Annotated in this window: 109 protein-coding genes and 2 pseudogenes (2 of these 111 running past the window's edge); 31 read left to right on the top strand and 80 right to left on the bottom strand. The window is 45.6% G+C overall.

The genetic code is table 11. The annotated features are described in order from the left end of the window. From bamA to rimO, 8 genes are all read right to left on the bottom strand, one after another. Positions 1–1,667 carry the 5' portion of an outer membrane protein assembly factor BamA gene (gene bamA, locus ACPEPR_RS03405; protein ID WP_160243254.1) on the bottom strand. Its footprint begins 835 nt before the window's first position, so the window shows 1,667 of its 2,502 coding nt (coding positions 1–1,667); it begins with the start codon at positions 1,665–1,667; its stop codon lies beyond the left edge, outside the window. Positions 1,668–1,709: 42 nt separating this feature from the next. Beyond that, on the bottom strand, positions 1,710–3,065 hold the full coding sequence (gene rseP / locus ACPEPR_RS03410) for an RIP metalloprotease RseP (protein ID WP_104498766.1): 1,356 nt from the start codon (positions 3,063–3,065) through the stop codon (positions 1,710–1,712). A 3-nt stretch (positions 3,066–3,068) separates the two neighbouring features. Beyond that, on the bottom strand, positions 3,069–4,265 hold the full coding sequence (gene ispC, locus ACPEPR_RS03415; protein WP_005177604.1) for a 1-deoxy-D-xylulose-5-phosphate reductoisomerase: 1,197 nt from the start codon (positions 4,263–4,265) through the stop codon (positions 3,069–3,071). After that, a complete protein-coding gene (locus tag ACPEPR_RS03420; RefSeq protein ID WP_045795728.1) occupies positions 4,266–5,090 on the bottom strand; it encodes a phosphatidate cytidylyltransferase in 825 nt (274 codons plus the stop codon). It lies immediately after the preceding gene. A gap of 3 nt (positions 5,091–5,093) precedes the next feature. Beyond that, entirely contained in the window at positions 5,094–5,846 is a 753-nt protein-coding gene (gene uppS, locus ACPEPR_RS03425) for a polyprenyl diphosphate synthase (RefSeq protein ID WP_075168195.1), read from the bottom strand. A 6-nt stretch (positions 5,847–5,852) separates the two neighbouring features. Then, positions 5,853–6,407 carry a ribosome recycling factor gene (gene frr, locus ACPEPR_RS03430; protein WP_005177597.1) on the bottom strand — a complete coding sequence of 185 codons (555 nt, stop codon included), beginning with the start codon at positions 6,405–6,407 and terminating at the stop codon, positions 5,853–5,855. A 79-nt stretch (positions 6,408–6,486) separates the two neighbouring features. Further along, positions 6,487–7,215 (bottom strand): UMP kinase, encoded by a 729-nt coding sequence (gene pyrH, locus ACPEPR_RS03435; protein WP_005177594.1) that lies wholly within the window; start codon positions 7,213–7,215, stop codon positions 6,487–6,489. A gap of 48 nt (positions 7,216–7,263) precedes the next feature. Next, positions 7,264–8,607, bottom strand: coding sequence for a 30S ribosomal protein S12 methylthiotransferase RimO (gene rimO, locus ACPEPR_RS03440; protein ID WP_005177586.1), 1,344 nt, complete (start codon positions 8,605–8,607; stop codon positions 7,264–7,266). 350 nt (positions 8,608–8,957) lie between these two features. Between rimO and glnL the strand changes: the two genes are divergently transcribed. After that, positions 8,958–10,067: a nitrogen regulation protein NR(II) gene (gene glnL / locus ACPEPR_RS03445; RefSeq protein ID WP_005177582.1), complete on the top strand. Its 1,110-nt coding sequence runs from the start codon at positions 8,958–8,960 to the stop codon at positions 10,065–10,067. Further along, a complete protein-coding gene (glnG, locus tag ACPEPR_RS03450) occupies positions 10,054–11,529 on the top strand; it encodes a nitrogen regulation protein NR(I) (protein ID WP_005177581.1) in 1,476 nt (491 codons plus the stop codon). The genes glnL and glnG overlap by 14 nt, the downstream gene beginning before the upstream one ends. A 50-nt stretch (positions 11,530–11,579) precedes the next feature. Here the strand turns inward: glnG and ACPEPR_RS03455 are convergent, their stop codons facing one another. After that, complete coding sequence (locus ACPEPR_RS03455) at positions 11,580–11,915, bottom strand: hypothetical protein (RefSeq protein WP_005177579.1); 336 nt, start codon at positions 11,913–11,915, stop codon at positions 11,580–11,582. 176 nt (positions 11,916–12,091) lie between these two features. On the opposite strand from ACPEPR_RS03455, the gene ACPEPR_RS03460 reads away from it, so the two are divergent. After that, the gene (locus ACPEPR_RS03460; protein WP_016658206.1) at positions 12,092–12,991 is read left to right on the top strand and encodes a LysR family transcriptional regulator; all 900 of its coding nucleotides are present in this window, start codon (positions 12,092–12,094) and stop codon (positions 12,989–12,991) included. A 171-nt stretch (positions 12,992–13,162) separates the two neighbouring features. On the opposite strand, the gene map is transcribed toward ACPEPR_RS03460, so the two are convergent. After that, positions 13,163–13,957, bottom strand: a complete 795-nt coding sequence (gene map / locus ACPEPR_RS03465; protein WP_168389949.1) for a type I methionyl aminopeptidase — start codon at positions 13,955–13,957, stop codon at positions 13,163–13,165. Between the two features lie 343 nt (positions 13,958–14,300). On the opposite strand from map, the gene brnQ reads away from it, so the two are divergent. Together brnQ and ACPEPR_RS03475 are read left to right on the top strand one after the other, a co-directional pair. Beyond that, positions 14,301–15,593: a branched-chain amino acid transport system II carrier protein gene (brnQ, locus tag ACPEPR_RS03470; protein ID WP_423561926.1), complete on the top strand. Its 1,293-nt coding sequence runs from the start codon at positions 14,301–14,303 to the stop codon at positions 15,591–15,593. 489 nt (positions 15,594–16,082) lie between these two features. Further along, the gene (locus tag ACPEPR_RS03475; protein ID WP_423561927.1) at positions 16,083–16,328 is read left to right on the top strand and encodes a hypothetical protein; all 246 of its coding nucleotides are present in this window, start codon (positions 16,083–16,085) and stop codon (positions 16,326–16,328) included. An 85-nt stretch (positions 16,329–16,413) separates the two neighbouring features. On the opposite strand, the gene ACPEPR_RS03480 is transcribed toward ACPEPR_RS03475, so the two are convergent. Continuing rightward, positions 16,414–16,875, bottom strand: coding sequence for a hypothetical protein (locus ACPEPR_RS03480; RefSeq protein WP_005177567.1), 462 nt, complete (start codon positions 16,873–16,875; stop codon positions 16,414–16,416). Positions 16,876–16,992: 117 nt separating this feature from the next. On the opposite strand from ACPEPR_RS03480, the gene ACPEPR_RS03485 reads away from it, so the two are divergent. After that, positions 16,993–17,850 (top strand): alpha/beta fold hydrolase, encoded by an 858-nt coding sequence (locus ACPEPR_RS03485; RefSeq protein WP_423561928.1) that lies wholly within the window; start codon positions 16,993–16,995, stop codon positions 17,848–17,850. A 98-nt stretch (positions 17,851–17,948) separates the two neighbouring features. Here ACPEPR_RS03485 and ACPEPR_RS03490 read toward each other — a convergent pair whose 3' ends face one another. After that, positions 17,949–19,469 (bottom strand): TerC family protein, encoded by a 1,521-nt coding sequence (locus tag ACPEPR_RS03490; protein ID WP_104488977.1) that lies wholly within the window; start codon positions 19,467–19,469, stop codon positions 17,949–17,951. A 993-nt stretch (positions 19,470–20,462) separates the two neighbouring features. Between ACPEPR_RS03490 and ACPEPR_RS03495 the strand changes: the two genes are divergently transcribed. Continuing rightward, positions 20,463–20,927 carry a MarR family winged helix-turn-helix transcriptional regulator gene (locus ACPEPR_RS03495; protein ID WP_005177561.1) on the top strand — a complete coding sequence of 155 codons (465 nt, stop codon included), beginning with the start codon at positions 20,463–20,465 and terminating at the stop codon, positions 20,925–20,927. 23 nt (positions 20,928–20,950) lie between these two features. On the opposite strand, the gene ACPEPR_RS03500 is transcribed toward ACPEPR_RS03495, so the two are convergent. From ACPEPR_RS03500 to ACPEPR_RS03520, 5 genes are all read right to left on the bottom strand, one after another. Continuing rightward, positions 20,951–21,619, bottom strand: coding sequence for an SOS response-associated peptidase (locus tag ACPEPR_RS03500; protein WP_005177558.1), 669 nt, complete (start codon positions 21,617–21,619; stop codon positions 20,951–20,953). A gap of 68 nt (positions 21,620–21,687) precedes the next feature. Beyond that, positions 21,688–23,130, bottom strand: a complete 1,443-nt coding sequence (locus ACPEPR_RS03505) for an aldehyde dehydrogenase family protein (protein WP_423561930.1) — start codon at positions 23,128–23,130, stop codon at positions 21,688–21,690. 136 nt (positions 23,131–23,266) lie between these two features. Further along, positions 23,267–25,432 carry a malate synthase G gene (locus tag ACPEPR_RS03510; RefSeq protein ID WP_168398614.1) on the bottom strand — a complete coding sequence of 722 codons (2,166 nt, stop codon included), beginning with the start codon at positions 25,430–25,432 and terminating at the stop codon, positions 23,267–23,269. Positions 25,433–25,811: 379 nt separating this feature from the next. Continuing rightward, the gene (gene zapE / locus ACPEPR_RS03515) at positions 25,812–26,966 is read right to left on the bottom strand and encodes a cell division protein ZapE (protein ID WP_005177549.1); all 1,155 of its coding nucleotides are present in this window, start codon (positions 26,964–26,966) and stop codon (positions 25,812–25,814) included. Between the two features lie 83 nt (positions 26,967–27,049). Continuing rightward, positions 27,050–28,057: an AraC family transcriptional regulator gene (locus tag ACPEPR_RS03520; protein WP_075166796.1), complete on the bottom strand. Its 1,008-nt coding sequence runs from the start codon at positions 28,055–28,057 to the stop codon at positions 27,050–27,052. Between the two features lie 157 nt (positions 28,058–28,214). On the opposite strand from ACPEPR_RS03520, the gene ACPEPR_RS03525 reads away from it, so the two are divergent. Together ACPEPR_RS03525 and ACPEPR_RS03530 are read left to right on the top strand one after the other, a co-directional pair. Beyond that, positions 28,215–29,744 (top strand): flavin-containing monooxygenase, encoded by a 1,530-nt coding sequence (locus tag ACPEPR_RS03525; RefSeq protein ID WP_168398615.1) that lies wholly within the window; start codon positions 28,215–28,217, stop codon positions 29,742–29,744. 41 nt (positions 29,745–29,785) lie between these two features. Beyond that, the gene (locus ACPEPR_RS03530; RefSeq protein WP_104488984.1) at positions 29,786–30,694 is read left to right on the top strand and encodes a lysine exporter LysO family protein; all 909 of its coding nucleotides are present in this window, start codon (positions 29,786–29,788) and stop codon (positions 30,692–30,694) included. A gap of 69 nt (positions 30,695–30,763) precedes the next feature. Here ACPEPR_RS03530 and pyrF read toward each other — a convergent pair whose 3' ends face one another. The 28 genes from pyrF to ACPEPR_RS03670 all read right to left on the bottom strand — a co-directional run bounded on the left by pyrF (position 30,764) and on the right by ACPEPR_RS03670 (position 52,904). Then, a complete protein-coding gene (pyrF, locus tag ACPEPR_RS03535; protein WP_005177537.1) occupies positions 30,764–31,444 on the bottom strand; it encodes an orotidine-5'-phosphate decarboxylase in 681 nt (226 codons plus the stop codon). A 246-nt stretch (positions 31,445–31,690) separates the two neighbouring features. Continuing rightward, the gene (locus tag ACPEPR_RS03540; protein ID WP_005177535.1) at positions 31,691–32,056 is read right to left on the bottom strand and encodes a lipopolysaccharide assembly protein LapA domain-containing protein; all 366 of its coding nucleotides are present in this window, start codon (positions 32,054–32,056) and stop codon (positions 31,691–31,693) included. Positions 32,057–32,081: 25 nt separating this feature from the next. Beyond that, a complete protein-coding gene (locus tag ACPEPR_RS03545) occupies positions 32,082–32,387 on the bottom strand; it encodes an integration host factor subunit beta (protein ID WP_005177533.1) in 306 nt (101 codons plus the stop codon). A gap of 160 nt (positions 32,388–32,547) precedes the next feature. Beyond that, on the bottom strand, positions 32,548–34,224 hold the full coding sequence (rpsA, locus tag ACPEPR_RS03550; protein ID WP_168395274.1) for a 30S ribosomal protein S1: 1,677 nt from the start codon (positions 34,222–34,224) through the stop codon (positions 32,548–32,550). 106 nt (positions 34,225–34,330) lie between these two features. Beyond that, entirely contained in the window at positions 34,331–35,014 is a 684-nt protein-coding gene (cmk, locus tag ACPEPR_RS03555; protein ID WP_016658215.1) for a (d)CMP kinase, read from the bottom strand. A gap of 27 nt (positions 35,015–35,041) precedes the next feature. After that, positions 35,042–35,473, bottom strand: coding sequence for an SRPBCC family protein (locus ACPEPR_RS03560; protein WP_104473640.1), 432 nt, complete (start codon positions 35,471–35,473; stop codon positions 35,042–35,044). 57 nt (positions 35,474–35,530) lie between these two features. Next, positions 35,531–36,052: a tRNA adenosine(34) deaminase TadA gene (gene tadA, locus ACPEPR_RS03565; protein WP_104488986.1), complete on the bottom strand. Its 522-nt coding sequence runs from the start codon at positions 36,050–36,052 to the stop codon at positions 35,531–35,533. 3 nt (positions 36,053–36,055) lie between these two features. Then, on the bottom strand, positions 36,056–37,180 hold the full coding sequence (locus tag ACPEPR_RS03570) for an enoyl-CoA hydratase/isomerase family protein (protein WP_005177517.1): 1,125 nt from the start codon (positions 37,178–37,180) through the stop codon (positions 36,056–36,058). Beyond that, the gene (gene ung, locus ACPEPR_RS03575) at positions 37,177–37,890 is read right to left on the bottom strand and encodes a uracil-DNA glycosylase (protein WP_005177514.1); all 714 of its coding nucleotides are present in this window, start codon (positions 37,888–37,890) and stop codon (positions 37,177–37,179) included. The genes ACPEPR_RS03570 and ung overlap by 4 nt, the downstream gene beginning before the upstream one ends. A gap of 41 nt (positions 37,891–37,931) precedes the next feature. Continuing rightward, entirely contained in the window at positions 37,932–38,528 is a 597-nt protein-coding gene (locus ACPEPR_RS03580; RefSeq protein WP_005177512.1) for a 6-pyruvoyl trahydropterin synthase family protein, read from the bottom strand. Positions 38,529–38,675: 147 nt separating this feature from the next. Next, entirely contained in the window at positions 38,676–39,623 is a 948-nt protein-coding gene (gene gspK / locus ACPEPR_RS03585) for a type II secretion system minor pseudopilin GspK (RefSeq protein WP_423561931.1), read from the bottom strand. 45 nt (positions 39,624–39,668) lie between these two features. Then, complete coding sequence (gene gspJ / locus ACPEPR_RS03590; protein WP_152342358.1) at positions 39,669–40,304, bottom strand: type II secretion system minor pseudopilin GspJ; 636 nt, start codon at positions 40,302–40,304, stop codon at positions 39,669–39,671. Then, complete coding sequence (gspI, locus tag ACPEPR_RS03595; RefSeq protein WP_228288776.1) at positions 40,301–40,672, bottom strand: type II secretion system minor pseudopilin GspI; 372 nt, start codon at positions 40,670–40,672, stop codon at positions 40,301–40,303. Before gspI ends, gspJ begins: the two co-directional genes overlap by 4 nt. 115 nt (positions 40,673–40,787) lie before the next feature. Next, on the bottom strand, positions 40,788–41,360 hold the full coding sequence (locus ACPEPR_RS03600) for a prepilin-type N-terminal cleavage/methylation domain-containing protein (protein ID WP_075166785.1): 573 nt from the start codon (positions 41,358–41,360) through the stop codon (positions 40,788–40,790). A gap of 5 nt (positions 41,361–41,365) precedes the next feature. Next, positions 41,366–41,980, bottom strand: a complete 615-nt coding sequence (locus ACPEPR_RS03605) for a TetR/AcrR family transcriptional regulator (protein WP_075166784.1) — start codon at positions 41,978–41,980, stop codon at positions 41,366–41,368. Positions 41,981–42,040: 60 nt separating this feature from the next. After that, positions 42,041–42,814 carry a TatD family hydrolase gene (locus ACPEPR_RS03610; protein WP_005177502.1) on the bottom strand — a complete coding sequence of 258 codons (774 nt, stop codon included), beginning with the start codon at positions 42,812–42,814 and terminating at the stop codon, positions 42,041–42,043. Positions 42,815–42,843: 29 nt separating this feature from the next. Further along, positions 42,844–43,185 carry a PilZ domain-containing protein gene (locus tag ACPEPR_RS03615; protein WP_005177501.1) on the bottom strand — a complete coding sequence of 114 codons (342 nt, stop codon included), beginning with the start codon at positions 43,183–43,185 and terminating at the stop codon, positions 42,844–42,846. Between the two features lie 11 nt (positions 43,186–43,196). After that, positions 43,197–44,180 carry a DNA polymerase III subunit delta' gene (locus ACPEPR_RS03620; RefSeq protein WP_075166783.1) on the bottom strand — a complete coding sequence of 328 codons (984 nt, stop codon included), beginning with the start codon at positions 44,178–44,180 and terminating at the stop codon, positions 43,197–43,199. Between the two features lie 8 nt (positions 44,181–44,188). Further along, positions 44,189–44,953 carry a 3-deoxy-manno-octulosonate cytidylyltransferase gene (gene kdsB, locus ACPEPR_RS03625; RefSeq protein WP_423561932.1) on the bottom strand — a complete coding sequence of 255 codons (765 nt, stop codon included), beginning with the start codon at positions 44,951–44,953 and terminating at the stop codon, positions 44,189–44,191. Continuing rightward, positions 44,950–45,966: a tetraacyldisaccharide 4'-kinase gene (lpxK, locus tag ACPEPR_RS03630; protein ID WP_423561933.1), complete on the bottom strand. Its 1,017-nt coding sequence runs from the start codon at positions 45,964–45,966 to the stop codon at positions 44,950–44,952. The genes kdsB and lpxK overlap by 4 nt, the downstream gene beginning before the upstream one ends. A gap of 6 nt (positions 45,967–45,972) precedes the next feature. Then, positions 45,973–47,697 carry a lipid A export permease/ATP-binding protein MsbA gene (msbA, locus tag ACPEPR_RS03635; protein ID WP_075166780.1) on the bottom strand — a complete coding sequence of 575 codons (1,725 nt, stop codon included), beginning with the start codon at positions 47,695–47,697 and terminating at the stop codon, positions 45,973–45,975. Then, positions 47,697–48,119 carry an ExbD/TolR family protein gene (locus ACPEPR_RS03640; protein WP_005177483.1) on the bottom strand — a complete coding sequence of 141 codons (423 nt, stop codon included), beginning with the start codon at positions 48,117–48,119 and terminating at the stop codon, positions 47,697–47,699. Before ACPEPR_RS03640 ends, msbA begins: the two co-directional genes overlap by 1 nt. Before the next feature lie 8 nt (positions 48,120–48,127). Continuing rightward, the gene (locus ACPEPR_RS03645; RefSeq protein ID WP_005177480.1) at positions 48,128–48,760 is read right to left on the bottom strand and encodes a MotA/TolQ/ExbB proton channel family protein; all 633 of its coding nucleotides are present in this window, start codon (positions 48,758–48,760) and stop codon (positions 48,128–48,130) included. Positions 48,761–48,791: 31 nt separating this feature from the next. Continuing rightward, complete coding sequence (locus tag ACPEPR_RS03650; protein WP_005177477.1) at positions 48,792–49,679, bottom strand: ParB/RepB/Spo0J family partition protein; 888 nt, start codon at positions 49,677–49,679, stop codon at positions 48,792–48,794. After that, the gene (locus ACPEPR_RS03655) at positions 49,676–50,458 is read right to left on the bottom strand and encodes a ParA family protein (protein ID WP_005177476.1); all 783 of its coding nucleotides are present in this window, start codon (positions 50,456–50,458) and stop codon (positions 49,676–49,678) included. The genes ACPEPR_RS03650 and ACPEPR_RS03655 overlap by 4 nt, the downstream gene beginning before the upstream one ends. A gap of 24 nt (positions 50,459–50,482) precedes the next feature. Next, positions 50,483–51,115 carry a 16S rRNA (guanine(527)-N(7))-methyltransferase RsmG gene (gene rsmG / locus ACPEPR_RS03660; RefSeq protein WP_016658229.1) on the bottom strand — a complete coding sequence of 211 codons (633 nt, stop codon included), beginning with the start codon at positions 51,113–51,115 and terminating at the stop codon, positions 50,483–50,485. An 86-nt stretch (positions 51,116–51,201) separates the two neighbouring features. After that, positions 51,202–51,891, bottom strand: coding sequence for an N-acetylmuramate alpha-1-phosphate uridylyltransferase MurU (murU, locus tag ACPEPR_RS03665; protein ID WP_423561934.1), 690 nt, complete (start codon positions 51,889–51,891; stop codon positions 51,202–51,204). After that, the gene (locus tag ACPEPR_RS03670; protein WP_005177470.1) at positions 51,891–52,904 is read right to left on the bottom strand and encodes an aminoglycoside phosphotransferase family protein; all 1,014 of its coding nucleotides are present in this window, start codon (positions 52,902–52,904) and stop codon (positions 51,891–51,893) included. The genes murU and ACPEPR_RS03670 overlap by 1 nt, the downstream gene beginning before the upstream one ends. A gap of 120 nt (positions 52,905–53,024) precedes the next feature. Here ACPEPR_RS03670 and ACPEPR_RS03675 point away from each other — a divergent pair, with 120 nt between their 5' ends. Together ACPEPR_RS03675 and ACPEPR_RS03680 are read left to right on the top strand one after the other, a co-directional pair. Beyond that, a complete protein-coding gene (locus ACPEPR_RS03675; protein WP_423561935.1) occupies positions 53,025–55,490 on the top strand; it encodes an LPS-assembly protein LptD in 2,466 nt (821 codons plus the stop codon). Next, positions 55,490–56,788, top strand: coding sequence for a peptidylprolyl isomerase (locus ACPEPR_RS03680; protein WP_423561936.1), 1,299 nt, complete (start codon positions 55,490–55,492; stop codon positions 56,786–56,788). Before ACPEPR_RS03675 ends, ACPEPR_RS03680 begins: the two co-directional genes overlap by 1 nt. A gap of 132 nt (positions 56,789–56,920) precedes the next feature. Here ACPEPR_RS03680 and hfq read toward each other — a convergent pair whose 3' ends face one another. The 4 genes from hfq to tsaE all read right to left on the bottom strand — a co-directional run bounded on the left by hfq (position 56,921) and on the right by tsaE (position 60,937). After that, positions 56,921–57,442 (bottom strand): RNA chaperone Hfq, encoded by a 522-nt coding sequence (hfq, locus tag ACPEPR_RS03685; RefSeq protein WP_168407102.1) that lies wholly within the window; start codon positions 57,440–57,442, stop codon positions 56,921–56,923. A 92-nt stretch (positions 57,443–57,534) separates the two neighbouring features. Continuing rightward, positions 57,535–58,479, bottom strand: coding sequence for a tRNA (adenosine(37)-N6)-dimethylallyltransferase MiaA (gene miaA, locus ACPEPR_RS03690; RefSeq protein ID WP_005177459.1), 945 nt, complete (start codon positions 58,477–58,479; stop codon positions 57,535–57,537). Between the two features lie 6 nt (positions 58,480–58,485). Further along, the gene (gene mutL / locus ACPEPR_RS03695; RefSeq protein ID WP_423561937.1) at positions 58,486–60,468 is read right to left on the bottom strand and encodes a DNA mismatch repair endonuclease MutL; all 1,983 of its coding nucleotides are present in this window, start codon (positions 60,466–60,468) and stop codon (positions 58,486–58,488) included. Then, positions 60,458–60,937, bottom strand: a complete 480-nt coding sequence (gene tsaE / locus ACPEPR_RS03700; protein ID WP_075166770.1) for a tRNA (adenosine(37)-N6)-threonylcarbamoyltransferase complex ATPase subunit type 1 TsaE — start codon at positions 60,935–60,937, stop codon at positions 60,458–60,460. The genes mutL and tsaE overlap by 11 nt, the downstream gene beginning before the upstream one ends. Positions 60,938–61,065: 128 nt before the next feature. On the opposite strand from tsaE, the gene ACPEPR_RS03705 reads away from it, so the two are divergent. From ACPEPR_RS03705 to ACPEPR_RS03715, 3 genes are all read left to right on the top strand, one after another. Beyond that, the gene (locus tag ACPEPR_RS03705; RefSeq protein WP_423561938.1) at positions 61,066–61,968 is read left to right on the top strand and encodes an RluA family pseudouridine synthase; all 903 of its coding nucleotides are present in this window, start codon (positions 61,066–61,068) and stop codon (positions 61,966–61,968) included. A gap of 112 nt (positions 61,969–62,080) precedes the next feature. Then, positions 62,081–62,416: a type II toxin-antitoxin system RelB/DinJ family antitoxin gene (locus tag ACPEPR_RS03710; RefSeq protein ID WP_005177448.1), complete on the top strand. Its 336-nt coding sequence runs from the start codon at positions 62,081–62,083 to the stop codon at positions 62,414–62,416. A 92-nt stretch (positions 62,417–62,508) separates the two neighbouring features. Next, a complete protein-coding gene (locus ACPEPR_RS03715; RefSeq protein ID WP_168414632.1) occupies positions 62,509–62,952 on the top strand; it encodes a GNAT family N-acetyltransferase in 444 nt (147 codons plus the stop codon). Between the two features lie 21 nt (positions 62,953–62,973). Here the strand turns inward: ACPEPR_RS03715 and ACPEPR_RS03720 are convergent, their stop codons facing one another. Further along, the gene (locus tag ACPEPR_RS03720) at positions 62,974–63,684 is read right to left on the bottom strand and encodes a pseudouridine synthase (protein WP_005177444.1); all 711 of its coding nucleotides are present in this window, start codon (positions 63,682–63,684) and stop codon (positions 62,974–62,976) included. Positions 63,685–63,835: 151 nt separating this feature from the next. Between ACPEPR_RS03720 and ACPEPR_RS03725 the strand changes: the two genes are divergently transcribed. Then, positions 63,836–64,288 (top strand): DUF441 domain-containing protein, encoded by a 453-nt coding sequence (locus tag ACPEPR_RS03725; protein WP_034597660.1) that lies wholly within the window; start codon positions 63,836–63,838, stop codon positions 64,286–64,288. A 43-nt stretch (positions 64,289–64,331) separates the two neighbouring features. On the opposite strand, the gene ACPEPR_RS03730 is transcribed toward ACPEPR_RS03725, so the two are convergent. The 4 genes from ACPEPR_RS03730 to ACPEPR_RS03745 form a co-directional block, all read right to left on the bottom strand. Beyond that, positions 64,332–65,513 carry a CynX/NimT family MFS transporter gene (locus tag ACPEPR_RS03730; protein ID WP_228153082.1) on the bottom strand — a complete coding sequence of 394 codons (1,182 nt, stop codon included), beginning with the start codon at positions 65,511–65,513 and terminating at the stop codon, positions 64,332–64,334. Between the two features lie 173 nt (positions 65,514–65,686). Beyond that, on the bottom strand, positions 65,687–66,607 hold the full coding sequence (locus ACPEPR_RS03735; RefSeq protein ID WP_005177438.1) for a LysR family transcriptional regulator: 921 nt from the start codon (positions 66,605–66,607) through the stop codon (positions 65,687–65,689). Positions 66,608–66,859: 252 nt separating this feature from the next. Then, entirely contained in the window at positions 66,860–68,578 is a 1,719-nt protein-coding gene (locus ACPEPR_RS03740) for an AAA family ATPase (RefSeq protein WP_423561939.1), read from the bottom strand. An 87-nt stretch (positions 68,579–68,665) separates the two neighbouring features. Further along, on the bottom strand, positions 68,666–70,684 hold the full coding sequence (locus ACPEPR_RS03745; protein WP_423561940.1) for a hypothetical protein: 2,019 nt from the start codon (positions 70,682–70,684) through the stop codon (positions 68,666–68,668). A 453-nt stretch (positions 70,685–71,137) separates the two neighbouring features. Here ACPEPR_RS03745 and mdh point away from each other — a divergent pair, with 453 nt between their 5' ends. Further along, on the top strand, positions 71,138–72,310 hold the full coding sequence (gene mdh / locus ACPEPR_RS03750; protein ID WP_104491824.1) for an iron-dependent methanol dehydrogenase: 1,173 nt from the start codon (positions 71,138–71,140) through the stop codon (positions 72,308–72,310). Between the two features lie 248 nt (positions 72,311–72,558). After that, a complete protein-coding gene (locus ACPEPR_RS03755) occupies positions 72,559–73,554 on the top strand; it encodes an alpha/beta hydrolase (RefSeq protein WP_168399624.1) in 996 nt (331 codons plus the stop codon). A gap of 57 nt (positions 73,555–73,611) precedes the next feature. Here the strand turns inward: ACPEPR_RS03755 and ACPEPR_RS03760 are convergent, their stop codons facing one another. Further along, entirely contained in the window at positions 73,612–74,793 is a 1,182-nt protein-coding gene (locus ACPEPR_RS03760) for a transcriptional regulator (RefSeq protein ID WP_070155198.1), read from the bottom strand. Between the two features lie 245 nt (positions 74,794–75,038). On the opposite strand from ACPEPR_RS03760, the gene exaC reads away from it, so the two are divergent. Beyond that, positions 75,039–76,550, top strand: a complete 1,512-nt coding sequence (exaC, locus tag ACPEPR_RS03765) for an acetaldehyde dehydrogenase ExaC (protein WP_016658247.1) — start codon at positions 75,039–75,041, stop codon at positions 76,548–76,550. Positions 76,551–76,787: 237 nt separating this feature from the next. Beyond that, entirely contained in the window at positions 76,788–77,498 is a 711-nt protein-coding gene (locus ACPEPR_RS03770) for a glutamine amidotransferase (protein ID WP_423561941.1), read from the top strand. 85 nt (positions 77,499–77,583) lie between these two features. Here ACPEPR_RS03770 and ACPEPR_RS03775 read toward each other — a convergent pair whose 3' ends face one another. The 3 genes from ACPEPR_RS03775 to tkt all read right to left on the bottom strand — a co-directional run bounded on the left by ACPEPR_RS03775 (position 77,584) and on the right by tkt (position 80,806). Beyond that, complete coding sequence (locus ACPEPR_RS03775) at positions 77,584–78,168, bottom strand: YceI family protein (protein ID WP_005177424.1); 585 nt, start codon at positions 78,166–78,168, stop codon at positions 77,584–77,586. A gap of 112 nt (positions 78,169–78,280) precedes the next feature. Beyond that, positions 78,281–78,730, bottom strand: a complete 450-nt coding sequence (locus ACPEPR_RS03780; RefSeq protein ID WP_423561942.1) for a GNAT family N-acetyltransferase — start codon at positions 78,728–78,730, stop codon at positions 78,281–78,283. 87 nt (positions 78,731–78,817) lie between these two features. Continuing rightward, positions 78,818–80,806 (bottom strand): transketolase, encoded by a 1,989-nt coding sequence (gene tkt / locus ACPEPR_RS03785; RefSeq protein WP_423561943.1) that lies wholly within the window; start codon positions 80,804–80,806, stop codon positions 78,818–78,820. A gap of 642 nt (positions 80,807–81,448) precedes the next feature. Here tkt and metK point away from each other — a divergent pair. Beyond that, on the top strand, positions 81,449–82,615 hold the full coding sequence (gene metK / locus ACPEPR_RS03790) for a methionine adenosyltransferase (RefSeq protein WP_005177421.1): 1,167 nt from the start codon (positions 81,449–81,451) through the stop codon (positions 82,613–82,615). A gap of 139 nt (positions 82,616–82,754) precedes the next feature. Next, the gene (locus ACPEPR_RS03795; RefSeq protein WP_168398629.1) at positions 82,755–83,072 is read left to right on the top strand and encodes a monooxygenase; all 318 of its coding nucleotides are present in this window, start codon (positions 82,755–82,757) and stop codon (positions 83,070–83,072) included. 40 nt (positions 83,073–83,112) lie between these two features. Here ACPEPR_RS03795 and ACPEPR_RS03800 read toward each other — a convergent pair whose 3' ends face one another. Next, positions 83,113–83,349, bottom strand: coding sequence for a hypothetical protein (locus tag ACPEPR_RS03800; protein WP_370459256.1), 237 nt, complete (start codon positions 83,347–83,349; stop codon positions 83,113–83,115). Between the two features lie 319 nt (positions 83,350–83,668). Here ACPEPR_RS03800 and ACPEPR_RS03805 point away from each other — a divergent pair, with 319 nt between their 5' ends. Beyond that, positions 83,669–83,899, top strand: coding sequence for a hypothetical protein (locus ACPEPR_RS03805; protein ID WP_005177416.1), 231 nt, complete (start codon positions 83,669–83,671; stop codon positions 83,897–83,899). On the opposite strand, the gene ACPEPR_RS03810 is transcribed toward ACPEPR_RS03805, so the two are convergent. Beyond that, positions 83,846–84,481 carry a LysE family transporter gene (locus ACPEPR_RS03810; RefSeq protein ID WP_005177415.1) on the bottom strand — a complete coding sequence of 212 codons (636 nt, stop codon included), beginning with the start codon at positions 84,479–84,481 and terminating at the stop codon, positions 83,846–83,848. The genes ACPEPR_RS03805 and ACPEPR_RS03810 overlap by 54 nt on opposite strands. 116 nt (positions 84,482–84,597) lie before the next feature. Then, positions 84,598–85,173, bottom strand: coding sequence for an FxsA family protein (locus tag ACPEPR_RS03815; RefSeq protein WP_016658253.1), 576 nt, complete (start codon positions 85,171–85,173; stop codon positions 84,598–84,600). Between the two features lie 482 nt (positions 85,174–85,655). Here ACPEPR_RS03815 and ruvC point away from each other — a divergent pair, with 482 nt between their 5' ends. Further along, positions 85,656–86,201, top strand: coding sequence for a crossover junction endodeoxyribonuclease RuvC (ruvC, locus tag ACPEPR_RS03820; RefSeq protein ID WP_045795787.1), 546 nt, complete (start codon positions 85,656–85,658; stop codon positions 86,199–86,201). 52 nt (positions 86,202–86,253) lie between these two features. Here ruvC and ACPEPR_RS03825 read toward each other — a convergent pair whose 3' ends face one another. Together ACPEPR_RS03825 and ACPEPR_RS03830 are read right to left on the bottom strand one after the other, a co-directional pair. Further along, on the bottom strand, positions 86,254–86,529 hold the full coding sequence (locus ACPEPR_RS03825; protein WP_005177399.1) for an acylphosphatase: 276 nt from the start codon (positions 86,527–86,529) through the stop codon (positions 86,254–86,256). 3 nt (positions 86,530–86,532) lie between these two features. Then, positions 86,533–87,990 (bottom strand): NAD(P)H-hydrate dehydratase, encoded by a 1,458-nt coding sequence (locus ACPEPR_RS03830; RefSeq protein WP_286425717.1) that lies wholly within the window; start codon positions 87,988–87,990, stop codon positions 86,533–86,535. Positions 87,991–88,031: 41 nt separating this feature from the next. On the opposite strand from ACPEPR_RS03830, the gene queG reads away from it, so the two are divergent. From queG to bioB, 3 genes are all read left to right on the top strand, one after another. Further along, complete coding sequence (queG, locus tag ACPEPR_RS03835; protein ID WP_423562018.1) at positions 88,032–89,108, top strand: tRNA epoxyqueuosine(34) reductase QueG; 1,077 nt, start codon at positions 88,032–88,034, stop codon at positions 89,106–89,108. Between the two features lie 120 nt (positions 89,109–89,228). Further along, complete coding sequence (locus ACPEPR_RS03840; RefSeq protein WP_005177388.1) at positions 89,229–89,444, top strand: hypothetical protein; 216 nt, start codon at positions 89,229–89,231, stop codon at positions 89,442–89,444. A 143-nt stretch (positions 89,445–89,587) separates the two neighbouring features. Further along, positions 89,588–90,589: a biotin synthase BioB gene (gene bioB, locus ACPEPR_RS03845; RefSeq protein ID WP_016658258.1), complete on the top strand. Its 1,002-nt coding sequence runs from the start codon at positions 89,588–89,590 to the stop codon at positions 90,587–90,589. 42 nt (positions 90,590–90,631) lie between these two features. Here the strand turns inward: bioB and ACPEPR_RS03850 are convergent, their stop codons facing one another. Next, entirely contained in the window at positions 90,632–90,841 is a 210-nt protein-coding gene (locus ACPEPR_RS03850) for a hypothetical protein (protein ID WP_075166751.1), read from the bottom strand. A gap of 662 nt (positions 90,842–91,503) precedes the next feature. Here ACPEPR_RS03850 and ACPEPR_RS03855 point away from each other — a divergent pair. After that, positions 91,504–93,138 carry a long-chain-fatty-acid--CoA ligase gene (locus ACPEPR_RS03855; RefSeq protein WP_163170044.1) on the top strand — a complete coding sequence of 545 codons (1,635 nt, stop codon included), beginning with the start codon at positions 91,504–91,506 and terminating at the stop codon, positions 93,136–93,138. 107 nt (positions 93,139–93,245) lie between these two features. Here the strand turns inward: ACPEPR_RS03855 and ACPEPR_RS03860 are convergent, their stop codons facing one another. The 3 genes and pseudogenes from ACPEPR_RS03860 to ACPEPR_RS03870 all read right to left on the bottom strand — a co-directional run. Then, on the bottom strand, positions 93,246–93,845 hold the full coding sequence (locus ACPEPR_RS03860; RefSeq protein ID WP_423561944.1) for a gamma carbonic anhydrase family protein: 600 nt from the start codon (positions 93,843–93,845) through the stop codon (positions 93,246–93,248). Positions 93,846–93,915: 70 nt separating this feature from the next. Then, positions 93,916–94,863 (bottom strand): phenylacetic acid degradation operon negative regulatory protein PaaX, encoded by a 948-nt coding sequence (gene paaX / locus ACPEPR_RS03865; RefSeq protein ID WP_168393930.1) that lies wholly within the window; start codon positions 94,861–94,863, stop codon positions 93,916–93,918. Between the two features lie 60 nt (positions 94,864–94,923). Then, positions 94,924–95,154 (bottom strand): annotated as a pseudogene (locus ACPEPR_RS03870) (phenylacetate--CoA ligase); the annotation flags it as partial. Here ACPEPR_RS03870 and ACPEPR_RS03875 point away from each other — a divergent pair. Continuing rightward, a pseudogene (locus tag ACPEPR_RS03875) lies at positions 95,143–96,168 on the top strand (MFS transporter); the annotation flags it as partial. The pseudogenes ACPEPR_RS03870 and ACPEPR_RS03875 sit on opposite strands and share 12 nt — an antisense overlap. Before the next feature lie 267 nt (positions 96,169–96,435). Next, positions 96,436–96,930: a Dps family protein gene (locus ACPEPR_RS03880; protein WP_005177343.1), complete on the top strand. Its 495-nt coding sequence runs from the start codon at positions 96,436–96,438 to the stop codon at positions 96,928–96,930. 152 nt (positions 96,931–97,082) lie between these two features. On the opposite strand, the gene ACPEPR_RS03885 is transcribed toward ACPEPR_RS03880, so the two are convergent. The 4 genes from ACPEPR_RS03885 to ACPEPR_RS03900 all read right to left on the bottom strand — a co-directional run bounded on the left by ACPEPR_RS03885 (position 97,083) and on the right by ACPEPR_RS03900 (position 100,616). Then, a complete protein-coding gene (locus ACPEPR_RS03885; protein WP_104492281.1) occupies positions 97,083–97,739 on the bottom strand; it encodes a hypothetical protein in 657 nt (218 codons plus the stop codon). A gap of 437 nt (positions 97,740–98,176) precedes the next feature. Continuing rightward, on the bottom strand, positions 98,177–98,620 hold the full coding sequence (locus ACPEPR_RS03890) for a hypothetical protein (protein WP_423561945.1): 444 nt from the start codon (positions 98,618–98,620) through the stop codon (positions 98,177–98,179). 110 nt (positions 98,621–98,730) lie between these two features. Continuing rightward, positions 98,731–98,916 carry a hypothetical protein gene (locus tag ACPEPR_RS03895; RefSeq protein WP_160241384.1) on the bottom strand — a complete coding sequence of 62 codons (186 nt, stop codon included), beginning with the start codon at positions 98,914–98,916 and terminating at the stop codon, positions 98,731–98,733. After that, the gene (locus ACPEPR_RS03900; protein WP_168399611.1) at positions 98,916–100,616 is read right to left on the bottom strand and encodes an FAD-dependent monooxygenase; all 1,701 of its coding nucleotides are present in this window, start codon (positions 100,614–100,616) and stop codon (positions 98,916–98,918) included. The genes ACPEPR_RS03895 and ACPEPR_RS03900 overlap by 1 nt, the downstream gene beginning before the upstream one ends. Positions 100,617–101,047: 431 nt before the next feature. Here ACPEPR_RS03900 and ACPEPR_RS03905 point away from each other — a divergent pair, with 431 nt between their 5' ends. After that, positions 101,048–102,268 (top strand): multidrug effflux MFS transporter, encoded by a 1,221-nt coding sequence (locus ACPEPR_RS03905; RefSeq protein ID WP_160241386.1) that lies wholly within the window; start codon positions 101,048–101,050, stop codon positions 102,266–102,268. A 791-nt stretch (positions 102,269–103,059) separates the two neighbouring features. Here the strand turns inward: ACPEPR_RS03905 and ACPEPR_RS03910 are convergent. The 3 genes from ACPEPR_RS03910 to ACPEPR_RS03920 all read right to left on the bottom strand — a co-directional run bounded on the left by ACPEPR_RS03910 (position 103,060) and on the right by ACPEPR_RS03920 (position 106,925). Next, entirely contained in the window at positions 103,060–104,427 is a 1,368-nt protein-coding gene (locus ACPEPR_RS03910) for an MFS transporter (protein WP_160241387.1), read from the bottom strand. Between the two features lie 135 nt (positions 104,428–104,562). Continuing rightward, complete coding sequence (locus tag ACPEPR_RS03915) at positions 104,563–105,732, bottom strand: CaiB/BaiF CoA transferase family protein (protein ID WP_160241388.1); 1,170 nt, start codon at positions 105,730–105,732, stop codon at positions 104,563–104,565. Further along, positions 105,732–106,925, bottom strand: a complete 1,194-nt coding sequence (locus ACPEPR_RS03920; RefSeq protein ID WP_160241389.1) for a mandelate racemase/muconate lactonizing enzyme family protein — start codon at positions 106,923–106,925, stop codon at positions 105,732–105,734. The genes ACPEPR_RS03915 and ACPEPR_RS03920 overlap by 1 nt, the downstream gene beginning before the upstream one ends. A 412-nt stretch (positions 106,926–107,337) precedes the next feature. Between ACPEPR_RS03920 and ACPEPR_RS03925 the strand changes: the two genes are divergently transcribed. Beyond that, on the top strand, positions 107,338–108,495 hold the full coding sequence (locus ACPEPR_RS03925) for an acyl-CoA dehydrogenase family protein (RefSeq protein ID WP_216071806.1): 1,158 nt from the start codon (positions 107,338–107,340) through the stop codon (positions 108,493–108,495). Positions 108,496–108,776: 281 nt separating this feature from the next. Here the strand turns inward: ACPEPR_RS03925 and ACPEPR_RS03930 are convergent, their stop codons facing one another. From ACPEPR_RS03930 to maiA, 6 genes are all read right to left on the bottom strand, one after another. Beyond that, positions 108,777–109,445 carry a TetR/AcrR family transcriptional regulator gene (locus ACPEPR_RS03930; RefSeq protein WP_160241390.1) on the bottom strand — a complete coding sequence of 223 codons (669 nt, stop codon included), beginning with the start codon at positions 109,443–109,445 and terminating at the stop codon, positions 108,777–108,779. Positions 109,446–109,695: 250 nt separating this feature from the next. After that, a complete protein-coding gene (locus tag ACPEPR_RS03935) occupies positions 109,696–110,925 on the bottom strand; it encodes a CaiB/BaiF CoA transferase family protein (RefSeq protein WP_160241391.1) in 1,230 nt (409 codons plus the stop codon). A gap of 178 nt (positions 110,926–111,103) precedes the next feature. Further along, positions 111,104–112,576, bottom strand: a complete 1,473-nt coding sequence (locus ACPEPR_RS03940) for an aldehyde dehydrogenase family protein (RefSeq protein ID WP_286423077.1) — start codon at positions 112,574–112,576, stop codon at positions 111,104–111,106. Positions 112,577–112,707: 131 nt separating this feature from the next. Next, positions 112,708–113,943, bottom strand: a complete 1,236-nt coding sequence (locus ACPEPR_RS03945) for an OprD family outer membrane porin (RefSeq protein ID WP_168384160.1) — start codon at positions 113,941–113,943, stop codon at positions 112,708–112,710. 217 nt (positions 113,944–114,160) lie between these two features. After that, a complete protein-coding gene (locus ACPEPR_RS03950) occupies positions 114,161–114,865 on the bottom strand; it encodes a fumarylacetoacetate hydrolase family protein (protein WP_160241394.1) in 705 nt (234 codons plus the stop codon). Positions 114,866–114,896: 31 nt separating this feature from the next. Beyond that, a protein-coding gene (gene maiA / locus ACPEPR_RS03955) for a maleylacetoacetate isomerase (protein ID WP_423561946.1) crosses the window boundary here: on the bottom strand, positions 114,897–115,343 show its 3' portion. Its footprint extends 192 nt past the window's final position; 447 of the gene's 639 nt are visible here — the last part of the coding sequence; its start codon lies off the right edge, out of view; the stop codon is at positions 114,897–114,899.

A 115,343-nucleotide genomic window follows, 5' to 3' on the forward strand; every position in this document is an offset into this window, starting at 1 on the left:
TCTAAATAATCTGCCACATAAGTCGATACATAAGGACCAGTTGTCACTTCAGTATTATCAATATTTAAGCCCGCACTAATGCTCTGGTTTTCATCAATTGGATAACCAAAGTTAATTCCGCCACCAAAACTGTCGGTCACATAGTTGTTAACGTTATAGTCATCATCCAGTTTGGTTTTACGGTAGTACATATTATAACCGCGACGCACACCATCAATGGTAAAGTACGGATCGGTTACGCTTAGGTTATAGTAGTCCTGTGTTTCAGAACGCGACAAGTCAATCGACACGGCATTACCGGTACCCAGGAAGTTGGTCTGGCTTAAACCGGCCTGGAAAGTTACACCGCCACTTTGCGAGAAACCCACCGCCAAGGTACTGGTACCTGAATGCTGTTCTTCCACCGCAACGTTAAGATCAACCTGATCCGGTACATTCGGAACACGCACCGGTTTAATATCCACGGTTTTAAAGAAACCAGTACGTTCTAAACGGACTTTAGACAGATCAATTTTTTCGTTACTGGCCAATGCACCTTCCATCTGGCGCATTTCACGACGTAGCACTTCATCGGCAGTTTTGGTGTTACCACTGAAGTTAATGCGGCGTACTGTGACTTGCTGACCCGGGTTGATGTAATAGTTCAGATCAACCTGTTTGGTTTCTTCATTAATTTGTGGCACCACATTCACTTCTGCATAGTAATAACCGGCATTACCATACTTGCGAAGCAGCAGCTGCTTAACCGCATTGACCTTTTCTTGCGAATAGGTTTCACCATCTTTATAGATTTGCAGCGCTTTTAATTCTTCTGGTGCATATAAAGCATCACCCAAGAATTTGGTTTGACCAAATTTGAACTGTTCGCCTTCATCAATCGACACCTCAATGAAGATGTGCTGTTTGTCTTCACTTAAGTTCAGGCTCGAATTATTGATATTAAAGTTGATATAACCACGGTTTAAATACAGCGCACGTAAAGCTTCCAAGCTTGCTGCCATTTTCTCACGCGCATAACGGTCATTACGTGAAATCACAGAAGCCCAGCCACTTTCCTTGACTGCAAAGGCCTGTTTAATTTCGCTGTCTTTAAAGACGGTATTGCCAATGATATTAATATCAAAAACTTTGGCCGCTTTACCTTCAATAAACTCGATGGTCAGGTCGACGCGGTTATTCGGACGTGCTGTGGTAATGACTTTGACATCGGCATCATAACGGCCTTGCTGCATGTATTGCTGTTCAAGTTCCGATTCTAGTGTTTGCAAAGCAGACTTTTTCAGCACTTCACCTTCAGCCACGCCCATTTTCTTTAAGCCTTCTTCAAGGGCTTCTTTTGGAATTAATTTATTGCCTTTAAATTCGACTTTCGAAATGATCGGACGTTCTACCACCTGAAACACCAAGGTATCACCTTGCTGGGCAGCTTTAATATCATCGAATAAACCTGTGGCATACAGGCTGCGAATTGCATTTGCAATGGTGGCATCGTTGACACGATCACCACTATTTACAGGAATCATTCCATAAACATTGGCTGGCGTTAAACGAACAAGTCCGTCAATTTGTATATCTCTTACGATAAATTCATCTGCTGCATATACTTGTTGTACTGCTGCCATAGCACTAACCAGTGCCAGAGGCATAAATAAATGTGTGTGCTGCATGCCAGTCTTTTCCAATGTTAAATTTATTGCCTATCCACGTTGTTATAAACGCATAAAATCATTAAATAATGCCAGAAGCATCATGCTACCGAGCAATACCATACCAATTTTTAAACCAACTAATTGTATTTGTTCAGAAACAGGTTTACCACGAATTAGTTCTATAAAATAATAAACCAAATGTCCACCATCCAGCATTGGAATTGGCAGTAAATTTAGAATACCCAAGCTTACACTCATTAGGGCCATAAACGAAATAAAAGTTTGCCAGCCCATTTCAGCGCTTTGTCCTGCCACCTTGGCAATGGTAATCGGGCCAGACAGGTTATCTAAACCAATCAGACCACGCACCATTTTGACGATGGAGTTCAAAATCATCGAGGAAATTTGACCGGTTTTATCGACCGCCATCATTAAGGCTTCTGTAGGACTATATTGAATGGTTTGTTTATATTCTTCAGGAATTGTTATTTTTCCCGGGTCACTTTGTACACCTAACATACCGGTGGTGTTGCCCATATTGTCGCGTTTGGCCTGCGGCATAATTTCCAGCTGTACCCGCTGATCTTGACGCAACACATCAATCTTCAACAGTTTCTCTGGCGATGCCTGTACCACTTGTACCACATCGTACCAGTCTTTCATGACAACACCGTCAATCGCTAAAATCTGGTCACCTTCTTTCATCCCTTGACGAATGGCAGCGCCATCTTCACTCAGTTTGCTGACCACTGCTGGAATATTCGGACGATATGGCGTAAAGCCCAGCACCTCAAGTGGTGACTGAGATTGATCTTTCAAGAAATCTTGAATCGGTAATTGAAAGTTTTGTGGCTGACCATCGCGGTTGGCCTGAATATGAATGGTACCTGTTTCACCAGCACGATCCACCAGCGCAAAATTCAGTTTTTCCCAGGTGCTGACCTGGGTACCATCGACTGCGGTAATCCGGTCACCCGGCTGCATATTCACTTCAGCCGCAGGCGTTTGTGGCAAGACTTTCCCAACACGGGTATTCAGCTGTTCCTGAGACGGTAAAAACAGAATCCAGAACAGTACAATCGCAAAAACCAGATTAATTAAAGGACCTGCCGCGACAATCGCGATCCGTTTCCACGGATGCTGACGGTTAAAAGCAAAAGGTAGATCTTCTTCTGCCACATTGCCCTCACGTTCATCCAGCATTTTGACATAGCCGCCCAAAGGCAAAGCCGAGAGCTGATATTGAATACCGGATTTCTTCGAGGTCCATTTCAGCACTGTCGGGCCAAAACCAATAGAATAAACCAGGACTTTGACCCCCAGTTTGCGTGCAACAAAGTAGTGCCCAAATTCATGAATTGCAATTAACGGCCCCAACAAAAGAATGGCCGCAACAATAATAAATAAGGCACTCATGTCTTAGCTTCCTGTCTGAATCACACACTGCTGTGCAAAAGCACGGGCATTCTGGTCTGCCTGAAGAATGGTTTCAATTGAATCTGCGGCGCGATTGGCCAGATGATTCAGGGTCTGTTCAACAATTTCTGGAATCTGGGTAAACCCAAGCTGGTTTTGCAAGAAAGATGCCACTGCAATTTCATTGGCCGCATTTAGCAAGGTCGGTGCAATACCACCTGCCTGCATGGCCTGACGTGCCAGCTTTAAGGCCGGGAAACGCGTGGTATCCGGTGCCTGAAAATTCAGCTGTGAATGGATAAATAAATCCAGCGGCGGAACATGCGTCTGCAGACGTTCCGGCCAGGCCAACGCATGCGCAATTGGCGTACACATATCCGGATTACCCATTTGCGCCAAAGTTGTTCCATCGACATATTGAACCATGGAGTGAATAATACTCTGTGGATGCACCACCACTGTAACAAATTGTTCTTTTACTGCGAACAAATGGCAGGCTTCAATCAGCTCCAGACCCTTGTTCATCAGGGTGGCGGAATCGACGGAAATTTTTTGACCCATAGACCAATTGGGATGTTTACAGGCTTGCGCCGGGGTCACACTGTGTAACTGTTCCAGACTATGATTTAAAAATGGCCCACCCGATGCGGTCAGCAGAATCTGCTGCACACCCAGTTTTGGTTGACCATTACGCTCGACCTCAAAATAGTTTTGCGGCAGGCACTGGAAAATTGCATTGTGTTCGGAATCGACCGGCAATAATAAAGCGCCATGATCACGCGCTGCCTGCATCATCAGGTCACCGGACATCACCAGGGCTTCTTTATTGGCCAGTAGCACGCGCTTACCGGCCTGCACTGCGGCCAACGTTGGCATTAAACCTGCGGCACCAACAATTGCCGCCATCACCACATCCACTTCAGGATGTGAAGCCACAGCTATTAAACCAGCTTCATCACAGAGGATTTCAATATCGGCAAGATTAGCCTGCTGTAACAGCTGTCTTAAGGAATCGACCTGTGCAGCAGGTACCACGGCCACTTTGGGATGAAACTGTTTGCATATTTCAACCAGCTCAGCAATACGACTGTGAGCCGTTACGGCATATACCGAATATTTTTCAGGATGTTGTTGCAGTATTTTTAAGGTGCTTTGACCAATTGAACCTGTAACACCCAATATACAAACAGCTTGTAACATCTATAAATCTACGCCAATAAGTTTCAGTACATACATGCTTGCAGCAAAGATTGGAGCCGCTGCGAGCAAGGAGTCAATGCGGTCCAGCACTCCACCATGTCCTGGCAGAATACGACCAGAGTCTTTAATTCCGGCACGGCGTTTGATCATGGATTCAAACAGATCGCCCAGTACCGAACTAAATACGGTTATCATGGACAGAATCAGGAATAAAATATGTTGGGTCAGGCTTAAGTCCAGATAGACAATTTCCACGAACAGCACAATCAGGATGGCGGTAAACACGCCACCATATAAACCTTCCACCGATTTGTTTGGACTGACATGTGGTGCCAGTTTCTTTTTACCAAACTTGCGTCCGACAAAATAAGCGCCAGAATCTGCACCCCAAACCAGCAGGAACAGATACATCAGCCACCACGGTGAATGGGTCCAGACCGCATAAATGGCAGTCACGGCGGCAGAAATCAGCACAAAGCCAATAAAGTTCAGGCTTGGATTGTACCAGCCATCATATTCAGGATAGGATTTCACCCAATACAGGCTGAGCAGCCAGGTTAAAATCGAGGCTGACCACAGCAATAACGCAATATCACTAAAATATAAAGCAAGCGCGGAAAGAGCGGCGGTCACCAGACCATAACCCCAAGCCATGGGCTTGATGACATATTTTGTTGTTCTTGGCATGAGTTTGAACCACTCATAGCCCGCAACCCCTGCTGCAAAAATCATCAGCACAAACATTGGATAATGGGACTGAGTTGCAAACATACAGCTCAGCACCACAGCGACCAATACCAATGCGGTAATTATCCGCTCTAACATGTATTAATTCTCAAGTTTCTCTTGTTGGATTTGCTCTGAAGTTTTTCCAAAGCGACGTTCGCGTCCTGCAAACACATGAAACGCATCATCCAGCTCTTCTACACTAAACTCAGGCCACAAGGTCGGAGTAAAGTACAGTTCGGCATACGCGGCCTGCCAAAGCAAGAAATTGGACAGCCGATAATCTCCACCCGTACGAATCAACAGGTCCACAGGCGGTAAATCACCTAGGCACACATATTGACCGAACAGCATGCTATCAATCTGTTCCAGCGCGACTTTATTGGCCAGTACATCAGCCGCAATCTGTTTGGCTGCTTCTGCCATATCCCACATGCCCCCATAACTGATGGCAATGGTTAAAGTCATGCTACTGAACTTAGCAGTCCTTTGTTCAGCATGCAACATCAAGTCACGAAGATGTGGGGATAAACGACTGCGATCGCCAATAAAACGCAAGGCAATCTGGTATTTTTCCATGCGCGGCATTTGCTCATGAATCGTGTCTTCCAGCAATTGCATGAGTAAATCAACTTCATATTGCGGACGATTCCAGTTTTCACTTGAAAATGCAAAAACGGTAAGTGCCTGAATGTGTTTGCTGCGACAATAGTCAACAATCGGATCTAGAATATTTTTACCTTCACGGTGACCGTCGCCTTTTTGCAATTGATTTTTCTTGGCAAAACGGTTGTTGCCATCCATGATGATGGCAACATGTTTTGGAAGCGTCTGACAGTCTTCAGATGTGGTCATCGACAATTAGACCTTCATCAACTCAGCTTCTTTAGCAGCCAAACGCTTGTCGACTTCAGCAACATATTTGTCGGTGATTTTCTGGATATCATCGCCTGCACGACGTTCATCATCTTCAGAAATTTCTTTTTCTTTCAATAATGCTTTGATATCGCCCAAGACATCACGACGGATGTTACGAATCGCTACTTTGGCATTTTCCGCTTCAGAACGCGCAACTTTCTGCATGTCTTTACGGGTTTCTTCGGTTAAAGCTGGTAGCGGCACACGAATCGAATCAGCAGTAATCGGGTTCAGACCGAGGTCAGATTCACGAATCGCCTTGTCAATTGCAGACACCATAGTACGTTCAAATGGCTGTACGATAAGAGTACGTGAATCTTCAACACCCACGTTTGCCACCTGGTTTAACGGCACATCTGAGCCATAGTAAGGAACCATCACACCGTTCAAGATTGATGGATGGGCACGGCCGGTACGAACTTTGGCAAAACCTTGCTCCAAAGACTCCAGAGTCTTTTGCATACGCTGTTCGCTGTCTTTTTTAAGATCGTTAATCATATGATCTTCCTTACTTAATTCTTAAAGATGTAATTACTAAAATAGCGTGTAGTATAAAGAGCTTTCAGGCCCACGTACATTAGTTCGTAACGTGAGTTCCTTCTTTTTCACCCATAACCACTGAAAGTAAAGCACCGGCTTTATTCATATCGAATACCTGTAACGGTACATTGTGGTCACGGCATAAGCAGATTGCGGTTAAATCCATCACGCCGAGCTTTTCATCTAACACCTGATCGAACGTCAGGGTGTCATATTTCACCGCATCTTCGTATTTGCTTGGATCTTTGTTATAAACGCCATCTACCTTGGTGGCTTTCAGAATCAGATTGGCTTCAATTTCAATACCACGCAAGCAGGCAGCTGTATCTGTGGTAAAGAACGGGTTACCTGTACCGGCAACGAATACGCACACTTCACCTTGGGTTAAGTGGCGAATTGCATCACGGCTTGAATAAGATTCTACAACGGTACCAATTGGCAGTGCTGAAAGCAGACGTGTTTTAATGTTACGGCGTACTAAAGCATCACGCATGGCCAGACCGTTCATCACAGTCGCCAGCATACCCATCTGGTCACCAGTCACACGACCGACCAGACCGTCTTTTTGTAACTGGCTGCCACGGTACAGGTTACCGCCACCAACCACGATACCCACTTGCACACCCAGACCGACCAGGTGCGCAATTGCCAAAGACATCTGATCAAGGATTTGGGCATCAATCCCCATATCCTTGTTACCCGCCAGTGCCTCGCCTGAAAGCTTCAGCAAAATACGTTCATAACGTGGCTTTTTAGAATCCAACATCATCAAACTCCAAAGTATTTAATTTAAATTTTTTCTGTATATCAGTACTTAAGCAGATTTGATCGCAATCAGCTTGGCAAATAAATCGTATTCATCTGCATCGGTAATTTCGACTTCAAGCAAATCGCCTGCTTTAATTTTTGACTTGTCGATATCTTCAACAAACACGTTACCATCAATTTCAGGTGCATCTGCATAAGAACGCGCAACGGCAACCGGGAATTCTTCTTCCAGATCATCCACCAGCACAGTCATGGTCTGACCAATGCGTTTTTGCAGTTTTGCAGCTGAAATTTCCTGCTGCACCTGCATGAAACGTTCATAACGTTCCTGCTTGATTTCTTCCGGCACATGATCTGGTAGATCATTCGCGGTTGCACCTTCAACCGGTGAATAGGTGAAGCAACCGACACGATCCAGCTGCGCTTCTTTCAACCAGTCCAGCAACATCTGGAAGTCTTCTTCAGTTTCACCCGGGAAGCCAACCACGAAGGTGGAACGAATCACCAGATCCGGACATTTTTCACGCCATACGTTTAAGCGCTCTAGCGTATTTTCACTGTGCGCCGGACGTTTCATCAGCTTGAGGATTTTCGGACTGGCATGCTGGAATGGAATATCCAGGTACGGCAAGATTTTGCCTTGCGCCATCAGGTCAATCACGGCATCGACATGCGGATAAGGATAGACATAGTGCAAACGGACCCAGATGCCCAACTGGCCCAGGGCTTCACACATGTCATAGAATTTGGTTTTAACCGGCTGGCCGTTCCAGAAATCTAGCTTGTATTTGGTATCCACACCATAAGCTGAAGTATCTTGAGAAATGACCAGAACTTCTTTTACACCAGCACGTTTCAGCGCTGCGGCTTCTTCCAGAACAGAACCGACCGGACGGGAAACTAAATCACCACGCATGCTCGGGATGATACAAAAAGTACAACGGTGGTTACAGCCTTCTGATATTTTCAGGTAAGCATAATGTTTCGGGGTTAAACGGATCCCCTGTTCTGGCACCAGATCAATAAACGGATTGTGCTTTGGTGGCTCCGGCACATACTGATGCACGGCATCCATAACTTCTTCATAGGCTGCTGCACCAGTCACTTTTAAGACATTCGGATGCATTTGACGAATCTTGTCTTCGTCTTTACCTAAACAGCCAGTCACAATGACGCGACCATTGGCATTCATGGCTTCGCCAATGGCGTCTAAAGACTCTTGTACTGCAGATTCAATAAAACCACAGGTGTTAACCACGACTAAATCAGCACCGTCATAATCCGATGCGACATCATAACCTTCAGTCTTTAACTGAGTTAAAATTCGTTCAGAATCTACCAATGCCTTAGGACAACCTAAAGAAACAAAACCGACTTTGGGGGACTTCATGAATCTGCGCTCCACTAGAATGCGCGTATTGTATGACTTTTCTGGCCATAAAAATAGAGAAATAGCCCACTCTTTGCATAATGCACCAAAATACAACCACTAAAGCCGGCTTATACACAATATTGCACCATTTTGATTCACTTTTGGTTTACAGCACTGGCGTTATCCGCTATACCTGAATCAACCCGTCCATTTCAGCGCATTTTTCTCATAAATTGGCTTGATTTACAGGAATTTGAACAAAGTTGGCGTGCATTTTGCTTAATTTGCATCATTAACGTTCTTAATTCAGAAACCTATTGCTTTATGAAGATACCATTGCGCTATTTTAATACAGGATGCCACCGCTAATGGATCAAAGCCCGGCTATCGACTATCGCCTTTTAGTGGACAATTTGACCACTGCCATTTTACTGGTTGACAGCAACCTGAATATTTTTTACCTCAATTCCTCTTGTGAGGCGCTGTTTGATATCAGTTTATTACGTGCTGCCGGACAGCCGGTAATGAATTTACTGCATCTCCCGACCGATGAATTTAATACCTACGAAGCACTACAGAATACTTTAAGCACCGGACAGCCTTATACCCGCCGTGAAGCTACCATTAATGTCAACTTTAAAGACATTCATGTCGATTACACCGCTTCGCAGCTGAATGCGGGCAAAAGCTATCATCCTTTATTGCTAATTGAACTGAATCCGATTGACCGGATGCTGAAAATTTCCAAAGAAGAAAACCTGATTCAGCAGCATCAGGTGGCGCGGCAGCTGGTGCGCGGCGTGGCGCATGAAATTAAAAACCCGCTGGCCGGCATTCGCGGTGCAACCCAGCTACTGGCGCGCAGTCTGAATGACTCTCAATATGCAGAGTTTACCGACATTATTATTAATGAAGTCGATCGGCTCAGAAATCTGGCCGACACCATGCTCGGTTCACGTCAGTTACCGAGTTACGAACTGGTCAATATTCATGAACCATTGGAACGCGTGCGCTCGCTAATTGCCAACCAGACCAAGAAAAAAGTCAAAATCATCCGGGATTATGACCTGTCGTTACCGGAAGTGATGGCGGATCGTGACCAGCTGATTCAGGTCATGCTGAATATTAGCGTCAATGCGGTACAGGCCATGATGGAAAACAAGGAGTTCTTTGTAGAACATCAGCCCGAACTGATTTTAAGAACTCGTATTCAGCGCCTGGTCACCATTAATGGCGTGATTCATCGCTCGGTGGTACGGGTCGATATTGAAGACAACGGCCCCGGTGTGCCGGAAGAAATTATTGAATCGGTGTTCTATCCGCTGGTTACGGCACGCGCCAAAGGCACCGGACTGGGCCTGAGCATCGCACAGAATATTATGCATCAACACAACGGAATGATTGAGTGCCAATCTGTTCCAGGAAAAACAATATTTAGCTTATATATACCTTGGGAGTCTAACCATGTCGCGAAATAAAATTTGGGTAATTGATGATGATCGTGCCATGCGCTGGGTACTGGAAAAAACCTTCAAGGAAGAAGGCTTTGACGTTACCAGTTTTGAAGAAGCCCAATCTGCTCTGGAGCAACTGGGTGTCGATGCACCGGATGTAATCCTGACCGATATCCGTATGCCGGGTATTGATGGCCTAACCTTCCTCGGTAAAGTCAAAGCCAGCTATCCAGATTTACCGGTGATTATCATGACTGCACATTCAGATCTGGAATCTGCAGTGTCGAGCTATCAAACTGGTGCCTTTGAATATTTGCCAAAACCGTTTGATATTGATGAAGCGCTGGCGCTGGTGAATCGTGCCATTTTGCATATCACCAAATTACAGCAACAGGAATCAGCCAAAACCGCACAGCCCATTCAGTCGACCGAAATTATTGGTGAATCACCGGCAATGCAGGAAGTATTCCGTGCCATTGGCCGTTTATCACAATCGCATATTACCGTACTGATTAATGGTGAATCGGGGACCGGTAAAGAACTGGTGGCGCATGCCCTGCATCGCCATTCACCGCGTAGCAGCAAACCGTTTATTGCGCTCAACATGGCCGCCATTCCGAAAGACCTGATTGAAACCGAATTATTTGGTCATGAAAAAGGTGCCTTTACCGGCGCCAACACCCAGCGTCAGGGCCGTTTTGAACAGGCCAATGGCGGCACCTTGTTCCTGGATGAAATTGGTGATATGCCGTTTGAAACCCAGACCCGTTTATTACGTGTTTTAGCCGATGGTGAATTCTACCGTGTTGGTGGCCATATTCCGGTGAAGGTAGATGTGCGTATTGTTGCTGCAACGCACCAAGATCTGGAAAAGCTGGTACACGAAGGCCGTTTCCGTGAAGACTTGTATCACCGTCTGAACGTGATCCGGATTCATATTCCAAAACTGGCGCATCGTAGTGAAGATATTCCAATGCTGGCGCAGCACTTCCTGGCGCGTGCCGGTAAAGAGTTAGGCGTGAGTCCGAAAATCTTGCGTCCGGAAACCCAGGAATATATGCAGCAATTACCTTGGCAAGGGAACGTGCGTCAACTGGAAAACACCTGCCGCTGGTTAACCGTCATGATTACCGGCCGTGAAGTCTATCCGGAAGATTTACCTTCGGAACTGAAACAGATTCCAATTGAAAAATCAGGCGATGTACCGTCCAATCTGCATTTAGACCGCGTCTCGATCCATCACTGGGATGAGCTGCTGGGTCAATGGGCCGTACAGAAACTGAAAAACGGCGAAATGAAAATTCTGGACATCGCCACACCGATGTTTGAACGCACCCTGATTAATGCCGCGCTGCAACAGACCCGTGGCCGCAAACGCCATGCCGCTGAACTGCTGGGCTGGGGACGTAATACCCTGACCCGCAAGCTGAAAGAACTGGGCATGGACAGTGCTGATGATGATGTCGAGGAAGAAATTGAAGGCTAAACCAGCCTGATCTTTATGATAAAAAATAAGCTCCTTATGGAGCTTATTTTTTAATTGGATTCTGGTACAGCAATGCCGATATAACGCGATAAATCCTGCACACCCAAATCAGTGCGAATGATCAGATAATGCGGAAAGCTGGCTGTGGTCAGTTCCTGAAACATATTGAGCTGATCATCATGTGCGTGAATTTCATCGACACTACGCGCCATGGTTGCTTCAAATACATCGGCAATATATTCAAAACCCAAATCCAGCGCCACAAACAGCGTATGCTCACAGGGCTGAATATACTGCTCTTGTGACCAGTCAATAATCGCCTGCTGGCAGCAAGGACAAATCACGTTGGCATCGGCATCGGGCTGTTGAATCAGTTGATAAGACATGTATTGATCATCTCATGGACTTTATCCTTAGTGTAAAGGATTTGTAGCCATAACTTAAGCTCGCCACGCATCACAAAGGCGAAAAGAGACGCTGCAAAAACCGCACAAATCAAATTGACAGCCCAGAACAATCATAATTTAATCTGCTTATCGTTGCATAAATGGAATAACTACACATGCTTTCGGACCTCGATGATTTTTACTGCTTTGCCCAGGTGGTTGAGCATGGCGGTTTTAGCGCCGCAGAACGTGCAACCGATATCCCCAAATCCAAACTGAGCCGCCGTGTGCACAATCTGGAAGAACGTTTGGGCGTGCGCCTGATTCAGCGCAATTCCCGCCATTTTGCCGTAACCGATATTGGCATGAACGTGTATCGACATGCACAGGTGATGGCCAATGCAGCACAGGCAGCGCATGATCTGGTTGATCATCTGAGTATTCAGCCGCGCGGCCTGATTAAAGTTAGCCTGCCGGTCTCCATTGCCCAGAATGAAATGTCCAGAATTCTGCCGGAATTTTTAAAGACCTATCCGGAAATTAAAGTCCAGCTTCTGGTCAGTAACCGCCGGGTTGATCTGATTAATGAAGGGATTGATCTGGCCTTGCGTGTACGCAGCAATCTGGATGATGATCCGAATCTGGTGATTCGCACCTTTGAAACCATTGAACAGCATCTCTTTGCCAGTCAGGCCTATTTAAACCAGCACGGCGACCTGAAACAGCCGGAAGATCTGGCCAAGCATCATATTCTCAGTATGGCTGATGATCATGTCGATCAGCATATTGTGGTCTATGATGAACATCAGCGGCAGAAGAAAATTAAAGTCAACCCGACCGTAATGGGTTCGGATCTGATGCTACAGGCACAACTGGCCCGTCAGGACTGTGGGATTGCCCTGCTCCCGGACAATATTGTGGAACCCTATATTCAGTCAGGCGAACTGGTACGCGTGTTACCAAACTGGCGTGCGCCGCACGGGGTTTTTCATGCCGTGTATCCATCCCGTCGCGGCCTGTTACCGGCAGTACGGGTGTTTATTGATTTTCTGGTGGAAAAACTGTCACAGCGTTAAAGCCAACTCAAATTTCAGGCAAAAAAAAAGCTTATCCAGGGATGGATAAGCTATAAAAACTAGAAACTACAGCAAGAATCTATAAATACATAATATGTACAAAAGACAGCATTAACAAATAGCTAATTTATATCACTTAATACTTTTAAAGTATAAATAAGCCGTTTTTAGCTAGATTTCCGGGTATGCTCCAGTACCTTCCGGCCACGGCGACAGCACTTCAAAGCCGGTTTCAGTCACGGCAATCATATGTTCCCACTGTGCAGAAAGTGATTTATCGGTGGTCACGACGGTCCAGCCATCATTGAGCTCTTTGACTCTGGAGCCGCCGGCATTCACCATCGGCTCAATCGTGAACACCATACCTGGCTTGAGTTGTAGCCCCTGACCCGGCTGGCCATAGTGCAGTACACTTGGCTGTTCATGATAAATTTTACCAATACCATGCCCGCAATATTCACGCACCACTTTATAGCCGGCCTGCTGCGCGACAGTTTGAATTGCATGACCAACATCGCCTAAAGTCGCACCCGGTTTCACCGCATGAATCCCTGCGACCATTGCCGCATAGGTGGTTTCGACCAGTCTTTTCGCTTCCGGCTTGATCGTGCCGACGTAATACATGCGACTAGTATCGCCGTAGTAGCCGTCTTTAATTACCGCCACATCAATATTGATAATATCGCCATCTTTAAGCACAACCGACGCAGATGGAATACCGTGACAAACCACTTCATTCGGTGAAATACAGGTGGTTTTGGTATAGCCGCAATAGCCAACATTGGCCGGAATCACCTGCAAGGTATTGACAATATAGTCGTGGCACAGGTCATCTAGATATTCAGTGGTTACACCCGGCTTGATATGCTCCCCGATCATCGCCAAAACCTGAGCAGCCAAACGACCTGAAACACGTAATTTTTCTAAATCCTGCTCGGTTTTAATCGATACGGCAGACGCTCTCATGCTTAAAATCCCCTATGAAACATTTGCTTAGTATAGTCCTTTTCAGTGACTTTTGTTTGATCACAAGCGGTTCCATCTGCCACAAACCCACTACTGCTTAAATATTCAACAATTAAAAACCTTTATATTTATTGACTGTTTTTTCAAATTTATCTTTTGATATTTAACAGTTTTCATCTTTTAAAAATTAAATCAACAATATAGTTTCACTAATTTTTGACAACCCGATCAATTTCCCAAGCCAATATATAAAAATAATTCATAAGATTTATAAAATAAATTAGCCAAAGCAGTTGCCATGTTCTAGAATCGCTTTCTTTTGTTTAACCGATCTATCTCCCTTATGACGAGTTTACGTACACGGGATATTATTGCCTTAGGTTTAATGACCTTTGCACTATTTATCGGTGCCGGCAATATTATCTTTCCGCCTATTGTTGCACAGCAGGCAGGTGAACACGTTTGGTTAGCAGCTTTCGGCTTTTTAATTACAGCCGTGGGCTTGCCGGTGTTGACCATTATTGCCCTGTCTCGTGTAGAAGGTTCGATCCAGCTTTTAAGTTCGCCACTGGGCAAAGCAGCCAGTCTGATTTTGACCGTGGTGTGTTATTTAGCGGTAGGCCCTTTATTTGCCATTCCCCGTACCGCAACCGTTTCTTATGAAATTGGTTTCTCTTCTTATTTTGGTGCAGCTCCGAGCAGCTTGCTGATTTACAGTCTGATCTACTTTATTGTGGTGACTATTGTTGCGCTGTATCCAAACAAGATTCTGGATACGGTGGGTTATTTCCTGTCACCCCTGAAAATTTTATCATTAATTATTCTGGGTGTTGCAGCAACTTTCATTCCCGCGGGTCATATTCCGCCAGCCATTAATAACTATATCAACAGTCCAGTCTCTGAAGGTTTCGTCAATGGTTATTTAACCATGGATACCCTGGGTGCCCTGGTATTTGGTATTGTGATTATTAATGCCATGCGTTCGCGTGGGGTCAGCGATAAAAAGCTGATGACCAAATACGCCATGATTGCCGGACTGATCTCTGGTATCGGTTTAACCCTGGTGTATTTAAGCCTGTTCAAACTGGGCTTGGGCAGTCATGAAGTAGCACCGAATGCAGCCAATGGCGCAGTGATCCTACATGCCTATGTGCAACATGCTTTTGGTGACTTAGGTTCACTATTCTTAAGTGCCATGATTTTCATTGCCTGTATGGTAACCGCGATTGGCCTGACCTGTGCCTGTGCAGAATACTTCTCGCAAATTACCCGCATTAGGTATCGTACTTGGGTATTTGTATTAGTCGGTTTCTCGCTGGTGATTTCCAACCTCGGTCTGACCAAACTGATTGCACTCTCAGTGCCGGTATTAAGTGCGATTTATCCGCCTGCGATTGTAGTGATCTTACTGGGCTTTTTCTGGAAAAACTTCCATTCTCCAGCGCGTGTAATTCGTCCGGTCACCGCAGTAGCCTTATTCTTTGGCGTGATTGATGGCTTAAAAGTGGCAGGGCTAGATGGCTTTTTACCAGAAGCTTTACTGAACTTACCGTTAAGCACGCAAAACCTGGCCTGGCTGATTCCATCTGCCATTGTCCTGCTGATTTGTATTGTGATCGACAAGGTTAAACACTAAGCCTTAACCCGAGTCGTTAAAGTCCGGTTTTACCCAAACCCGATTTTAAATTGCTCAATAATGGTCAAGTTTTACCCAAACTGACTCTTATTGTGTCACTTTCTTTCAGTCCGGTTTAGCTCAATCTTGCTTAACTTCCAGGCCAATTGAAGTAAGCTCACTCACTTTCGCTTCTCCTCATCTTCTGAAACCCTTCAATTCAGCGCAATGCTGTCCTTTTCCCTCTGTTTGCATGACTTCTACCAAAGCCTAATAGCTGCCCTATTGTTAAGCTGGCATAAATAATGCTACATCTTTACTCACTTCTTTACAGTGATGCCCTAATATTCCGTAAATAAATGAACTGAATTTGAGCATTTATTTATACACACTATGTTCTTTCAAAATATTGCGATAGGCGCTTGAAATACACTGCAATTCGCAGTACAACTAAACAAACTAATCCGATCAAAATAGTCTGTTTTTGATCAAAATACAGGAGGGATGGAGATGTTATCATTACATTTCAATAAGCAAGTCTTCATTAACGCTCTGAAGGCAAATAACAATTTAGTGACTTTCCTCAGCACCACCTTTGCGCTGCTGCTGACGCTGGTCTTTCAAGGATTGATTCAGGGTAACCTGGAACCCGCATACTTTATCTACGCACTAATCGTCTGTATCGCCTTCTATATTTGGGCTGTGGTCGATGAAAAATATCGACAGCCGGCTCCCATTGATCAGCACAACTCTTAATTTTTAACCGACCCAGATGGATGAGCCTTCATCCATCTGCTCAGAATCAGAAAAATAGCTTTTTATACTGCTTGGCAACACACCCTTAAGCCCATAAATATAATCCCGCACCCACCACCAGTAGCAAGGTGGCCAGTACCTCACCCAGTACCAGCAGCAACATCGCCAGACTCATTAAACTTTTTGGCAGATGCCATTTGCCCAACTGATGCGGAGTTTTAAACTGATTGGTGGTGTCCTTTAAATAACCATGCAGTGCATAACTCAAGATTGAAAAAGCAAAGAAAAACAGGTTAATTGCCACCAGTAGCAAATTCAGTTCGGTGGACCATACCGAAAAATAAGCCATGGCTGCCAGAATCAGACTGGCCGGCGCATAGAGCAAACTGCTACGATGCGCAATATCGACATAATAATGAGCACGCGCCTGTGGTGAATGCCGAATCTGCCAGTATTTCCATACCCCGGTCAGCATGCCCACCCATAAAAATATACCGCTGGCCAGAATCGCCCCTTTCACCGCAACATCAAGATCCATTGCATTCATTTCGTTTTGTCCTTATTTGAATTGCCTTACTGCATGACCCCGAAGTCAGAGATTGCAACTGCATTCACAGCAAACTCCTTTACATTAGAGTCATTCACTTTTTTTAATGTTCATCCTATGACTTCGTTTGACCCCGTCCATATTACCTGCGCAGATGGCTATCAGCTGAGTGGGCGCTTCTACACCCATCAGGCTAAAAAGCAGCCTTACCCTGTCCTAATTTGTCCCGCGACTGGCATCACGCAAGGGTTTTATCATCCTTTTGCCGAGTGGTTAAGCCAGCAAGGTTATGACGTGGTCAGTTTTGATTTTCGCGGTATTGGCGGCTCTTTACAAGGGAAATTAAAGCACTCACAAGCCAGTATTGTCGATTGGGGCCAACTGGACATTGCAGCCGGTATCGAGCATGTATTGCAACTGAGCCAGGCCGAACAGGTGATTTTATTGGGACATAGTGCTGGCGGCCAGCTGCTGGGTATTTGCCCCAACCATGCCAAGGTGGCCAAAGTTGTAGCGGTATCGGGTTCGACCGGCCATGTCAAAGGCCTTAAAGGACGCACCAAACTACTGGCGCCACTAATGTTTCAGGTCATTTTCCCGATCGCCCGCATTACCCATGGATATGGCCCAACCCAGGCCATTGGTATGGGCGAAAATTTACCGAAAAATGTGGCCCGGCAATGGGCAGAGTTTTGTGGCAAACCCGGTTATGTAATCAATGCCATTGGCAAAAGCGTATTTGAAGATTTTCATGCTGACATCCGTAGCCCTATGAGCGTACTCTGGAGTTCCGATGATGAAATTGCCACCGAAGCCAACGTCAAAGATTTACTGCGCCTCTATCCTAATGCTGCTACCCGAATGATTGAGCTAAAACCGCAGCAGTATGGCCACAAAGCAATTGGTCATATGCTGATGTTTAAACGCTCTCACCAGAACCTGTGGCCGGTGATTGCAGCTGAACTGCGTATCTAAAACTGTAACGCTCTTGAGAAAAATGAACTTTAGATAAATACCAGACATGAAAAAGCCCCACATCAGTGAGGCTTTTTTGATTTACCAACTTTTGGCAATTAAGCGTAGGTAATCATCACGGTTTTAATGCGATTACCTTCCAGCTCGGTGACTTCAAAGTGTACGCCCTGATAGTCCAGATGCGTACCGACTTGTACATCGCCCTGGGTTTTATCCAAGATTAAGCCGGCAACACTAATATAGCCTGCATCTTCTTCCACCAGATCCAGCATACCCAGTTCCAGCTCAAGCTGATAAACGTCCAGCATACCGGTCGCTTTCCAGGTGGTCTCGTTAACACGGATTAAATCTGGCTGTTCATCGGCATCCGGGAACTCACCGGCAATCGCTTCAAACACATCCAGCGGCGAAATCAGACCTTGCACATTACCAAACTCGTCACTCACCAATACCAATGAACCTTTTGAAGTACGCAAAGTATTGATCGCATCAATGACTTTCATTTTTTCAAAAATGTAAATTGGACGGTGACGTTTCACCAGCGCCTTAAAGGCTTCTTCATCATCTAGCACATCCAGTAGCTCTTTGGCACGAACAATACTGATGACTTTGTCAAGGCTACCACGACACACCGGGAATAAACTGTGCGGTACCGACAATACCTGCTCACGAATCTGTTCTGGTGTATCTTCAATGTTCACCCAGGAAATCTGGTTACGCGGCGTCATAATCGACGCAACCGAACGTTCTGCCAGCGTTAATACGCCGCCAATCATATAACGCTCTTCATGCGCAAAGGTTTCTTGTGCTTCACTTGAATGCATGTCCGTAGTTTCAATACGGCCGCCCATTAACTTCAGAATCGAATCTGCAGTACGGTGACGCAGCGGAATTTTCGCTTCATGTTTTGCCGCATTACGCTGCCCAAACTGGTTAAAGGCTTCAATGGCAATGGCTACACCAATACCTGAATAGATATAACCTTTCGGAATGTGGAAACCAAAACCTTCTGCAATCAGGCTGATACCAATCAACAGCAGGAAGCTTAAACACAAGATTACCACGGTTGGATGACGGTTAACAAAGGCTGTTAGCGGTTTAGACGCCATTAACATGACCGCCATTGCTACAATCATGGCGGCCATCATCACATAGATGTTGTCGACCATACCAATTGCGGTAATAACAGAGTCTAAAGAGAATACGGCATCCAGGATTACGATCTGGGCAACCACTGCGGTGAAGCTGGCATAAACCACATTGGTGGTTACTTTAACTTCCGGCTTGCCTTCCATCTTCTCGTGCAATTCGGTCACGGCCTTATAGACCAAGAACAAACCACCGAACAGGAGAATCAGATCCCGCCCTGAGAATGTTAAATCAAATATCGAAATAAGCGGTTGAGTCAAGGTGACTAACCAAGAGATTGCGAATAATAACCCCAAACGCATGAGCAAAGCCAAAGACAAGCCAATCACACGGGCTTTATCACGCTGCTCAGGAGGTAATTTTTCTGCCAGAATGGCAATAAAGACTAGGTTATCAATACCTAGAACAATTTCTAAAATAATAAGTGTTATTAAACCAACCCAAATTCCCGGATCTAATAAAAACTCCATTAGTTCATCTCTCCGATAGGGTTAGCGTGTAATTCGAAATGTAGACCTGGGCCCGGCGACGGATCCATAAATTTAACCTTTTCAACTGTAGATAAAAATATTATGCATAATCTTCTATTTTTGTAATCATTTTTTCGGAATTTTTTTGGTAAATTCCTGTATTGGTTAAATTAAGCCAAGTTTTCTGCTTAAAAAAAGTACAAGTTTGTAATTAAATTTCAGGTTTTATTAAAACTTCCAAAGAGAGATAAATGACTGCAATCAGAGCAAAAATCGGGGCTAGATTTCACAACTTAAATATAACTATTTGATTTTTATTATTTTATTAAAAAATAAATTCCAAGATATTATTTTTCTATCTAAAAGACTCAAATTTCTAGTATTGAGATAAATGTAGCCCAGTTTTCAATTTGTTACTTTTACTTAAACGGTTTGAAAGTAAATCCTGAAGAAAGATAAGCAAGTCCCTAACCTCAATGCTTCACTCTTAACATCATCATCATGATCATTTTCATGCAAAAAATAACGAATAAAAATATATGACAATACAACAAATATACGTTTATCAAAGTACTGCGCGAGAGAGGTGTCACGCTCTATCAGTTGCTATTTCAAGCAGAAAAAAACAGCCAATTAAGATCAAGTGAAATTGGTTGTTTTTTTAGGAGACAAGACTTTGGGGTGTTTTAGGCTGAATGATTGCTGGATAAAACCTTCATCCTCATTACTCATCTAAACCACTTTAAAAATACGCATCTTTAAGATGAAATACTGAAGTTTACACAGAAGATTGTGACCATTTATCAGGACTAAAATAGGGATGATCTCTCCCTAACTATCCCAGTCTAAGCCAGCTGATCTCCCGATAAAAACGCTTTGACTGAGCCTTTTATTGACGAATACGATTAAAACGACTTGCTAAGCATATGACATTTCAAATAAAATGTGATGGGATTTCACACAAATACAATTAAAAATGCAAGGAATAACTAAATGACCAAGAAATATTCCAAATTTCTGCCTTCTACTGAAGACTTCAATATTGAGCAGTTTCCTTATTACTGGGTAACCCAAGTCCATGCTCAATATGTGTTAAATGTCGATCATGCACTCAAGAAATATGGTCTGGATAACTCACGCCGCCGCATTCTGATTGCGCTAAAAGCCAAACCGAATGCCAGCGTTTCCGACCTGTCAGACATGGTGGTATCAAAGATGTCGACCACCACCAAAATTGTCTATCGCCTGAAAGAAGAAGGCCTGGTGGAGACCTACTCCTGTGAAGATGATGCGCGCATCACCCGGGTTATTCTGACCGATCAGGGCCATGCCATGACCGAAAAAATCAATGACCTGACCGGTGTGGTACTGGAACAGTCCTTTGAAGGTTTAACCCCGCTACAGATTGAAAAAATGATGGACAGTTTGCGTCATATTTTTAATAACTTATCGCGTTAATCATCCAGCATTCTGCACACTGCTTATGACAAAGAATCGAAAAAGTTCAGTTGGGGACTAACTTTTTCGATTTTTATTTTTGGCACATGCGAGCATTCAAACTCTTCAACTGGAAAGCCTTCGACAAAACGCTGAATATCCGGCTGAGTTTGGCCAAGCCATTCCTGCAAACGTGCATGTGGAATCACAATCACCGAACGTTTTACATTGCCCGGTTCATGAAAGTCTTTCATCATTGGGTGGTCGATCGCGTCCATGGTAATCATGGTGCAGGAACGAATAATCTCATCCTGAATTTTGCAAATTTCATATAAAGCCGCAATATAAAACGCCTGCCCATCTTTACGGCGCACGCCCCAGCGCTGCGGTTTATTGTCAATATATTTGGATTCATAAAACTCCGTTACCGGAATGACCCCAAACTTGCGTTTCAGCACCGCTTCCTGAAAGCTGGGTTTCTGTAACAGGGTTTCATTACGGGCATTATAGGTTTTATGGGCAATGCTCTTATCTTCCGCCCACTTCGGCACCAAACCAAACATCACCTTACGCCATTCCAGCCCCTGTTCAGATTTGAACAGCAACGGTAAGTGATAACCCGGATAGACCTCATCTTCATATTCAAAAGGAATATCCGGGAGATTTAAATCCTGTCGCTGTTGTGGTGTAAGCGGTTTAAAGTTGGCACACATGACAATATGGCTGCTCAGTTTAGACAGCTCTATTATACGCCTTCAGGCGGTTAAGTTGCGTCTGTGCTTTAACTGGGTAGCGTTAACCAGTGGGTGCGACAAAACTCCTCCAACACCCATTGACCATTAAAACGTCCCAGACCTGAATTTTTCTCACCGCCAAAAGGTGCATTCGGATAATCGGCTACGGTAATGGCATTGATATGCGTCATCCCAGCGTCAATTTTTAAGGCAAAGGCTTTGGCACGTTCAATATTGGCGCTACAGACTGCACTGGATAAGCCAAAACGTGTGGCATTGGCCAGCATCAGTGCTTCGGCCTCATTTTGTGCTTTAATCACGGGCAGTACCGGCCCAAAACTTTCTTCTTGCGCCAGACTCGACGCCGGGTCAACATCAATAAAAATATGCGGTGGAATCACATGACCGCGCGTGGCACCTTGCAGTACCAGTGTCGCACCGGCCTCTTGCCCTTGCTGGATAATACGCTGAATCTTCTGCACCTGATCGCGGTTAATAATTGGGCCAATCACCGTAGCCTCATCATTTGGATCACCAAAAGGAATGCTTTTACTGCGTTCAACCAATTTACCAACAAAACTGTCATGCACTTTTGCATCGACAATAATGCGATTGGTACTCATACAAATCTGGCCCTGATGCAAAAAGCGCCCCATCACCGCCAGTTCTACTGCCAAGTCCAGATCGGCATCATCCAGCACCACCAAAGGTGCGTTTCCGCCCAGCTCCAGCGCCAGCCGTTTTAAATTCGGGCTACCCACTGCCAATTGCCCTACGCGCTTGCCCACTTCGGTAGAACCAGTAAAGGAAATCAGTTTCGGCACTTCATGTTCAACAAAATAATCACCAATTTCACTACCTGCACCTGCCAGCACACTAAGGCTGCCCATCGGAGCACCGGCTTCTTCAAACAGTTTCGCCAGTAGCAGGCCACCGGTAATTGGCGTATCACTGGCCGGTTTCAGTACCACAGTGTTGCCCAGCGCCAGTGCTGCAGCCACCGAACGCATACTTAAATGAAAAGGAAAATTCCATGGGCTAATTACCGCCACCACACCCAGCGGTTTACGTACCGCATAGCTTTGACGGGTCGGATCGGGAGATGGTAGTTCCTGAGTTAACATGCGCTCCGGGAAAGTCGAGCTTTCTTTTAAAATGCCTATTGCTGCATCGACTTCAATATTGGCTTTTAAACGGGTACTGCCCGATTCCTGAATCAGCCAGTCGATAATTTCCTCCCGACGCGCCTGAATAATCTCAATCACACGCAGCAGCAGGTTTTTTCGTGCTTCAGCTGAACTGTCTGTCCACCTTGCAGCATACTCCAAAGCCGCCGCATAGGCACTGTCGACATCGACAATACTGGCACCTTGTAATTTTAAAATGCTTTCTTGGGTATAAGGATTCAGATTGTCCAGGATTCGGGTTGAAGTGCCCTTGATCCATTCACCAGCAATAAACTGTTGATCAAGAAATTGATACGCGCCCATAACATCTTCCAGATTTTGATGATTTCCTTCACTCTAAAAGGTCTGCACAGAAAGTTCTAGTGCTATTCGGTGTGTAATTATTGCCATAAAAAAAAGCCTTCCGAAGAAGGCTTTTTTAGATCAGGCAAATTCAGGATTAGTCACCTGTATAGCCTTTTAATTTTAAACGTGCTGCATGCAATAGCGGCTCGGTATAACCTGCTGGCTGCTCACCACCTTTAAAGATTAAGTCAGACGCAGCTTGGAATGCGATGTTGTTCTCAAAGTCGTTAGACATTGGCGTATATAATGGATCGTTAGCGTTTTGCTGATCCACAATTTTAGCCATACGCTGCATTACTTCCTCAACTTGCTCACGTGTCACGATACCGTGACGTAACCAGTTGGCAACGTGTTGTGAAGAAATACGTAACGTTGCACGGTCTTCCATCAAGCCAACATCGTTGATGTCTGGAACTTTAGAACAACCTACACCTAAATCTACCCAACGTACAACGTAACCCAAGATACCTTGACAGTTGTTTTCAAGCTCTTTAGTTTTTTCTTCGTCAGACCAGTTAGTGTCTTTCGCCAATGGCGGAGTTAACAAGTCATCTAAAGATAAAGGCTCAGTTGCCAACAATTCTTGTTGACGGTCTGCTACGTTCACTTGGTGATAGTGGATAGCGTGAATCACAGCACCTGTAGGTGATGGAACCCATGCACAGCTTGCACCCGCTTCAGGATGTTCAGTTTTGGTTTTGTACATGTCTAAAAGCATGTCTGGTTTTGGCCACATGCCTTTACCAATTTGTGCTTTACCACGTAAACCTGCTTTCAAACCAATCATCACGTTACGGTTTTCATACGCTGGGAACCAAATTTGACCTTTTACTTCGCCTTTACGAACGAATGGACCTGCTTCCATGAAGGTATGGATTTCGTCACCTGTACGGTCCATGAAACCAGTGTTAATGAAGATAGTACGGTCTTTAGCTTGAGCAATACAGTTTTTCAAGTTTACAGAAGTACGACGTTCTTCATCCATGATACCGATTTTTAAAGTCTTCGCAGGCAAGCCAAGTACTTGTTCAGCACGTTCAAACAATTCAACTGCAAATGCAACTTCATCTGGACCATGCATTTTTGGCTTCACGATGTACATAGAACCTTGACGTGAGTTCTTGATCGTGTTTTCACCGCGAATGTCAGCAAAAGTCAATAATGGAGTGATCAATGCGTCCATGATCCCTTCATAGATTTCTTGACCATCAACCAAAATTGCAGGGTTAGTCATTAAGTGACCTACGTTACGTAGTAACATTAATGAACGACCATGAACTTTAGTTTCACCGCCTTCTAGGTTTTTGAAAGTACGGTCAGCGTTCAATGTACGAGTCATGGTTTTGCCATTTTTCTCGATTGACTCTGATAAAGTACCTTTCATTAGACCTAACCAGTTACGGTAGCCTTCAACTTTTTCTTCAGCATCTACAGCTGCAATTGAGTCTTCCAAGTCTTGAATTGTCGTTACAGCAGCTTCAAGAACAACGTCTTTTACACCAGCTGCATCAGTTTGGCCAATTGGGCTGTTGGCATCAATCTGGATGATGACGTGCAGGCCGTTATTTTTCAGCACAACTTCAGTTGGTGCAGCCGCTTCGCCGTTATAACCGACAAATTTAGCAGCATCTGCAACAGTCGTAGTTGAGCCATCTTTCAGGCTAACAACCAGTGCATTGCCTTCAACCGCATATTTTGTTGCATCTGCGTGTGAACCTTGCGCCAATGGGAAAGTTTCGTTTAAGAAGTTTTTCGCGAATGCAATTACTTTTTCACCACGAACTGGGTTATAGCCTTTACCTTTTTCTGCGCCATTTTCTTCAGAAATAACGTCAAAACCGTAAAGTGCGTCGTATAACGAACCCCAACGTGCGTTTGCTGCGTTCAAGCAGTAACGTGCGTTACGTACAGGTACTACGAGTTGTGGACCAGCCAATAATGAGATTTCTTCATCAACATTTTCGGTGGTAATTTGAAAATCTTCTACTTCTGGTAATAAGTAGCCAATTTCAGTCAAGAAAGCTTTGTAAGCTTCTAATTCAAATGTATTATTGCGGTGCCATTCATCAATTTTAGCCTGAAGCTCGTCACGCTTTGCAAGTAACGCTTTGTTCTTAGGGCTAAGATCGACAACGACTTGCTCAAAGTTTTTCCAGTATGCATCACTGTCTAAACCAGAACCTGGTAGTGCTTCATTTTCGATGAAATCGTAAAGTTCTTTAGCAATCGCTAACTTGCCTTTTTGAATACGTGCAGTCATTGTCTTTCCTGATATTGCTACTTTTTATACAAGAGATTCTAGTATACTGATTTATATTTAGCTGAATAGTATTATCACATTGCTAAATAGTGATCATTTTTTATTAAATAAATATTGCTATTTAAAAATAAAATAATCTTAGGATGTGACATTATCATTAAGCGAAATATATAACCTACAGTGTATAAAGTTTTTGAAATGTCGAAATTAGACTTAAGTTCAGAATTGTAAAGAAAATTCGGCACTTCAGCCCTTCCGGGTTTTATTATTAGCCAAGATTAAGCCATGAATTGAACAAAATGTCGATAAAAGCAGCAAAGATTTTTTGCTACAAAAAAAGCGCCCGGTTGGACGCTTTTTAAATATGTCGAATTCAGTATTAAGATGCTTCAGTCGATGCACCCGCAGCTGAAATCTGACGATGCGCTGCATGTAAATAATCATCTGACTGCATTTCCAGCAAACGTGAACGCGTCCGTTCAATTTCAAAGGCCAGTTTTTCACCTTGGTAAAGTTCAATAATCGAATCTTCTGAGGTTAATAGCAGCTTTACACCACGATCATAAAACTCATCGACCAGATAAATAAAACGGCGTGTGCCATCAGCCAGATAATCGGTTAAATGCGGCACATTGCTGACCAGCACGGTATTGTACAGGTTAGCAATTTCAATATAGTCAGCCGGGCTACGCGGTTTCAGGCACATTTCCGAGAATTCACACCACAGCACATCTTCAGTATGCGCCACCGTTTCAATTAAACGGTTGTTGATGGTAATGGGCTCATCCGAATGGGTTTGGGTATGGGTCAGCGCATCAAAACGCTGCGCCATCCAGACATTATGGTCATGCGTCAGTGGCGATTTAAACAGTTGCGCCTGCTTTAACACGCGTAAACGGTAATCCACTCCTGCATCGACATTTAAAATGGCACAGTTCTTTTTCACCATTTCAATGGTCGGAATAAAGCGGTCACGGTGAATACCATTTTTATACAAGCCATCTGGCGCGATGTTTGAGGTGGCCACCAAAGTAATGCCGCGATTAAACAGCTTCTGGAACAGGTCGCTGAGAATCATGGCATCGGTCACGTTAGATACAAAGAATTCATCAAAACAGATGATCACCGCATCTTTATAAATCTGGTCAGCCACTGTATCGAGCGGGTTACGCTGCCCTGACAGTTTGTTCAGTTCACGATGCACATGCTGCATAAAGTGATGGAAGTGCATACGGATTTTGCGGCGAAACGGAATTGATTCATAGAACTGGTCCATCAGCCAGGTTTTACCGCGTCCAACCCCACCCCACATATACACACCGCGCGGAGATGTCTGACGACGAAAACGGCGAAAGGCCTTTTTCGAGGCTTTATAACGCTGAATTAACTCTTGCCACACCCGATCCAGCTCGTGTACCGCTTCGGCCTGTGCTTCATCTGGCATGAACTGCCCCGACGCCAACGCCTGTGCATAGCGTTCTGCCGGAGACAATGGAGTATATGCTGTGTTGTGGGATGAGTTGAAGTCAGACATATTATTCAGTACTTTTGGGGTTAATAAATGATAACGAAGATAACCGCCGCACAATATACCACTTTGGGTTTAAAATGCTTAGGCTATTTCCCATACTGGCGCGGACTTTGTCCAAACCAGCGTTTAAAGGCATGATTAAAAGCTGCAGGTTCTGAATAACCCAGTAACTCTGCAATCATTTCAATTGAATAAGCTTGATATTCAATTAATCTCAATGCCTTGTCTTTAATTAAATCTTCACGAATCTGTTTATAACTGGTGTTCAACTGCTGCAACTGATGCCGCAAGGTACGTTCTGGAATCTGTAAGGCCTGCGCGGTTTCTGCCATAGTCGGCATCACGCCCTGCTGCAATTCCAGATAATCTTTGACCCGCTGCACCAAGGTCGGTGCCTGATCTTCCAGTTTTAAGCGCTGCAGCTCTTCAATACACTTTTCTTCAAAGGTCTTGAAGGTAATTGAATCGGCGGATGGAATTTTCACTTCCAGCACCGACTGCTCGAACCAGAACGCTGCATGGTCATGGCCAAAACACAAGTCATGACCATAATAGTCATGATAAGCCGCCAGGGCCTGTGCCTGATCTGGCCGTGCAAATGGCAGTTCAATACGGATTTGCGGCACATTCAGGCTCATCATCTTGTAAAGATCCTGAATAAACTTGAAAGTCCCGGAAATTTCACATTGCGCCCGCAGCATACCCAAATCGCTATCCAGATCATTCGGCAGATATTGCAGCGCCACCCGATCTGCTTCATGTTTCAGCTTTAGCTGCCCGGTCAGATGAGTCAGCCCCTGATACTGAATGCCTTTTTCAATCGCGGTCGCAATAGTGTCAGAGGTCACCAGTAACATCAGCAAGGGACCATAACCGGCCAGTGCATAATGCTGGCCAATAAAAATACCCTGCTCAGGTCGCACCCCGGCGCCAATAATCTTCAGAATATCCAGTTCCAGCCGCGGATGAATCACCGAACTGGCATCCAGTGCATCTGCATGCAGCCCGATACTTTGCAAACGCTCATCCACATCAATTCCGGCATTTCGCATACCTTGAATTAAGTACATGAGACCGAGAATGGATCGTTTCATAGGGGCGCTTGAGTCACGTCTGTGTATCTGTTTTACTATATCATTCACTATTTTTAAATTGCCGAAAATATCAATTTTTTTGTCAGTGCTATCATGGCATCTGCACTGACCCGCTTATATGCTAATCATAGAAATAAAAAGAAAAGGATATACAACTATGCATGATGCATTGTCAAATCATGATTTTTCTACAAATCATGCCGTTCAAAAAACTAAAATTGCCATTATTGGTGCCGGTTTTGGTGGCCTGGCGATGGCTATTCGCCTGCTGCAGCAACAGATCACCGATTTTATGATTCTGGAAAAAGCCAATGAGGTTGGTGGCACCTGGCGGGAAAACCAGTATCCGGGTGCGGCCTGTGATGTGCAATCGCATATGTATTCCCTGTCATTTTCGCCCAAAACCGACTGGTCGAAACGCTATGCCGAAGCGCCAGAGATTTTTGCCTATATTCAGGGCCTGACCGATCAGTTCCAGCTCAGAGATTATTGCCAGTTTCAGACTGAAGTTCTGTCTGCACATTATCAGGAACAGGACTGCGAATGGCATTTAGAGCTCAATCAGCAGCGCAAGCTAATTGCCCAATACGTGGTATTTGCCTCCGGACCCTTGCATGTGCCGCAAATTCCACATATTCCGGGGATCGAAAAATTTAAAGGCAAGGTCTTTCATTCATCGCAGTGGGATCATCAATACGACTTAAACGGTAAAAATGTCGCCTCAATTGGTACTGGCGGCAGTGCCATTCAATATATTCCGGAAATTGCCCCACAAACCAGACAGCTGTATGTGTTTCAGCGTACCGCCGCCTGGGTGATTCCACGCGATGAACGACTCTATAGCCAGCTTGAAAAAAAGCTGTTTAAAAAGTTTGACTGGTTTAGAAAACTGCACCGCGCCCGCCTGTACTGGTCCAATGAATCCCGCGTGGTGCCGATTGTAAAACCAGGGGTAATGAAATATACCCAGAAACTGGCCGAAGCCTTTTTAAAATATCAGGTCAAGGACAAACGCATCGCCGCCAAGCTGATTCCTGACTATATTATGGGTTGTAAACGTATTCTGGTCTCCAATAAATATTATCCGACCTTTAATCGCACCAATGTCGAACTGGTGACTGATGCCATTCAGGAGCTGACTGAACACAGCATTATCACCAAAGATGGCAAAGAACGTCCAATTGATTGTCTGATTTATGGCACCGGTTTTATTACCGATCCGCGCATTTATCTGAAATCGTTTGATTGTGTCGGTGAACATGGCGTGGAGCTGAAACAGGCCTGGAAAGATGGCGCCGAAAGTTATTATGGCATTTGCACCAAAGGCTTTCCCAACCTGTTCCAGCTGCTAGGCCCCAATACCGTGCTGGCGCATAATTCCGTAGTGTTTATGATTGAGGCACAGGTTGACTATATTTTGCAGATGATCAAGCTGGTCGAACGTACCCAGACCGATGCCATAGTCATTAAAGATCAGGTTCATGATGACTATAACCGTTATGTTCAGGAGATGCTGGCCGGGACCATCTGGCAATCCGGTTGTGTCAGCTGGTATCAGCAAGATGGCGGTAAAAACTTTGCCCTCTGGCCGACCTATACCTGGAAATACTGGTTAAAAACCCAGAAAGTGAATCCGGCTGATTATCGCTTACTGAATAAACGTGCAAAACAACAGCTGGCCAGCTAATTCAGGCATAATAAGCAGGAATTGATTTTAGGCGAGTATAGATGCAATCCTTTTGGCTTATTTTCCAGCTACTATTTTGTCTCTATCTCGGCTATGCCTTTGCAGCCCGGTTTCCCCGCTGGCTGCAACAGCTTATGCTGAAACTGTTACCTTATTTCAGCTATATTCTACTGATCGCCATTTCACTTGAATTTGCCCAGACTTTAAACCAAATCCCTCAACCGGAACGTATTTTAACCAGCGCAATGCTGATTTCATTTAGCACCAGTCTCGGCGCTTTCGCCTGCTGTTATGGCCTGTTTAAATGGGCCGGTTTTCAGCCCAGCCAAGGACGCGTATCCTTCAGTCTGGTACTACAATCCTTACTCAATATCAGTTATGCCTTCATTGCTTTAGCCGCTGGTTATCTGCTTTATCTGGGCAGTGAATATTGGCAGCTCAATTTACATATTAGTACCTGGCATTTATTACTGGTCTTTATGCTAATGATTGGTTTTGATCTCGCACGTGCGCCACTTGACCACTCCTGGTTAAACTGGAACATCCTGCTGGTGCCAGTGGGCTGTATTGTTGGCTCGATTTTAGGGGCGCTGTTCTGCTTATTCTGGCTATCACACATTTCCCTAAAAGATCTGATCATGCTGTCGCAAGGCTATGGCTTTTATTCCATGAGCGGGATTGTAATTAGTGAACTGCGTACAGCTGAACTGGGCAGTATTGCCCTGATGAATGATTTATTCCGCGAAATCTTTGCGATTGTGCTGATGTATCTGATTGGTTGGCGTTATCCGCGTGCGGCCATTTCTTCTGCCGGCGCTACAGCGATGGATGTGACCTTACCAATGGTGAAACAGGCCTGTGGCAATGACTTTATTCCTCATGCCATGGTCAGTGGTTTTGTGTTGTCAGTATTGGCACCTATCGTGGTCAGTATTCTGGCAGTGATTTAGATTTAACCTCTTCCAACCTCCCTTTACAAAGGGAGGAGTCCCCCTTTGGAAAAGGGGGGTTTAGGGAGATTACAACGTCGCTAGAATATCTTTAAGCATTTGACGAGGATGTTCCGCCTTGGTAATTGGGCGACCAATCACCAGATGTGTTGAACCATCCATCATCGCCTGTTTAGGCGTGACGATACGCTTCTGGTCATCTGCAGCTGAACCTTCAGGGCGAATCCCCGGCGTTACCAGAGCAAATTCCTGACCCAAGCTTTCACGTAGCATCTTGGCTTCTTGCGCTGAACAAACTACGCCATCCAAACCGCTGTCTTTGGTTAAGGCGGCTAAACGCTTCACCTGTTCAAATGGCTCAATATCTAAACCGATATCACGTAAATCTTCACGGCCCATTGAGGTCAGAACAGTCACCGCAATAAGCTGGGTGTTGTAATTCCCTGCTTTTAAGCGCTCTACACAGGTTTCCATCATTTTTCGGCCGCCAGAGGCATGCACATTCACCATCCACACCCCTAAGTCTGCTGCCGCACATACAGCCTGAGCCGTGGTATTAGGAATATCGTGGAATTTCAAATCCAGAAAAACTTCAAAGCCTTTATCTTGCAGTGCTTTGACCACTGCTGGCCCTTCATGGGTAAACAGCTCTTTACCGACCTTAACCCGACATAAGGCTGGGTCTAGCTGCTCGGCAATTGTCATTGCGTCGTAATGACTTTTTGCATCTAAAGCAACGATAATACTCATGAGAAGACCCTTAAAACTGACAAAATTAAAGCATTATACGAATTTCAAATCTGGCAACCAAGTGAATTTTATTGAATATAAGCAAAGCAGTTAAATTAAGCTGCTTATTTATAAAACCTTATAGATCAAACTAAGCATTTCAAAACATGACTGTATAAAAAAACGCTTAAGAGATCAGCTCTTAAGCGTTAAATATTTCAAGTTGCAGACCCTGAATAAAGCCATTCAACTTTATTCAAGCGCCCACTATAAAGGTGTAGATGAACGATCATTCGGATGAATATCTACCACTGTTTTTTCATGGCGTGTATTTGCAGCCGCCTCAGCCGCTGCCAACTGTGCCGTATGAATTTGCTCTTTGCGCAGATGGTCAATATCTTTACGCAGTCGCTTGATTTCCCAGCTGGTCTGGAATACGCGGAAAATCTGCACACCCAGTAAAAGTCCAACAACAACACCCAGTGCCAGGGTCAGTAATAACAATAACCCCAAACGCATGGCTGGAACTTGAGTGAACAAAAGGTCAACCGACAGCTCGGTCCCATTTTGTAAAACCAGAGCCAATGAATAGCCAAACAGTACAATCAATAATGCGACTAAGACGTAACGCATAAACACACCTCAGGATATAAATTAATTATTTCTCTGCAGATGCGTTCACTGCATCGCGCAATGCTTTACCTGGTTTGAAATGAGGTACCGCTTTTGCCGCCACTTTAACCGACTTGCCCGTTTTCGGGTTACGACCTACACGTGGCTCACGATGATGCAATGCAAAGCTACCAAATCCACGAATTTCAATTCGGTTATCTGCAGACAGTGATTCAATCATTTGATCAATCATAATCTTAACAGCTTCTTCAACTAAAGGTTCCGCTAAATGTGGATTTTTTAGGGAAATTCGCTCTATTAAGTCAGACTTATTAAGTGCTTCAGTAGTCATCTGCGACCTCTTTAATTATCAAGCTACTTTAACTTAAAACCGATAATAACCTGTTTAAATACAAAACGGTAGCGCAATAAGTTAATACTACGCTACCGTTTACAGTATTTGTGTAAAAAGTAAGAGTTAAATTACATTAATCATACTTTTCCACGGCTACTTAGTGGTTCATCTGAGCTTTGATCAGATCACCAATAGTCTTAGGACCATTGTCTTGAGAAGCTGTTGCTTGACGTAAGTTAGCTACTGCTTCTTTCTCTTCAGCTTCGTCTTTCGCTTTGATAGACAAGTTGATAGAGCGAGACTTACGGTCAACGTTGATGATTTTCGCTTCAACTTCTTGACCAACTTCTAAGAACTTAGTTGCATCTTCAACGCGATCACGGTTGATTTCAGATGCTTTCAGAGTTGCTTCAACTTCGTCAGCTAACTTAACAGTCGCGCCTTTCGCGTCAACTGCAGTTACAGTACCTTTAACCAGCGCACCGCGTTCGTTAGCAGCTAAGAAATCGTTGAATGGATCGTTGTTCAATTGCTTGATACCAAGGCTGATACGGTTGCCTTCAGCGTCTACAGACAGGATAACCGCTTCAACAGTGTCACCTTTCTTGTAACGACGAATCGCTTCTTCGCCTTGTTCGTTCCAAGAGATGTCAGACAAGTGAACTAGACCATCGATACCGCCTGGTAAACCGATGAAGATACCGAAGTCAGTGATTGACTTGATTGTACCTGAAACTTTTTCACCTTTGTCGTGGTTCTTAGCAAACTCTTCCCATGGGTTAGCACGAGTTTGTTTGATACCAAGAGAAATACGACGACGCTCTTCATCAACTTCAAGAACCATAACGTCAACTTCGTCACCGATCTGAACAACTTTAGATGGGTGGATGTTTTTGTTTGTGTGGTCCATTTCTGAAACGTGTACTAAGCCTTCAACGCCTTCAGCGATTTCAGCGAAGCAACCGTAGTCAGTTAAGTTAGTTACGCGAGCTTTAACGATAGAACCTTTAGGATAACGGCTCATGATCGCTAACCATGGATCTTCGCCTAATTGTTTCAGGCCTAAAGATACGCGGTTACGTTCTTTGTCAAACTTAAGTACTTTAACAGTAACTTCTTGACCAACTTCAACAACTTCTGATGGGTGCTTGATACGTTTCCAAGCCATGTCAGTGATGTGAAGAAGACCATCGATACCACCAAGGTCAACGAACGCGCCGTAATCAGTAAGGTTCTTGATCGTACCTGTAACTGTTTGACCTTCTTCAAGCTGAGCAAGAAGCGCTTCACGGTCAGCTGAAGATTCAGCTTCCATAACAGCACGACGAGAAACAACAACGTTGTTACGTTTAGCGTCAAGCTTGATAACTTTGAATTCTAACTCTTTACCTTCAAGGTGAGTGGTGTCACGGATAGGACGAGTGTCTACCAAAGAACCTGGTAAGAACGCACGAACTGGACCGATGTCAACAGTGAAACCGCCTTTAACTTTACCAGAGATAACACCAGTAACGATTTCGCCGTCTTCAAAGATTTTTTCAAGTTTAGTCCAAGTTTCAGCACGTTTCGCTTTTTCACGTGATAAAACTGTTTGACCCATACCGTTGTCGAGAGCTTCAACAACAACATCAACAGTATCACCAACTTGAACTTCAAGTTCACGTTGTTCATTTAAGAATTCAGCACGGTCAACAATACCTTCAGATTTAAGGCCAGTGTCAACTGTTACCCAATCAGAGTCGATGCTTACTACAACGCCTTGGATGACAGCACCCTTTTCAACGTTGAGGTTTAATTCGCTTTCTTCAAAGAGGGCTGCAAAAGATTCGGTCATGATATTTCCGATAAAGTCAGCGGTCTTGGATCAGACAAGGCCGGTTTAGTTAAGCGTTTACATAGTCCGTATAAAACTGATCAAGCTATGCATTCGCTGAATAAATTTAGTTTGCTAATTGCTGATCGACATAACGTGTCATCAGTTGAAAGACTTCATCGATGTTCAAATCTGAACTGTCAATGATGTAAGCATCAACCGCTGGCTTGAGTGGAGCAACTTCGCGCTCCATATCCCGTTTGTCGCGAGCTTCGATATTAGCTAAAATGTCGTTTATTTTAGCATCCAGCCCCATACCCTGCAACTGTTTTACACGTCTTTGCGCGCGCGACTCTGCCGATGCAGTCAGATAAATTTTGGCTTGTGCTTCAGGAAAAATGGAGGTGGCCATGTCACGACCATCGGCTACCAGCCCCGGCGCCTGGGCAAAAGCACGCTGACGGGCCAACAATGCCGTTCTAAGTTCCGGAATTGCTGCTACTTTTGAAGCATATTCTCCGACACGTTCGGTACGGATGGTCTGGCTGACATCTTCGCCATCCAGCATGACCTGAGTGCCGGTTGCTGTGCTCTGAAATTTGATGTCTAAATTTGTTGCAATTTCGATGCATTTGCTTAGTTCGTTACTCAGACTTTCCAGCAAATCTGCCTTATGCAATGACAGCCCAAGCAGACGATACAGCGCGCCTGAATCCAGCAAGTGAAATTGATAATGTGCAGCCAGTTTGGCGGCAAGCGTACCTTTACCTGAGCCACTTGGCCCATCAATGGTAATAATTTGAACTGTCATTGCGTTTCCAGACATATTTACAGATTTTTATACAGATTTAGCCAGTTTACTTAAACCGATTTTAATTGCAGTTTTCAACTGGGCAAGAATGAGTTTACTGACAAAAGGCGCGCGTGCCTGCAGCTCAATCCGGTAGGTCACCAGGGTTTTATCTTCTGCCACAGGCTCAAATTCAATCACGCCCAAATGATGTTTCACCAACGGATTTTTAATAATTTTATATTCAATCCTTTGATTTGGCTCGAGCACCGTAATCTGCTCCTGCAAAGGCTTAACCGGGCCAAAACCCATCCGGCGCACCGAACCCACACCATCCGGGCGTTCAGGATCAGCGGAATCCTTGACACGCTTAACCTGCAAAGGTGCAAAAGCGGTGTTATAGGTGGCATGTTTCGACATTAATTCAAATACCTGTGCTACAGGCGCATTAAATTCTTTTTTAATTTGAATAGCGTTCATTTTATTGTTCCTAAAGGGATTCAATCACGTACACGGCTTAGTGTAGAGGAAAATGCTTTAAAGATTCTGATCATTTAAGGACTTTTGTTGTAATTTTTGCTGTCTTTTCTGCTCACGACGCAGCTTGAAAAAATCTCTCAACTGGGCTGCACACTGGGTTTGTAAACAGCCCGATTCAAACTCAAACAGATGGTTATAATAGCCACTGTCCAGCAATTGGCGTGCACTAACCAGAGAACCGGCTTTCGGCTCGGTGGTACCAAATACTACCCGTTTTACCCGGGCATGAATCAGCGCACCCACACACATGGTACACGGCTCTAGCGTGACATAGAGCGTGGTATCTTCCGGCAAACGGTAATTTGCAATGTGGCTACAGGCCTGACGAATCGCCAGAATTTCAGCATGCGCAGTAGGATCATTCAGGGAAATGGGCGCATTATAGCCTGACCCAATAATCTGGTTCCGACTGACTAAAATTGCCCCGACAGGAATTTCTCCCTGCGAGGCCGCTAATGCAGCCTGCTCAAAAGCATGCTGCATCCAGTATTCATCAGAATAAGCTTCTACATCAGACATAAATCAGCTGATAACACCATGACGTTTCAGTAGATCATTCCAGCTTTGAATTGAAGTCACTGGTGGATCATCAGCCAGAATACCTTTCAGACTGCGATCAGCGCCCTGCTTCCACTCTGGAGATAAATCCTTATCGACCAGACGGGCACGCACACCCTCAACAAAGTCAGGATGATTGATTTTCCAGGCCGAAATCTGGGTTTCCAGTTCAAACACTTCATTCCATGAATGCACCTGCTTGCCCCATTGCCATAATAACCAGCTTAGGGCTGCAGTTGTCAGTGAACCTTTTTGCAGGTTTTCACTGGCCTGACGCAACCAGTCGCTACGCGCATCACTTAAACCGACAATTGCTTCATAGTCATGTTCAAAGTTGACGCCACGACATACGCTATGAATCACATCTAACGAGTTTTGTAATGGCCCTGGTCCAACTGGACGGTGCATACTGTTCAAGGTGTCATCAATAGCACGGAAATCACCGGCCGGATAATGATCCCAGTCAATATTAATCATTCGGTCCAACACCACATCACGTGCGACATCGCAGATATGCGTGGCCCAACCAATTCCGTAAGCACCGGCCGCGGTCATAATCGAACCGGTTAAACCAGTGAATAAGCCAATAGCACCCCGATCTGCCAGGAAGCGCGATGCACCTACATCTGGATAAAGACCAATATTAATTTCCGGCATCGCCAGACGTGAATGTGGGGTTACCAGACGGAATGGTGCTGCCATAAACAGACCAAGACCACCACCCATCACATAACCTTCACCCCAAACCAGCACCGGCTTGGCATAGTTATGCAGCAACAAATCCAGCGCATATTCCTGTTCAAAGAATTTATTGGCGGCCTCAACTTCGTCATTAATCACCAGTTGACGCAGTTTGCGCACATCACCACCGGCACAGAAGGCTTTTGGTGTAGTGGAATCGAGCCAAATGGCTTTCACCTGCTCATCCGTATGAAAGTCCTGAAAGACTTCCAGTAAAGCAGTCACGATAGATTCATCCAGTGCATGCAACGACTTTGGGCGATTCAAACGAACAATACGCCAGCCATTTTGTGCTTCTTCAACAATTAAATCGGGATGATACTGTTTCAATACGGGAGTTTGTGTCATGCGTCCAGCTGCCAGTCTATAGGCTCAATGCCATGTTGTTTCAGGTAATTATTTGTTTTTGAAAACACTTTACATCCAAAAAAACCACCACGGTTTGCCGCCAGCGGCGACGGATGTGCGGCTTTCAAGATTAAGTGTTTATTCGGATCAATGCGTTGTCCCTTACGCTGTGCATAGGCACCCCATAAAATGAACACAATATGCTCACGCTGTTCATTTAGGACATCAATCACATGATCTGTAAATTCTTCCCAGCCCCGCTTCTGATGCGATGTTGGCTGTGCAGCCTCAACAGTCAGGACACTGTTTAACAGCAGCACACCCTGTTCCGCCCAACGGGTTAAATCGCCATGCTTGGGAATATCTAGCCCCAAGTCGGTATGTAACTCATGGAAAATATTACGTAAAGATGGCGGTAATGCAACCCCTCTCTGCACAGAAAAGCTCAGGCCATGTGCCTGATTCGGACCATGATAAGGATCTTGGCCCAGAATAACGACTTTGACCTGCTCTAGCGGCGTGGTATTTAGTGCATTAAAAATTAAGCCACTTGGTGGATAAATCACTTTATTGGCTTGTTTTTCTTCGAGTAGGAATGCTTTTAAGGCATCCATTTTCTCACCCAGCAAAAAATCGCTCAGGGCATATTTCCAGCTCGCATCTAACTGAACCTTCTCCAGTTTCGCGTGTTGCTGTTCAGTTAAAGACATACCTGTATTAAATCCTTTATATCCATGTCAGGATGTGTGTATTAGAGTTTAACCTGTAAATCTACGCTTGGGTTTTGGAATTTAATACCCTGTTTCAATTTTTCATACATCTCGGGATCTGACCATTCCGCGCGCACCTGCGCTGAAAACTCGATCTGATCCAGGGCAAGCCGTCCCATTTGTTCGTTTTCAATATCTTCTAAAAAGCTTTGCGCATAACCGGTATCGGTTTCATGCACAATTACCGAATAGACTTCAACATCACCTTCACCATTCTGGGTGATGGTTGAGGCCAGCACCTGCTGCGCCAGAAAGAAGAAAATACGGGAAAACTGCTCGGCAGATGGCGATACTGGTAAAGAGACCCAGCGTGCACTGAAGTTTTGGCAGGCCTGAATATAATCCGGATTGTCCTGTTGCCAGAAACAGATCGCATGATCGAAAGAATCAAAAATTTCTTTAATCACACCTTTTAGCAAGCCAAAATCATAGACCATTTGACCATGATCTAATTTCGTTGCCTTAAGTAACAGCTCAACTTTATAGCTATGGCCGTGTATTGAACGTTTACAGCGGTCTGAAGTGCAGTTACGCACAATATGAGCATTTTCAAACTTAAATAACTTACGAATTAACATGTGTCCCGATCAGGCCAGATTATTTGTGAATCGACTATTAATTATAAAGCAAAATTAAAGGAATAAGCATTAAATTTGCTGTTTAACTTGATAGCTAAAACCTATCTCGCTTTATGCATAGTGAAAATTGCGCTGAAAGGCTGTGTTTTAAAATGGTGCCATGCTGCGATAGGCCACATAAACCGTTTTTTTATCGCGCACCAGATCACTACTAAACTGGCGTTTGCGTTCACTCAGCATCACTTCAATTTTTGCCTTAAAGTAATTGGACTGTACCCCCAGTAAAGCACCGACCTGAGCTTTCAGGGCGGCATCCACCTGTTTAAAGGCATCCAGCTCCCACAGTTCCTGCGTATTGGCAAAATGCTCCAGATTGGCCTGACGCTGTTCCAGCACCTTCTGAATCTGGTTCACATCCAGCTTGTCATCAATACTGGCCAGCACCAAAGCCGGTGCCGTATTGATGTTGATACTGGTACTGCGGTTCGGTAAAGCACTGACATAAGGCAGCAACAGCTGATATCGGCCTTCTTCAAAGCCGCGTACCTGTTTCAGTTCTTCGACACTATAAAACAGGGAATTTGAAGGTAAATAACCATTAGGTAGGCCCTGATAATAGCTACTCTCGGCACCCATCGGCCCGATGGGTAAATCATCGGCATCTTGCCAGTCAATTACCGCTTCACTGATTTGGGCAGGCAAGCCAACACGCACCAGCAGCCGTTCAAAATACAGTTTGGCATTTTCATTAACATTGCCATTGTCATTCAGCAAGGCATTTAAATTGAACTTCCCCGATTCATCACTCAACACACCCGCCACAAAACCATCTTCGACAGGAAAGGCTGGCATCGGCTGGGCCCAGTTTTCTTGCAGATGATCGACCTCGGCAGCATTTTCAGCATAATCTTTGAGCAATTCAGCGAAGAAGGCTTCGGCACTTTTGGCATAGAGCAAGGATTGGTTCTGTCGCATTAAATAAGCAGTACTTTCTGCGGTATAGGCCTGACGTTTGGCAATGGTCGCCGCCAAAATGGTGGCCAATACCACCATCATTAAAATGGTGATTAGCGCAATACCCTGTTGCTGCTTCATGTTCTGTCCCATTGCCCCATTCACTGCCTATCTTTAGTGCCTGTTTTATGATGTGGTTTTATTGTCTGATTTCAGGAAGTCAGTATTTAACAGGCTAAAAATCCATTCATATTGTACATCTTGTACGGTTAAATTTATTTTAATGCCTTTTGGCAGTTTGCGTTTTTGTTGATTATCATTTAAGTCAATACTGCTGTCTGGCCAGTTACTCAGTTCCTGCGGATTCAGCACACTAACCTGAAACTGGCTAACATTGTCCAATAATACGCTGGAAACCGGCTGATCCTGCCCGGACTGATGCAAATTGGCATATTTCAGACGATACAGTTTTTGTTCGTCGGCCCGGTACTGATATTCAATCCGTTCAGTGGGCGCAATGCCCTGCTGCAAAGGATCGGTCACACCGGTCTTGCTAAAATTAAAACGGCCGTTTTGTAATACCAAAGCTGGCTGAATATCATTATTGATGTTGGCGGTCAGCGGCACAATCTGAATGCTATCACGTAAAATTTGCTGATAGGCACCCTGCAATCCTTCTAACTGCTGTTCATGCCACTGGTTACGGTCTTTGACCTTGACCAGATAATCAAATACTTTCCAACCCAAGGCAGACAGCACCGCAAAGATGGCAATGGCCACCAGCAGCTCGACCAGGGTAAATCCGCGTTTAGCCTTAATCATTGCGCCACCCGATGATTAAAAAACACCAAATGGGTGATGCCGGCTTCAACCTGACCGGTATCGGGGTTAAATAAGCTGACCTGCACTTCTACCCGCTGCACATTCGGGCTAATGGTCGGCTGTGCGCTTTTATCAATTTGCCAGCTTTCACCTTGCAGGGTGACCTGTTTTGATTGCGTACCCGTCAGCCAGTCCTGCTGGATTTCCATTAGAGCCTGTTCATTTAAGGCCACAAACTGTGCTTTGGTTCTTAAAATGGCATGAGAGGTGGACTGGGTATATTGCATGGCCACTTGAGTCAGCGCCATGGCAGCTGTAGCGAAAATCGCCAGTGCCACCATCACTTCTAATAAGGTAAAACCGGCAATACGTTTGAATCGGTTCTGATGCTGATGTGCTCGTAATCGGTACGCGGATGTTGAACAGTTGGAGAAAAGCCGGCTCAGTTTTTGCAGATCAGGCGACAAGAACGCTGAAAATAATCTATTCTTCATTCACGATCTTACCCAGATGATCAATTTCGATTTCAGCCCCAACCGGACGCTGCTCGAAATAAAACTGAATCCGCACTGGTTTAACTTCGCCATTACCGAGCCAGATCAGTTTCGGGGCATCGCCTTGCAGCAAGGCGGCATTCTGCGCATTCTCAAATCCGTGTTGTAAAGGCTGGATCTGAAAGCTCACTCCATCGGGCAAACTTTGCATCTCAAATTCGGCATATTTTTGCCAGCGGGTCGCGGTTTGACTGAGCATGACGCTTGAACTGTCGGTAGCGGTGGTTGCTGGCAAATATTCCAGAACTTCATAACGAAATGGTGACACATCGGTGGCATTTTGAACATTTAGAGCCAGCACACGCGACTGATCGTCTGCTTCGCGTTGCAGCTTCTTCACATCCATCAAAAACACTTCACGTGCCTGCATGGCGCTGCGCTGGTCCACCCCGCCAATATTCATCAGCACCAGTGAGGCGGCAATGGCCATGACCACAATCACCACCATCAATTCAATGAGTGTAAAACCACGAACAGATGAGAAGTGATGCGATCTAGTCATGAGGTTTAAGCGATCTGTTCGAGATGTTGAACTTGTTTCGGCAAGGCCAGTGCCTGGTCAATATAGGCCACGCGCAAGGTGTCACGTGAACCCAGGTAACGCTGATAGAAACTGGAGTTTAGAATGGCCGCCGCGCCGTGCGTCAAGGACCAGATCGAAGCCAGATAGTCACGCACCGACATTTTGCTCTGAATTGATTCCAGATAATGCTCAGTCATGCGAATAATCAGACGCAGGCGCTGTTTACGCACCTGATACAGCTCGTTAAACAGATGGTTGATGCCCATACCGGTAGTCGACAGGCGCTCTTCAATCTGATGAAACAGTACCGTGCGCTCTGGATGATGCAAGTGATGCAGCATAAAGAAGGCCAAATGTTCAGGAAACTTTTTCTCAGCATCCTTGATCATTTCGAGCAGCATGTTCTCATTACGAATAATCAGCAACATGTACAGCTCGTCTTTACTCTGAAAATGTTTATAAAGCGTGCCTTTGGCCAGGTCCAATTCTGCGGCCAAGGCATCAAGCGTCATCCCTGCTTCACCATTTTCTAATAGCAATTGCTCTGCCACTTGAAAAATTAAGGTTTCTCTTGCTCGAAATTGAGCCTGACGATCCATCTTCACCCTATAAACTCTCTCTTATGCACTTATCGGTCAGTTTTAAAAATTTCTAGATTTTTACTTTTGGTTCAAGAGGTTTTCAAAATTCTGCATGGTTATGAAAGCCATCTCTTCCAGTGACTTATCATATACATCACTCAGGGCTTTGGCTACATATGGGACATATTTTGGTTCATTTGATTTACCACGATATGGCATTGGCGCCAAATACGGCGAATCGGTTTCAATCAGGACACGATCTAGCGGCACCTGCTTGGCCACATCCCGTAAATCCTGGGCATTTTTAAACGACACAATACCCGAGAAAGAGACATAGTAACCGCAGTCCAGTACCGCTTTGGCGGTTTCCCAGTCTTCGGTAAAACAGTGCAAAATCCCATGGGTTGATTTTTCTGCGCGGATAATATCAACCGTATCATGCTTGGCTGAACGGGTATGCACCACCACCGGTTTTTTTACGATTTGCGAGGCATGGATATGGCGGGCAAAACAGTCTTTCTGCTCGGCAATAAAATCGGTACTGTGATAATAATCCAGCCCGGTTTCCCCCAGCGCCCAGACTTTTTCCGGTTGTGCCAGCTCGACCAGATAGTCAGTGGTGGCACGCGCCATGGTGGCCGCATCTTCACAAGGATGCACACCCACGGTATAACCGACATCTGCATGACGTGCGGCAATTTTTGCCAGTTCGATATGGTCATCCAGATCGACCGAAATACTCATAAATTTAGATACGCCGGCTTCTCGCGCCTGCGCCAATGCCAGATCCAGATTTCCATCATACGGAGTTAAATCGAGCATGGTTAAATGACAATGCGTATCTACAAACACAGGCGTTTCCTACAACAACTTAGAACAGACTACATAGTGTAACTGTTTCGATTTGAAGACTTAAGTCCTGCCAGTAGTCTTTCTGCTTCTGCTTTGTAATACAGACCCTTTTCACCACTGAGTTGAATACCAAAGCCCTGTAATTTCACCCCATTCTGTTTTTGTGAAATCCAGATTACTTTACCGGTCAGTGGAATTTTTTGTGATTGTTCCGGCAAGGTCGCCAGTACAAAGATTTCTTCGCCCATCTGCACCGGTTGCTTGGAAGGAATAAACAGTCCGCCATCGACCACATAGGGCATATAACTTAAATAGAGCGTTTCTAGATCTGGAATATTGGCCTGGATAATTCCGCCCATACGTGGCTGCATACTGTTTCCCCTTAAAGATTCATCAATTTTATACACAGCTGATCAAGAATCAGATTGCTTTGAACATTCTGCTCTGTCATCTGTTTTGATTGTTGTATATCACTATAAATATCAAATAATGCTTCCAGCGAATACTGCTCGGCCAGCGCGCTTAGTGTCAGGTCGATGTTTTTCACCGGTTGATTTAGCTTGACACAAATCAAATCTGACAACAAGTATTCAAACATCTGACCAAATTCACTAAAACTCAGCTCTTTATTCCACTTGGTCGCAATTGCCATCGGCATATTTTTTTGACTGACCAATTTTTGCCAGTCTTGCACAAAGTCAGCGCGCTTAAAGAACCAGTCCTGCTCGGCCACCTGAATGGCTTGCAGCGGCATCTGATTGGACAGGTTCATCAGCAGCTGTTTTTGCTGCTCGCTGCTTTCCGGCAAGTGCTGGCTTAAAAAATCATGGGCCAGTTCCGGAGCAATCCGGTCAAGGGCAAAATGCTGTAAACGACTGCGAATAGTCGCGGGCAGCTTTAGGTAATGATCGGCCAGCAGGATAATCACCACCCGCTCGCCCGGCTCTTCCAGTGTTTTTAGCAAGGCATTGGCAGAAGCAATATTCAAGGCTTCTGCCGGCTCAATCACAATGACCCGCCAGCCATCTACGGTTTGTTGCACAAATGGTAATAAATCACGGATCTTCTCGATCTTAATTTTCGCGTTTTGTTTTTTATTCTCTTCATCGATCGTGATATAAACATAATTCGGATGCGTATCTGATTTTAACCATTGACAACTGCCGCACTCGCCACAGGGCAGATTGCGCTCATGACGATGCTGGCACAAAATCCAGGCCAGAAACTGCTGCGCAAAAGCTTCTTTGCCACAGCCTTTTTTGCCATAGAACAGCAGTCCATGGCCCAACTGGGGAAATCTGCCCGTTAGTGTATCCCAAACTGTTTGCTGCCAGGGATAAATCTGCGCAGTCACTTCATTCTGCATGGCCAGCTCTACGATTCAAAATGTGCAAGATCAAGCGCATTCAGACGATCCAGATCTTCCTGGGTATCGACACCCGGTGGTAAATTGGCTTCAGCCACGGCAATCGCAATCAGATGACCATTTTCCAGCACCCGCAGCTGCTCCAGACTTTCCAGACGCTCCAGCAGACCCATCTCCCAGGTCACATATTCCTGTAACAGTTTTACCCGATAGGCATACAGGCCCAAATGACGATAAGCCTGATCATGCAATTGCGGCACGGCATTTTTCGCCCCGTCACGATCATAAGGAATGGTCGCGCGGCTAAAATACAAAGCCTGATTGTGCTTGGACATCACCACTTTGACAATGCTGTCACGCTGGAACTCATCCAGTGCATGAATCGGTTCACACAGTGTCGACATCGAACAGCCAGGCTGATCGACCAAGAGCTGCGCCACCTGTTTCACCAGCTGCGCGGGCAACAAAGGTTCATCACCTTGCACATTGACAATAATGTCATCACTGGCCCAGCCTTTAATCCGCGCTACTTCACTTAAACGGTCAGTCCCAGAAGGATGATCCGCTGAAGTCAAGACCACATCCACCCCTTCAGCGCGGCAGACATCGGCAATACGCACATCATCTGTCGCCACACATAAGTTATCAAAACCTTCAACTTTTTTGGCCTGATCCACCACCCGTAAAATCATGGGACGGCCATGAATTTCAAGTAAGGGCTTACCCGGTAAGCGTGAACTGGCAAAACGTGCAGGAATAACGATGTGTTTCATAACTGTCCTTCATTCAGGGTCAAACCCACTTGCGCTAACTGTTGATGCAAAACCTGATAACAAGCAGGTGACAATACCGCTTCAACCGGCACCACCCAGATTTCCCGGTTAAAATCAGGATACTGTTTCAGCAAGGGCAAAATTTTCACCGCATCTTTTTCGGTGGTAATAATCGGTTGATGATCTTCAAACTGCAAGTCATCAATTTCATAATCATGATGATCTGGAAATTCGTGGCACTGGAATTGCTGGATGCCCATCGACTCTAAGGTGCGATAAAAACGCTGCGGAAAACCAATCCCAACCACGGCATAAAAAGCATCTTGCGGATTAAACACCTTACCCTCTATGGCATTAAGTAAATAAGGCTCAGCCACTTCCAGATGCATATTCAGCGCTGAACTTGGCTGTGCCGCATGTTCAATCACGGTTGCTGTATTCAGGCGGCTTTTCGGCTCTCGCAAATAACCTTCAGGCAGAATTTTTTCATTGCCCAGACCGCGATTATTATCCAGCACAATCCATTCCAATTGGCGATTGAGCGCCAGATGTTGCAAACCATCATCACTGATAATCAGGTCCAGTTCATGTCTGGACAGCAGCAATTCAATACTCTGCTGACGATTGGCACCGACCGCCATTGGCGCACCGGTAGATTGTACAATCAGACAGGGTTCATCGCCGACCATGTCCGGCGTCGATTCAAAATCAACATAGGCCGGGAATGGGCCTTTGCCGCCATAGCCGCGGCTAATTACGCCAACACGCACATTCAGGCTATGCAGATAATTAACCAGATGAATCAGCAGCGGCGTTTTGCCGCTACCGCCTACGGTAATGTTGCCAATCACCATCACCGGCACTGGTGCGGTATAGGCTGCTTTCATCCCCGAAGCATACAGCTTCTGATTCAGCACACTGCCACCACGATATAACAGCGCCAACGGCCGTAGCACAACCAACCATTTGGCTTGCTTGTTCCAAGCGTCCTGAATGAATTGTGCAAATGACATGGCTGATTATTCCTCGAAATTGCGCTGATGCAACTGATAATAAGCACCCTGCTGGTTTAACAGTTCCTGATGGGTACCCTGTTCAATAATACGCCCTTGATCCATCACAACAATACGGTCGGCATTTTCAATGGTAGATAAACGGTGTGCAATGACAATGGTGGTACGATTCTGCATCGCTGCATCAAAGGCACGTTGAATAAAGTATTCAGATTCATTGTCTAATGCACTGGTCGCCTCATCCAAAATCAGGATCGGCGCATTTTTCAAAATGGCACGGGCAATCGCGATACGCTGACGCTGACCACCGGACAGGTTTAAACCCTGCGCACCGAGTGGTGTGTCATAACCTTGTGGTAAGGCCATAATAAAATCATGCGCATACGCCGCTTTGGCCGCCGCGATGATCTCTTCATCCGACGCACCTTCCAGCTGACCATACGCAATATTTTCACGCACGGTACGGTTAAACAGCACCACCTGCTGATTCACCATGGCAATTTGGGTACGCAGACTATTCAGTTCAATCTCATGAATATCCAACCCATCCAGCTTGATCTGGCCTGAAGATAATTCCTGAAAACGCACCAGCAAATTAACCAGTGAGCTTTTGCCCGCCCCTGAACGTCCGACCAGTGCCACGGTTTCACCGGCTTTAACATTCAGGCTAAAGTCATGAATGGCATGATGGCCATCGGCATAGACCAGATTGGCCTGATCAAATTCAATATTGCCTTTTAAGGCTGGAGTTAAGGTACCAGTATTTTTTTCTTCCGGCATATCCAGCAGTTCAAATACTGAATGCGCCGCCGCCATACCGCGTTGCAGTTTTTCGTTGATATCGGTTAGCGCTTTAATTGGCTTGCTCAGCATCCCGGCAGCAGTAATATAGGCCACAAATTCACCAGCTGAGGTGTCACGTAAAATTTCCGGGCGCAGCGCAATCCAGATCACGATGGAGAGTGCAATCGACATGATCAACTGTACCACCGGGCTGTTTAGCTGCTGCACAGCTACCATTTTCAGGCCACGGCGCAAGTTTTCCAGTGAGTTCTGTTTAAAGCGTTCCTGCTCGTATTGATGACCGGCAAAACCTTTCACCACCAGATTGCCGTTTACAGTTTCCTGCACCACGTGGTTCACATCACCCATGGTATCCTGCACCTGAATTGACAGCTTACGCATACGCTTGGCGGCTTTCCGGATTAACAGGCCAATCAGCGGGGCAAAAATCAGGATACAGATGGTCAAACGCCAGTTGCTATAAAACAGGTAACCAAGCAAGGCGATGGTAATTAAACCCTGTTGCAGCAAGGTACGTAAAGATTCGGTGGAGGCCGCTGTCAGTTGCTCCACGTTATACATGATTTTGGCAGTAATGTGGCCACTGGTATTGTCCAGATAATACTGCGACGGTAAGCGCAGCAATTTGGCAAATACTTCCTGGCGCACATTAAACACCAGATTACGTGAAATGACCGCGGTATAGTAGCCGCCCAGAAACAGGCCGACACCACGGAAAAACATCAGCAACACCACCAGAAAAGGAAACAGGTGGGTGAAGGTGTAGTCTTTTTCCTGAATTGCCGTAATAATTTTTTCCAGCAACTTGGCCACTGAAACTTCAGTCGCCGCATTGATGGCAAAACCCACCACAACCAGAATCGCGATTCCCCAGAAAGGTTTTAAATAACCGAGTAGACGCAGGTAGACTTTATAATCCGGATTCACTAATAGCCTCGAGTTGGTACTTTCGTACTGATGTTAATGTTGACGAAACCCAGTTGTCCCGCAACATCCATGACACGAATCACATCCTGATGAGAAGCTTTCGCGTCTGCCGCAATGATAAACATTAAATCACGTCGATCATTGGAAATTTGTTTAATTGCTGTATTTAAATCAGCAACTTCCTTGCTGGAAAGCGCCTGCCCGTTGACCGAATAATGCCCGGAAGCATCGACCACCACCTCGACTTTCTGGTCATAGGCTTTCGGTGGCACCCCTTGCGCTTCCGGCAAGGTCAGGTTCATCCGGCTAAACTGGTTAAAACTGGTGGACAGTAACAGGAACACCAGAATAAACAGCAAACAGTCAATCATCGGTGTCAGGTTAATATGAATATCTTCCACTTGCGAGCGTTTGAATTTCATAGGTCACCTTAGCCTGCTTTTTTAATGTCTTCATCAACAATCTGGGTTTGATGAAACAGCGCAGCATGAAACAATGTCGCCTGCTGTTCCAGCTCGGCCACATATTCCTGTACCAGACGCTGGAAATAACGGTAAGCAAATAAAGCCGGCACTGCAATCAGCATACCCGCTGCGGTGGTAATCAGTGCTTTGGAAATCCCCGGAATCATTAAAGTCGGATTGCTTGAACTGATATCAATCATCAGGAAAGATTCAATAATCCCCAGAACGGTCCCCAATAAGCCCAGCAACGGCGCCACAGCACTTAAAGTCCCGAGGAAATTAATATTTTTTTCCAGATAGCCAATTTCCTGAGAGGCTGTCGCTTCCATCTGCGCACGCGCAAACTGTTCAGACTGGTGTTTATTTTGCGCACCAGCCATAAAGATTCGGCCCAAAGTACTGTGCTGTAAATTTTCCGATTGCTGCAACTGCTGTAACACGCCTTGCACCGGCTGTCCGGTTTGTAATTGCAAGGCTTTCGGCACCACACCGGCACGCTTAAGACGTAAAAAACGCTCAATACTGATGGCCAGCGTAAACACAGAGCACAACAGTAACGGCAGCATCAGCCAGCCGCCTGCTTTTACCAATTCCCACATTCGATTTTCCCCAATAAATCTACAATAAAAATTAATCAGCCAAGCAGATATTTAAAATACCATCTAGTTCTTCTAAGGAGTGATAGCTGATCACCAGCTTCCCCTTACCCTGCTTGTTATGATCAATTTTGACATTGGCACTGAAACGCTCTGACAGACGTTGTGTCAGTTGCTGAATATCCGGTGCCGGTTCTGCTTTTGGTTTTTCTGTTTTTGGTGCGCTCCAGTCACGCACCAGCTGTTCGGTCTGACGGACCGACAAACTCTTTTCAATCACCAGTTCAGCCACTTTCAGCTGATCTTTGGCTTTTAAGGTCAAAATGGCGCGCGCATGGCCCATATCCAGCAGCCCTTGCTGCATCAGGTCTTTAACTTCTTCAGTTAAAGTCAACAAACGCAACAGGTTACTGACCGTAGTTCGTGCCTTACCGACGGTGTCGGCAATTTCCTGATGGCTCAGACCAAACTCGTCATGGAAGCGCTGCAAGGCCATGGCCTGATCAATCGGATTCAGATCCTGACGCTGAATATTTTCAATTAAAGCCAGTGCAATCGCCACCTGATCGGTCAGGTCACGGACAATTGCCGGAACTTCGGTGAGTCCCGCCAGCTGTGCGGCACGCCAGCGACGTTCACCAGCAATAATTTCATACGGATGCTGTTCGTCATCAATCGGACGAATCACAATCGGTTGCATGACCCCGTGTTTTTCAATCGAGGCGGCAAGTTCCTGTAAGTCCTGTTCATGGATAAAACGGCGTGGCTGATATTCACCCCGTTTTAATAAATGCACATCAATCTGTTTTAGCTGACCATGATCCAAAGACTGGGCTTCAAGTTGTAATTTTTCTTTCTGGATCGACCCAAGTAAGGCATCCAAACCACGACCTTTGGCGAGTCCGCGTTTTTTTATGGTCATGCTTTACTTCCTTTTTTCACTTTGCTTTTCTTTAACATTTCAGCTGCCAGATTCAGGTAAGCAACTGCACCCTTTGAACTTTTCTCAAAATAAATTACAGGCAAACCATGCGCCGGTGCTTCGGCCAGACGCACATTACGTGGAATCACGGTGTCATACAGCTTTTTGCCAAAATACTGTTGCAGCTCTTCAGACACATCACGGGTTAATGCATTACGCGCATCGTACATGGTTCGCAGCACACCAATAATTTCCAGCTCTGGATTTAAAGCCTGCTGAATCCGGTCGATGGTCTGGGTTAAATCGGCCAGACCTTCCAGCGCATAGTATTCACATTGCATTGGAATCATCACGCCCTGTACCGCAGCCAGCGCATTCACGGTAATTAAGCTTAAGCTTGGCGCACAATCGACAATAATGTAGTCAAAACTTTTTTCAATTTCGCCCAGTGCATCACGCAGAATAAACTCGCGCCCTTCCTGCTCGGCAATAGCCAGTTCCACACCGGACAAATCACGGTTTGCACCTAAAACCTTATAACCCACTTCCGATTTGGTAATGGCCGTTTCAATTGGCACTTCGCCCAGCAACACATCGGTAATGGAATATAGAAGGTCGTTTTTTTGGATACCAGAACCCATCGTGGCATTTCCCTGTGAATCCATATCCACAAGTAAAACGCGCTTTTTCAAAACAGCTAACGATGCTGCCAAATTTACTGCGGTTGTAGTTTTACCGACACCACCTTTCTGGTTCGCAATCGCAATAATTTGTGCCATGGTAACCCCAATCCTTAGAATGAATTAAATATGTTTTAATAAAAGTAGATGACGCTGTTCGTCCAGACGTGGAACTTTTAGCTCGATAATTTCACAGCTGAACTCATCTTTCAATGCTTCAACCTCATCGGCCGGAATCAGACCTTTCATGGAAGCAATAATACTCTGTCCATGCATAAACGGTTTTGATGCCGCCACAAAATCGGTCAGAGATGCAAAGGCACGGCTGGTGATGACATCAAACTGGCCTAACTCACGGATACTGTCTTCATTTTCGACTCGGGTTTGGACCGCCACCACGTTTTGCAGTTTCAGATCGGCAATAAACTGCTTCAAGAAACGGATTTTTTTGCCATTCGAGTCCAGCAACACGCACTGACGTTCCGGCTGACATAAGGCAATGATCATGCCCGGCATACCGCCACCGGTACCAATGTCCAGCAAACGGCCGGCAGGTAAATCGTTGAGAATACTCAGGCTGTCGAGCAAATGCTTGACCAGCATTTCTTTCGGATCACGAATTGCGGTCAAGTTATACGCTTTGTTCCATAGCACCAAAGCATCTTGATATTGGAGTAATAAATTTAAAGTCTCATCGCTGAGCTCTAAACCCAAGGCCTGACTACCCTGCTTGAGTTCCTGAAAAAACGTATGCATAAACAATGAACGTCTCGAAAAAGTTAGCTGAAAGTATACCGATTTATCTGCCAAGTCACAGCAGCGAGTGCTTAGTGAATATGCACTTAAGCGTACACACCTTGCTGAATTTGTTGATCCAGTGCATTTAATCGCTCAGGAGTGCCAACATCAACCCAGACACCCTGCAATTTGCTGGCGGCAATTTTTTCATCCTGCATGGCCTGTTTCAATAACGGCGCCAATGGACGCTTGCCACCTTCCAGGCCTTGGAACATCTGCGGATCAATCACGGCAATACCGCTATAGGTCAGATTTTCACCCGATTTACCCTGATCAAAGGTATAAGCTTTTTGTTCCGATAAGGTGAAATCGCCTTGCGGATGCTGCGCCGGATTCTCCACCAGCACCAGATGCACCAGCTGTTCCTGTAGTTGTACCGACAATAATGGCGCAAAATCCATGGTGGTCCAGACATCGCCATTGACCAGAATAAAGGGCTCATTGCCGAGCAGCGGCAGCGCGTTAATAATCCCGCCTGCGGTTTCCAGACCTTCGCCTTCATGCGACCAGAGAATATTAACGCCAAACTGGCTGCCATCCCCCAAAGCCTGAGCCAGTTTTTCACCCAGCCAGGCGGTATTGATCACAATTTCGGTTACGCCAATGCGCTGCAGTTTTTCGATATGCCAAACAATCAGCGGCTTACCGCCCACTTCCAGCAAGGGTTTAGGCGTATGCAAGGTTAAAGGACGCATCCGGTTACCTAAACCGGCAGCAAGAATCATGGCTTTCATCAGGCAGCTACCTCATAACGGCCATATTTGGCTTCAAATGCCGGCATAACTTTTTCACGAATAAACTGCATAAAAGGCTGCAATTCGGCATAAGGCTGCGATTCTTCCAGTAGATACCACATCACGCGCGGCAAATCTTTTAAGTAACCCGATTTGCCATCACGCTCGAACAGGCGCACAAAAATACCCAGAATCTTGATATGACGCTGAATCGCCATCAGGTCGGCGTCTTTCTTGAACTGCTCAAAATCACGCTCCTGCTTGGCGCTTTCTGGCAACAAATCATAAAAGGTTTTAAACCAGCGATAGACACGATCTGCATTCCACTGCACATAGGCATCGCGGGTAATTGAAATCAGATCATAGGTATCGGCGCCAATTACCGCATCCTGAAAATCAATCACCCCAAGTTCGGTTTCACCTGCAATTTTCATCAGGTTCCGGCTGTGAAAATCACGATGTACAATCACTTGTGGCTGAGCCAAAGCCGCATTGGCCAGAATGGCAAAGGTACGCTTGATTAACGCGCTCTCTTCTGCGGTTGGCTGAATCTGTAATGAGGGCAACATCCAGTCGGTGAGCAGCTCCATTTCACTGATCAGTTTTTCATAGGAATAGTCCGGGAAATGGCCTTCGCCAGCAATGGACTGCAATTGGATCAGCTGCTTAAAGCTTTGTGCATAGTAGTCATCGACAGTCTGTTCATTTAACAGGGTCGAGAGCAATACATCACCAAAATCTTCCAGTAGCAAAAAGCCCTGCTGCAGATCTTTGGCGATGATATGCGGCACGCGTACACCATGCGCATCAAAAAATTCATCAATCGTCACAAAAGGACCACAATCTTCTTTTTCTGGTGGTGCATCCATCAGCATAAATGTTTTATTATTCAATTTGATTCGTGCATAACGACGGAAGCTTGCATCGCCTGCTAAAAAATGAGTTTCAAATTGATCTGAACCGAGTACAGATGTAATCCATGTTTGTATCAATTGTTCACGTTGTGTATTCATTTGCAATAAATTCTAATACAGGCTGAGTTTTTAAAGTGCTAAGTGTAGCTACTTCTGCGCTTTTTCTCTATGATGCGACAATAATTAATTGCGATTAAGCACTCTTGGTTAATGAGACAAATGAAGCATCAGTTTAAATTTAATCCTTTAGCGACTGCGATCTTGACCCTGTTATGTGGACACGCGATGAGCAGTCATGCAGAGACCACAGAGCCCGCTTCATCCATCACCAATCAACAACTCAAACAGAGCATTCAGGATGCTTATCCGGGCCAGTCGTTTTTTGAACAGTATTATGTCGATAAAACCGCGCCGGAAGCCCAGCAGCGTTTTGGCCAAGAGCTGAGTTCAGCCTATTGTCAAGGCGCCTGGGTCACGCCAATTAGCCCGGACACCGTGGCCGTTGCTGCTGAAGAAGCCACCTCGACCGTTACCGCTGATTATGGTCACTATAATCCTAATGGGGATTCGGTTTTAGAAGGCAATGTGGTAATTGACCAGCAAGGCCGCCAGATTCGTGCCGATAAAATTACCATTGACCAGACCCAGACCTATGCCAGTGCCGAAGGCCGGGTACAAATGGCGCAAGCCGGTTTACTGGCGCAAAGCGACCAGATCAATTACAACCTGAAAACCCAGCAAGGCGATTTACACAACAGCTTCTATATTGCAGAAGAACAGCACGCACATGGCATGGCGGAAAAGATTGCCCGCACTTCAACCAATACCTTGGTATTGAACAATGCCACCTATAGCACCTGCCCGCCTGAACAGGCACCGACTTGGAAAATTCAGGCCGATGAAATCAAGCTAAATCAGGAAACCGGTCGCGGTGAAACCCGTGGCACCAAACTGTATGTAAAAGATGTGCCGGTGCTGGCAGTGCCATATTTTAACTTCCCGATTGATGACCGTCGTACTACCGGTATTTTGACCCCGAGTTTTGGCTTTACCAATGATGGTGGAGTTGAACTGGCGGTACCGGTCTACCTGAACCTGGCTCCAAACTATGATGCCACCGTGACACCACGCTATATTGGTGACCGTGGCCCGATGCTGGAAGGTGAATTCCGCTATCTGACCGAGAATTTTGGTCAGGGTCAGATCTGGGGCGGCTACCTGGCCTCTGACAATAAATACAATGATGAAGATCGTAAGGATTTTCACTTTCTGCATAACTGGCAGATTAACGAGCAGTTCAATACCAATCTGGAATATAACTACGCTTCAGATAAAGACTATTTTGCTGACTTAAACAACAACCCGAACTCCAGAACCGACCTGAACTTACGCCGCGCCTGGGAACTAAATTATCGCAATGGCATTCCGGGTTTAAGAGCGCAGCTAAAAGTTGAAGATTTCCAGACGCTGGACCCAACTATTCCAGATGAAGACCGTCCGTATGCGCGTTTACCACAGTTCTTATTGAACTATAAAACCGGGAATCCTCAAGGTTTCCAGATCGAGTTTAACCACGACACGGCTTACTTCAAGAAAGATATTAACAATCTGGAAGCCAGTACCACCGACCTGAACAGCTATGAGCCAAGTGGTACCCGTATCTATAACGATTTTAAAGTACGTTATAACTACCGCAACCCATGGTCTTTTGTGATTCCAGAAGTATCACTTCGCAACGTCAACACCTTCTTTGACAAAGACACCCAAAACGCGCTGAATCAGTTTGATTCATCTAGCGAAACCAAATCGGTGACGGTACCGCAGTTTACCCTGGACGCCGGTCTGACCTTTGAAAAAGAAGGTCGCTTCCTGCAAACCATTACCCCGCGTGCCTTCTATGCCTACGCGCCGTATCAGAAGCAGGATGGCCATCCAAATTTTGATTCAGCCACTGCTTCCATTAATTATGACCAGCTGTTTAGCCCATACCGTTTCTACGGCCATGACCGCCTGGAAGACAACAACTTCCTGTCACTCGGTTTAAGCTACAGCCTGTTTGATGAAGTAGGTTTAGAGCGGATTCGTGCCAGCCTGGGTCAAAGCTTCTTCTTTGAAGATCGCCTTGTGACCCTGGAAAATACTGCAGACAGCTTTGATACCGAAAGCCGCACCGGCCCGGTAGTGAGTCTGGCCAGCCAGTTAACCGAAAACCTGAATATTGGTGCCAATGCCGCCTGGATGTCAAACGGTGACAATGCCCAGCGCGATCTGCACCTGTTCTATACCGGTGAACAAGGCAATTTATACAATGTCGGCTATATTAACCGTCGTCATATTCCAAACCGTCAGGATCATTATGATCAGGTGGTGGCCTCGTTCATTCAACCGGTCTACAACAACTGGCGTATTCTGGGTCATGCCCAATACGATTTGGACAATAGCGTCGCCCGTGAATATTTACTCGGTGTGAACTATGAATCCTGCTGCTGGGGCATCTCGGTCTACGGCCGCTCTTATTATAATGATCTGGATGATGTCTCCGATCACAACGTCAAGCCGAAACGCGCCATCATGGCCGAATTAAACCTGAAAGGCCTCGGCAGTTTCAACAATAAACTTGCATCTTTACTTGAAAACCGTATTTTAGGGTTTAATAGAACTAATCAAACTTGGACACAACGTTAATGAAGACACCACAGTTAAAACAATTTTTTAAAGCCACTGCCTTAGCTTTATGTATTTCTTCAGCTGCACCTGCTTTTGCACAAACTGTAGATCAGGTCGTGGCCGTGGTGGATAACAGTGTCATCCTACAAAGTGATTTAGCGCAAACCGCTGCTGAAATGCAGCAACAATTACAGGCACAGAACAAAACCGTGCCACCGGCTCAATATCTACAACAACAGGCCTTAGAACAACTGATCGTGCGTCAGGCACAGCTGGAACAGGTCAAACGCTATAACATCAAGCCTGATGAAAAAGCCTTAAATGAAGCGGTGATGCGTGTGGCCCAACAAAATGGCAGCAAAAGTCTGGAAGATTTCCAGCAGAAAGTCGACCGTATTGCACCGGGGACCTATGCCTCTTTACGCAACCGTATTGCTGAAGATTTGGCAATTAACCGTCTGCGTCAGCAAGTCGTGATGTCGCGAATTAAAATTAGCGATCAGGATGTCGATAACTTCCTGAAAACCCCGCAAGGTCAGGCCGCTTTAGGCAGTCAGGCGCATGTGTTGCATGTGCGCGTATCCGGTGAAAATGCACAGGCCACCGCGGAACAGGTTAAAACTGCACTGAATAACAGCAATGACCTCAATGCCATTAACAAGCAGTTCAGCACAGCTGCCACCAAAGTTGAATCGGCTGATATGGGTTTCCGCAGCCTTTCTGAAATTCCGGCTGAACTGGCTGCACGTGTAAGTGCACTTGACGTCGGTCAGACCACTGAGCTGATTGCAGTCAATGATGGTATTCATGTGCTGAAACTGGTCGATCGTAAAGCCGGTGAACAGCGCGCGCTGGTCCCACAATATCAAACCCGTCATATTCTGATTCAGCCAACAGAAGTGGTGAGCCCAGAAAATGCCAAGCACATGATTGACAGTTTGTATAACCGCCTCAAAGCCGGTGAAGATTTTGCAGTGTTGGCCGGTACTTTCTCAACCGATACCAGTTCTGCCCGTGATGGCGGTAGCCTGGGCTGGGTTAGCCCTGGAGTGATGGTGCCTGAATTTGAACAGCAAATGAAAAGCACCCCGGTAGGTGAAATCAGCCTGCCATTTCAAACCCAGTTTGGCTGGCATATTCTACAGGTGACAGATACCCGCCAGCAGGACATGACCCGCGAATACCAGGAACGTATGGCACGCCAGATTCTAGGTGAACGTCAGTTTGATACCGAACTGGACAGCTGGTTACGTGAAATTCGCAGCAATGCCTTTGTCGATATTAAAGATCCAAACCTGGACCGTAAAAATAACTAGGTCTTAAAAAATGAAAAACCAGTGCCTGCACTGGTTTTTTTAATTCTGGCTTTTCACCTCGCCATCAATAGCAATAAAAAAACCGCTGAATTCAGCGGTTTTTTATAAGAGGACTTAAGCCATTAATATTGATTAACGGTTGTTGTCATCTTCTTGAGAATCTTCAAATTTAGAGTCGTTGTCAAAACCAGAAGCTTGACCACCGAAGCCAGCGCCTTGACCACCGAAGCCACCTTGACCGCCGAAGCCGCCGCCTTGACCGCCGAAGCCGCCGCCTTGACCACCGAAGCCGCCTTGACCACCGAAGCCACCTTGACCACCGAAGCCGCCGCCTTGACCACCGAAGCCGCCTTGACCACCAAAGCCACCACCTTGTCCGCCGCCGAAGCCACCACCTTGACCACCGAAGCCACCAGCACCTTGAGCACCAGCAGGTGCACCAGCAGGACGTGGATTACGTGCAGGTACAACTGTAGAAATCGCGTGTTTGTAAACCATTTGGCTTACTGTATTTTTTAATAGCACCACATACTGGTCAAAAGATTCGATATGACCCTGTAATTTAATACCGTTTACAAGGAAAATAGAAACTGGAATACGTTCTTTACGGAGAGAATTCAAGAACGGATCTTGTAAAGTTTGACCTTTAGACATGTTATAACTCCAAAAATAATTAAAAATCAGCGCAAAAACTATCTTTATTTTTCAATTAAAATTTATAAAAAAGACAGTTCATAAATTTTGCTTTATCCGTAACAGTTTCGCAAGTCTTCTTGAGCCTGCTTTATCGTAAAATATGTTTGAATTTTATGCGATTCCTGCAACGATCTGAGCCAAGTATATTGACGTTTTGCAAGTTGTCGTGTTGCAAATAGGGCCTTATCCTCCATTTCCTGCTTTTTATTGAGACTTTTATCACTTTTCTTTAGAAATTCTAAAGCTTGTCGGTATCCAACAGAGCGCATAGAGGGTAAATTCTCATCTAAATCGTATTTTTCAATAAGCCTTTCTACTTCATTCAAAAAACCCATTGACCACATTATTTCTAATCGTTTTTCTATACGTTGATGTAATTCTACCCGATCTGGCAGCAAGGCGTGATTATGAAAAGTGTAACGATATGGTACATTTTTGGGCTGTTCTGCTTGTAGTTTGGTAATAGGTTGACCGGTTAACTTGAACACTTCCAAGGCCCGGATAATCCGTTGCTTATCGCTGACTTTAAATTTCTGTCCGGCTAAAGCATCTACCGTGCACAATTCGGCATACACCGCTTCCCAGCCTTCACGTGCAGCCTTATCTTCAATTTCAGCGCGCACCGCATAATCTGCACTTGGCAAATTACTGGACAACCCTTCCAGCAAGGCCTTGAAATACAGCATAGTTCCGCCCACCAGAATCGGGGTTTTGCCACGCGCATGCATATCATCAATTAAAGCACAGGCATCTTCTACAAACTGCGCAGCAGAATACACCTCTAAAGGGGTAATAATATCAATCAGATGATGCGGATAACGCGCCTGCTCGGCTTTGCTTGGTTTGGCGGTGCCAATGTCCATATCCTGATACACCAAAGCGGAATCGACTGAAATCAGCTCAAAATGCCCCAGTTCATAGAGTTCACACGCCAAAGCAGTTTTACCGCTTGCAGTAGGTCCCATTAAATTGATGACCGGCAATTGATTTGACATGTACCACTACTCTCCTCGAGCAAAAAGTTTATCTAATTGAGCCAATGGAAAGGCACGCCAGGTCGGGCGGCCATGATTACATTGGCTGGCAAATTCGGTTTGTTCCATCTGGCGCAGCAAGGCGTTCATTTCAGACAGGCTCAGCATACGATGCGCACGCACGGCACCATGACAGGCCATGCCAGCCAGAATCTGGTCACGTTTTTGCAGCAGTGCTTGTGCTTCATCAGCCGGGTCCAGATCATTCAGTAGTTCAGGAATCAGCGCATCAAAATTGGCCTTATGCAAAATCGCCGGCACGCCACGCACAATCACCTGCTCATCACCATATTGATCCAGATCCAGCCCTAAACGCGCCAGCTGCGGTTTCAGCTCATCAATCCGCATCGCCTGCATCCGGCTAATGCTAATCACTTTAGGAATTAGCAGCTGCTGCGAGGTCCAGAATTCCGGCTTATCCCAGGCCGATTTCATTTGCTGTAATAAAATCCGCTCATGCGCCGCGTGCATATCGACAATAATCAAGCCTTCGGTATTTTGCGCCAGAATATAAATTCCGTGTAACTGGGCAATGGCAATCCCGAGTGGATGTTCATCTACCGGAGCTGGCTGCGTATCACCTGCGGCCGACTGTGGGCTGGATAATGCAGATTCATCCAGCTCACGTAACGGTGCCAGATAGCTTTTCAGCGCATTGTTCAGCTGCTGTGAACCGGTATAGGCATTGCTATAACCGGTATTCTGGCCACTGGCCATTTTCTGGCCTTGTGGTAGTGCATAATCCACACTTTGCGGGCGGGCATCGCTAAAATCTGTCAGTAATTCTGGTGCCGCCTGATTAGATACTGGCACGATGGCTTCGGCTGCTTTATGCAGCTGGAACTGTTCCTGATAACGTGGCTGCGCCGCAAACACCGGCTCCGGGGTTTCAGTTTTCATGGCCGTGGCCAAGTCGGCACTGGCGGTTTGGAACTGTGCTAGGGTTTCTTTGCCATAATGACGCACAAACTCATGCACTTCACGCTGGTTTAAAAAGCGGATTTCATGCTTGGTTGGATGCACATTGACATCAATATTTTCAGGTTCAACTTCCAGAAACAGCAAATACGCCGCATGCTGATGACCATGCAAAATACCATCATAGGCCATGCGCAGCGCATGTGAGATGGTCTTGTCTTTAACAATCCGGCCATTTACATAGACATATTGTAAATCGGCCTGTGCCCGCGCATCGGAAGGATGGCCCAACCAGCCCGACAGACGCATGCTGATACTATCGGCATCAATCCAGTAAGCATTTTCGGTAAACTGTCGTCCCAGCAATTGCTGTACACGCTGAAAACGCAGCTCGCCGCTGTCAGCAACCGGCAGGTTCAGCTTGATGCTGTTATTATGTTCCAGCACAAAACGGATATCAAAATGCGTCAGTGCCAGACGGCGCACAATTTCTTCAATATGGCCAAATTCGGTACCCGGCTTTTTTAAAAATTTACGGCGTGCCGGCACATTAAAAAACAGATCCTGCACCCGAATATGGGTTCCTTTCGACGCAGCCACCGGCACAATCTCCTGATGATCAAAAGCCGTGCCATTCACTTCAACCTGATAGCCCACCCCTTCATCTGTCTGGCTGCTGATCAGGCTTAAACGCGATACTGCGGCAATGGACGCCAGCGCTTCACCGCGAAAACCGAGGCTGACAATGGCATGCAAGTCATCGGCAGTTTGAATTTTACTGGTGGCATGACGCATCACTGCCAAGGGCAGATCTTCAGGATGAATGCCGCGCCCATTGTCAATAATTTCAATCAGGGTACTGCCGCCCTGTTCCACCCGGATAATCAGTTCGGTCGCACCGGCATCAATCGCATTTTCTAATAATTCTTTGACCACAGAAGCCGGACGCTCAATAACTTCTCCGGCGGCAATCTGGTTGGCCAGTGCCGGATCAAGCGCGCGGATACGACGTGTACTTAAATCAGCCGACATGGGTAAAATTCTGCTCCAGAGCGTGTTGCAAAGCGGCAGAAGACGAGTTGAGAGTTGCGGTGCGGCTCAGTTCATCTTCAGACTTTAGAATATTAATAATCAGGTCCGGTGCTGGAATTTCATCCCCACCTTTTGATGGCCATTCAAATAAAAATAAGGCGTTTGCTGTATCCAGATAATCACGGATGCCCATCAGCTCCAGTTCATACGGGTCATTCAGGCGATACAGGTCAAAGTGGAAAATATCCTGACCATTGACCTGATACGGCTCCACCAGGGTATAGGTGGGACTTTTTACCGATCCCTGATGACCTAAGCTTTGTAACAGATAACGGGTCAGCGTGGTTTTCCCTGCGCCCAAATCCCCAATCAGATAAATCACCCCGCGCGGGAAATGCGCCGCCAAAACCTGAGCCAGATTTTGGGTCTCTTGTTCATTGTTCAGGTTCAGACAAAATGAATACTGCATAATACTCGCGACATGATTCAAAACAGCAATTATGATAGCATCGCAGCCGTTTAAAAGCCTATTCGACTGCGTCAGAATCTGTATTTTTTCACAGCATTTGTTACCTAATTTGAGATGTGCACCCGTTCATGAGCTCCACTGCCAATTTTATTCCCCCGATGATTAATGGTGTTAGCGCCAGCAAAGTTTACTTGCAGCCATCATCGGCAAGTACAGTGTATGCCTACCTGTGCCAGCAGTTTCCGCATATTTCTGCAGCTGAATGGCTGTCGCGCTTTCAGGATGGTCTGGTCTATGATGCACATGGTCAGCGTCTAAACACAGTCAGTCCCTTTCAGGCACATACACACTGTTTTTACTATCGTTTTTTAGCCCATGAAGTAACAGTACCGTTTCAACACCAGATTTTATTTGAAAATGAAGATTTGCTGGTGGTAGATAAACCGCATTTTCTGACCATGAGCCCAACCGGACAATATGTGCAGCAAACCTTACTGGTGCGTTTGAAACAGCAAACTGGCAATGAACAGCTGACCCCGATTCACCGTTTAGACCGGGAAACTGCCGGCGTGGTGCTATTTTCCAAACAGCCGGCCAGTCGTGGTCTTTATCAGCAAATGTTTGCCGAACGTCAGGTCCGCAAGACCTATCATGCGATTGCACCTTTTCGTGCCGATTTAAGTTTTCCTTGCACCACCCGTTACCGCATGGAAAAAGGTCAGCCGTTTTATACCATGCAGGTGGTGGATGGAGTACCCAACAGCGAAACCGATATTGAGCTGTTAGCGCATAACGGTCATTTGGCAAAGTATTTGCTTAAACCTGTCACCGGTAAGCAGCATCAATTGCGGGTGCATTTAAATCAGCTTGGAATTGCCATTTTAAACGATCCATTTTATCCGCAGGTGCAGCATAAAACGGAAGATGATTTTTCTGCGCCTTTACAGCTTCTGGCCAAAGATATTTGCTTTCAGGACCCAATCAGCAAAGCAGCAATGGCGTTTAGCTCCCAATTTGACCTGACACTGTAATCTAATTGTCATTACATTTATTTCAATTTTTCCTGTGTATGAATATTGAAATTACAAATGGTTAGATTAAAATGTGTCTACACAGTTAAGTGCACTTAAATTAATTAAAATCATGAGAAAAACTGAAGTTTATCAAATTCGCCTGGATTCTCAGGAAAAGAAACAGGCTTTTGCCGTGTTTAAACAGTTGGGGATTACACCGGCACAAGCGGTTCGTCTGTTCTTTAAACAGGTCGTTCTGACCAAATCTATTCCTTTTTCTATCGAAAACCAGAATATTAATCTGGAGCAGCTGATCAAGTTAAGAAAGCTCAAGCAAGAACAGCAAAATACTCAGGCCACACCAACACCTGCGCCCGTCAGCACCGACACTTCCCCACTGGACGATGAAGATCTGGACCTGTTTGCCGAATTAAATGCCCTCTTGGGTGAAACTGACAAAAGTTAACAGTGTTGTATTTATAAACAATATTTTAATTTAATCTGCTAAAAACTTGGTTATGCTGCATAGACAACAATAAGATATGCAGGGAGTCATGGATGATTGTCAGACGCGCAACCGTAGCAGATCTCGAGCAGCTGGCCGTATTATTTGATGAATATCGTCAATTTTATGGTGCATCTTCTAACCTGAAGCTTTCACACCAGTTTTTACAACAGCGTTTTGAAAATCATGAAAGCGTGATTTTTATTCATGTGAAAGATGAGATGATTACCGGTTTTATCCTGCTGTATTTAGGCTTTTCTTCGGTGGCCTGTACCACCTATTATATTCTGGATGATGTCTATGTGACGCCGGTCTATCGTCGTCAAGGCTCGGCCAAACAGCTGATTGATACCGCAATTCATTTTGCCCGTCATAACAATGCACTACGGATTAGTCTGCAAACCCAGAACAACAACTATCAATCGCATCAACTGTATGAACAGATGGGCTTTATTAAAGACAATGAGTTTCAGACCTACCACTGTTTCTTAAAATAGCCCAATCTATTAAAAGCCGGTTTAATCCTGCATCCGGGTACGCGCCTGCTGTACCTGGGCGTCATCTAAATAGATCCACTGCCCCAACTCGAGTTCTGGCAGGTTTAAAGCGCCAATTTGCTGACGATGCAGCTTTTCCACCTTATTGCCAACTGCTGCCAGCATCCGCTTTACCTGATGATAGACACCCTGATGAATGGTCATTTCCAGCTCGTGCTCGGCCAGACGGCAAATATCGGTGGCAGCAAAAATGCCGCTTTCATTGCGCAGTTCGACTCCATCTGCCAGTTGCTGGATTTGCGCATCTGTGACCGGATCTGCGGTGTACATGCGATAGACTTTGGCCACATGCTTTTTCGGATGGGTCAGCGCCTGTAAAAACTGGCCATCATCAGTTAGCAATAACAAACCGGTGGTGTCCTGATCTAAACGTCCCACACATTGCAGGCCACGGTTCAGCAAAATATCGTCAAACAGATCAAACACACTAAAATGATGGGTGGCCTGATGTGAACACTCATAACCTTGCGGTTTGTTTAACGCGATATAGACCTTCTCCCGATAGGTATAGTCCTGCCCATAGACCGAAAATTTTAAACCCTGCAACTGCAGTTTCTGTTTGGGTTGGGTGATGACTTCACCCTCAATGGCAATCGCACCATTTTGAATCAGCTGCTGGCAGTGTTTGCGTGAACCAAAGCCTTGCGATTGCAACATTTTTTCTAAAGTCATCGAATTACCTGTGGAGTGAAAGCTGTATCAATATGGAAGATGGCGTATTTTATACTGAAACCGCGCTGGAGTTGGAATCTATCAGCAGGCCCCGCTGAAAAAGGCTACAATAATGGCCTCTTTTTCTCCCATGCCACCGTGTTCAGCCTGTATGTCACACCTCGATTTAAACCTGATTGTTCTGCTTATTTTATTGGCCTGCGGTATTTTTAGTCACAATACTGCCGTCACCATTGCCGCCGCGGTGTTAATCGTGTTTCGCATCACACCACTGGAAGTATATTTTCCGCTCTTGCAACAGCATGGTTTAAATATTGGCATTATCATTTTGACCATTGGCGTACTAACGCCCATTGCCAGCGGTAAAATCCCCGGTGATGAAATCCTGAAATCATTTATGCACTGGAAATCCATACTCGCGATTGGCATAGGCCTGTTTGTGGCCTGGCTCGGTGCACGTGGGGTACAGCTGATGAGCCATCAACCGAATATTGTCGCTGGCCTGCTGATTGGTACGGTTGCCGGTGTGGCCTTGCTGCGCGGTGTGCCGGTCGGACCATTAATTGCCGCCGGCATTTTATCGTTATTGATTGGTTCTAAATAGCCGCTTCATACAGACACGGCTTTAAAGAGATACGGATACACGATTAGGCACGTACATCGGCCTGAAACAGCTTTTGGCATAATAGCCAGCCCATTGCCGAGAACGCAGCCATCACAATACCGACCCAGAACCAGTCTCCGGTGGCAGAAACAATCGCAGCAATTGCTGGTGGCAACAGAAACTGCGATGTCGCTGAGCACTGTAAAATCATGCCAATGGTCGCACTAATGGCCACCGGACTAGGCGCAAAACGCAAGGCTTGAGCAAAGACCACCGCGGCGACCAGACCACCAAATAACGAAAAGCTAAACACGCAGGCAAACTGCAGTAAAAATGGTAACTGGGCCTGAAAGATATAGAAACTTAAGGCACACAGCATCAAGATGATAAAACCGGTTTGGACTAAAGTTTTAGGCAGCAAACCGCGCTGCAACATGATGCCGCAGGCAAAGGTCCCGACTGCATTGGCAATCGCCACCGAGGCAGTTAATGCGCCTGCCAGCGTCAAGGAAATCTCGTTTTGCTGATAAATCGTCGGTAAGAAACCGACCAGACTAAACCATTGTCCGGCATAGGTGCCGAACATCAATGCCAGCATCCACGCTGGTGGATGTTTGAGCGTGGTTTTGATCAGCTGAAACACTTCAATTTTCTGGGTTGATTGTTGCGGTTTCGGCACTCGGGTGGCGACCAGCGCAAACAGGTTTAAGGTCAGTAGTGTTAGCGTCAGCCATACCCCTTGCCAGCCCATCATGGTGATTAGCCACGGCGTCAGTAATAAGGAAATCCCCATGCCGCCGCCCATATAGGCACTCCACAAGCCCATTTTGGCGGAAATTTCTTCTGCCGGCACCAGCTGGCGAATATAGGCCGGACCACTTAAGGTCACCAGTAAAAAGCCAAATCCTTCCACTACCCGCAGCAGCAGCAAACTGCTGACGCTTTGGCTAAACCCACCGAGCAAACTGGCTGCGCTTAGTAAGCCCAGTCCAAGCAAGACACAGCGTTTCAGTCCAATTTTTTCGACATAACTGCCCAAGGTCAGTGCAAACAGCATACCAGCCCCTTGCACCAGCGACAGCAACAAACCAGCTTGTACCAGCCCGATCCCCAGTTCCTGCTGTAATACCGGCACCGCTGGCGGTAATTTACCGACATGCATCGCCGCGACAAAACCTGCACAAATAATCCAAATATCCCTGCTGAACCATTGTACTTTGGACATACCCTTACTCACTTCAATCTTGTGACTTGAGCTTATCAAGTTCAGTAACTGCCATTTATTAAAAAAACATCTCATCTTATGTTTTTCCTGAATAAATGGCGTAGCTGGCAGATGATTCAACGACCTGAATCCTCACCATTATTTACTCAAAAATTACGCTATTTGTGCGGATGTTATTGTGCATAGTAATGACTACGCTTTTGCGAAAATTTTTCCAGCTGTTTCAGGAAGCCTTCAAAATAGCTTTTTTCTTTTTCTTCACTGCGATAACCAGCATACAGCGTGCGGCGTAGTCCTTCTGCCGAAACACAATGCAGACGGCGTGAAGTGACCCAACCTTTTTGTTCATATTCATTTACCACCCAGTCCGGTAAGGCCGCCACACCCCGACCGCTGGCCACCAGCTGGATTAACATCTGGGTTAAATCTGTGGTGCGAATGGCTTTCGGATAGATATTGGCCGGAATAAACAGCTTGGCCATAATATCCAGGCGGTGTTTATCCACCGGATAGGTAATTAAAGTTTCTTCGGCCAGGTCCTGCACCGAAATGTCCGCAGCACGTACCAATGGATGGGTATTGGACAGCACCAGACGCGACTCATATTCAAAAATCGGGAAATACTCGATGCCTTTTAAGGCAATCGGGTCGGCGGTAATCAGCAAATCAAATTCGGCATGTTGTAATAATTCATGCGGATTGGCTTCAAAGCCGGAAGCAAAATCCAAATCAACATCGGGATATTGCTGGCGGTACTGATTTAACAGCGGCATCAGCCAGTCAAAACAGCTATGACATTCCGAAGAAAAAATAATCCGGCCGGTTTGCCCATGCACAATCCGGGTAATATCGGTTTGGGCAATCTGGATCTGCGGCAAAATATCATCTGCCAGTTTCAGTAAACGCTGCCCCACATTGGAAAACGTCACCGGACGCGAGCGACGATTAACCACTTCCACCCCATACCAGTGATCCAGCTCTTTCAACTGATGGGAAATGGCAGATGGGGTCAGGCATAAATCATTGGCCGCGGCCACCAGTGAACCATGTTCGCGTAAGGCCAATAAGGTTTTTAAATGACGAATTTCAAGCATGGGAAATGAAGTATCTCAAAATCAGGAGATGCACTGCGCTGAATGCAATGTCGCCTTAAAAATAAAAATATGAATTAAATTCATCTTAGCATAAATTCCATGAGTTGGTTTCATTATTCTAAATAAGGCAGCTGTTAAGAGATGGCGCTGTTTTTAAGCAAGATGAAGATGAGTTGAAATACGTCTAAATAACGAATAAGCATAAAAAAGAGCATCTTTAAGATGCTCTTTTATTACGGAAGGATGAAAAGTTTATTCTACATATAGCAAGGCCAGACGCACCTGATCATAGCCCATGCGCGGACTGGTCAGCTCGACAATCGGGCGCAGCTTGATCGTGCCATCATCATTAAAATGATCACTTTGCTGACGTTTTTGCAGGCGTTTATAAATTTTGCGGATTTGCTCCACCACTTCCTCACCCGGATGCGCCACCGAAATATCTAGTCCCTGTTCCTTATGCAAACGCGCCAGATGATTAATAATCGTCGCTGGAGTCAGGCCACGTTCATGGGCAATATCTTCAATCTCATAACCTTCTTCAAACAAGGCCCGGGTTTCATCTAGCGTTGCTGAGGCATAATTCTGCTTGCCGCCACTGCGTACGATTTTCCGTTCATTGCGTTCAATTTCAACCTCATTCAAGGTACCGCCACAATGCCGGATAAAGGCTTTATGCTGTGCGGTCAGGTCAATCTCGGCGAAATTCTGTTCTGCTTCATCTGACAGTTCCTGAAAACGGCGATCGGCTTTAATTGCCAGACTGTCCAGCTCCAGTGCCTGCTCGTTAAAGCCCAATAAACGCAGGCCATCTAGAGTTTTTAAACGTGACAGTGCCACATAGCCCTGACCTTTTTCAAAGGTATGGCTCAGGTTAATTTCTGCCGCTTCTAAAGTCATGCCTTGTGATTTATGAATGGTAATTGCCCAGGCCAGACGCAACGGAATTTGCTGGAAACTGGCAATGGTTTTTCCGGCTTCATTGTCAATCGACCAGGTTTCCGGTTCGACCAGCAGCACCGTGCCATCGGTTAATTTGACTTTCGGCAGGCAGCCATATTCATCATCTTCTTCTTCAAAGCCAATCACCTCGCCCAGACTGCCGTTGATATAACCCATATCAAAGTTGTTTTTAACAAACATCACTTTGGCATGTTTTTTCAGGGTCAAGGTTTCAGGCGCACGCACCGAAGATTTTAAGGTTTCAATCAGTTTGTCATTCCCATCACAGCTGGCATCGAACTGGCGACTTTCAGCATCAATTTCATTTAAATGCTTAAAGTTGATGGTATCGACATCCATATTGTGAGTATATAAACGGGTAAAGGTGTCGCCAATATCCTGCTGACGGGTATTTTGCAGCGCCTGCAGATGCTGCGGGCCAATATCCTGACGACGAATCGCATTGAGAATATCGTTTAAAAAGTCATTGCCCTGACGATGCTGCTCGGTCAAATAGCAGACCCGGAATTTGGCCTCGACCCAGGCCTCCGACATAAAGCAGAATTTATCGCGATTACGTTCATCATTTCTGCCCACTGGCGGCAACTGGAAGAAATCACCAGCGACAATCACCTGAATACCACCAAAGGCTTCATCGCTTTCCTTAAAATATTTCAGCACCTGATTGACCAGATTCAACTGCTTGGCATGCAGCATCGAAATTTCGTCAATAATCAAGACCTGCGCATTTTCCAGATGTTCTTTCAGATATTTGCGCTCTTTCATATTTTTCAGGTCGGCATCAGACAAGACATCTTTAATACCAATGCCGGCCCAGGTGTGAATGGTCATACCATTCATATGTGTGGCGGCAATTCCGGTCGAGGCCGTAATCGCCACCGGCACTTTACGTGCTTTTAAATAGTTGATGTACTGATTGAGCGTATAGGTTTTCCCTGCACCGGCCGAGCCTGTTAAAAATACATTTTCGCCCGCTTTTAAGAGTTTGAGTGCAGTTTCCTGTTTCATAAGACCTATACCGTAGATGAACGGCTATAGCCTACCCATTTTTCAGCAAAAAGTTAAGGCAAAAACCACATCTGGCGACATCACTTGTCATAAAGTTCCAGCAGATGGGTCCGGTTTTAAGCGGCTGTTCAGCCATTGAATAAACTGTTCCGCAATATTGACCAGCAACTGCTCCGCTTTATGATTGTTCGGATATTCCAGCTGATCAAAGCGCAGCTGTCCATCAAGCAGATGACAACCCAGCGTTAAGGACTGGCGATAACACGGCGATGACATATGAAAAGCCACATATTCGCCTTCAATAATTTTCTGGCTATAACTCACTGCCAGACAATGATGAAAACTGCGCGACTCCTGAATAATCCGGTCCAGACTGTTCAGTTCCTCAAAGCACCAGCCCAGATACTGGGTTCTGCCTTGTAGCGATACGGGCGGCCAGTGGCGGACGTTTAACTGTTTTTTCAGCTTAGCCAGAATTTCGGCTTTATGCACCTCATGATGCCAGCGCACCGCACGCTGAAAAATACTGCTCCAGCTGACATTTTTCGGGGTGTAATTTTTTTCATTAAAATAATCGACCAGATAATCGCGCACATAAGCATCAAACACCGATTCACGCACCGGCCCGGCCTTTAAATAAAACAGCTGCCGGAATTGCTCCAGCGTCAACTGATGACGGCGTAAACAGTGCATAAAGTCACGCGATTGCTGACTCTCCGGATGAATAAACTGCATTAATTCAGCCGGCAGTTCTGCCGTGACCTTATGCAGATGCAGCATATAGGCCTGCATCACCCGGCTTAAACGTGCATAAACCTGTTTCACCTGCAGTTCATCCTGTGCCGCAACAATCGCCAGCAAATTCATCCATTCATCTAAATACAAAATAGACGGGCTGATGCTAATTCGCGGGTCTTCCAGTGACTGGCGCTGGCCTTTTTGCACCACCCGGGAATTATGCTGATGTTCAAACCATTGATGTTGCAGCGCAAAATGATCACAGCTCTGAATAAACAGCCGCGCCGAGGCATACTGGAAATACTGCAAGGTGGCCAGAATAATGCGTGGATGAATCTGGCTGCAATCAACAAAACTTAGCGCCACCACCGCCACACGGACACTGGAATGATGAATATTGTCACTGAGCCAGTCCAGCACCAATTTCGATTGCCGAAACAGCCAGTTGACTGCACGTGGATAATCAAACAGTGGCAAGCGCGCAACTTTGGTCTGCCAGATGCGGGTATTTTTTTCCAGAAAATGCCGTTTGGCCAGAATATTATCTTCGGCCCAGACCGCGCGGTTCATAATCCGGACAAAGCCTAATAAATGACTCTGCTCTATCGCATGTCGATAGAGTAGCTGTAAATCGTCATGTGAATCTTCAATTTCATGCAGACTGACCCGCTCTGGGAATCTCAGTTCTAAAATCCGGTAAATGCCGGCTGGCACAAAACGCGACAGGCTAAAACAGAATTCATCATAACTGTGCATCAAGGCTTGCACAGGCAAAAAGGTATCACCCTCAATAAATTCTAAAGCACACAATGCAGATAAGGCCGTTAATGTTTCATCTGGAATGACCGCACCATGCTGTACAGCACCTGTAAAAACAGCATGCTGGGCATAATCAGACTGAATCAAGGCTTGATCTAAAATCTGAGCCTGTACACCATCTAAATGCAGCAGCAACTGTTGAACACGTGCTGCACCATCTACCCACAGGTAAACTTGCTGCAGAATCAATTGTCGCAATTGCTGCGCCTGATTACGCAAAAATAAAGAATGCTGCGGTTTTAAATCCCCAGTCAAAAAATGCAGATCATGTAAGAAAAAATCTTCAAATGCTTCTTGCTGTTTCCCCGCAAATTCAAAGTGAGTTTCTATTAAATTTGTATGCGATTTTGGCGGATAAAATTCAAGACTAAACAGACCATTCAGCAATTCGACCCGATGCTGCAAAGGATCGATCCGAAACAAATTTTGTGCTGTAAAATGTCCAACCAAATCCATTTGATCTTGATAGATTTCTGCGGCCACACTGGAAATACGAACCAATTGCTGTGCAACGGCATGCAACTGGCTATGCTGGCAAATTGGCTGCATATACGCTCCTCATGCTTAAGTGCGGTCTATCTAAGTGTCATCTTATTTTTATTTGATTGCACCGACTAGACCCATCACGTGATACATCCCTATTTTTTGTTTTTTATTTCCATCTGCAAAAAGTGGACAATTCTTCAATCGAGCTTAAGCCACTTATTAATTGAATTACACCTGAAATTTATGTGAACGGTATCTACACCTTAAAATTAGAGATACAAAAAATACTATAAACAAGATTTGTGCTCTTGCCTATAGACTGCGCACTACTTCAGATAATAAAACAAATTAAAAACCCATAATTTTCAAGTAATTGTTTTACACTCTTTGATCAGCAAATAGGGTTGGTATTTGGTAGGTAGGATTTCACAACAAAGCATTGGATACTCAAATTACGGTTCAACACCGCGATAACAACACATTATTCCAATATCCAATGCAAGAAGGAATCTGAGCATGGCTTTTAAAAATATTGCAGATCAAACCAACGGTTTTTATATTCCTTGTGTGTCACTCTTCGGCCCTGGTTGTGCCAAAGAAATTGGCGTAAGAGCACAAAATTTAGGCGCTAAAAAAGCCCTAATTGTGACTGATGAAGGACTGTTTAAATTTGGCGTTGCCGATACCATTGCAGGCTACCTCACCGAAGCAGGCGTTGCCAGCCATATATTTGCTGGTGCAGAGCCAAATCCGACCGATATTAACGTGCATAACGGTGTCGATGCCTACAATGCCAATCACTGCGACTTCATTGTGTCCTTAGGTGGTGGTTCTTCCCACGACTGTGCCAAAGGCATTGGCTTAGTGACCGCAGGTGGTGGGCATATTCGTGATTATGAAGGCATTGATAAAAGTACCGTGCCAATGACCCCACTTATTGCCATTAACACCACTGCAGGTACAGCTTCGGAAATGACCCGTTTCTGTATTATTACCAATACAGACACGCACGTTAAAATGGCAATTGTCGATTGGCGCTGTACACCACTCATCGCCATTGATGATCCAAAACTCATGATTGCCAAACCTGCAGGTTTAACCGCAGCAACAGGCATGGATGCCTTAACCCATGCTGTAGAAGCCTACGTTTCAACCGCAGCCAATCCTATTACCGATGCCTGTGCTGAAAAAGCTATCCGTATGATTAGTCAGTGGCTCAGCCCTGCCGTGGCAAATGGTGAAAATATTGAAGCGCGTGATGCCATGAGCTATGCGCAATATTTGGCAGGTATGGCATTTAACAATGCCTCATTGGGCTATGTGCATGCCATGGCGCATCAACTCGGTGGTTTCTACAACTTGCCGCACGGCGTCTGTAATGCAATTTTATTGCCGCATGTTTGCGAATTTAACCTGATTGCCTGCCCTGAGCGTTATGCAGATATTGCAGAATTGATGGGAGTCAATACTGACGGATTAACCACCACAGAAGCCGCCTATGCCGCGATTGATGCAATTCGTGAACTATCTAGCTCGATTGGTATTCCAACAGGTTTAGCAGAGTTAGGCGTGAAAGAAAATGACTTGGCTATTATGGCTGAAAATGCACAAAAAGATGCCTGCATGCTCACCAACCCACGTAAAGCCAATCATGCACAAGTGGTCGAAATTTTTAAAGCCGCGATGTAATTTGAATCTCCTGCTGAGTGAATCACAATTTGCTCAGCATCTCCCATCTTTTTTTCAATTTTCCTCTTTTGCTGTTTTATTTTTATCCTTCCCTTTGGCAGAACCATCTCAGATGCGTTCTGCTTTTTTTTTGCTGTTTAGAACAAAATGAACTCGCAGCATAAAACTAAAGCGATGTAGATGCAGAGGGTTTGCATAATTCAATTTGACAAATGCGCACAGCGCATCAAGGATATAGTCAAAATAAAATGGATGACGAACACCTTATGCTGTTAAGCAAAAAACAAAAAACAACACCAAGCTATCAACCCGATATTTTGGGTGCCGATTACCAACAAATGACGCTGGATTTTCCTTCGGATTATGAAGGCAAAGTCATTTCTACCTTGGTACGCAAAAAAGCCGAACAGGAAACCCGTAAAGCCGTACTTTATATTCATGGTTTTATTGACTATTTTTTTCAAACAGAAATGGCAGACCAGTTTAATCAGCACGGTTATGACTTTTATGCCCTAGATTTACGTAAATATGGGCGTTCGCATTTGTCACATCAACATTGGTACAATGTGCGCAGCTTGTCTGAATATGATGCAGAAATTTCCGCTGCACTTGAGCAAATTGCCACAGAAGAACATGACTCGGTAATTTTGGCGGGACATTCAACAGGTGGATTAATCACCACGTTATATGTGGCACATCATCCCAATCATCCACTGATTCGTGGTTTATGGTGCAACAGCCCTTTTTATGATTTCAATATGAGCGAGATTGAGAAAAAATTCGGCATTCCTCGTTTGAGCCAATTGGGCAAATTGCTGCCAGAAATGAAATTTCCAAGCCGCCTTAATCCATTTTATGTACCAAGTCTACACAAACAATATCATGGTGAATGGTTATTTAATTTGGAATGGAAGAAACCGCGTTATCCAAAAGTGCGATTAAGTTTTGTACGTGCAATTCATGAAGCGCAAAAAGAAATTCATGCCAGTGTGCATTTAGGTGTACCCACCTTAATTATGCATGCGAGTCAAAGTAGTTATCCACGCCAATGGAATGAGATTGCGCAACGCACTGACGTAATTTTAAATGTTGCAGATATGCAAAAATATGGACATCACATGCATGGCGATATTCAGCTTTGCCAAATTGAAAATGGCGTGCATGATTTGGTACTTTCTGCGCCCGAAGTCCGTGCGGAAGTGTATCAGTCCTTGTTTGACTGGTTAAACCGCAAGGGGCTATAAAACTAAAAACTTGAACTAAAGGAAGTGAATTAACGGCTAAATGACTTGATGCATCCCTTAAGCTGTGTATTTTAATAAAATTTGATGTGCAGGATGCCCCTTGGGCATCAATTCAATTAAACGCTCCACTGCGTCAATCGCTTCAGGGCTGCGTGCCAAATGTTTTAGCAATACATCGGTATCTTGTGCATTAAAAATGGCATCACTCAGGCGAGATTCTAAGCAATCTCGCCATGCACATAAAAATGGACTTTCAGTTTTCGCCAAAAATACTCCTGCACACGTTTGTAAGGCAGACTGCACATAACCAGCATCTAAAGCCTGCTCAGCTTGTAAAAAATCGGCTTCTATATGCGCCAAAATTCGGTAAGGACGCGAACCAAGCATCCCGCCTAGAATATCACGTAATTGAGACATCTCAGCTTTAAGCGTGCCCATACTGACTTTACGCTCACCATATAGAGCTTGGTGTAAAGTATCTAAACTCATGCCTTGTGGACAAAGTGCTAAAATCACCAATATTTCAATTTGACGCGGTGTCATCACCACCACTTTGCCATTAAATAACACCTGTGGCACGCGAAACGCGCGAATATAAAGCTGCTGTTTTTGCTGATCAAGCAGTGCATTTTGAATCAAAGAAGCACAGCGTTCTGCTGCCAACATCCCCAAACTGTTATGGTTTTTCCAAGTAGTCGATAAATCAATTACACCCAATACTTGTTTGGAATAAGGGTCTAAAATAGGCGCTGCATAACAAACCCAGTCATGTAACGATGACATAAAGTGTTCACTGGAAAACACACAACTTGCTTGCTGAGTTTTAAGTGACAAAGCCAAAGCATTGGTACCCACCAACTCTTCACGCCACTGCCCGCCTTCTACAAAATGCACCTGTTCCGCCACATTACGCATTTGCGCGCTCGCTGCCGTCCAAATAATTGTACTGCCCACATCGCCCACGGCTGCCACCATGTCGGACTGCTGTGCGATATGTCTTAAATCTTCTGCACAGTTTTGCACAGCACGTTGTAAGGCCGAACCACCATGTGTATGCGTTAGACTATAATTTAACGGGGCTGCCAACCGATCAACAGGAATTTCAGCAATTTGAGAGCGTTGCCAAGATTTTAAAATACTCTGCTGAATTTGCTGCGCATGCAGCGGCGATAAACTGCTGCTTTGTCTAAACTGTTCAATATGCTGCCTTTTTTCCAATAGGTCTTGTTTTTTCATCATTATTGATTCTCACAATCCTGTGGGCATTACATCCATTGTACCGCTTACTTTTGTAAGGATTTGTTCGCTGCTTGTAAACCTGCAACTTTCCAACCTTTTTCCAACCTTATATTGGTATGCTAAACAAATAACGTACTAAAGTACCTTATACCTTAGCCGTAAATTTAACCTGATTTTAGACACAGGATTGTGCTAAACGGTAAAGATGACGGCAGATTATAAAAAACCATCAAAGGAAGAGAATTATGCGTTACGTAGATCCCAATCAACCCGGTTCAAAAGTTCAATTTAAAGCACAATACGAAAACTTTATTGGTGGCGAGTGGGTCGCCCCTGTAAAAGGCGAATACTTTGAAAATATCTCTCCTGTAGATGGCAAAGTATTTACCAAAGTCCCACGCTCATCGGCAGAAGACATTGAACTGGCTTTAGACGCAGCCCATAAAGCCAAAGCACAATGGAACAGCTCATCTCCTACAACACGTTCTAACATTTTGTTAAAAATTGCAGATCGTTTAGAACAAAATCTAGAATTATTGGCAGTGGCAGAAACATGGGATAATGGTAAGCCTGTTCGGGAAACATTGGCTGCCGACATTCCATTGGCGATTGACCATTTCCGTTATTTTGCAGGCTGTATTCGTGCCCAAGAAGGCGGAATTTCTGAAATTGATGAAGATACCATTGCCTATCACTTTCATGAGCCGTTGGGCGTTGTGGGGCAAATTATTCCATGGAACTTCCCAATTTTAATGGCAACATGGAAACTTGCACCTGCTTTGGCTGCGGGTAACTGTATTGTACTTAAACCTGCAGAACAAACCCCTGCCAGCATTTTAGTTTTGGTTGAACTGATTCAAGATTTATTGCCAGCAGGCGTATTAAACGTAGTCAATGGTTACGGTGTAGAAGTGGGTCGCCCATTGGCAACCAATCCACGTATTGCCAAAATTGCATTCACAGGTTCGACCCAGGTCGGTCAATTGATCATGCAATACGCCACTGAAAACATCATTCCAGTGACTTTGGAGCTTGGTGGTAAATCTCCAAATATTTTCTTTGAAGATATTATGGCGCAAGATGACGACTACTTAGACAAAGCACTCGAAGGCTTTGCTATGTTTGCGCTGAATCAGGGTGAAATTTGTACTTGTCCATCACGTGCGCTCGTACAGGAAAGTATTGCTGACCGTTTCCTTGAAAAAGCCATCGAACGTGTTAAACGTATTAAAACAGGTCACCCGCTTGATACTGAAACCATGATTGGTGCGCAGGCGTCACAAGAACAACAAGACAAAATCTTGGGTTGTATTGCGACAGGTCGTGCCGAAGGCGCGCAAGTTTTAACAGGTGGCGGTGAACGTCATGAAGTTGGCAGTGGTTTCTATATTGAGCCGACAATTTTCAAAGGCACCAATGACATGAAAATTTTCCAAGAAGAAATTTTCGGCCCAGTGCTTTCTGTGACTACATTTAAAGACTTCGATGAAGCCATTAAAATTGCCAATGACACCATTTACGGTTTAGGTGCAGGTGTTTGGTCACGTTCTGCGCATACTTCTTACCGTGCGGGTCGTGCTATTCAAGCGGGTCGCGTTTGGACGAACTGTTACCACATTTACCCTGCGCATGCAGCTTTCGGTGGTTATAAAAAGTCAGGTATTGGCCGTGAAAACCACAAGATGATGTTAGAACATTATCAACAAACCAAAAACCTGCTGGTCAGCTATTCAACCAAACCAGCCGGCTTCTTCTAAAGACTCGTCTTTAGGATTCCAACAGCGTTGAAGTTACCGTTTCAACCTGCGCCCGATGTATTTGCATCGGGCGTTTTTATTGCGACATAAAATGCTATGACTTTCGAAGCACGCTCTTTCAGCGTGGTATAAACCGGAAGATCAAATTAAAAATCTATCCTTTATTTAAGTATTACACTTTAGTTCAGGATTATTTCACGTTACATTAAATCTCCCTTTCAGCCTGAAGTATCTGCCATGTTCGATTTACCCGACACTGTCTATGCCATTCAACATCTTGCATTTGAAGACCTCGGCGCGTGGGAAGATGTCCTGTATGAACAAGGTTTACGGGTACGGTATTTTGAAGCTGGTGTGGAAAATCTAGAAAAGGCGTTTGCACATGAAGGATTAGTGATTATTTTGGGTGGCCCAATTGGCGTTTATGAAATCACAGACTATCCTTTCTTACAACAAGAAATAGACTTACTAAAAGTACGTTTAGAAAAGAATTTACCCACTATTGGTATTTGTTTGGGTGCACAGCTCATTGCTTATGCCTTGGGTGCCAAAGTCTATGCCGGCCATACCAAAGAAATTGGCTGGAGTACGCTCAGTCTGGCAGATGCCGTCCATCATCCACTGGCAGCATTAGCCGATACACCGGTGTTGCATTGGCACGGCGATACTTTTGATTTACCAGCACAGGCTGAATTACTGGCCAGCTCCGACCTGTATCCGAATCAGGCCTTTCGGGTCGGACCACATATTCTGGCGTTACAATTTCACGCTGAAGTTGCTGCAGACAGTTTAGAAAAATGGCTGATTGGCCATACCTGTGAATTACGTCAGGCCCAGATTAATATTCCCGCCTTACGCGCCAATCATCAGCAATACGCGCCGCAACTGCAACAGGTCAGCGCGACGGTTCTGAGCCAGTTTCTGGCCGGCTTAAAATCTCAAAGCTGACCGGAAAGCTTTAAATTGTCCTTACATTTATCATCGTCATAAAAAAAGCACCCTGAAGCGGGTGCTTTTTGTGCTGTTCTTGCGATTATTTTTTCGCAGCAACAGAAGCTTCAGTGGTGATGTTTACAGTAATTTTATCACCTACATTTGGTACAAAACCGGCGATACCAAATGCTGAACGGTCAAATGACGTGGTGGCATTAAAACCAACAGTTGCCGCTTTGGTCATTGGATGTGGACCTTGTTTGTTCAGTACCGCATCCAGAACTACAGGTTTCGTTACACCTTTCACAGTTAAATCACCTGTGATTTTAAAGTTCTTTTTGTCCTGAGTTTCAACTTTGGTACTTTTGAAAGTAATAGTTGGATATTTTGCTGCATCAAACCAGTCTGCTGCCATTAAGTGCTCATCCAGCGCTTTGACGTTGGTGTTCAGGCTGTTTAATGGAATAGTCACGTTGACAGATGATTTTTCTGGCTGTTTCTCATCAACATTAATGGTACCTTGAATGTTAGAGAAGTTACCTGATGGCGTAGAGAAACCGAAGTGATCCCAGCTAAATACAGTTGCCGTATGGGTCGGGTCAATTTGATACGCCACTGGTTTTGCCAACGCAGCTGTTGCTACTGAAGTGACCGCCAAACCAAGTACAAGTGCTTTAAAGTTCATGCTTTTATCTCGCTTTTTGAATGCTTATTAGTGTATAGATTTCTTGTTAGAGTTCATTGCTACAGATAAAACGTTCTGTTGCAGCAATGAAACGATTAACGCATGGATGCCGTTACAGACTTTGTTTATATTGAATAAATCCGGTCTTGTATGCCACTTTATCATACAATATTTGTGCAGTTTGATTGGCTTCTTGTGTCAGCCAGTAAACCCGGTCGCACTGGCGTTTTTTGGCTTCCATATAGACCTGTTCAATCAGTAATCTGGCCACACCCTGCCCGCGATAATCGGGGTGGGTAAATAAATCCTGCAAATAGGCATAAGGCTTGAATGTCCAGCAGCTGTCATGTTCAATCACATGTACAAAGCCGACCATCTGCTGTTCAAGCAGGGCTGCAAAACCATACATATGCGCAGACTCGGCTGATGTCAGACGCTGCCAGGTATGGGCACTCAGTTCATCTGATAACTTGGTTTGATAAAAGGCCTGATAACCGACCCAAAGTGCTTGCCATTGCGGCTGACTGGTCTGTGCCAAAGGCACAATACTGATTGCTGTCATGTGGGTCTTCTTTTATATCATTCAGCCTTTTAAACTACCATAAAAAAACGCCCCATTCGGAGCGTCTTTTTTGAAATTTCTGAGCGATTAAGCCGTCAGTTCTTTCACCGCAGCAACTACTGCTTCCGTGGTAATACCAAAGTGCTGGAACAAATCTTTGGCTGGTGCAGATTCGCCGTAAGTGGTCATACCAATCACGCGACCGTCCAGACCCACAAATTTCCACCAGTAATCGACATGCGCTGCTTCAACCGCAACACGGGCACGGATATTCGATGGCAGAACCGCTTCACGATACGCCGCATCTTGCTGCATGAATTCTTCAGCACATGGCATAGATACTACACGTACACCTTCAAGCTGTGCATGTGCTTCCATCGCCAAGGCCACTTCAGAACCAGTCGCAATGATGATTGCTTTCAATTCACCTTTTTCTTCAGCCAGCACATAACCACCTTTGGCCGCGTTTTCAATTTGCGCTTGAGTACGCGCCTGGAATGGCAGGTTTTGACGAGAGAAGATTAACGCAGATGGACCTTCCGCACGGCTTAAAGCAGATTTCCAGGAAATCGCAGCTTCAACCGTGTCACATGGACGCCATGTGTTCAGGTTTGGCGTACCACGTAACGATGCGATCTGCTCAATTGGCTGGTGCGTAGGACCATCTTCACCCAGACCGATCGAATCATGGGTATAAACATGAATTACGCGTTGCTTCATTAACGCAGACATACGCACGGCATTACGCGCATATTCCATGAACATTAAGAATGTTGCTACATAAGGAATGAAACCGCCGTGCAGCGCCACACCGTTGGCAATCGCGGTCATACCAAATTCACGTACGCCGTAGTGCACATAGTTACCTGCGGCATTGTCTTGTACGCCCTGGCAACCTTTCCAAAGCGTCAGGTTTGAACCAGCCAGGTCCGCAGAACCACCCAATAATTCAGGTAATAATGGACCAAAAGCCTGTAGCGTATTCTGGCTGGCTTTACGGGTCGCAATGGTTTCTGCTTTCGCGTTCACTTCAGCAATATAGGCATCGGCCTGTGCCAGGAATTCTGCTGGTAATTCACCGCTTAAACGGCGTTTTAATTCAGCTGCTTCTGCAGGATATTTTGCTGCATAGGCAGCAAAAGTAGCATTCCAGGCAACTTCAGTTTCAGCACCTTTGGTTTTCGCATCCCAAGCAGCATACACATCTTCAGGAATTACAAACGCTTCATCGGTCCAGCCCAGCGCTTCGCGGGTTAACACGATTTCATCATTACCCAGCGGTGCACCGTGGCAATCTTCTTTACCCTGTTTGTTTGGTGAACCTAAACCGATAATGGTTTTACAGATAATAATGGTTGGTTTAGCGGTTTCAGCTTTGGCAGCCACAGTTGCTTCGCGAATAGCATCTGCATCATGACCATCAACTTTCAGCACTTGCCAGCCATAAGATAGGAAGCGCTGTTCAGTGTCATCAGAGAACCAGCCTTCAACTTCACCATCAATTGAAATACCGTTGTCATCATAGTAAACCACCAGTTTACCCAGACCTAAAGTACCGGCCAGTGAACATACTTCGTGAGAAATACCTTCCATCAGGCAGCCATCACCCAGGAAACAGTAGGTGTAATGGTCAACCACTTGCATATCATCTTTATTGAACTGCGCTGCCAGTGTCTTTTCAGCCAGAGCAAAACCAACCGCATTGGCAATACCCTGACCAAGTGGACCAGTGGTGGTTTCAACCCCTGGTGCATAGCCGTATTCCGGGTGACCTGGTGTTTTAGAGTGTAGTTGACGGAATGCTTTTAAATCTTCAATTGAAAGATCATAACCGGTTAAATGTAACAGCGCATAATGCAGCATAGAACCATGACCATTGGATAAAACAAAACGGTCGCGGTTAGCCCATTGCGGGTTCGTCGGGTTATGATTTAAAAATTCACGCCACACCACGTCAGCGATGTCTGCCATCCCCATCGGCGCACCTGGATGTCCGGAATTTGCTTTTTGCACGGCATCCATAGCCAATACACGAATTGCGTTTGCAATACGACGTTCATTAAGCGGGGTCGTCATAGGTCAGAGTCCAAATAAATCGTTTAATAAAGGAAGATGAATAGGAATTCAAAACACGTCTATTGTCTTAAAAAAAGCGTATGGGGTAAAGCCTCAGCGGTAATTTTTCGGTATTTATTCGTTTGCCTGCGCATTTTCGTACAATTCCTGGCTAGAGGCATGAGAAAATTGAATTTCTGGCGAATAACCGGGTAGCTCATCCGGATTTTCCCGTTACATAACTGACCTGTTTGGATGGTTTTTTATACAAAAAAGCGCTCATTGTGAAATTCATTCAATTTAATTCAAAACTGCACAATCCTGCTCAACAGTAACAGACTTCATTTTAGAGCATGATGACGACCAAAAGATGACAGGCAGAATACACCTTACACGTTTAAAATAATATAATTAATTGATTCCTAATATAAATTAGAAGAATACAGCCGCTTTTAAAATAGTGATTTATTGAATTAAAACTCAAGTTTATCCGGATGATGAATCTATACCGTTTTGGATTTTATATCAGTTTTTTAAATGCCTATATCAGATAAAAAGTCATTGAATTGAAATAAATTCAGCCAATTTGGTCGTATTGAGCTAGTCCTAAAGTCTAACTCGATGTAACATATTGCGTCTTTTGAAATAACTGTGATAGGACTTATGCGCGAGTACGCTGTATTTACCTCGGAATCTGTAAGCGAAGGCCATCCAGATAAAATGGCTGACCAAATCAGTGATGCCATTTTGGATGCAATCTTAAAAGAAGACCCATATGCGCGGGTTGCTTGTGAAACGCTTGTAAAAACCGGTGCGGTCGTACTTGCGGGTGAAATCACAACCACAGCCAATGTGGATTTTGAAGCGATTGTACGTCAAACCGTAAATGGTATTGGCTATCATCATTCTGACCTCGGCTTTGATGGTTCAACCTGTGCCGTGATTAACATGATTGGTAAGCAGTCACCAGAAATTGCCCAAGGTGTAGACCGTCAAAAACCTGAAGATCAGGGTGCCGGCGACCAGGGCTTGATGTTTGGTTATGCCAGCCGTGAAACGGATGTGCTGATGCCTGCGCCAATTTCTTATGCGCATCGCTTAATGGAAAAACAGGCTGAACTGCGTCGTAGCGGTGCCCTGCCTTGGTTACGTCCAGATGCGAAAAGCCAGGTGACTTTTGCCTATGAAAATGGCAAACCAGTACGTTTAGATGCGGTGGTGCTGTCAACCCAGCATGATCCTGAAATTAGTCAAGCACAGCTGAAAGAAGCTGTGATTGAAGAAATCGTGAAAAAGATCATCCCTGCGGACATGTTCCATGCTGACACCAAATTCCACATCAACCCGACCGGGATGTTTGTGATTGGTGGCCCAGTGGGTGACTGTGGTCTGACTGGCCGTAAAATTATTGTAGATACCTACGGTGGTATGGCGCGTCATGGTGGTGGTGCCTTCTCTGGTAAAGACCCATCGAAAGTAGACCGCTCTGCTGCTTATGCGGGTCGTTATGTGGCGAAAAATATTGTCGCTGCTGGCCTGGCAGACAAATGTGAAATTCAGGTGTCTTATGCAATTGGTGTGGCGGAGCCAACTTCAATTTCAATTAACACCTTTAACACCGGTAAAGTGGCTGATGAACTGATTGTTCAGCTAGTTCGTGAACACTTTGACCTGCGTCCATACGGCATTACCCGTATGCTGGACCTGTTACAACCAATGTACAAGCAGACTGCTGCCTACGGTCACTTTGGCCGCGAAGGTTCAGACACTGCCTTTACCTGGGAAAAAACCGACAAAGTCGATATCTTAAAAGCCGCTGCTGGCCTTTAAGCTCTGAAGATATTAAAAGACCCATCCACGTGATGGGTCTTTTATTGTCTGCTTTATCGCAATTCTGGGCAGAAATATCATTTTATAAAAACATAAACTGTTTACAATAAGATGGAACATTTAAAACAGGATGAACATGATGGCGGTAATTCTTCAGGTTGATTTCCCTTCAAATGGCCCTTTTGGCGCAGAAATGGCCACGGCCTATCGCGAGCTGGCAGCCAGTATTAATCAGGAACCGGGTCTCATCTGGAAAATCTGGACCGAAAATAGCGACACCCAGCAAGCTGGCGGGATTTACCTGTTTGATACAAAGCATCATGCAGAACAATATTTACAGATGCACACGGCGCGTCTGCAAAGTTTTGGCATCGACAAGATTCACGGGAAAATTTTTGACATTAATACTGAACTGTCGGCACTGAATCAGGCCACTTTTCTGGCGTCATCCCGCTAAACAAAAGTTGAGCTAAGCTCATCAGATTCAAGGAATCCAGTTAGCTGGATTCCTGTTTTAAGACTTCCAATAAAGTCGGCTGTGTCGGGGTTTCCTGATGGTCCTGCAAATAGACATGCACGACTTTAAAAATAACCGCAAAGGCCAGACAACTTAAAATACAGAACATCCAGAAACCATAAGGACTACGAATATTGTGTGAACCGCAATTTGGACATTCTTTTTCTGTTGACGCCACCACTTGATTGCAACATGAGCAATGGTATTGATGGTACAGCATAGGCAGTTCTCCTAATTTACTGTAATTCTTGTTTTTATTTTTACATCATGCGAAAAACGCTTTTTGTAATATTGTTTTATCTTATGTGAGCCTGTGTAGCATAGCAAGCTCTATTACTGGTGAGTCTATGTAAGCTTAAGTAAACCCTGCCTGCTTTTGTTGACTTTATTTATCTTTTTATGCACGCTTTCAGACACTTAAGCTGCTGCTTTAACACCGTATTCTCTGCCAATAATTTTATCGGACTACTCTTAAGTCAGATGCATCCGGCTGCCCTTTTGTTTAAACTAGCGGACTGAAATACAGGAGGATGAAGATGGTACAACTGATCAAAAAAGGCGGATTACGCGAACGCGCCAACCGCAGCCGCCGTTTTCATGGCTCTGAAAATACCGAAACCACTCTGGCACCAAACCGTTATTCATCTGCCCATAAAAAAGCAGAAACGGCTGTTTCTGCTTTGGTTAGTGAACAGGATCAACCAGATTCTGAATCAGAACATACCGATGGCGTCATAGCCCAGCCACAGGGCAAAAATCAGGAATAAGGCGCCCGATAAAATATCAATATAACTGCCTGAACGCTGGTACACCGCCTTAATTTTCGGCTGTGACAATAACAGCATCAGCAACACAAAGGTCAGGAAGGTTTGCAGCGGAATAATCACTGCCAGCTGTGCTTTTAAATAATCACTGGCCGATGAACTGAGCGCCAATGAAAATACACTGCTAAAATAAATCAGGGTTTTAGGATTAGATAAATTGGTGAACAGGCCCAGTAAAAAATAGTTTTTCTGTGCAGAGCTCTGTGCCTGCACATCCTCCAATGCACTAGACTGTTTTAAACTGCGTAGTCCGCCACTGAGCATGGCCCAGCCCATTTTCGCCAGAAACAAACCGCCTATCAGCATCAATACCTGCTGAATCCATGGAAACTGCTCGACCAGAACGGTAAAGCCCAGCAGGGTTAAAACCACCCACAGCACAATGCCCAATGAAATTCCGGCAATAATATGAATGGTATTGCGACGTGTGGTCGATGCCGAGCTTTTGGCAATCAGAATAATATCGGGGCCGGGACTAAGCTGTGCCACAAAATGTAAGGCACAAATGGTCAACAGTAAGGACATAACACAGGGAGAAGCTTAAAAAGTCATTTATTATATCGCCCGTTCAAAAATATACGAGCACTGCAAGCATAAAAAAACCGAATCCTTGCAGATCCGGTTTTTCAAATAAAGATGGCTTAGTGTTTATTCACATCTTTCATTTCAATTTTTTTTGCTTCTGGCGTCACTTCGCGCGCTTCACCATCAATAATAGTCGAGTCGCGGCCCGCCTGCTGGTTTTGCATGTCCTGCATCTGACGCATCAGATCGGCGAACGGATTCTGGCCTTGTGCACCACCACCCATGCCATTCATATCGCCCATCATGCCCCCCATCATCTGGTTCATCATGGCTTGCTGACGTTTCATCATCGCTTTCATCATGGCCGCTTTAAAGGCATTTTGTACGCCCGGAATCATAATCAGCACAGCCAGCACATCGGTGATCAGACCTGGAATCAACAGCAGGAAACCTGCAAAGATTTTAGGCAAGTTATTGCTTAATGCCGGATCTGCACTCATTTGTCCCATCTGCATCTGCTGCATTTGTGGCATGATGCCCGCAGAATACTTACGGATCAGATTCATACCAATAAAGAAGGCGGCAATAAACCAGAAGAACACGTACCACATGCTACCGACCAGGTCACCCACGCCGATCCAGACGAATACTTCCAGAATTAAACCAGCCAGAATAATAAGAAATAATTTCATGAAAATTAATCTAATCTCAACAAAATAAATAGAGTGCAGGCATCAACTGCTTAATCAGCATCAAGCTTTTTTTGACACGCTTATGTAACAATATGGGCATTATTCTATTTTTAAAGTGCAGGCCTGTCATTAATATTTTCAATGACAGACCTGAGCTTTATGCTGTAGCACGATAAAAATAAACATAAGCCGCATACACGAGCAGCAGCCACAGCCCGATAAACACTGCCGCGGCCACTGTACTGCACGGCTTTTGACTGTAGATGTACAGTATAAACCCCGAAACTTAAGCCAAAATGAAGATGCAGCCTTTTTTACCAAGATAACCTATATATTGTCCCTGCTATTTTTAATAGCAGCTCCAGCGAGTTTGAAGCATTGTTGATAGTCTTGAGTATCCGCACCGGTTGCTGCAAATTCCCTCACACAATACCGCTGTAAAATCATATAATTCATTTTGATGTAATTTTTTAAGGCTTGGCATGTCACTGATTATTGGTATCGATCCCGGTTCCCGGCTTACCGGTTACGGCATTATTGAGCGTGATGGCTCAAAATTGCGTTTTGTAGATGCCGGCACCATTCGGACCGAAACCACGGAAATGCCTGAACGCCTGAAACGTATTTTTGGTGGTATTGACCGGATTGTAAAATTTCATGGCCCGACTGAGGCCGCAGTTGAACAGGTTTTTATGGCGCAAAACCCGGACTCGGCACTGAAACTGGGTCAAGCGCGTGGTGCTGCCATTGCCGCACTGACCAATCTGGATTTACAGGTGGCGGAATATACCGCCCGCCAAATCAAGCAGTCTGTGGTCGGCTATGGGGCAGCCGATAAAGAACAGGTGCAGATGATGGTGATGAAGCTGTTAAATTTAAGCATTAAACCGCAAGCTGATGCAGCTGATGCGCTGGCCGCTGCCATCTGCCATGCCCACGCCTCCGGCAGTATGAGCAAAATGGCGGTACTGAATGCCCTGGGTGGTATGGCGCGCGGCCGTAGCCGTTCTAGCAGCAGACGGCGCTAACTGGAAGCCATCTTGATCCCGGTGAGGGGATGTCCAAATCGGGAGTTTCTACTTAACGGATCATCTGGAAATGGGTGTATTCACGTTCTGCCGGATCAAACGGGATGCGCTCAATTTTAGTGACCTGTGCCCGCAATGGTCCAACCAGACTGCGTTTCAGAATTTCCTGAATCTGCATTTCCTCGCCAATAATTTCTGCTTCGACATCACCATTGTCCAGATTTTTGACATAGCCGGTTAGCTGCAGTTCTTGCGCCTGCTGTTCAAACCAGCGGCGATACCCCACGCCCTGCACATTTCCCTGAATAATAATTTTAAGTGCTTGCATCTCTCACCTGTTCACGACCTGATAAATGGCCTGATTCATCTGCTGTGCCTGAAGTCCGCGCATACCGGATTCCGCCAGTACATCTCCAGCTTGCGCATGTAAAGTGACAATCTCATGTAAACTGAGTTCAGTATGATATTGCGCTTTTAAACTGGCGATCATGCCGGACAGGACATCGCCCATGCCACCTGTGCCCATTCCGGCATTGCCGGCAGTACATAGCCAGAGCTGATCTTCCAGAATCAGGCTGCCCGCGCCTTTAAGCACCCACTGGCCGCCATAACGAGCCTGTAATTCCTGAATAGCCTGTAAGCGGTTCTGCTCAACTTCCATTGTCGTTAGGCCTAAAAGTTTCGCCGCCTCACCCGGATGTGGCGTTAAATAACTACCTTCAGGTAACTGCTGCGGATGTGCGGCCAGAAACCATAAGGCATCGGCATCGAGTACCCGTTCCAGTTCAGCCTGTAACAGTTTCGGCAACCACATCGCATATTGACAAGCCGCCCAGTCATCACGTCCAAGTCCCATACCAAAACAGATGGCATCGACCTGCTGTAGCAGCTGTTCAATGGCATCATCCTGCAAGCTGTTAATATCACGCAGCATGATATTCGGAGCGCGACTTAAAATAGCCGTATGATGTTTGGCATCACAAACCACGGTCACTTTGCCACAACCGGCCGCAAACGCTGCTTCCGCCGCCATTATTACCGCGCCACCCATATCAGCATGACCGCCGACCACTAGCACATGCCCATAACTGCCTTTATGACCAAAAGCCTGTCGTGGTGGCAACTGAATCTGGGTGGGTGCCAGCTGGGCGATGGCGTGTAATTCGGCATCGGGAGGAATGGCGGCAATCAGCTCCACCTGTCCAGCGTAGGCTTTGCCCTTACCGGTAAAGAGTCCAGCTTTTAAACCCAATACGCTATAGGTCAAATCGGCCTGAATCGCACAGGGTAAAGGCTGACCGCAATTGGCATCCAGGCCACTTGGAATATCAATCGCCACTTTCAAGCCGCGCTGCTGATTCATCTGATGAATAATCTGTTGCCACTCAACGCTCAGTTCACGATTCAGGCCAATCCCAAACAGCGCATCGATATAGACCTCATACGACTGCTGAAACTGAAAGCCAGATTGAATATCCAGGCCAGCCGCTCGAGCCTCGTGTTCAGCCTGCTGCAAATCAGGCGAAGGTCCGGGTTCAGCCGCATAAATATGCACCTGAAAACCAGCCTGCTGTAAATATTTGGCCAGCAGATAGCCATCTCCGGCATTATTGCCCTGCCCGCAGCAAACCGCCACTGTCTGATATTTATGTTGCTGTAAAACGGGAATGACACGCTGGGCAATTGACCAGGCCACCTGCTGCATCAGACCATAAGACGAGTTTTGCCGAGCAAACCAGCGCTGCTCCCATGCTTGAATATCACGGCTATGATAAACTTGTGGATGCATTGTTTTTCCCTTGTTTTGTCATTATGAACTCATCGCCTGCCATGCAGAATATTCCGGTCAGTCAACTTGATCCCGTCCAGTTAAAAGCATGGATTAAAGCGCAGGCTTTAGCACTGGGCTTTGCTGATTGTGTCATTGCCCGGCCCGATGCTCAAGCAGAATTACCCCGTTTGGAAGCCTATTTAGCACAAGGTTATCAGGCAGATATGCATTTTCTGGGCGAAAATCTGGAGAAACGTGCCAACCCGGCCTTACTGGTGCCGGACACCAAAAGCATTATTTGTGTGCGCATGAATTATCTGGTCGATCGGCCTACACCACGACACGTGCCAGATGCACCCAATAGCGCCATTATTGCGCGTTATGCCCGCGGCCGCGATTATCATAAAGTCATGCGCGGTCGTCTTAAAACTCTGGCCAGCCGAATTCGGGACAAAGTTGGTGATTTTGAATCGCGCCCTTTTGCCGATTCAGCCCCGATCTTTGAAAAATCGCTGGCCGAAAGTGCCGGCATGGGCTGGACCGGTAAACATACCCTGCTGATTCATAAAAAATCCGGCTCATTCTTTGTATTAGGTGAGCTGTTTAGCTCGCTTGAGTTGCCGTTTGATGAACCGGCCACGGCGCACTGCGGTTCCTGTAGCACCTGTATCGACATCTGCCCGACCAAAGCCATTGTCGAGCCCTACGTGCTGGATGCTGGTAAATGTATTGCCTATTTAACCATTGAATATAAGGGAATTATTCCTGAAGAGTTGCGCCGGCCGATTGGCAACCGGGTTTTTGGCTGTGATGACTGCCAGTTAATTTGCCCCTGGAACAGTTTTGCCCAGCTGACTCCGCTGGATGATTTTGCCCCGCGTCATGGGCTAGACCGGATGAGCCTGCTGGAACTCTGGCAATGGGATGAAGCCACCTTCCTGGCCTGCACCGAAGGCAGTCCACTCAGACGGACCGGTTATCAGAGTTTTAAACGCAATATTGCGATTGGTCTGGGCAATGCGCCTTATTCCGCAGATATTATTGCCCAGCTGCAACAGGCCAAAACGCTGCATGATGAGGTGGTGAATGTGCATATCGACTGGGCCATTCAGGAGCAGTTGACCAAATCTGCATAATTTTTCATTTCTTTACCTGAGCTCACAGATCCCCACACAAGCCCTACAGCGCGTGGTACTGAATTGTGGCTCAATAGAGGAATCCAACAGAAAAGATGTTGTCATCAGGAGGAATTTATTATGCAAACGCATCATAAAAACCAACAGCAGCAGAAACAACAGCAAAAGCAGGAACTTGAACAGCAGACTGAACATTTAAAACAGCAACAGCAGCAACCCCAAGGGCCTATTGATAGCCCTAAAAATAACCAGCATGAACAGGATGACCGGATGCTGAATAAACAGCATCGCGCCGATCTGCAAAACCAGAACATGCACGGCAATCATCGTGAATAATGCTGAAGTTCATGTTCCCTCGCTCAACAAAGTCCACTTCAGGTGGACTTTGTTTTTGGATTACGTCATATTTTGCTAATGAAGCGTCTGCCGCTTTTGCTTAATATGCAGTATGCAAAATATGGATAATTAGGGACAGACTTATGAGCAGTATGCGTCCGGTACGTAATGATTGGTCTCGTGAAGAAATTGAGGCACTTTATCAGCAACCGTTTTTAGATTTGGTTTTTGAGGCGCAGCGTGTACATCGTGAGCATTTTGCTGCCAATACCATTCAGGTGAGTACCTTACTCTCGATTAAAACCGGTAAATGCCCGGAAGACTGCAAATACTGCTCTCAATCGGCTCATTATGATTCACAGCTGGAAGCTGAAAAACGTATTGCCGTTGAAAAAGTGATTCAGGAAGCCAAGGAAGCGCTGGAATCAGGTTCTTCACGTTTTTGTATGGGCGCAGCGTGGCGCAATCCGCATGAACGCGATATGCCTTATGTGCTGGAAATGGTGCGTGAAGTAAAAGCGCTGGGTCTGGAAACCTGTATGACACTGGGTATGCTGAACCAGTCTCAGGCAGAACGCCTGAAAGATGCCGGCCTGGATTATTACAACCATAACCTCGATACTTCGCGCGAATACTATGCCAATATTATTAGTACCCGCAGCTTCGATGACCGTTTAAATACCCTAGAGCATGTGCGTAATGCCGGCATGAAAGTCTGTAGCGGCGGTATTGTCGGTTTAGGTGAAGATACTCAGGACCGGATTGGCCTGTTACATGAACTGGCCACCTTGCCGATTCATCCGGAATCTGTACCGATTAACATGCTGGTGCCAATTGAAGGTACACCACTGGCCGATGTAGAAAAACTCGATGTCACCGAATGGATTCGTACCATTGCCGTGGCGCGCATTATCATGCCAACCAGTTATATCCGCCTGTCTGCCGGTCGTGAATCTTTATCTGATTCAGATCAGGCCCTGGCTTTTATGGCCGGTGCCAACTCGCTGTTCTCGGGTGAAAAACTGCTAACCACCCCAAATGCCGGTGAAGGTAAAGACCGTCAACTGTTCCAGAAACTGGGACTGGTGGCGGAAAAAGCCAAACCGACCGTTCAGGAACTGTCGGTAGATGCGATGGCGGTTTAATCCGCATCACACGAAAAAGCCCATCTTCTGGATGGGCTTTTTTTATGAGGTAATTAACAGGCCATAATTGGCATTCAGATACATGCCCGGTTTAATCAGATCGGCACCATTGGCATGATACACCGTGAGCTCCTGCTTGATGACATCAAAATGAAAGGCATCAAAACAGTCCTGATGCTGACACAGCCAGGCCAAGGTATCGCTGAGCTGATCATCTACAATATAGGTCGGGGCATTAAAATCTTTGGCCATGTGCACATTCAGTTATAGAGAGATGACAGGATTTTAGCCTGAAACGGCAGTAAATAAAGCAGCTTGGAATGAGATTTAAATATTTAAAGGCGGAGATGAGCCTGCGCGAATGTTGATGCAGTGTATAAACAAAAAGAAGTGAGTCTAGCCCACTTCTTTGTTGAATCTGGTTTGATCCCCTCTATGATTTATTGGCCCCACACTTACGACACTCAATATGCGCACCAATTTCCTCCATTTGCTCATATTCATAAATATGTAAGCAGAAAAAGTTTTTTAATAATTGAAGCATCCTAACACTCCTATTTTTGATTATTTTTTCATTCAGCTTCTTGCCGCTTATTTCATCCTGAAACAAGCATAACCAAAATTGGTTATACTCATTTTTTAACACATTTTTTAAAAAGATCAAGTGTTATTTCAAGGACTTCTTTTGAACGTCATTCATCATACTTATTGAAGCTTTTACTCTATATTCAACTAGCTAGCGCATTTTTCGGTTTAAGTCTGCACAAAACAGATTTTTTGTAATCCCCTCTTGATTTCATCACGCAAGTGTTTAGGATGAAAAAAACAGCCTTTTTCGGCAATGATGCCTCGGAAAAGTAGTCAAGAAACAAGACATTATTTAAACAACAAAAAAATGGAATAAGGATATCAACATGCTTGGACGTATGATGTATCAACCGTTATTAATTAGCTCGCTGATTGAACATGCAGCACGCTATCATGGCGATACACCCATCATTTCAAAAAATACCGATGGCAGCATGAGCAGCACTGACTGGGCCGCTGTGGCAGAGAATGCCAAACGCTTTGCCAATGCCCTGCAAGCCTTAGGGCTAGAGCAGAGTGACCGTGTGGCGACCATTGCCTGGAACAATCATCGTCACCTGGAAAGCTGGTATGCGATTTCCGGGAGTGGTCTGGTCTGCCACACCATTAACCCGCGTCTGTTTCCTGAACAGCTGATTTTTATTATTAATGATGCTCAAGACCGGGTGGTGATTTTTGATAAAACCTTCCTGCCGCTAATTGTCGGGGTAAAACAGCATTTGCCGCAGGTGGAGCATTTTATCTGTCTGGATGCACCGGATGATGCGGTCCGGGAAAAATTGCCTGAAGTTCAGTTTTATGATGATTTGATTGCCGCCCAGTCCAAGACATTTGACTGGCCAGAACTGGATGAGAATATGGCCAGTTCCCTGTGCTACACCTCAGGCACCACCGGTAATCCAAAAGGCGTGCTCTACAGCCACCGTTCCACCTTGCTGCACAGTTATGGCATCAGCCTGCCCGACTCCCTGAATTTATCGGCCAAAGATGTAATGCTGCCGGTAGTGCCGATGTTCCATGTCAATGCCTGGGGCACGCCATATGCTGCGGCGATGGTTGGCTCAACCCTGGTGTTGCCGGGACCGGGGCTGGATGGTGCCAGTCTGGTACAGCTCATTGATAATTATAAAGTGACGGTGGCCTTGGGTGTGCCGACCATCTGGCAAGGTTTACTGGCCGCAGCCAAACAGGCTGGCAGCACGCTGGAAAGCATGAACCGCAATGTGGTTGGTGGCTCGGCCTGCCCGCCGGCGATGCTAAAAACCTTTAAAGAGCAGTATAACTGCGACACCATTCATGCCTGGGGTATGACCGAAACCAGTCCGCTAGGTTCTGCCAACCAGCTCAAAGCCAAGCATGAACTGCTCAGCCCTGAAGAGAAAACCCAGTTACGACTGTCTCAAGGTCGTCCACCATTTGGGGTAGATTTACGTCTGGCTTCGGCAGAAAAAGGCACCGACTTGCTACCACGTGATGGCCAGACCACCGGCAATTTACAGATTAAAGGCCACTGGATTATTGAGCGTTACTTTGGCAAAGAGGAATCTGCCCTGACCAGTGATGGCTGGTTCGATACCGGCGATATTGCCAGTCTGAACAGTGATGGTTTCCTGCACATTAGTGACCGTTCTAAAGACCTGATTAAATCGGGTGGTGAATGGATTTCATCGGTAGAACTGGAAAATCTGGCCATGTGCCATCCGGAAATTGCCATGGCTGCAGTGATTGCCGCCAGCCATCCAAAATGGGATGAACGTCCGGTAGTGATTGCCATGAAAGTGCCGGACAGCCAGATTACCGAAAGCGAACTACTAGATTATTATGCCGATAAGGTGGCCAAATGGCAGATTCCCGATAAGGTTATTTTTGTTGACAGTATTCCGCTCAGCGGGACCGGCAAAATGCTGAAAAAAGATTTACGCGAACAATATGGTCAGGTGCTGATGGAAGCGCCCGTGTAAATATTGGTCTATGTAGAGATAAGATAGAAAAAGCGCTGATAGATTCAGCGCTTTTTTATGGGATCAACAATGCGATATACCTAAGGATCACTGCTATTTATATTCACTTAAGCGTGTTTTTTAATTACATGCTCGGCAGAAAAATCACGATAGCTACGGCGTGAAGCGGTTTGTTCAGGTAATGGCTCGACCTCGTGCATGCTCTGCAGACAGCGTGCAGTCAGTTCAATATATTGCTGGGTGCCATGACGTTTCCAGGCAATTTCCTTGTCTTCCAGTGGCCGCACCACCTTAGCCGGACTGCCAAGTGCCAGGACATTGGCCGGAATCTGGGCTTTGGCTTTCACGGTACTGTTGGCGCCAATAATGGTATTTTCACCAATTTCCGCTTCATCCAAAATCACGCTATTCATGCCAACCAGTACGTTTTTACGAATGATGCAGCCATGCAAAATTGCCTCATGTCCGATATGGCCATATTCTTCTACCAGCGTCACGCTGTCTGGAAAACCATGCACGGTACAGGAATCCTGCACATTGGCATTTTGCTGAATATGAATCCGGCCAAAGTCGGCACGTAAGGCAGCAAATGGGCCAATATAAGCCCCGGCTTCAATAATCACATCGCCAATAAGTACAGCAGTTGGATGCACATAAGCCTGTGGATGCACCACAGGAATCACACCATCAATGGAGTAACACGGCATATTTTATTCCTTTAAAATAAGCGGAGTAGATGCTTCCCCGCCACGAAGCAAGGAAGCTCTATGAATAGACTCAAGCCAATGAGCTGGGTTCTTCTATTTTAATACCGCCAAAACGCTTCAAGAATTGCGGATGCGCCGGTGGCATTGAACCTTCCGACGTGCGCGCCAGTTCCATAAAGAATTCTTCTCCGGCACTGACCACACGCTGATACAGGTTGCTACTTAAGTTGCGTGCATTCAGCGATAACCAGTCCGATGGTAGCAGCTCAAACGGCAGGTTCGGATCTTTCAGCAAAATCCGGCGATACTGATGAATCAGCAAAATCCGGATCTGGAAGGCCTGTACCGGGTCCAGTTCATCTTCGGCATCAACCAGATTCAGAAATTCACGGAAATCACCCATGAATTTTTCATAACGCTGATGCAGTTCAGGCACCGGCCAGTTGGTTGCCACCATGCGTTTAATGGTTGGATACGACTCCTGCCATAACTGCAAGGTTTCAGCTTTAAAGATCACCACCTGATCGGTCATTTGCAGATTCAGTAGCAGATTTTGCAGTTTCAGATGATCACAACCCGGATAAGCCATCACGTTGGTGGCAATATTGGCAAAACCGAGCCATTCCAGTTCTTTCTTTAAAATGGCTTTATTTTCCAGCTCGACCGAACTGAGCAGTACCAGATCCCATTTCTGATCCCATTCCTTGTGCTGGAAGCTGTAAATTTTCTGGTCCGCCATAATAAAACGCTGACGGCTGTTTTCGGTAATACGGTAATAACTGGTGCGGCCAATTTTTTCCGACACCAGCCAGCCGTTTTGTACCAGACGAAATACGGCGGTACGTACCGAACGTTCATTCAGGCCAAACACATCCATCAGCTGGATCAGGCTGGCCAGACTGATAATCCCACCGCGATGAAAAATACAGTCACCAAATACGGTCATAATCAGCGATGTGCCACTTAAGGCTTCATGCTGAATAAAATCATCAATACTTTGTTTTAATTTTGGATTCATTGCGATGTATTCACACCCTGTTTGTGAGGGCAATTGACCGCAGTCAATCGCCCACTGAACCTATGCAGACTTTCGGATATCAAATACCCGCTGCGCCTTACCTTCTGAGCGTGGCAGGCTGCCTTCCGGCAACACATCCACCGTCACGCTAATGCCCACCATGGTTTTAATCTGGGCTTTTAACTGCCCGGCCAACTGGTGCGCCATAACATCATTGGTATCTTTACGCATTTCTGCCTGAATATGCAATGTGTCGAGGTGTCCCTGTTTACAAATATGAATCTGATAATTCTGTTTTTAGCACGTTTAAGTGTCGGCGCCGGTGAAGCGGCCCTGTCACCTGCCTTCTACTCGATTGTGGCTGACCTGTTCCCGAAAGAAAAACTTGGCCGTGCTTTAGGTGTTTATGCGATTGGTGCCTTTATTGGTTCTGGTCTGGCCTTCCTGATTGGCGGCTACGTGATTGGCTTATTAAAAGAAGTCGATTTTGTGGTATTGCCAATAATTGGTGAATTAAAAACCTGGCAACTGACTTTCTTTATTGTCGGTTTACCAGGTGTTTTATTGGCCCTGGTGATGATTCTGACCGTACGTGAACCCAGCCGTAAAGGTGTGAAAGTCGGTCAGGATGGTGAAGTCGTTAAAGCCTCATTTAAGAACTCGGTGGCTTTTATTAAATTGCACAAGAAAACCTTCTTCTGTCATTTTATTGGCTTCTCTTTCTACACCATGATGCTGTATTCGTTATTAGGCTGGGCACCGGCCTATTACATGCGTCATTTTGGTCTCGATGCCAGTCAGACCGGTTATGTCCTGGGCTGTATTATTCTGGTGGCGAATACGGCGGGGGCGCTGTTCTGCGGCTGGCTCATCGACTTTTTCTCCAAACGTGGCTATAGCGATGCTGCCATTCGTGCCGGTGCTTTGGGCTGTGCAGCGCTGATTATTCCAAGTGTGCTGTTTACCCAGGTAGATAATCTGTACTTATCGTTTGCACTGATTTTTGTGGCGATGTTCTTCTCGACCTTCCCGATTCCAGCCTCGGCTGCCGCGACACAAATGCTGACCCCCAACCAGCTCCGTGCTCAGGTTTCTGCCAAATTCCTGCTGATCTCCAACCTGATTGCCTTGGGTGTGGGTACTACGGCTGTGGCTTTAATTACCGATAACTATTTTGAAAACACACTGATGGTTGGCAACTCGATTTCAATTGTCAATGCAGTGGCCGGTGTGATTGGCGTATTCCTGCTGTATAAAGGTTGTCGCTATTATCGTGACAGTATCCAGCATGAAAAATTGAACTAAGTGCTCCATCCCTGATGAAGAATGAGCCGGCCTCATTCTTCATTTATTTCTGGCAGATCATCCATCCTATCTCATCTTCCCTGTTCAAATTGACTTTTCTATCTCCTGATCTGCGCGTTTTCAGCATCTTCAAAATTCATCTGATTTCTGGTGATGATGCTTATACAGTATTACTACCATCTGCAATCTTTTTGCAGCCGCAACTGTGCTACATTCATGTATGTTGATCATCTGATTCCTTATAACGACAAGCTTTGGGAGCGACTCATGGCGAAAATGAAAAAAGCATCGATGCATATTGATATTGGTATTTCTGAAGATAATCGGGCCAAAATTGTTGAAGGACTTTCCCGACTTCTGGCCGACAGTTATACCCTGTATTTAATGACCCATAATTTCCACTGGAACGTGACCGGGCCGCAGTTTAACAGTCTGCACACCATGTTTATGACCCAATATACCGAGCAATGGAATGCGCTGGATGTTATTGCCGAGCGGATTCGTGCGCTGGGTTTTCCGGCACCGGGTACCTATAAAGAATTTGTGAAACTGGCATCAATTGAAGAAGTCGAAGGTGTACCAAAAGCCAATGAAATGGTGGAGTTATTGGTTCGTGCCCATGAAACAGTTGCACGGACCGCACGCAGTATTTTTGATGTGGTGGAAGAAGCCAATGACCAGCCAACTGCGGATGTACTAACCCAACGGCTGGAAGTACATGAAAAAACTGCCTGGATGTTAAGAAGTCTATTAGAAGAATAAATAGATGAAGAATAAAACCGGGGCAATGCTCCGGTTTTATTTTGGGTGATTTTAGACGCTGCTGATCTAAAGTGAGGATCAACAAACAAGGATCAGCTGCTAAGTTTGGTGTTCAAAAAAACCAAGAAGAAACCGCCCGAAGACGGCTTGTTTTAGAAATGGTATCGAATACCCGCTTTATAAGTTACTCCATTTAAATCCAGCTCATCGGCATTACCCGCTACACACTCACCCTCGAAGCACACTTTGGCATCTCGGTTGAACATCCATTGATAGCCAAATGCACCAAACATATCAACCTGTGGAGATACTTTATACCCTACCTCCAGCGCTGCCGGAATTGTGAAATATTCTAATTCAACGCTTACGCGTCCAAAATCAGGATCGGTTTCGCTTTCATCAAGCCAGCTATAGCCAAGACCTAATGATGCTGCCGAATACAACTTTGCGCTTTCCAGAAATTTGTATTTATAACCGAATGCAAATTGATTGTAGTCAATATCTGAACTTTGGAACATATACTCTGCCCAAAGGCTGGCTTTAGGATGTACCTGATAAGCAGCATTCACAAATAAGCCATCAAAAGATTCGGTTCCGAGAAATTCATCAGAGCCTAACTTTGATCCGGCATAGCCAAGCGCAATAGAAAATTGATTTGTATTATTTATTTGAGAGCTGCTTTCATGATGTACATAATCTGGACTGGTACCGATTACAGCAGGCGATCCTTTACTAAAAGTTAATGGTTTTTCAGCAACTGCAGCAGTAGAAATAACCCCGATAGCTAAAGCTAAAATTAATTTTTTCATTATATTTCCCCCATTTATGGTTGAGATAAGATACTAAGTATTTGTTAAAAAAGGAACTCTCTTAAACTAATTTTGCTTAACACCATAAATTTTCAGCATAAACTCTTCTAGCCCCCTTTCTGAATGAATCATTTTAAATATTTTTAAGCTGCCTATATGGCAGTGAACGCAGGCATCACAAAGTATTCGCGCTTTTGGGATTTCTAAGCTGCCTATATGGCAGTGAACTTGATTATGCTAAACATGGTGAAATTAACAAATTTCTAAGCTGCCTATATGGCAGTGAACTCTCACCATTGGGGATTCGCTACGAGGTCAACTTCCTAAGCTGCCTACATGGCAGTGAACCATGTTCACGTTTACCAAATAGCGGATTTGCTTTTCTAAGCTGCCTACATGGCAGTGAACATTTGCTGGATCGAAACGCGGCCTCCCTATTAAGTCAGTACCGGATGCAATCCTTTTAACTTCTGGATCAGGGTTTTGACCTGCTCAAGTGGTAATTCAAACACTACTTTGTTCTGCCCATCAACTTCAAAACGAATATAATCATTTGTATGTGCCTGATGATGAGACACAGCACAGAAAGCTTGCTGCGGTGCAACCACCGGAGAATGACGCTGGATTAAATGCTGATACTGGCGAAATATCCGCTGATTTTCCTGTTCAATAAAATTATTTAACGCCGCATAGCTATAAAAGGAACAGGTGCCTTTTTTAATATAATCAATTTTGCTTCTATGTTTTAAGCGTGCATTTTCATTTAAATACGCCAGCCATTGCCTTGCTGTTTTTATGGGTAAAACATGCGCCAGATAATCCGCGGCTTGTAGACGCGTTAAATGCGCATCTGTATTTGAGATTAATGTCACTGTGGTCATAAGCATCAAACCATCTTAAATCCTTTTAAAACTGCCGCACCCGGTATAAAACGGAGTGCGGCCAATCCTGACTTTATTTTAAAACCTAGTTTGCAAAGGCTAATCTCATATTAGTCTTCAAAAACTTTGGCCTGATTAATCAGCTGGATAAAAGCTGAACCATCCTGAATACTATTGGCACTTAAAAGTGCCAGTTTGACCAAAAACAGTTCGCGTTTTTCCGGTGCAACCCGATCAATACTTTCTGCCAGATAGTCATAGACCTGCTCTAATTCCTGAATCGCAATATCACGCATTACACACCTTCCTTGCTTGTGCTGAATTGTTCAAAAACTGCTGAAATTTGCCCTGGCTGATAGCTTAACCAGCGTCCATTAATATGATGATCCGGTCGTACCAGATAAATACTGCCGACATCGCCACAGAAACGCTCGGCGGCAAGCTGCGCATTGATGGCAACGCTCTGGTCTGCCGCGCTGGCCTCCTGTCCATCTAGTGTCAGTGCAATCAGCTGTACGGGCAGCTGCTGTTTTAACTGGGCAATTTCTTCACTTAACGCTGCACTTAACTGACCCTTTTCTGCCAGTATCAGCACAGTAAACTGACCGGTAATGACATCATATAAATACTGACCATTGTCCAATTTCAGATTCGGGAACAAGGCACCATTTTCAGTCTGTTCCGCCATCTGGGCATTATCATCCTGCTGGCTGTTCAGCGGTGAATGGGTATAGGCATGTGGTCGTGAAGTCCGCCAATGATATAAAGGTCGTACAAACTCATGCTCTAAAGACAATGACAGCACCGCATTACGCAGCAAACGGAAACCTTCTGTAGGAGGCGCCATAAAACGGGTTGATTTGCTGGCTTCAGCAATAATTTCCCGCGCTGCACCCACCCGGTCGAAAGTATAACTTTCCAGTAATTTCTCAGACGCCCAGCCCTGAATCACAGCGGCCAGCTTCCAGGCTAAATCAAAAGCATCCTGAAAACCGGTATTGGCACCACGTACCCCAAAAATTGGCAACAGATGGGCCGCATCACCCACAAAAATCACCCGGTTATGTACATAATTGCTTAAGGTTAAAGCACGCGCGGAATAGACTGTGCTCCAGTCCATTTCCCAGCTTAAATGATCTTTACCAATCATTTTTAACTGGTCATTGACCGCTTTATTCAGGTTTTCTGGTAACAGCGCTTCTTCAGGGCTAATGTTCGGATCCAGCTGATAGTCAAAACGCCAGATATCATCCGGTTCACGGTGCATCAAGATGGTATTGCCCGGATTCCAGTCCGGTGAGAAAAAGGCCAGACGCTCGGTCGGATAATCCAGTTTAATGCGGATGTCAGCAATTACAAATTTGCCTTCATAGCTGGCCCCTTCCATACGCAGGTTCATACTTTCACGCATAAATGAACGGCCGCCATCTGCCGCAACCACCCATTTGGCATGGTGCTTATATTCTCCTTCTGGGGTATGCAAGGTTAAAGTGACACAGTCATCTACCTGCTGCTGTGCGACCACTTTATTGCCCCAACGCACTTCAATATTGTCATGCTGCTCAATGGCTTGCAGCAAATAATCTTCCAGCCAGTTTTGCTGCAGGTTATTTAAAGGGGCGAACTGGTCATGCTCATGTACAGGCGATGCCATGCGAAACGCCACCTGACCTTTATAAATAGAATTACCATGCGTCCACGGCAGTGCTTTTTGCATGATTTTTTCAGCCGCACCGGTAGCATGTAAAATTTCCATTGAGCGTTTGGTATAAACCAGTGCACGGCTGCCTTCAGACAGTTGTTGTTCTGCCGACAGTAAAATTACTGAAATCCCCTGCTTGGCCAGCAGCAGCGCAGTCGACATACCAATTGGCCCCGCCCCGACAATGGTCACACTGTCCGGCTGTGCGGTGGTATCGCTGGTGCTATGAAAATAAGGATAGACCTTATATTGATAATACAGAGACTTCCTTGGTTGCGTTTCAGGTGAGTGCATACAAACTCCTTATTGTCCTTTTCATTTTTTCAGCACGCGGGCTGTGCTGCTCCACACGGTTTTCTCAACGGTGCGACCCCACAAAACAGCCTGCGCTGGTTTAATTTCATCCATTCACAGAATCATAATGAATTCTTGTTTTTCAAACAACCGTTTGATAGATTTATTAGCAAAATAATATTTCAGTCTTCTCGACCAGTAAATAAAACTTAATTCATTGATTTAACAAGAAATGATTAATTTTTTATCGCAAAAGTGGATGTCGATACAACAATCAAATATGTAATTTATTGATTGAAATTTCAAATAAACATCCACATTGTTGTAAAACGCCCACTGAAACGGCTGCAATAGTGGGCCAGCAAGTTGAGATAAAGACTGAAATAGTGGATCAGGCCGATCCTCCACTTACTTGAAGGAATCTTGCACTCATGGATGATACTCAACACGCGCGCGCCTATTCGCGGGGCTGGCTGCTGTTACTGACCTTGTTAACGGCTTTCAGCTCCTTATCGACCGATATGTATTTGCCAGCCTTACCCATCATTGCCCAGGAATATGGGGTAACCACCCAGCATGTGGCCAATACTCTGGCGGCCTATTTTCTGGGTCTGGCCTGTGGGCAGTTATTTTATGGGCCTTTAAGTGACCGCTTTGGCCGGAAACCACCCTTATATTTCGGGCTGGCGCTGTATATTGTGGCCAGTCTGTGCTGTGCCTTGGCGCCCAATGAAACGGTCTTGCTAATCTGCCGGGTATTTCAAGCACTCGGAGGCTGTGCCGGTGTGGTCATTGCCCGCGCTGCCATTCGGGATCGGCTGGATATTCGCGAATCGGCGCAGGTATTTTCCAGCATGTTGCTGGTGATGGGGCTAGCACCGGTACTGGCCCCTGCCTTCGGGGTGTTGCTGATTCAATATTTTCACTGGTCCAGTATTTTTTATTTACTGACCCTTATTGGCGTGCTGACCTTGATTTTGGTGCATTTGTATTTTCAGGAAACCTTACCCGTAGACAAACGCCATGTGGTGCCTTTTAAGCGTATTTTGTATAGCTATCTAAAACTGTGTCAGTCACCAACCTTTAGCCTGCCAATGCTGGCCGGCGCCTGTTCCTATGGCATTATTTACTGTTATTTAAGCGCATCTTCCAACCTGTTTATTGATTTTCTAGGCTTATCCAAACAGACCTTTGTCTATTTATTTGCAATTAATGCATTTAGCCTGATTGTATTTTCCTCCATGAATAAACGCCTGATTCGCTCCTTTACCGTGTATCAGCTGTTTAAAGGTGGCTGTTTTATTCAGCTGAGCGGAATTGTCATGATCAATCTGTGTGCCTGGCTGAATTTCCCCAATTTATATGTGATTATGCTGGGGCTGTTTCTGTTAATTGGCGGGATTGGGATTACCGGCCCCAACTCAATTGCGATTGTACTGCATAGCCAGTCCAGTCAGGCCGGTCTAGCCAGTGCCTTAATGGGTTGTGTCCAGTTTCTGACCGGCTTTGTGATGGGGATCATTCTGTTCTTCCTGCCGTTTAATATTTTGCAGAATATTAGTCTGACCACCCTGATTGCCATCACCATCAGTTTATTTTTGGCCTATCAAAATATACAGGATCGTGCGGCTTACCCAACCTTATCCCGCTAGGGTTAAGATGATGCACTAAACAGATGACATTTCATGAGAAAACCGGCTTTTAAAGGCCGGTTTTTATTTGTTCATTTTAAATAGTGTATTCAGCGCAGTTGTTCGCTGAGAAAAAATAAAAACTGTAAATTCCAGACTTAAACCGTTATTGATGTTGATAGATGATAAGCAATTCCTAGCGTCACAGCGCCGCAGTGGAGATGACCCACCGGCAAAAGATTGAGATCGATGGAAATGAGTGATCAATCCTTTCAATACGCGATCACTTACCCCGATAAGCTCATCGTTTAAGAAAGAGATTTAATCCTTCAACAGGATCAATCACCAAGTTAAAGCCAAATTTTCAGTGTTGGTCGATGCGCAATATTTTTCTTTTTTAATTGAAATCTTTTCCCAAAACCGACAGTGCTTTGATAAAAGAAGTGATGAACGTTTTTTTATTTAAGTATCTGTAATGATAAAAAATGATGATTAAAGCAAGATACTCAGTCATAAAAACCTGCTCAGTCTGCATCTGTTGTAGAAGATTTAGAGGAGGGAGAATATATCAAAACCCGCATCAACAGATTGGGTTCATACCTTCTTTTTAAATCTCTGGTTCAGTCTAAAAATGATCCTGGCCAGCTTATGAAGATATTTAAATCGATCAAAAGTATTTAATCAAAGTCTCCTGATCTCCCGGTCATCTCTTTCAGCGCCATCATCCACTCTCCATCTTCCAGATATAAAAAAGCCAATAATCTGACGACTCAAATTATTGGCTTCCCAGAAGGTTGTGCTTAATTGTGAAATCAGGCCTTAGCTTTTTCCAAACTCACCATCTGGGTTTTCTGCTTTTTTTTCATCAGACGCGTAATCATAAACATTGAGAATGCTGCCAGGAATGCTGGAATGGTCAGCAAGTTGACAATCTGCTCACCTGACAGGCCTGATACCATCAGCCAGCCCACCGCGCCCGAGCCAATAAATGAACCTAAACGGCCGGCACCACCTGCCCAGCTGACGCCAGTTGAACGGCAATGGGTTGGGTAGTAGCTTGAGCAGAACACATGAATACCGACATGCGAGCCACTAATTCCGGCACCAATACCAAAGATACCCAGTACAATCAGCATTGTGCTTAAGTTTGAAACGCCCGTGCTGAGTAACAGTACACAGAATGCACCCACCACATAAGAGATGGTCAATACACGGCTCTGGCCGATTTTATCCATAAAGAAGGCAATCACCAGGGCGCCCACAGTACCGCCAATCTGGAAGGCAGAAGTAATCCAGGACGCACTTTGCAAGTCAAAGCCTTCATTTTTCAGGATGGTCGGCATCCAGCTTGAAATCATGTAGATGATGATCGAGCCCATGGTAAAGGCACACCAGAACAATAAGGTACCGGCAAAATAGTCTTTACTGAACAGTTCACGGACACTCACGTTCTGCTTTTCGGTAACAGAAGCCACCAGTTCAGGAATAACCTGGCCTTTTGGTGCCATCTTGCGAATAACTGTATCAATTTTCTCTTTGGAAAATTTGTTCAAGACCATGAAGCGTAAAGATTCAGGCATGAAATAATACAAGAATGGTAAGGTCAACAGCGGAGCCAGACCACCAATAATTAAAATCCCTTGCCAGCCTACCAGCTGAATCAGCTGTCCAGACAGTAAACCACCTGCGGCGGCACCCATGGTATAACCACAGAACATCACGGTCACCAGGGTCGAACGTCTAGAGGTTGGGCAATATTCCGAGGTAATAGTGACCGCATTTGGCATGGCGCCACCTAAACCGAGGCCGGTTAAAAAGCGCAGTATCACCAGTGTGGTCAGGTTTGGAGAAAATGCAGAAATTAAGGTACCAATACCAAAAATAATCACGCTCCAGATAATGATCCGCTTACGGCCAAATTTGTCAGCCAACGGACCAAACATAAATGCACCGAGCATTAAACCAAAGACACCCGATAAAAACAGCGGTGCCAGATCTGCCGGGCTAAGCGACCATTCTGCAATCAGGGCGGGCGCAATAAATCCAACTGCAGCAATATCAAATCCATCCATGGCTGCAACGAGGAAACACAGCACAATAATAACTTTTTGTAACCGTGATAATGGAATACTGTCGATAAAATTCTGAACTTCCATACGTTCAGCTGTGTGTTGAGTCATCCTGTTTCTCACTTTATTTTCAGCTTTTTGTCTTGCTGAATGCACATCATTGTTTTTCAGCATCCTGGTTATTTCAAAACTATCGGAATAATTTCAAAATGAAGATTGGAACGTTTTTTTACTCAAGCCACCTGCTTAAAGTTGCTGGGCTGCAGTCACCAGCAGCGCATTAATCTGCTCTGGGCTATAGTCCAGCTCGGTTAAAATCGCCTGGGTATTGGCCGCCACCGGGTTAACCGGCTGACACTGCGCCACCGTGGTTTTGCTAAATTTTGGCGCCGGGCTTGGCTGGGTAATATTGTTCACCTGGCTATAGCTGCCGCGGGCCACATTGTGTGGATGCAGCGGTGCTTCAGCCAGACTGAGTACCGGTGCGAAGCAGGCATCGGTTCCTTCAAACAGGTCGCACCAATGCGCACGGCTCTGCTGCTGGAACAGTTCAGCTAGACGCTGTTTTAACTGCGGCCATTGCTGCTGCTTCCACTGTGCCTGAAAGTCGGCATCTTCAAGCAGGCCCATCTTGTCGAGAAACTGCTGATAAAACTGCGGTTCCATCGGGCCAATTGAAATGTATTTGCCATCGGCACAGCGATAGGTGTCATAAAAATGTGCACCACCATCGCCATTATTGGTGCCGGCCTGCGCATTCCATAAGCCGACTGAGTGCCAGCCCTGAATTAATGCAGTTAATAACGCTGCACCTTCCGTAATGGCCGCATCCACCACCTGACCTTCACCGCTCTGCTGGGCATGAGATACTGCTGCCAGAACGCCATAGGCCAACAGCATGCCACCGCCACCAAAGTCACCAATAAAACCCGGTGTTGGTGTTGGCTGACCATCGGCACGTGCGGTTGAATGTAAAGCACCGGTTAAGGCAATATAGTTAATATCGTGTCCGGCGCTCTGTGCCAACGGCCCGGTCTGGCCCCAGCCAGTGACCCGACCATACACCAGTTTCGGATTACGCGCCAGGCAGATGTCCGGGCCTAAACCGAGTTTTTCCATGACACCCGGACGGAAACCTTCAATCAGGATGTCGGCTTTTTCAATTAATTTAAGGGCAATTTCAATCGCCTCTGGCTGTTTTAAATCCAGCGCAATTGATTCACGGCCGCGTGCGAGTACATCGCTATCCCGTGCGGTTAAGGCGGCCATGCCCTCTTTTTTACCCAGCTTGACCGGTCGATCAATACGGATGACGCGCGCGCCCTGATCGGCCAGTAACATGCCGGCAAAAGGTGCAGGTCCAAGACCTGCAAATTCCACCACGGTCAAATGCGATAATGGTCCGCTGCGGTGCATTATGCGACTTCCTCTCGACCAATCTCAACGCTACGGCCTTGTACACCGGCAGTTTTGTTACTAATCAGGAAGGCTTCATTCAGATCAATGCCATAACCCGGACCTTCGTTCGGATAGCACATGCCATTTTCAAATTTTGGAATGTTCAGGGCAATATCAGTACCGGCTTTAATATTTTTACTTTCCATGGTGCCATGAATCAGTAATGGTCCAATCGATTCGTTCAGGCCTTGCGATGCCCATTCATTAGCAACCCATAAGTGTGCTGCCGGGCTGTGCTCCAGACCGGAACCAATCATACAGCCGCAATGTACCGGTAAGCCGGCCAGACGCGCCATGGTTAACCAGCGCTGTGCTTTAACCAGACCACCAGCTTTTTGCAGTTTAATGAACAGACCATCGGCCGCGCGGCGATCAATAATTTCTTTCAGGTTATGCAGTTCTTGTGCAGATTCATCGGCATAAATCGGGGTTTTCACCTGGGCACGTAAACGTGCCATGCCTTCAATATCCCAATGTGGTAGCGGCTGCTCAATTAAGTCCAGACCGGCAGAATCAATACGACGGATCACATGCAGAGCTTTTTCATAGCTCCAGAAGCCGTTGGCATCAATGGTCAAGACTGCATCTGGGCCAACCGTATCACGCACCGCGTGTACCATATCAATATCGTCTTGCAAGGTGCCGTGACCAATTTTCATCTTGAACAGTTCAAAGCCGAGTTTTTTGGCTTTGTCGGCTTCAGCGGCTACATCTTCCGGTTTACCGGCAGACAGCACCCAGCCCTGACGCGAACCTTCTGTCGTCCGGCCACCTAATAATTCATAAACTGGTACACCCAACAGTTTGCCTTTTAAATCGTGCAAAGCGAAATCGACAGTGGCTTTGGCCTGGTTGTTATCACGGACCAGCAAATCCATTTTCGCCACAATTTTTTCAATATTGCGCGGGTCTTCACCAATCAGAATACGTGGTGCAATCACGCGGGTAATCATGGCAATAATTGATTCTTGCAGTTCACCACGATACCAGGATGACGTATCACCTGAGTCCGAAATGCCCACCGTACCATCATCTGCAGTAATTTTTAACACCACGCTATCAATCGAGGTGATGCGTGTATTTGGCATGATGACTGGCTTTTTTAATGGGGTTGAAACTGGAAAACATTCAACTTTCACAATTTTTGGCATGCTTAATTCCCTTTCTGTAATCGTGATACGTCTAAACATATCTGTCTGATGTCTGGGAGCAGCGGCGCGGTGGTGCTTTGGCATGTACCAGCTCACTCCCACCCTGCTTTTCCTTACATCAATAGTGCAACTATTGATTCGACATCCTTTGTCTGCTGTTCAGATTCCAGTTTGTTGGTTTAAAAACTGGAACCTAATTGATTTCCTCATCAATGTAATTTTGAATTTCACAAATGTCAACCAACTTGTTGGTTGAATTTTTATTAAAACCAACCAACTTGTTGGTTGACAAATTAAATATAATTGTGAAAACTAGGCTTCATGCATAAATACGGGCAGTTTGCGCGCTAATTTAAACAGCGAAAACTGCTCTAAAGAACAGTTAAATGAGAGAACAAAGAAGGGATACACCATGATTTATGGATACCGCTCACCATGGATGACAGAAGAACTGGATCAATTACGTGTGACCGCACGCCGTTTTTTTGAAGAAGAAGTTGCACCCAAAGCAGAAAAATTCCGTAAACAGCATTACATTGACCGTGATGTCTGGGAAAAAGCCGGCGAACTCGGCCTGCTCTGTATGAGTATTCCAGAAGAATACGGCGGTTTGGGTGCGTCTTTTGCCCATGAAGTGGTGGTGATGGAAGAACAGGCGCGTATTTGCGATACCACCTTTGGTTTTATTCCAGGTGCACTCAACAGCCCGGGCTTTTTCCACGGAACTGCTACTCATGAACAGTTATTAAAATGGATGCCAGATATTGCTGCCGGTAAGAAAATGATTGCCGTAGCGATTACCGAGCCGGATGCCGGTACGGACGTAAAAGCATTACGTACCACTGCACGCCGTGAAGGTGATGAATATGTGCTGAATGGTTCCAAAACCTTCTGTACTTTGGGCGATCAGGCTGATTTAGTCTTAGTGGCTGCGCGTACCGGTGAATCGGGTTCTGGCGCACACGGGATTTCCCTGTTTATGGTCGAAAAGGACAAATGTCCGGGCTTTAAGGTCAACAATATCATCGACAAAATTGGTCAAAATGCCCTGAATACCGCGGAAATTTTCCTGGATGATGCACGCGTTCCAGCCGAAAACCTGATTGGTGGCGAAGAAGGCAAAGGCTTCTTCCAGCTGATGGATGTATTTACCCGTGAACGCCTGTCGATTGGTATTGTCGGGATTGCCTGTGCAGAACGCGCCATTGAAATGACTGTCGAACACGCCAAAAACCGTAAAATGTTAGGCCGCACCTTATGGGATTTCCAGAACACCAAATTTGAACTGGCCGAATGTTTGACTGAAGCGCGTGTTGGCCGTGTGTTTATTGACAATATTGTGAAAGACCTGGTCGATGGTAAAGACCTGCAACCCAATGATGCCATGATGGCCAAATGGTGGGGTTCACAAAAACAGTGTGAAATTATTGACCGCTGCTTACAGCTATTTGGTGGTTATGGTTACTGTACCGAGTATCCAATTGCCCAGCTGTATATGGATGCACGTGTGGCCCGTATTTATGGTGGCTCAAACGAAACCCTGAAAGATGTGATTGCCCGCTCGATGTAAGCCATCACAACCTGCAACAGGTAGGATTTTCCAAGGAGAATTCTACCTATTTTTTATGCTTGATTTTTATATCTAAATTCTTCTCGCAAGTTTGAATCAGCATAAATAGATGCAAGTCAGGCTTGATCTGATTCAATGGAAATATAGCGTAAATGAGTTGATCTCTGCTGGGTTTGCATCTCCGGACTGACACATCTCAACAGCAGATGAAATAGATATAAAACTAAAAAACCCGGTTAAAACCGGGCTTATTAATATTGAAGAGTATTTCGTGAATAGATTTAAGCACGAATACCATCAATCAGCGTCGACATAAATACATCGACAATTTCAGTAATGTCTTCACCACGACCCTCTTTATACCAGCGTGGCACCCAGTTCAAGGCACCAAACAGCATCGCAGAGAATAAACGTGAAGAACGCGGTTTAATTTTACCGTCCGCAATCCCTTCTTCGACCAATTCACGTACGGTCAGCTCCAGACGGCGCTGGAAGTCTTTAATTTCATTACCGTAACCACTATCCAGCGGTCGTGCACCAACCAGAATCAGACAACGTCCAAATACGTTATTCTGTGCAATTGCCAGTTGCGTCGCGAATTTACGCAAACGGTCAAACACACAGACCTCGGTATTTTTCATTTCTTCAATCAGAATATCCAGATCTTTAAACGAGGTAAGCAGACATTCATATAAAATGGTTTCTTTGTTGGTAATGTAGTGATATAGCGTAGCCTTATGAATGCCCACATGCTCGGCAATCAGGTCCAGAGAAGTCGCTTCATAGCCCTGTGTCGCAAACAGTTCTGCAGCAGTCTTTAAAATCAGCAAACGCTTGTCTTCATGGCGAGCTTCTGTATTGGCACGGCGTTTACGCGGTTTTGGCTTTAAAATAGCGCTATCTGGCTCTGCATCGGTTGCAAGAGCAAGACCGTTTTTTTCCATGGGCATTTGACTATCCTAAATTTTGAAAGCGTGATTAAAATATTCTGGCGAATAACTAAAACGTACTTCAATAAAAAAATGATATGAATGGTTTTAAATTTTCTGCTGAATATAAAACACAATATTCAACCAACTGTTTGGTTATATTATAATTGATTTTAGCGATTTGTTACAACTATGTAATCTATCATATCGTTGTATAAAAGAAAAACAATGATCTAGATAGACCATTGTTTTATCTCAGTATTATTTTTATTTAGGCAGCAAACAGGATACCAGAATCCATTAAACTGCTAATACGGGCATTATCCCAACCCAGTTCATTCAGAATTTCACGGGTATGTTCACCCAGTTTTGGCGCACGCACACGTACTTCACCTGGGGTCAGTGACATCTTCACTGGAATGCCGGGTACTGCGGTCAGCTCGGCTGTCCCCGGATGTTCAACTTGCGGTAACATATTACGGGCCGCAAAATGTTCATCCTTAAAGATTTCTTCACCGGTATAAATTGGGCTGAAAGGTACCCGGCCACCAAACAGTTCTTTTAATTCCTGCTTGGTTTTCTGGCTGGTGTATTTTTCAATTTCAGCATTTAAAGCCTCATGGTTGTCCCAACGCAGACCTTCATTTAAATATTCAGGCTTGGTTTTTAATTCAGGACAGCCAAGCAGATCACAGAGTAAATGGAACTGCGGATCATGCGGTGCGGCAATGGCAATCACCCCATCTTTGACTTTAATGGTACCAAAAGGTGCAAGCCCCGGAATACCGTTACCCACCGGACTGGCCGATACGCCGCGATAAGAGAACTGGCTGACCACAATTTCAGATAATGCAAGAATACTGTCGGTCATGGCAACATCGACATACTGGCCCAAACCGGTATTTTTAGCATGTAACAGCGCCGATACGGTTCCAAATGCAGCAAATAAACCCGATACGGTATCTCCGGCACCCCCACCGACTTTCACCGGATGATCGGCATCCATACCGGTTACGCCCATCCAGCCACCCATAGCCTGTGCAACAATATCGAAGGCTGGCCAGTCTTTATACGGACTTTCGCCGCCCACACGGTCACCAAAACCACGAATCGAGGTATACACAAGACGCGGATTTACTTTCTTTAAATCTTCGTAGCCCAGCCCCATTTTTTCCAGCACACCGGCACGGTAGTTTTCCACCAGACCATCGGCGTTTTTTACCAGTTCCAGCAAGGCATCACGACCTTCAGCATTTTTCAGATTTAAGGCAATTGAGCGTTTATTGCGGTTACACGACTGGAACAGCCCGCCAAAGAAACGGTCTTTATCATCAGCACGAAAAGGTCCCATTTTACGGAAGAAATCACCTTCGAGTGGCTCAACCTTGATTACATCTGCGCCATGATCTGCTAGCATTTGCGAACAAAATGGTCCGGCCAGTGCATGGGTCAAATCTAAAATACGTAAACCTTTTAATGATCCCTGATTATTACTGTTCATAAACACTCCATTGTTACAATACAATCAACTGGTTGGTTGATTATGTTTGAATTTTACCGCCCTGTAAAATGCTTTTTGATCATTTTTTGTAGCGCTAGACTAAAGTTATAGATTGGATGACAGTGCTGATGATCCGGAAAGCGTTGCGTTTCCCGATCATCAGCCTGTATGAAAAACCTTATACCGGATAGGCTTTCGGTTTGGTTTGTACGGTCACCCAATGGGTGCGGGTAAATTCCTCAATAATCCAGTGACCATTGAAACGGCCCAGACCGGAATTTTTCTCGCCCCCAAATGGCGCGTGTGGCTGATCATCTACGGTAATGTCATTAATATGGGTCATGCCCGCTTCAATGCCTAAGGCAAACTGCACACCACGTTCATGATTGGCGGTACACACGGCGCTGGATAAACCATATTCGGTGTCATTGGCCAGTGCCAGTGCATGCGCTTCATCTTGAGCTTTAATCACCGGCAAGACTGGGCCAAAACTTTCTTCACGCGCCAAGGCTGATTGCGGATCGACATTAATAAACACATGCGGTGGAATAATATTGCCCTGGGTTTCACCACCAACCCGCATTTCAATACCGGCGGCTTTGGCTTCGGCAATAATCCGCTCAATATTGCGTACCTGACTCTGGTTAATGATCGGGCCGATTAATGTCCCCATCTCGTTTGGATCACCCATGCTGAGGCTGTTTACTTTTTGCACCAGCAAATCGACGAACTGGTCATATACTTTGGCATCGACAATCACCCGGTTGGTGCTCATGCAGATTTGCCCCTGATGCAGGAAACGTCCCATCACGGTCAAGTCCACCGCTTGTGCCAGATCAGCATCATCCAGTACCACCATCGGTGCATTACCACCAAGTTCCAGCGCAATGCGCTTGATATAACGGCCACCCACAGCCAGCTGCCCGACACGCTTGCCGACTTCGGTGGAACCGGTAAATGAAATCAGGCTAGGGACTGCATGTTCAACAAAATAATCGCCAATTTCACTACCAGCACCGGCTACCACATTCAGCACACCGGCCGGGAAACCGGCTTCTTCAAACAGTTTGGCCAGCAAGGTTCCGCCAGTAACCGGTGTATCACTGGCCGGTTTTAACACTACGGTATTACCCAATGCCAAGGCAGTAATCACTGAACGCATACTTAAATGGAAAGGGAAGTTCCATGGGCTGATCACCCCAATCACCCCCAGCGCTTTACGATAAATCCGGCTTTGCTGATCTGGCACGCTGGTCGGCAAAATTTCACCATTCACGCGTAAAGGAAAGGTTTCAGCTTCCCGGATAATGCCCTGTGCCGCGCCCAGCTCAATGCTGGCTTTTAAACGGGTACTGCCCGATTCCTGGATAATCCAGTCAATAATTTCTTCACCACGTGTAGCCACCACATTTGCCAGCTTTTGGATCAGGCCCATTTTTTCTGCTGGACTGGTATTTTCCCAGGCTTTTTGTGCGGCTTTTGCTGCCTGATAGGCGGCATCAACATCTTGCTGGCTGGCACACTGAAACTGATGTAACACCGCCTGTGTATACGGATTGATATTGTCCGTCAGGCGCGATGAAGTGCCCTGTTGCCATTGCCCATTAATAAATTGCTGGTTTAGCCCGGTATACTGCTGGTGCTGATCCATGCCTTTTACTCCCTGTTAAAATTAGAATGTTTATTGCGATCTCGGATAGCAATAAACATAAGTCAATTAGAATAAAAATACAACCAACTATTTGGTAGATTTTTTAATTTAAAAAAATCTCGATTTTGGTCTTAGAACTTGATGCTGTAATTGGTATAGAACCGGTGTTCATCCAGCTTCACCCCAGCACCCTCAAAGTCGGTTTTAATGAACATATATTGAAAGCCCAGTCCTTTGAACAACCCTTCTTTAATGCCGTAGTTCAGCACCACATTCCATTCATTTTCCTTGACATCGGCAATGGTGGGATGCTTGATATGATCTGCAGTAATATAGCGGGTCATAAAGTTTAAACCCTCAATGCCCATGGCAGAAAAATCATAGTCATAACGCAACTGTAACGAACGCTCTTTGGCTTTATAGAAACTGATACTGCCCCATTGCGTCAAAAACGGTGCCGGTGTCCAGCCACTGAGTAATGGAAAAGCCGTTTCGCCGGACATGTGCTGATAGCCCAGACCAAATTTATGCGGGCCATAATGCAACATGGTCATAAAGTTATAGGCCTGATTGTCAATTTCACCCTGCAAACTTTTGGAGGCATCCTGGGTATCATAGACGCGAACATCAGTCACCAGCTTGCTTTGCTCTGAAAACTGGTGCTTATGCTTTAAGCCCACATAATGTTGATGGTAAATATCTTCCAGACCGCCATAAAAATAGCTGACATCCAGATTCGGATTGACCCGGTAATCTACCCCAAAAACATTTAGGCCATCTGAAACTGCACCGGTTTTATTGACATCTAAAGTCAGTTTTTCAAAATCTTCTTTATCACGCGCCATAATCCGGGTGATGCGACCGGCGGTAATTTTGGTATTTTGAATATCTTTAGATTCAAGCATTAGCCCTTTAAAGGTGGTTGGCAGGTTACGGCTATGATCAATATGCACCACCGGCAAGGTCGGCATCAGCTGGCCATAGCGGATTTCGGTATCGGCAATTTTCGCTTTTAAAGTCAGACCAAGTTGGGTCTGATCCTGCTGCTGTCTGCCGGTGCCCGGATCATTTGGCATACTACCATCCCGCACCAGTTCATCATCATTTTTGATCAGGCGCTCGGCATGGCGCACGCTACCATCCAGCCCGACAGACAATGGCCCCAGATCGGCATATCCGGACTGAATACTTAAATTGGCACTTTGTGACCAGTGTTCAAATTCAGGCACCGGCTTTGTATCCGGATTTCGTTGCATATAGAAGTTACGAAAATCGAGCTGTACTTTTGCATCCTGCACTACATCTGCATACGCCCCATGTGACATGGCCACCAGACATCCCAATGTCAGTAATTTTATTTTCATCATTTCAGCAATCCTCTTTGCTTTTTACAACGTTCCATCGCTGCAATGGCGCAGAGTCAATGCGCCCCTATCCTGATCCTGCACAGCAAGATCAGGTCAGAGGATTGAGCAAGTCCATTGCATCTGTGAACGAGATTTAGAACCTTAAATCTTCGTTTTTTATCCTGCTTCTCAGCAGAAATAAGAAGCTTTACAACGTCTCTGTCGTAAAGCTCACCTGTTAGACCACTTTCACGGTAATGCCGCTCAGGCCTGTAATTTCAGCACGCATTTCATCGCCAGCCACCACGGCCCCCACACCTTCTGGGGTACCCGTGAAGATCAGGTCGCCCTGTTTCAGCTCAAACAGGGTAGATAAATTGGCAATGGTTTCAGCCACATTCCAGATTAAATGGGTGATATCACTGCGCTGTACGGTTTGACCATTAACAGTCAAATGAATTTCACCGGCATTTAATTCGCCAATGTCGGCCAGGGTATGAATTAGACCCACCGGTGCAGAATAATCAAAGGCCTTGCCTACTTCCCAAGGACGGCCTTTTTCACGTTGCGCCATTTGCAGGTCACGGCGGGTCATGTCCAGACCAACCGCATAGCCATAGATATAGCTGGCCGCTTCTTCTACAGAAATATTCTTGCCGTCCTTGCCAATTGCTACCACCAGTTCAATTTCATAGTGATAATTTGAGGTTTCACTTGGATAAGGGATGCTGACCGCTTCATCTGCCGGGACCGGCACAATTGATTCAGGATCATTCGGCTTGCAGAAGAAAAATGGCGGTTCACGATCCGGGTCAAATCCCATTTCACGGGCATGGGCCGCATAGTTACGTCCGACACAGTAAATACGGCGTACCGGAAACAGCGCATCGGTTCCCTGTACAGGCAAACCCACAATCGACATGGGATTAAATACAAAACTCATAATGTTCTTCCTTGTAGTAATTTTGCTGTGCTTAGACGGCATCAGGCTGATTTTGTGGTGCGGCGGCCTGAAATGCAGGCAACGCCATACAGTTTTGGTAAATCTGCTGAATCCGTGGATACTGATTTAAATCGACCTGGAAACGTTTGGATGAATCGACCTGTGGAATCAGGTAGGCATCGGCCAGGGTCGGCTGATTGCCAACACAGAAGCCTTCCCGCTGTGAATCGGCTGCCAGCAGTTGCTCCAGCGCGCGGAAACCTTCATCAATCCAGTGCTGACACCAGGTTTGCACCTGGGCATCATCCAGACCCAGCGGCCCACGCAGATATTCCAGAATACGCTTGTTATTGATGGGGTGAATATCACAGCCCACCAAGGCTGCAATGGCACGCACTTTGGCGCGCTGCATCGGGTCTTGTGGCAACAAGGCCACCTCTGGATAAGTTTCTTCCAGCCATTCAATAATGGCCGGGCT

This window comes from Acinetobacter sp. AND/436, assembly GCF_049546925.1.
GTDB classification, from domain to species: Bacteria; Pseudomonadota; Gammaproteobacteria; order Pseudomonadales; family Moraxellaceae; genus Acinetobacter; species Acinetobacter indicus.

Coding starts and splice junctions, on each gene's coding strand:
- rseP (WP_104498766.1), bottom strand. CDS start 3,065: ATGAGTGCCTTATTTATTATTGTTGCGGCCATTCTTTTGTTGGGGCCG.
- ispC (WP_005177604.1), bottom strand. CDS start 4,265: ATGTTACAAGCTGTTTGTATATTGGGTGTTACAGGTTCAATTGGTCAA.
- ACPEPR_RS03420 (WP_045795728.1), bottom strand. CDS start 5,090: ATGTTAGAGCGGATAATTACCGCATTGGTATTGGTCGCTGTGGTGCTG.
- uppS (WP_075168195.1), bottom strand. CDS start 5,846: ATGACCACATCTGAAGACTGTCAGACGCTTCCAAAACATGTTGCCATC.
- frr (WP_005177597.1), bottom strand. CDS start 6,407: ATGATTAACGATCTTAAAAAAGACAGCGAACAGCGTATGCAAAAGACT.
- pyrH (WP_005177594.1), bottom strand. CDS start 7,215: ATGTTGGATTCTAAAAAGCCACGTTATGAACGTATTTTGCTGAAGCTT.
- rimO (WP_005177586.1), bottom strand. CDS start 8,607: ATGAAGTCCCCCAAAGTCGGTTTTGTTTCTTTAGGTTGTCCTAAGGCA.
- glnL (WP_005177582.1), top strand. CDS start 8,958: ATGGATCAAAGCCCGGCTATCGACTATCGCCTTTTAGTGGACAATTTG.
- glnG (WP_005177581.1), top strand. CDS start 10,054: ATGTCGCGAAATAAAATTTGGGTAATTGATGATGATCGTGCCATGCGC.
- ACPEPR_RS03455 (WP_005177579.1), bottom strand. CDS start 11,915: ATGTCTTATCAACTGATTCAACAGCCCGATGCCGATGCCAACGTGATT.
- ACPEPR_RS03460 (WP_016658206.1), top strand. CDS start 12,092: ATGCTTTCGGACCTCGATGATTTTTACTGCTTTGCCCAGGTGGTTGAG.
- map (WP_168389949.1), bottom strand. CDS start 13,957: ATGAGAGCGTCTGCCGTATCGATTAAAACCGAGCAGGATTTAGAAAAA.
- brnQ (WP_423561926.1), top strand. CDS start 14,301: ATGACGAGTTTACGTACACGGGATATTATTGCCTTAGGTTTAATGACC.
- ACPEPR_RS03475 (WP_423561927.1), top strand. CDS start 16,083: ATGTTATCATTACATTTCAATAAGCAAGTCTTCATTAACGCTCTGAAG.
- ACPEPR_RS03480 (WP_005177567.1), bottom strand. CDS start 16,875: ATGAATGCAATGGATCTTGATGTTGCGGTGAAAGGGGCGATTCTGGCC.
- ACPEPR_RS03485 (WP_423561928.1), top strand. CDS start 16,993: ATGACTTCGTTTGACCCCGTCCATATTACCTGCGCAGATGGCTATCAG.
- ACPEPR_RS03490 (WP_104488977.1), bottom strand. CDS start 19,469: ATGGAGTTTTTATTAGATCCGGGAATTTGGGTTGGTTTAATAACACTT.
- ACPEPR_RS03495 (WP_005177561.1), top strand. CDS start 20,463: ATGACCAAGAAATATTCCAAATTTCTGCCTTCTACTGAAGACTTCAAT.
- ACPEPR_RS03500 (WP_005177558.1), bottom strand. CDS start 21,619: ATGTGTGCCAACTTTAAACCGCTTACACCACAACAGCGACAGGATTTA.
- ACPEPR_RS03505 (WP_423561930.1), bottom strand. CDS start 23,130: ATGGGCGCGTATCAATTTCTTGATCAACAGTTTATTGCTGGTGAATGG.
- ACPEPR_RS03510 (WP_168398614.1), bottom strand. CDS start 25,432: ATGACTGCACGTATTCAAAAAGGCAAGTTAGCGATTGCTAAAGAACTT.
- zapE (WP_005177549.1), bottom strand. CDS start 26,966: ATGTCTGACTTCAACTCATCCCACAACACAGCATATACTCCATTGTCT.
- ACPEPR_RS03520 (WP_075166796.1), bottom strand. CDS start 28,057: ATGAAACGATCCATTCTCGGTCTCATGTACTTAATTCAAGGTATGCGA.
- ACPEPR_RS03525 (WP_168398615.1), top strand. CDS start 28,215: ATGCATGATGCATTGTCAAATCATGATTTTTCTACAAATCATGCCGTT.
- ACPEPR_RS03530 (WP_104488984.1), top strand. CDS start 29,786: ATGCAATCCTTTTGGCTTATTTTCCAGCTACTATTTTGTCTCTATCTC.
- pyrF (WP_005177537.1), bottom strand. CDS start 31,444: ATGAGTATTATCGTTGCTTTAGATGCAAAAAGTCATTACGACGCAATG.
- ACPEPR_RS03540 (WP_005177535.1), bottom strand. CDS start 32,056: ATGCGTTACGTCTTAGTCGCATTATTGATTGTACTGTTTGGCTATTCA.
- ACPEPR_RS03545 (WP_005177533.1), bottom strand. CDS start 32,387: ATGACTACTGAAGCACTTAATAAGTCTGACTTAATAGAGCGAATTTCC.
- rpsA (WP_168395274.1), bottom strand. CDS start 34,224: ATGACCGAATCTTTTGCAGCCCTCTTTGAAGAAAGCGAATTAAACCTC.
- cmk (WP_016658215.1), bottom strand. CDS start 35,014: ATGACAGTTCAAATTATTACCATTGATGGGCCAAGTGGCTCAGGTAAA.
- ACPEPR_RS03560 (WP_104473640.1), bottom strand. CDS start 35,473: ATGAACGCTATTCAAATTAAAAAAGAATTTAATGCGCCTGTAGCACAG.
- tadA (WP_104488986.1), bottom strand. CDS start 36,052: ATGTCTGATGTAGAAGCTTATTCTGATGAATACTGGATGCAGCATGCT.
- ACPEPR_RS03570 (WP_005177517.1), bottom strand. CDS start 37,180: ATGACACAAACTCCCGTATTGAAACAGTATCATCCCGATTTAATTGTT.
- ung (WP_005177514.1), bottom strand. CDS start 37,890: ATGTCTTTAACTGAACAGCAACACGCGAAACTGGAGAAGGTTCAGTTA.
- ACPEPR_RS03580 (WP_005177512.1), bottom strand. CDS start 38,528: ATGTTAATTCGTAAGTTATTTAAGTTTGAAAATGCTCATATTGTGCGT.
- gspK (WP_423561931.1), bottom strand. CDS start 39,623: ATGAAGCAGCAACAGGGTATTGCGCTAATCACCATTTTAATGATGGTG.
- gspJ (WP_152342358.1), bottom strand. CDS start 40,304: ATGATTAAGGCTAAACGCGGATTTACCCTGGTCGAGCTGCTGGTGGCC.
- ACPEPR_RS03600 (WP_075166785.1), bottom strand. CDS start 41,360: ATGACTAGATCGCATCACTTCTCATCTGTTCGTGGTTTTACACTCATT.
- ACPEPR_RS03605 (WP_075166784.1), bottom strand. CDS start 41,980: ATGGATCGTCAGGCTCAATTTCGAGCAAGAGAAACCTTAATTTTTCAA.
- ACPEPR_RS03615 (WP_005177501.1), bottom strand. CDS start 43,185: ATGCAGCCACGTATGGGCGGAATTATCCAGGCCAATATTCCAGATCTA.
- ACPEPR_RS03620 (WP_075166783.1), bottom strand. CDS start 44,180: ATGCAGAATGAAGTGACTGCGCAGATTTATCCCTGGCAGCAAACAGTT.
- kdsB (WP_423561932.1), bottom strand. CDS start 44,953: ATGAAACACATCGTTATTCCTGCACGTTTTGCCAGTTCACGCTTACCG.
- lpxK (WP_423561933.1), bottom strand. CDS start 45,966: ATGTCATTTGCACAATTCATTCAGGACGCTTGGAACAAGCAAGCCAAA.
- ACPEPR_RS03640 (WP_005177483.1), bottom strand. CDS start 48,119: ATGAAATTCAAACGCTCGCAAGTGGAAGATATTCATATTAACCTGACA.
- ACPEPR_RS03645 (WP_005177480.1), bottom strand. CDS start 48,760: ATGTGGGAATTGGTAAAAGCAGGCGGCTGGCTGATGCTGCCGTTACTG.
- ACPEPR_RS03650 (WP_005177477.1), bottom strand. CDS start 49,679: ATGACCATAAAAAAACGCGGACTCGCCAAAGGTCGTGGTTTGGATGCC.
- ACPEPR_RS03655 (WP_005177476.1), bottom strand. CDS start 50,458: ATGGCACAAATTATTGCGATTGCGAACCAGAAAGGTGGTGTCGGTAAA.
- rsmG (WP_016658229.1), bottom strand. CDS start 51,115: ATGCATACGTTTTTTCAGGAACTCAAGCAGGGTAGTCAGGCCTTGGGT.
- murU (WP_423561934.1), bottom strand. CDS start 51,891: ATGAAAGCCATGATTCTTGCTGCCGGTTTAGGTAACCGGATGCGTCCT.
- ACPEPR_RS03670 (WP_005177470.1), bottom strand. CDS start 52,904: ATGAATACACAACGTGAACAATTGATACAAACATGGATTACATCTGTA.
- ACPEPR_RS03675 (WP_423561935.1), top strand. CDS start 53,025: ATGAAGCATCAGTTTAAATTTAATCCTTTAGCGACTGCGATCTTGACC.
- ACPEPR_RS03680 (WP_423561936.1), top strand. CDS start 55,490: ATGAAGACACCACAGTTAAAACAATTTTTTAAAGCCACTGCCTTAGCT.
- hfq (WP_168407102.1), bottom strand. CDS start 57,442: ATGTCTAAAGGTCAAACTTTACAAGATCCGTTCTTGAATTCTCTCCGT.
- miaA (WP_005177459.1), bottom strand. CDS start 58,479: ATGTCAAATCAATTGCCGGTCATCAATTTAATGGGACCTACTGCAAGC.
- mutL (WP_423561937.1), bottom strand. CDS start 60,468: ATGTCGGCTGATTTAAGTACACGTCGTATCCGCGCGCTTGATCCGGCA.
- tsaE (WP_075166770.1), bottom strand. CDS start 60,937: ATGCAGTATTCATTTTGTCTGAACCTGAACAATGAACAAGAGACCCAA.
- ACPEPR_RS03705 (WP_423561938.1), top strand. CDS start 61,066: ATGAGCTCCACTGCCAATTTTATTCCCCCGATGATTAATGGTGTTAGC.
- ACPEPR_RS03710 (WP_005177448.1), top strand. CDS start 62,081: ATGAGAAAAACTGAAGTTTATCAAATTCGCCTGGATTCTCAGGAAAAG.
- ACPEPR_RS03715 (WP_168414632.1), top strand. CDS start 62,509: ATGATTGTCAGACGCGCAACCGTAGCAGATCTCGAGCAGCTGGCCGTA.
- ACPEPR_RS03720 (WP_005177444.1), bottom strand. CDS start 63,684: ATGACTTTAGAAAAAATGTTGCAATCGCAAGGCTTTGGTTCACGCAAA.
- ACPEPR_RS03725 (WP_034597660.1), top strand. CDS start 63,836: ATGTCACACCTCGATTTAAACCTGATTGTTCTGCTTATTTTATTGGCC.
- ACPEPR_RS03730 (WP_228153082.1), bottom strand. CDS start 65,513: ATGTCCAAAGTACAATGGTTCAGCAGGGATATTTGGATTATTTGTGCA.
- ACPEPR_RS03735 (WP_005177438.1), bottom strand. CDS start 66,607: ATGCTTGAAATTCGTCATTTAAAAACCTTATTGGCCTTACGCGAACAT.
- ACPEPR_RS03740 (WP_423561939.1), bottom strand. CDS start 68,578: ATGAAACAGGAAACTGCACTCAAACTCTTAAAAGCGGGCGAAAATGTA.
- ACPEPR_RS03745 (WP_423561940.1), bottom strand. CDS start 70,684: ATGCAGCCAATTTGCCAGCATAGCCAGTTGCATGCCGTTGCACAGCAA.
- mdh (WP_104491824.1), top strand. CDS start 71,138: ATGGCTTTTAAAAATATTGCAGATCAAACCAACGGTTTTTATATTCCT.
- ACPEPR_RS03755 (WP_168399624.1), top strand. CDS start 72,559: ATGGATGACGAACACCTTATGCTGTTAAGCAAAAAACAAAAAACAACA.
- ACPEPR_RS03760 (WP_070155198.1), bottom strand. CDS start 74,793: ATGATGAAAAAACAAGACCTATTGGAAAAAAGGCAGCATATTGAACAG.
- exaC (WP_016658247.1), top strand. CDS start 75,039: ATGCGTTACGTAGATCCCAATCAACCCGGTTCAAAAGTTCAATTTAAA.
- ACPEPR_RS03770 (WP_423561941.1), top strand. CDS start 76,788: ATGTTCGATTTACCCGACACTGTCTATGCCATTCAACATCTTGCATTT.
- ACPEPR_RS03775 (WP_005177424.1), bottom strand. CDS start 78,168: ATGAACTTTAAAGCACTTGTACTTGGTTTGGCGGTCACTTCAGTAGCA.
- ACPEPR_RS03780 (WP_423561942.1), bottom strand. CDS start 78,730: ATGACAGCAATCAGTATTGTGCCTTTGGCACAGACCAGTCAGCCGCAA.
- tkt (WP_423561943.1), bottom strand. CDS start 80,806: ATGACGACCCCGCTTAATGAACGTCGTATTGCAAACGCAATTCGTGTA.
- metK (WP_005177421.1), top strand. CDS start 81,449: ATGCGCGAGTACGCTGTATTTACCTCGGAATCTGTAAGCGAAGGCCAT.
- ACPEPR_RS03795 (WP_168398629.1), top strand. CDS start 82,755: ATGGCGGTAATTCTTCAGGTTGATTTCCCTTCAAATGGCCCTTTTGGC.
- ACPEPR_RS03805 (WP_005177416.1), top strand. CDS start 83,669: ATGGTACAACTGATCAAAAAAGGCGGATTACGCGAACGCGCCAACCGC.
- ACPEPR_RS03810 (WP_005177415.1), bottom strand. CDS start 84,481: ATGTCCTTACTGTTGACCATTTGTGCCTTACATTTTGTGGCACAGCTT.
- ACPEPR_RS03815 (WP_016658253.1), bottom strand. CDS start 85,173: ATGAAATTATTTCTTATTATTCTGGCTGGTTTAATTCTGGAAGTATTC.
- ruvC (WP_045795787.1), top strand. CDS start 85,656: ATGTCACTGATTATTGGTATCGATCCCGGTTCCCGGCTTACCGGTTAC.
- ACPEPR_RS03825 (WP_005177399.1), bottom strand. CDS start 86,529: ATGCAAGCACTTAAAATTATTATTCAGGGAAATGTGCAGGGCGTGGGG.
- ACPEPR_RS03830 (WP_286425717.1), bottom strand. CDS start 87,990: ATGCATCCACAAGTTTATCATAGCCGTGATATTCAAGCATGGGAGCAG.
- queG (WP_423562018.1), top strand. CDS start 88,032: ATGCAGAATATTCCGGTCAGTCAACTTGATCCCGTCCAGTTAAAAGCA.
- ACPEPR_RS03840 (WP_005177388.1), top strand. CDS start 89,229: ATGCAAACGCATCATAAAAACCAACAGCAGCAGAAACAACAGCAAAAG.
- bioB (WP_016658258.1), top strand. CDS start 89,588: ATGAGCAGTATGCGTCCGGTACGTAATGATTGGTCTCGTGAAGAAATT.
- ACPEPR_RS03850 (WP_075166751.1), bottom strand. CDS start 90,841: ATGGCCAAAGATTTTAATGCCCCGACCTATATTGTAGATGATCAGCTC.
- ACPEPR_RS03855 (WP_163170044.1), top strand. CDS start 91,504: ATGCTTGGACGTATGATGTATCAACCGTTATTAATTAGCTCGCTGATT.
- ACPEPR_RS03860 (WP_423561944.1), bottom strand. CDS start 93,845: ATGCCGTGTTACTCCATTGATGGTGTGATTCCTGTGGTGCATCCACAG.
- paaX (WP_168393930.1), bottom strand. CDS start 94,863: ATGAATCCAAAATTAAAACAAAGTATTGATGATTTTATTCAGCATGAA.
- ACPEPR_RS03880 (WP_005177343.1), top strand. CDS start 96,436: ATGGCGAAAATGAAAAAAGCATCGATGCATATTGATATTGGTATTTCT.
- ACPEPR_RS03885 (WP_104492281.1), bottom strand. CDS start 97,739: ATGAAAAAATTAATTTTAGCTTTAGCTATCGGGGTTATTTCTACTGCT.
- ACPEPR_RS03890 (WP_423561945.1), bottom strand. CDS start 98,620: ATGACCACAGTGACATTAATCTCAAATACAGATGCGCATTTAACGCGT.
- ACPEPR_RS03895 (WP_160241384.1), bottom strand. CDS start 98,916: ATGCGTGATATTGCGATTCAGGAATTAGAGCAGGTCTATGACTATCTG.
- ACPEPR_RS03900 (WP_168399611.1), bottom strand. CDS start 100,616: ATGCACTCACCTGAAACGCAACCAAGGAAGTCTCTGTATTATCAATAT.
- ACPEPR_RS03905 (WP_160241386.1), top strand. CDS start 101,048: ATGGATGATACTCAACACGCGCGCGCCTATTCGCGGGGCTGGCTGCTG.
- ACPEPR_RS03910 (WP_160241387.1), bottom strand. CDS start 104,427: ATGACTCAACACACAGCTGAACGTATGGAAGTTCAGAATTTTATCGAC.
- ACPEPR_RS03915 (WP_160241388.1), bottom strand. CDS start 105,732: ATGCACCGCAGCGGACCATTATCGCATTTGACCGTGGTGGAATTTGCA.
- ACPEPR_RS03920 (WP_160241389.1), bottom strand. CDS start 106,925: ATGCCAAAAATTGTGAAAGTTGAATGTTTTCCAGTTTCAACCCCATTA.
- ACPEPR_RS03925 (WP_216071806.1), top strand. CDS start 107,338: ATGATTTATGGATACCGCTCACCATGGATGACAGAAGAACTGGATCAA.
- ACPEPR_RS03930 (WP_160241390.1), bottom strand. CDS start 109,445: ATGCCCATGGAAAAAAACGGTCTTGCTCTTGCAACCGATGCAGAGCCA.
- ACPEPR_RS03935 (WP_160241391.1), bottom strand. CDS start 110,925: ATGAACAGTAATAATCAGGGATCATTAAAAGGTTTACGTATTTTAGAT.
- ACPEPR_RS03940 (WP_286423077.1), bottom strand. CDS start 112,576: ATGGATCAGCACCAGCAGTATACCGGGCTAAACCAGCAATTTATTAAT.
- ACPEPR_RS03945 (WP_168384160.1), bottom strand. CDS start 113,943: ATGATGAAAATAAAATTACTGACATTGGGATGTCTGGTGGCCATGTCA.
- ACPEPR_RS03950 (WP_160241394.1), bottom strand. CDS start 114,865: ATGAGTTTTGTATTTAATCCCATGTCGATTGTGGGTTTGCCTGTACAG.